The organism is Cyanobium sp. ATX-6F1 (assembly GCF_047395825.1).
GTDB lineage: Bacteria > Cyanobacteriota > Cyanobacteriia > PCC-6307 > Cyanobiaceae > ATX-6F1.
This window is the reverse complement of the sequence record NZ_JBCEBF010000003.1, coordinates 822,087-931,888: the sequence shown is the minus strand read 5'-3', so window position 1 is coordinate 931,888 and position 109,802 is coordinate 822,087. Positions and strand designations below refer to the sequence as shown.

Annotated in this window: 102 protein-coding genes, 2 tRNA genes and 36 pseudogenes (2 of these 140 cut by a window edge); 60 read left to right on the top strand and 80 right to left on the bottom strand. The window is 66.4% G+C overall.

The annotated features are described in order from the left end of the window. The 4 genes and pseudogenes from AAF143_RS17105 to AAF143_RS17090 form a co-directional block, all read left to right on the top strand. A pseudogene (locus tag AAF143_RS17105) lies at positions 1-294 on the top strand (TIGR02466 family protein); it begins 475 nt to the left of the window's first position. A gap of 21 nt (positions 295-315) precedes the next feature. Beyond that, on the top strand, positions 316-639 hold the full coding sequence (locus tag AAF143_RS17100) for a 2Fe-2S iron-sulfur cluster-binding protein (protein ID WP_255008852.1): 324 nt from the start codon (positions 316-318) through the stop codon (positions 637-639). Further along, positions 636-809 (top strand): hypothetical protein, encoded by a 174-nt coding sequence (locus AAF143_RS17095; protein ID WP_255008854.1) that lies wholly within the window; start codon positions 636-638, stop codon positions 807-809. The genes AAF143_RS17100 and AAF143_RS17095 overlap by 4 nt, the downstream gene beginning before the upstream one ends. 26 nt (positions 810-835) lie before the next feature. Further along, entirely contained in the window at positions 836-1,864 is a 1,029-nt protein-coding gene (locus AAF143_RS17090; RefSeq protein ID WP_255009107.1) for a DUF3326 domain-containing protein, read from the top strand. 10 nt (positions 1,865-1,874) lie between these two features. Here AAF143_RS17090 and ald read toward each other — a convergent pair. From ald to AAF143_RS17065, 5 genes and pseudogenes are all read right to left on the bottom strand, one after another. Next, positions 1,875-3,013: pseudogene (ald, locus tag AAF143_RS17085) on the bottom strand (alanine dehydrogenase). A 70-nt stretch (positions 3,014-3,083) separates the two neighbouring features. Beyond that, a pseudogene (locus tag AAF143_RS17080) lies at positions 3,084-4,788 on the bottom strand (NAD+ synthase). Next, the gene (locus AAF143_RS17075; protein WP_414027432.1) at positions 4,788-5,300 is read right to left on the bottom strand and encodes a nicotinate-nucleotide adenylyltransferase; all 513 of its coding nucleotides are present in this window, start codon (positions 5,298-5,300) and stop codon (positions 4,788-4,790) included. Before AAF143_RS17075 ends, AAF143_RS17080 begins: the two are co-directional and overlap by 1 nt. Before the next feature lie 115 nt (positions 5,301-5,415). Then, positions 5,416-6,727: pseudogene (locus AAF143_RS17070) on the bottom strand (GTP-binding protein). After that, positions 6,724-7,735 (bottom strand): annotated as a pseudogene (locus AAF143_RS17065) (CNNM domain-containing protein). The pseudogenes AAF143_RS17070 and AAF143_RS17065 overlap by 4 nt, the downstream one beginning before the upstream one ends. 113 nt (positions 7,736-7,848) lie before the next feature. Here AAF143_RS17065 and AAF143_RS17060 point away from each other — a divergent pair. Beyond that, positions 7,849-9,167, top strand: a pseudogene (locus AAF143_RS17060) (aminopeptidase P N-terminal domain-containing protein). 29 nt (positions 9,168-9,196) lie between these two features. On the opposite strand, the pseudogene AAF143_RS17055 reads toward AAF143_RS17060, so the two are convergent. Continuing rightward, a pseudogene (locus AAF143_RS17055) lies at positions 9,197-9,971 on the bottom strand (TIGR01548 family HAD-type hydrolase). A 46-nt stretch (positions 9,972-10,017) separates the two neighbouring features. Between AAF143_RS17055 and AAF143_RS17050 the strand changes: the two are divergent. Beyond that, on the top strand, positions 10,018-10,500 hold the full coding sequence (locus AAF143_RS17050) for a 30S ribosomal protein PSRP-3 (protein ID WP_255008876.1): 483 nt from the start codon (positions 10,018-10,020) through the stop codon (positions 10,498-10,500). Between the two features lie 344 nt (positions 10,501-10,844). Here AAF143_RS17050 and atpC read toward each other — a convergent pair whose 3' ends face one another. Further along, positions 10,845-11,258: an ATP synthase F1 subunit epsilon gene (atpC, locus tag AAF143_RS17045; protein WP_255008878.1), complete on the bottom strand. Its 414-nt coding sequence runs from the start codon at positions 11,256-11,258 to the stop codon at positions 10,845-10,847. A 3-nt stretch (positions 11,259-11,261) separates the two neighbouring features. Then, positions 11,262-12,739: pseudogene (gene atpD / locus AAF143_RS17040) on the bottom strand (F0F1 ATP synthase subunit beta). 255 nt (positions 12,740-12,994) lie between these two features. Between atpD and groES the strand changes: the two are divergent. Both groES and groL read left to right on the top strand, forming a co-directional pair. Beyond that, positions 12,995-13,307: pseudogene (groES, locus tag AAF143_RS17035) on the top strand (co-chaperone GroES). 118 nt (positions 13,308-13,425) lie between these two features. Beyond that, positions 13,426-15,060, top strand: a complete 1,635-nt coding sequence (groL, locus tag AAF143_RS17030) for a chaperonin GroEL (protein WP_255008882.1) — start codon at positions 13,426-13,428, stop codon at positions 15,058-15,060. A 143-nt stretch (positions 15,061-15,203) separates the two neighbouring features. Here groL and msrB read toward each other — a convergent pair. The 3 genes and pseudogenes from msrB to gpmI all read right to left on the bottom strand — a co-directional run bounded on the left by msrB (position 15,204) and on the right by gpmI (position 17,527). Next, a pseudogene (msrB, locus tag AAF143_RS17025) lies at positions 15,204-15,682 on the bottom strand (peptide-methionine (R)-S-oxide reductase MsrB). Between the two features lie 14 nt (positions 15,683-15,696). Continuing rightward, positions 15,697-15,927, bottom strand: coding sequence for a preprotein translocase subunit SecG (secG, locus tag AAF143_RS17020; protein ID WP_255008886.1), 231 nt, complete (start codon positions 15,925-15,927; stop codon positions 15,697-15,699). Positions 15,928-15,943: 16 nt separating this feature from the next. Then, a complete protein-coding gene (gene gpmI, locus AAF143_RS17015; protein ID WP_255008888.1) occupies positions 15,944-17,527 on the bottom strand; it encodes a 2,3-bisphosphoglycerate-independent phosphoglycerate mutase in 1,584 nt (527 codons plus the stop codon). A gap of 240 nt (positions 17,528-17,767) precedes the next feature. Between gpmI and pyrR the strand changes: the two genes are divergently transcribed. Beyond that, positions 17,768-18,349, top strand: coding sequence for a bifunctional pyr operon transcriptional regulator/uracil phosphoribosyltransferase PyrR (pyrR, locus tag AAF143_RS17010; RefSeq protein ID WP_255008889.1), 582 nt, complete (start codon positions 17,768-17,770; stop codon positions 18,347-18,349). Positions 18,350-18,367: 18 nt separating this feature from the next. On the opposite strand, the pseudogene AAF143_RS17005 reads toward pyrR, so the two are convergent. The 5 genes and pseudogenes from AAF143_RS17005 to AAF143_RS16985 form a co-directional block, all read right to left on the bottom strand. Continuing rightward, positions 18,368-18,574 (bottom strand): annotated as a pseudogene (locus AAF143_RS17005) (ferredoxin-thioredoxin reductase variable chain); the annotation flags it as partial. A 61-nt stretch (positions 18,575-18,635) separates the two neighbouring features. Further along, entirely contained in the window at positions 18,636-19,181 is a 546-nt protein-coding gene (locus tag AAF143_RS17000; RefSeq protein ID WP_414027431.1) for a hypothetical protein, read from the bottom strand. An 8-nt stretch (positions 19,182-19,189) separates the two neighbouring features. Beyond that, positions 19,190-19,465, bottom strand: coding sequence for a hypothetical protein (locus AAF143_RS16995; RefSeq protein ID WP_414027430.1), 276 nt, complete (start codon positions 19,463-19,465; stop codon positions 19,190-19,192). Between the two features lie 171 nt (positions 19,466-19,636). Continuing rightward, on the bottom strand, positions 19,637-20,428 hold the full coding sequence (locus AAF143_RS16990; protein ID WP_414027429.1) for an Hsp70 family protein: 792 nt from the start codon (positions 20,426-20,428) through the stop codon (positions 19,637-19,639). A 93-nt stretch (positions 20,429-20,521) separates the two neighbouring features. Further along, entirely contained in the window at positions 20,522-20,926 is a 405-nt protein-coding gene (locus tag AAF143_RS16985) for a hypothetical protein (RefSeq protein ID WP_414027428.1), read from the bottom strand. Positions 20,927-21,253: 327 nt separating this feature from the next. Here AAF143_RS16985 and AAF143_RS16980 point away from each other — a divergent pair, with 327 nt between their 5' ends. The 4 genes and pseudogenes from AAF143_RS16980 to AAF143_RS16965 all read left to right on the top strand — a co-directional run bounded on the left by AAF143_RS16980 (position 21,254) and on the right by AAF143_RS16965 (position 22,582). Beyond that, positions 21,254-21,484 (top strand): DNA-directed RNA polymerase subunit omega, encoded by a 231-nt coding sequence (locus AAF143_RS16980; RefSeq protein WP_255008897.1) that lies wholly within the window; start codon positions 21,254-21,256, stop codon positions 21,482-21,484. A gap of 4 nt (positions 21,485-21,488) precedes the next feature. Then, on the top strand, positions 21,489-21,902 hold the full coding sequence (locus AAF143_RS16975) for a DUF1818 family protein (RefSeq protein WP_255008907.1): 414 nt from the start codon (positions 21,489-21,491) through the stop codon (positions 21,900-21,902). Between the two features lie 253 nt (positions 21,903-22,155). Next, a pseudogene (locus tag AAF143_RS16970) lies at positions 22,156-22,236 on the top strand (hypothetical protein); the annotation flags it as partial. Between the two features lie 151 nt (positions 22,237-22,387). Further along, complete coding sequence (locus AAF143_RS16965) at positions 22,388-22,582, top strand: DUF2811 domain-containing protein (protein ID WP_255009114.1); 195 nt, start codon at positions 22,388-22,390, stop codon at positions 22,580-22,582. A 22-nt stretch (positions 22,583-22,604) separates the two neighbouring features. Here AAF143_RS16965 and AAF143_RS16960 read toward each other — a convergent pair whose 3' ends face one another. After that, complete coding sequence (locus AAF143_RS16960) at positions 22,605-23,066, bottom strand: EVE domain-containing protein (protein ID WP_255008909.1); 462 nt, start codon at positions 23,064-23,066, stop codon at positions 22,605-22,607. A 126-nt stretch (positions 23,067-23,192) separates the two neighbouring features. Here AAF143_RS16960 and AAF143_RS16955 point away from each other — a divergent pair, with 126 nt between their 5' ends. Beyond that, entirely contained in the window at positions 23,193-23,930 is a 738-nt protein-coding gene (locus AAF143_RS16955; protein WP_255008911.1) for a hypothetical protein, read from the top strand. Here AAF143_RS16955 and AAF143_RS16950 read toward each other — a convergent pair. From AAF143_RS16950 to AAF143_RS16920, 7 genes are all read right to left on the bottom strand, one after another. Then, on the bottom strand, positions 23,919-24,458 hold the full coding sequence (locus AAF143_RS16950) for a glutamate ligase domain-containing protein (RefSeq protein ID WP_414027427.1): 540 nt from the start codon (positions 24,456-24,458) through the stop codon (positions 23,919-23,921). The genes AAF143_RS16955 and AAF143_RS16950 overlap by 12 nt on opposite strands. 2 nt (positions 24,459-24,460) lie before the next feature. After that, entirely contained in the window at positions 24,461-24,976 is a 516-nt protein-coding gene (locus tag AAF143_RS16945; RefSeq protein ID WP_414027426.1) for a Mur ligase family protein, read from the bottom strand. Further along, the gene (locus tag AAF143_RS16940) at positions 24,919-25,149 is read right to left on the bottom strand and encodes a hypothetical protein (protein ID WP_414027425.1); all 231 of its coding nucleotides are present in this window, start codon (positions 25,147-25,149) and stop codon (positions 24,919-24,921) included. The genes AAF143_RS16945 and AAF143_RS16940 overlap by 58 nt, the downstream gene beginning before the upstream one ends. Before the next feature lie 196 nt (positions 25,150-25,345). Continuing rightward, positions 25,346-25,417 (bottom strand) — tRNA-Val (locus tag AAF143_RS16935). A gap of 95 nt (positions 25,418-25,512) precedes the next feature. Further along, the gene (locus AAF143_RS16930; protein WP_414027525.1) at positions 25,513-26,010 is read right to left on the bottom strand and encodes a photosystem II S4 domain protein; all 498 of its coding nucleotides are present in this window, start codon (positions 26,008-26,010) and stop codon (positions 25,513-25,515) included. Then, entirely contained in the window at positions 25,938-26,330 is a 393-nt protein-coding gene (locus AAF143_RS16925) for a hypothetical protein (RefSeq protein WP_414027424.1), read from the bottom strand. The genes AAF143_RS16930 and AAF143_RS16925 overlap by 73 nt, the downstream gene beginning before the upstream one ends. A gap of 16 nt (positions 26,331-26,346) precedes the next feature. Beyond that, positions 26,347-26,736 (bottom strand): hypothetical protein, encoded by a 390-nt coding sequence (locus AAF143_RS16920; protein WP_414027423.1) that lies wholly within the window; start codon positions 26,734-26,736, stop codon positions 26,347-26,349. A gap of 186 nt (positions 26,737-26,922) precedes the next feature. Between AAF143_RS16920 and serA the strand changes: the two are divergent. The 4 genes and pseudogenes from serA to AAF143_RS16900 all read left to right on the top strand — a co-directional run bounded on the left by serA (position 26,923) and on the right by AAF143_RS16900 (position 30,434). Further along, positions 26,923-28,508, top strand: a pseudogene (gene serA / locus AAF143_RS16915) (phosphoglycerate dehydrogenase). 41 nt (positions 28,509-28,549) lie between these two features. Next, positions 28,550-29,485, top strand: coding sequence for a 50S ribosomal protein L11 methyltransferase (locus tag AAF143_RS16910; protein WP_414027524.1), 936 nt, complete (start codon positions 28,550-28,552; stop codon positions 29,483-29,485). 144 nt (positions 29,486-29,629) lie between these two features. Continuing rightward, entirely contained in the window at positions 29,630-29,929 is a 300-nt protein-coding gene (locus AAF143_RS16905; protein ID WP_255008917.1) for a ferredoxin, read from the top strand. A gap of 107 nt (positions 29,930-30,036) precedes the next feature. Then, positions 30,037-30,434: pseudogene (locus AAF143_RS16900) on the top strand (hypothetical protein). A gap of 26 nt (positions 30,435-30,460) precedes the next feature. Here AAF143_RS16900 and psbV read toward each other — a convergent pair. Continuing rightward, a complete protein-coding gene (gene psbV, locus AAF143_RS16895; protein ID WP_255008918.1) occupies positions 30,461-30,973 on the bottom strand; it encodes a photosystem II cytochrome c-550 in 513 nt (170 codons plus the stop codon). 116 nt (positions 30,974-31,089) lie between these two features. Further along, the gene (gene rnz / locus AAF143_RS16890; RefSeq protein WP_255008919.1) at positions 31,090-32,040 is read right to left on the bottom strand and encodes a ribonuclease Z; all 951 of its coding nucleotides are present in this window, start codon (positions 32,038-32,040) and stop codon (positions 31,090-31,092) included. A 134-nt stretch (positions 32,041-32,174) separates the two neighbouring features. Between rnz and AAF143_RS16885 the strand changes: the two genes are divergently transcribed. From AAF143_RS16885 to AAF143_RS16870, 4 genes are all read left to right on the top strand, one after another. After that, positions 32,175-32,426 (top strand): hypothetical protein, encoded by a 252-nt coding sequence (locus AAF143_RS16885; protein WP_414027422.1) that lies wholly within the window; start codon positions 32,175-32,177, stop codon positions 32,424-32,426. Between the two features lie 29 nt (positions 32,427-32,455). Next, on the top strand, positions 32,456-33,607 hold the full coding sequence (locus AAF143_RS16880) for a SpoIID/LytB domain-containing protein (protein ID WP_414027421.1): 1,152 nt from the start codon (positions 32,456-32,458) through the stop codon (positions 33,605-33,607). Positions 33,608-33,716: 109 nt separating this feature from the next. Next, positions 33,717-34,217, top strand: coding sequence for a 6-phosphogluconolactonase (locus AAF143_RS16875; protein ID WP_414027420.1), 501 nt, complete (start codon positions 33,717-33,719; stop codon positions 34,215-34,217). 53 nt (positions 34,218-34,270) lie between these two features. Next, positions 34,271-34,477, top strand: coding sequence for a 6-phosphogluconolactonase (locus AAF143_RS16870; protein ID WP_414027419.1), 207 nt, complete (start codon positions 34,271-34,273; stop codon positions 34,475-34,477). A 4-nt stretch (positions 34,478-34,481) separates the two neighbouring features. Here the strand turns inward: AAF143_RS16870 and AAF143_RS16865 are convergent, their stop codons facing one another. Together AAF143_RS16865 and truB are read right to left on the bottom strand one after the other, a co-directional pair. Beyond that, positions 34,482-35,234: a YebC/PmpR family DNA-binding transcriptional regulator gene (locus tag AAF143_RS16865; RefSeq protein WP_255008923.1), complete on the bottom strand. Its 753-nt coding sequence runs from the start codon at positions 35,232-35,234 to the stop codon at positions 34,482-34,484. Position 35,235: 1 nt separating this feature from the next. Continuing rightward, positions 35,236-36,020, bottom strand: a pseudogene (gene truB, locus AAF143_RS16860) (tRNA pseudouridine(55) synthase TruB). A 175-nt stretch (positions 36,021-36,195) separates the two neighbouring features. On the opposite strand from truB, the pseudogene AAF143_RS16855 reads away from it, so the two are divergent. Beyond that, positions 36,196-36,944: pseudogene (locus AAF143_RS16855) on the top strand (queuosine precursor transporter). Next, complete coding sequence (locus AAF143_RS16850; protein WP_414027418.1) at positions 36,941-37,741, top strand: class I SAM-dependent methyltransferase; 801 nt, start codon at positions 36,941-36,943, stop codon at positions 37,739-37,741. Before AAF143_RS16855 ends, AAF143_RS16850 begins: the two are co-directional and overlap by 4 nt. Here AAF143_RS16850 and rpmA read toward each other — a convergent pair. The 4 genes and pseudogenes from rpmA to purD all read right to left on the bottom strand — a co-directional run bounded on the left by rpmA (position 37,728) and on the right by purD (position 42,180). Next, positions 37,728-37,985, bottom strand: coding sequence for a 50S ribosomal protein L27 (rpmA, locus tag AAF143_RS16845; RefSeq protein WP_255008934.1), 258 nt, complete (start codon positions 37,983-37,985; stop codon positions 37,728-37,730). The two genes, AAF143_RS16850 and rpmA, sit on opposite strands and share 14 nt — an antisense overlap. Before the next feature lie 37 nt (positions 37,986-38,022). After that, positions 38,023-38,397, bottom strand: a complete 375-nt coding sequence (rplU, locus tag AAF143_RS16840) for a 50S ribosomal protein L21 (protein ID WP_255009118.1) — start codon at positions 38,395-38,397, stop codon at positions 38,023-38,025. A 164-nt stretch (positions 38,398-38,561) separates the two neighbouring features. Further along, a pseudogene (locus tag AAF143_RS16835) lies at positions 38,562-40,594 on the bottom strand (ATP-binding protein). A gap of 260 nt (positions 40,595-40,854) precedes the next feature. After that, positions 40,855-42,180, bottom strand: a pseudogene (purD, locus tag AAF143_RS16830) (phosphoribosylamine--glycine ligase). A 167-nt stretch (positions 42,181-42,347) separates the two neighbouring features. Here purD and AAF143_RS16825 point away from each other — a divergent pair. From AAF143_RS16825 to AAF143_RS16785, 9 genes and pseudogenes are all read left to right on the top strand, one after another. Continuing rightward, entirely contained in the window at positions 42,348-43,262 is a 915-nt protein-coding gene (locus AAF143_RS16825; protein WP_414027417.1) for a hypothetical protein, read from the top strand. Continuing rightward, positions 43,259-44,014, top strand: a complete 756-nt coding sequence (purC, locus tag AAF143_RS16820) for a phosphoribosylaminoimidazolesuccinocarboxamide synthase (protein WP_255008940.1) — start codon at positions 43,259-43,261, stop codon at positions 44,012-44,014. Before AAF143_RS16825 ends, purC begins: the two co-directional genes overlap by 4 nt. A 44-nt stretch (positions 44,015-44,058) precedes the next feature. Next, the gene (locus tag AAF143_RS16815) at positions 44,059-46,467 is read left to right on the top strand and encodes a BamA/TamA family outer membrane protein (protein ID WP_255008941.1); all 2,409 of its coding nucleotides are present in this window, start codon (positions 44,059-44,061) and stop codon (positions 46,465-46,467) included. Continuing rightward, entirely contained in the window at positions 46,467-47,318 is an 852-nt protein-coding gene (lpxC, locus tag AAF143_RS16810; RefSeq protein WP_255008943.1) for a UDP-3-O-acyl-N-acetylglucosamine deacetylase, read from the top strand. Before AAF143_RS16815 ends, lpxC begins: the two co-directional genes overlap by 1 nt. A gap of 32 nt (positions 47,319-47,350) precedes the next feature. Continuing rightward, positions 47,351-47,779: a 3-hydroxyacyl-ACP dehydratase FabZ gene (gene fabZ, locus AAF143_RS16805; protein ID WP_255009120.1), complete on the top strand. Its 429-nt coding sequence runs from the start codon at positions 47,351-47,353 to the stop codon at positions 47,777-47,779. A 4-nt stretch (positions 47,780-47,783) separates the two neighbouring features. Beyond that, positions 47,784-48,608 carry an acyl-ACP--UDP-N-acetylglucosamine O-acyltransferase gene (gene lpxA, locus AAF143_RS16800; RefSeq protein WP_255008944.1) on the top strand — a complete coding sequence of 275 codons (825 nt, stop codon included), beginning with the start codon at positions 47,784-47,786 and terminating at the stop codon, positions 48,606-48,608. Further along, positions 48,605-49,808 (top strand): annotated as a pseudogene (gene lpxB / locus AAF143_RS16795) (lipid-A-disaccharide synthase). The gene lpxA and the pseudogene lpxB overlap by 4 nt, the downstream one beginning before the upstream one ends. Further along, positions 49,809-50,456, top strand: a complete 648-nt coding sequence (gene msrA / locus AAF143_RS16790; RefSeq protein WP_255008946.1) for a peptide-methionine (S)-S-oxide reductase MsrA — start codon at positions 49,809-49,811, stop codon at positions 50,454-50,456. It abuts the pseudogene before it with no gap. A 108-nt stretch (positions 50,457-50,564) separates the two neighbouring features. Beyond that, positions 50,565-50,786, top strand: a complete 222-nt coding sequence (locus tag AAF143_RS16785; RefSeq protein ID WP_255009122.1) for a hypothetical protein — start codon at positions 50,565-50,567, stop codon at positions 50,784-50,786. Here AAF143_RS16785 and AAF143_RS16780 read toward each other — a convergent pair. From AAF143_RS16780 to AAF143_RS16755, 6 genes and pseudogenes are all read right to left on the bottom strand, one after another. Next, the gene (locus AAF143_RS16780; protein WP_255008947.1) at positions 50,757-50,990 is read right to left on the bottom strand and encodes a hypothetical protein; all 234 of its coding nucleotides are present in this window, start codon (positions 50,988-50,990) and stop codon (positions 50,757-50,759) included. The genes AAF143_RS16785 and AAF143_RS16780 overlap by 30 nt on opposite strands. Before the next feature lie 30 nt (positions 50,991-51,020). Next, positions 51,021-52,511 (bottom strand): annotated as a pseudogene (locus AAF143_RS16775) (leucyl aminopeptidase). An 86-nt stretch (positions 52,512-52,597) separates the two neighbouring features. After that, positions 52,598-53,194, bottom strand: a pseudogene (locus tag AAF143_RS16770) (GIY-YIG nuclease family protein); the annotation flags it as partial. A 72-nt stretch (positions 53,195-53,266) separates the two neighbouring features. Then, positions 53,267-53,587, bottom strand: coding sequence for a hypothetical protein (locus tag AAF143_RS16765; RefSeq protein WP_414027416.1), 321 nt, complete (start codon positions 53,585-53,587; stop codon positions 53,267-53,269). Next, complete coding sequence (locus tag AAF143_RS16760) at positions 53,545-53,892, bottom strand: hypothetical protein (protein ID WP_414027415.1); 348 nt, start codon at positions 53,890-53,892, stop codon at positions 53,545-53,547. Before AAF143_RS16760 ends, AAF143_RS16765 begins: the two co-directional genes overlap by 43 nt. Positions 53,893-54,000: 108 nt before the next feature. Beyond that, entirely contained in the window at positions 54,001-54,705 is a 705-nt protein-coding gene (locus AAF143_RS16755) for a response regulator transcription factor (protein ID WP_255008953.1), read from the bottom strand. Positions 54,706-54,804: 99 nt separating this feature from the next. Here AAF143_RS16755 and AAF143_RS16750 point away from each other — a divergent pair, with 99 nt between their 5' ends. The 4 genes and pseudogenes from AAF143_RS16750 (at position 54,805) to AAF143_RS16735 (ending at position 58,017) form a co-directional block, all read left to right on the top strand. Next, positions 54,805-55,128 carry a DUF1825 family protein gene (locus tag AAF143_RS16750; protein ID WP_255008955.1) on the top strand — a complete coding sequence of 108 codons (324 nt, stop codon included), beginning with the start codon at positions 54,805-54,807 and terminating at the stop codon, positions 55,126-55,128. A gap of 63 nt (positions 55,129-55,191) precedes the next feature. After that, positions 55,192-56,493, top strand: a complete 1,302-nt coding sequence (gene tyrS, locus AAF143_RS16745; protein ID WP_255008957.1) for a tyrosine--tRNA ligase — start codon at positions 55,192-55,194, stop codon at positions 56,491-56,493. Continuing rightward, positions 56,490-57,130: pseudogene (gene pyrF, locus AAF143_RS16740) on the top strand (orotidine-5'-phosphate decarboxylase). Before tyrS ends, pyrF begins: the two are co-directional and overlap by 4 nt. 179 nt (positions 57,131-57,309) lie before the next feature. After that, positions 57,310-58,017: a transglutaminase-like domain-containing protein gene (locus AAF143_RS16735; protein ID WP_414027414.1), complete on the top strand. Its 708-nt coding sequence runs from the start codon at positions 57,310-57,312 to the stop codon at positions 58,015-58,017. On the opposite strand, the gene AAF143_RS16730 is transcribed toward AAF143_RS16735, so the two are convergent. The 6 genes and pseudogenes from AAF143_RS16730 to hpf form a co-directional block, all read right to left on the bottom strand. Then, positions 57,978-58,172 carry a hypothetical protein gene (locus AAF143_RS16730; protein WP_414027413.1) on the bottom strand — a complete coding sequence of 65 codons (195 nt, stop codon included), beginning with the start codon at positions 58,170-58,172 and terminating at the stop codon, positions 57,978-57,980. The two genes, AAF143_RS16735 and AAF143_RS16730, sit on opposite strands and share 40 nt — an antisense overlap. Then, complete coding sequence (locus AAF143_RS16725; RefSeq protein ID WP_414027412.1) at positions 58,169-59,194, bottom strand: glycosyltransferase family 4 protein; 1,026 nt, start codon at positions 59,192-59,194, stop codon at positions 58,169-58,171. Before AAF143_RS16725 ends, AAF143_RS16730 begins: the two co-directional genes overlap by 4 nt. Before the next feature lie 29 nt (positions 59,195-59,223). Further along, on the bottom strand, positions 59,224-60,603 hold the full coding sequence (locus AAF143_RS16720) for an MFS transporter (RefSeq protein ID WP_255008962.1): 1,380 nt from the start codon (positions 60,601-60,603) through the stop codon (positions 59,224-59,226). Between the two features lie 19 nt (positions 60,604-60,622). Next, positions 60,623-61,437, bottom strand: a pseudogene (recO, locus tag AAF143_RS16715) (DNA repair protein RecO). An 18-nt stretch (positions 61,438-61,455) separates the two neighbouring features. After that, entirely contained in the window at positions 61,456-62,136 is a 681-nt protein-coding gene (gene deoC, locus AAF143_RS16710) for a deoxyribose-phosphate aldolase (protein WP_255008966.1), read from the bottom strand. 33 nt (positions 62,137-62,169) lie between these two features. Then, positions 62,170-62,736, bottom strand: a complete 567-nt coding sequence (hpf, locus tag AAF143_RS16705) for a ribosome hibernation-promoting factor, HPF/YfiA family (protein WP_255008969.1) — start codon at positions 62,734-62,736, stop codon at positions 62,170-62,172. A 50-nt stretch (positions 62,737-62,786) separates the two neighbouring features. Here hpf and lipB point away from each other — a divergent pair, with 50 nt between their 5' ends. The 4 genes and pseudogenes from lipB (at position 62,787) to AAF143_RS16685 (ending at position 67,514) form a co-directional block, all read left to right on the top strand. Beyond that, the gene (gene lipB / locus AAF143_RS16700) at positions 62,787-63,467 is read left to right on the top strand and encodes a lipoyl(octanoyl) transferase LipB (RefSeq protein ID WP_255008970.1); all 681 of its coding nucleotides are present in this window, start codon (positions 62,787-62,789) and stop codon (positions 63,465-63,467) included. A 28-nt stretch (positions 63,468-63,495) separates the two neighbouring features. Then, positions 63,496-65,401 (top strand): annotated as a pseudogene (locus AAF143_RS16695) (AMP-binding protein). Positions 65,402-65,487: 86 nt separating this feature from the next. Next, entirely contained in the window at positions 65,488-65,934 is a 447-nt protein-coding gene (locus tag AAF143_RS16690) for a YlqD family protein (protein WP_255008973.1), read from the top strand. A 224-nt stretch (positions 65,935-66,158) separates the two neighbouring features. Further along, positions 66,159-67,514 carry a phage integrase SAM-like domain-containing protein gene (locus AAF143_RS16685; RefSeq protein ID WP_255008974.1) on the top strand — a complete coding sequence of 452 codons (1,356 nt, stop codon included), beginning with the start codon at positions 66,159-66,161 and terminating at the stop codon, positions 67,512-67,514. Positions 67,515-67,651: 137 nt separating this feature from the next. Here the strand turns inward: AAF143_RS16685 and AAF143_RS16680 are convergent, their stop codons facing one another. From AAF143_RS16680 to AAF143_RS16665, 4 genes are all read right to left on the bottom strand, one after another. Then, on the bottom strand, positions 67,652-67,828 hold the full coding sequence (locus AAF143_RS16680; protein WP_255008975.1) for a hypothetical protein: 177 nt from the start codon (positions 67,826-67,828) through the stop codon (positions 67,652-67,654). 2,555 nt (positions 67,829-70,383) lie between these two features. Continuing rightward, positions 70,384-70,743, bottom strand: a complete 360-nt coding sequence (locus AAF143_RS16675) for a hypothetical protein (protein ID WP_255008976.1) — start codon at positions 70,741-70,743, stop codon at positions 70,384-70,386. A 23-nt stretch (positions 70,744-70,766) separates the two neighbouring features. Further along, positions 70,767-70,964, bottom strand: coding sequence for a hypothetical protein (locus tag AAF143_RS16670; protein ID WP_255008977.1), 198 nt, complete (start codon positions 70,962-70,964; stop codon positions 70,767-70,769). A 407-nt stretch (positions 70,965-71,371) separates the two neighbouring features. After that, on the bottom strand, positions 71,372-71,704 hold the full coding sequence (locus tag AAF143_RS16665; protein WP_255008978.1) for a hypothetical protein: 333 nt from the start codon (positions 71,702-71,704) through the stop codon (positions 71,372-71,374). 111 nt (positions 71,705-71,815) lie between these two features. Here AAF143_RS16665 and AAF143_RS16660 point away from each other — a divergent pair, with 111 nt between their 5' ends. Further along, positions 71,816-72,067, top strand: coding sequence for a hypothetical protein (locus AAF143_RS16660; protein ID WP_255008979.1), 252 nt, complete (start codon positions 71,816-71,818; stop codon positions 72,065-72,067). A 13-nt stretch (positions 72,068-72,080) separates the two neighbouring features. Here AAF143_RS16660 and AAF143_RS16655 read toward each other — a convergent pair whose 3' ends face one another. Genes AAF143_RS16655 through AAF143_RS16640 form a run of 4 tightly spaced genes read right to left on the bottom strand, consistent with a single transcriptional unit; the run spans position 72,081 to position 78,442 of the window. Beyond that, positions 72,081-73,340: a type I restriction enzyme endonuclease domain-containing protein gene (locus tag AAF143_RS16655; protein ID WP_414027411.1), complete on the bottom strand. Its 1,260-nt coding sequence runs from the start codon at positions 73,338-73,340 to the stop codon at positions 72,081-72,083. Continuing rightward, positions 73,337-75,238 (bottom strand): type I restriction endonuclease subunit R, encoded by a 1,902-nt coding sequence (locus tag AAF143_RS16650; RefSeq protein WP_414027410.1) that lies wholly within the window; start codon positions 75,236-75,238, stop codon positions 73,337-73,339. The genes AAF143_RS16655 and AAF143_RS16650 overlap by 4 nt, the downstream gene beginning before the upstream one ends. Continuing rightward, on the bottom strand, positions 75,238-76,557 hold the full coding sequence (locus AAF143_RS16645; RefSeq protein ID WP_255008981.1) for a restriction endonuclease subunit S: 1,320 nt from the start codon (positions 76,555-76,557) through the stop codon (positions 75,238-75,240). Before AAF143_RS16645 ends, AAF143_RS16650 begins: the two co-directional genes overlap by 1 nt. After that, positions 76,547-78,442 (bottom strand): type I restriction-modification system subunit M, encoded by a 1,896-nt coding sequence (locus AAF143_RS16640; protein ID WP_255008983.1) that lies wholly within the window; start codon positions 78,440-78,442, stop codon positions 76,547-76,549. The genes AAF143_RS16645 and AAF143_RS16640 overlap by 11 nt, the downstream gene beginning before the upstream one ends. A 122-nt stretch (positions 78,443-78,564) precedes the next feature. Between AAF143_RS16640 and AAF143_RS16635 the strand changes: the two genes are divergently transcribed. From AAF143_RS16635 to queA, 3 genes and pseudogenes are all read left to right on the top strand, one after another. Beyond that, positions 78,565-78,780, top strand: a complete 216-nt coding sequence (locus AAF143_RS16635; RefSeq protein ID WP_255008984.1) for a hypothetical protein — start codon at positions 78,565-78,567, stop codon at positions 78,778-78,780. 503 nt (positions 78,781-79,283) lie between these two features. Continuing rightward, positions 79,284-80,645 (top strand): annotated as a pseudogene (locus AAF143_RS16630) (dihydrolipoamide acetyltransferase family protein). A 5-nt stretch (positions 80,646-80,650) separates the two neighbouring features. Further along, a pseudogene (gene queA, locus AAF143_RS16625) lies at positions 80,651-81,792 on the top strand (tRNA preQ1(34) S-adenosylmethionine ribosyltransferase-isomerase QueA). Between the two features lie 57 nt (positions 81,793-81,849). On the opposite strand, the gene AAF143_RS16620 reads toward queA, so the two are convergent. The 3 genes and pseudogenes from AAF143_RS16620 to AAF143_RS16610 form a co-directional block, all read right to left on the bottom strand. Continuing rightward, positions 81,850-82,449, bottom strand: a complete 600-nt coding sequence (locus tag AAF143_RS16620) for a superoxide dismutase (protein WP_255008989.1) — start codon at positions 82,447-82,449, stop codon at positions 81,850-81,852. Between the two features lie 75 nt (positions 82,450-82,524). Beyond that, a pseudogene (locus AAF143_RS16615) lies at positions 82,525-83,206 on the bottom strand (FKBP-type peptidyl-prolyl cis-trans isomerase). A 55-nt stretch (positions 83,207-83,261) separates the two neighbouring features. Next, a pseudogene (locus AAF143_RS16610) lies at positions 83,262-83,602 on the bottom strand (phasin family protein). A gap of 69 nt (positions 83,603-83,671) precedes the next feature. On the opposite strand from AAF143_RS16610, the gene AAF143_RS16605 reads away from it, so the two are divergent. The 6 genes and pseudogenes from AAF143_RS16605 to AAF143_RS16580 all read left to right on the top strand — a co-directional run bounded on the left by AAF143_RS16605 (position 83,672) and on the right by AAF143_RS16580 (position 86,318). Then, entirely contained in the window at positions 83,672-84,040 is a 369-nt protein-coding gene (locus tag AAF143_RS16605; protein WP_414027409.1) for a hypothetical protein, read from the top strand. Continuing rightward, positions 84,001-84,195 carry a hypothetical protein gene (locus AAF143_RS16600; RefSeq protein WP_414027408.1) on the top strand — a complete coding sequence of 65 codons (195 nt, stop codon included), beginning with the start codon at positions 84,001-84,003 and terminating at the stop codon, positions 84,193-84,195. The genes AAF143_RS16605 and AAF143_RS16600 overlap by 40 nt, the downstream gene beginning before the upstream one ends. Before the next feature lie 4 nt (positions 84,196-84,199). Continuing rightward, positions 84,200-84,685: a hypothetical protein gene (locus AAF143_RS16595; RefSeq protein WP_414027407.1), complete on the top strand. Its 486-nt coding sequence runs from the start codon at positions 84,200-84,202 to the stop codon at positions 84,683-84,685. Between the two features lie 9 nt (positions 84,686-84,694). Beyond that, on the top strand, positions 84,695-85,228 hold the full coding sequence (locus AAF143_RS16590; protein WP_414027406.1) for a nitrilase-related carbon-nitrogen hydrolase: 534 nt from the start codon (positions 84,695-84,697) through the stop codon (positions 85,226-85,228). 152 nt (positions 85,229-85,380) lie between these two features. After that, positions 85,381-86,033: pseudogene (locus AAF143_RS16585) on the top strand (class I SAM-dependent methyltransferase). Positions 86,034-86,105: 72 nt separating this feature from the next. Next, complete coding sequence (locus tag AAF143_RS16580) at positions 86,106-86,318, top strand: hypothetical protein (protein WP_255008999.1); 213 nt, start codon at positions 86,106-86,108, stop codon at positions 86,316-86,318. A 1-nt stretch (position 86,319) separates the two neighbouring features. Here the strand turns inward: AAF143_RS16580 and AAF143_RS16575 are convergent, their stop codons facing one another. Further along, positions 86,320-87,084 (bottom strand): hypothetical protein, encoded by a 765-nt coding sequence (locus tag AAF143_RS16575; protein ID WP_255009000.1) that lies wholly within the window; start codon positions 87,082-87,084, stop codon positions 86,320-86,322. 40 nt (positions 87,085-87,124) lie between these two features. Beyond that, positions 87,125-87,274: a high light inducible protein gene (locus AAF143_RS16570; RefSeq protein WP_255009124.1), complete on the bottom strand. Its 150-nt coding sequence runs from the start codon at positions 87,272-87,274 to the stop codon at positions 87,125-87,127. A gap of 127 nt (positions 87,275-87,401) precedes the next feature. Here AAF143_RS16570 and AAF143_RS16565 point away from each other — a divergent pair, with 127 nt between their 5' ends. From AAF143_RS16565 to AAF143_RS16550, 4 genes are all read left to right on the top strand, one after another. Further along, positions 87,402-87,668, top strand: a complete 267-nt coding sequence (locus tag AAF143_RS16565; RefSeq protein ID WP_255009002.1) for a hypothetical protein — start codon at positions 87,402-87,404, stop codon at positions 87,666-87,668. Positions 87,669-87,883: 215 nt separating this feature from the next. Then, positions 87,884-88,153: a CDGSH iron-sulfur domain-containing protein gene (locus AAF143_RS16560; protein ID WP_255009003.1), complete on the top strand. Its 270-nt coding sequence runs from the start codon at positions 87,884-87,886 to the stop codon at positions 88,151-88,153. Between the two features lie 171 nt (positions 88,154-88,324). Continuing rightward, on the top strand, positions 88,325-88,789 hold the full coding sequence (locus tag AAF143_RS16555; RefSeq protein ID WP_255009006.1) for a ferritin-like domain-containing protein: 465 nt from the start codon (positions 88,325-88,327) through the stop codon (positions 88,787-88,789). A 424-nt stretch (positions 88,790-89,213) separates the two neighbouring features. After that, positions 89,214-89,906, top strand: a complete 693-nt coding sequence (locus tag AAF143_RS16550; RefSeq protein WP_255009008.1) for a DUF547 domain-containing protein — start codon at positions 89,214-89,216, stop codon at positions 89,904-89,906. Here the strand turns inward: AAF143_RS16550 and AAF143_RS16545 are convergent. From AAF143_RS16545 to AAF143_RS16510, 8 genes and pseudogenes are all read right to left on the bottom strand, one after another. Next, on the bottom strand, positions 89,888-90,619 hold the full coding sequence (locus tag AAF143_RS16545; RefSeq protein ID WP_255009010.1) for a TIGR04283 family arsenosugar biosynthesis glycosyltransferase: 732 nt from the start codon (positions 90,617-90,619) through the stop codon (positions 89,888-89,890). The two genes, AAF143_RS16550 and AAF143_RS16545, sit on opposite strands and share 19 nt — an antisense overlap. Before the next feature lie 64 nt (positions 90,620-90,683). Then, the gene (locus AAF143_RS16540) at positions 90,684-91,136 is read right to left on the bottom strand and encodes a rhodanese-like domain-containing protein (protein ID WP_255009012.1); all 453 of its coding nucleotides are present in this window, start codon (positions 91,134-91,136) and stop codon (positions 90,684-90,686) included. A 262-nt stretch (positions 91,137-91,398) separates the two neighbouring features. Continuing rightward, on the bottom strand, positions 91,399-91,842 hold the full coding sequence (locus AAF143_RS16535) for a nuclear transport factor 2 family protein (protein ID WP_255009013.1): 444 nt from the start codon (positions 91,840-91,842) through the stop codon (positions 91,399-91,401). Between the two features lie 52 nt (positions 91,843-91,894). After that, positions 91,895-92,164, bottom strand: a complete 270-nt coding sequence (locus AAF143_RS16530; RefSeq protein WP_255009014.1) for a high light inducible protein — start codon at positions 92,162-92,164, stop codon at positions 91,895-91,897. 660 nt (positions 92,165-92,824) lie between these two features. Next, positions 92,825-93,109 (bottom strand): high light inducible protein, encoded by a 285-nt coding sequence (locus AAF143_RS16525; protein WP_255009015.1) that lies wholly within the window; start codon positions 93,107-93,109, stop codon positions 92,825-92,827. Positions 93,110-93,222: 113 nt separating this feature from the next. Beyond that, positions 93,223-93,714 (bottom strand): hypothetical protein, encoded by a 492-nt coding sequence (locus AAF143_RS16520; protein WP_414027405.1) that lies wholly within the window; start codon positions 93,712-93,714, stop codon positions 93,223-93,225. Continuing rightward, positions 93,645-94,229, bottom strand: coding sequence for an SDR family NAD(P)-dependent oxidoreductase (locus AAF143_RS16515; protein ID WP_414027404.1), 585 nt, complete (start codon positions 94,227-94,229; stop codon positions 93,645-93,647). The genes AAF143_RS16520 and AAF143_RS16515 overlap by 70 nt, the downstream gene beginning before the upstream one ends. Further along, positions 94,226-95,538, bottom strand: a pseudogene (locus tag AAF143_RS16510) (cytochrome P450). The gene AAF143_RS16515 and the pseudogene AAF143_RS16510 overlap by 4 nt, the downstream one beginning before the upstream one ends. Positions 95,539-95,792: 254 nt before the next feature. Here AAF143_RS16510 and AAF143_RS16505 point away from each other — a divergent pair. Together AAF143_RS16505 and AAF143_RS16500 are read left to right on the top strand one after the other, a co-directional pair. Next, a complete protein-coding gene (locus AAF143_RS16505) occupies positions 95,793-96,470 on the top strand; it encodes a peroxiredoxin-like family protein (protein WP_255009126.1) in 678 nt (225 codons plus the stop codon). 73 nt (positions 96,471-96,543) lie between these two features. Further along, a complete protein-coding gene (locus AAF143_RS16500; RefSeq protein WP_255009018.1) occupies positions 96,544-96,717 on the top strand; it encodes a DUF2256 domain-containing protein in 174 nt (57 codons plus the stop codon). A gap of 91 nt (positions 96,718-96,808) precedes the next feature. On the opposite strand, the gene AAF143_RS16495 is transcribed toward AAF143_RS16500, so the two are convergent. The 9 genes and pseudogenes from AAF143_RS16495 to ftsH form a co-directional block, all read right to left on the bottom strand. Further along, positions 96,809-97,108, bottom strand: coding sequence for a hypothetical protein (locus tag AAF143_RS16495; protein WP_255009019.1), 300 nt, complete (start codon positions 97,106-97,108; stop codon positions 96,809-96,811). A 305-nt stretch (positions 97,109-97,413) separates the two neighbouring features. Then, positions 97,414-97,590: a hypothetical protein gene (locus AAF143_RS16490; protein ID WP_414027403.1), complete on the bottom strand. Its 177-nt coding sequence runs from the start codon at positions 97,588-97,590 to the stop codon at positions 97,414-97,416. Between the two features lie 10 nt (positions 97,591-97,600). Beyond that, positions 97,601-98,281 (bottom strand): cupin domain-containing protein, encoded by a 681-nt coding sequence (locus tag AAF143_RS16485; RefSeq protein ID WP_255009021.1) that lies wholly within the window; start codon positions 98,279-98,281, stop codon positions 97,601-97,603. 177 nt (positions 98,282-98,458) lie between these two features. After that, positions 98,459-98,531 (bottom strand) — tRNA-Ala (locus AAF143_RS16480). A gap of 67 nt (positions 98,532-98,598) precedes the next feature. Next, positions 98,599-99,300, bottom strand: coding sequence for a transcriptional repressor LexA (gene lexA / locus AAF143_RS16475; RefSeq protein ID WP_255009023.1), 702 nt, complete (start codon positions 99,298-99,300; stop codon positions 98,599-98,601). A gap of 122 nt (positions 99,301-99,422) precedes the next feature. After that, positions 99,423-99,880 (bottom strand): annotated as a pseudogene (locus AAF143_RS16470) (hypothetical protein). Next, entirely contained in the window at positions 99,820-100,143 is a 324-nt protein-coding gene (locus tag AAF143_RS16465; RefSeq protein ID WP_414027402.1) for a hypothetical protein, read from the bottom strand. Before AAF143_RS16465 ends, AAF143_RS16470 begins: the two are co-directional and overlap by 61 nt. Then, positions 100,103-100,387, bottom strand: a complete 285-nt coding sequence (locus tag AAF143_RS16460) for a hypothetical protein (RefSeq protein ID WP_414027401.1) — start codon at positions 100,385-100,387, stop codon at positions 100,103-100,105. The genes AAF143_RS16465 and AAF143_RS16460 overlap by 41 nt, the downstream gene beginning before the upstream one ends. A 69-nt stretch (positions 100,388-100,456) precedes the next feature. Then, positions 100,457-102,356, bottom strand: a pseudogene (gene ftsH / locus AAF143_RS16455) (ATP-dependent zinc metalloprotease FtsH). 103 nt (positions 102,357-102,459) lie between these two features. Here ftsH and AAF143_RS16450 point away from each other — a divergent pair. Continuing rightward, positions 102,460-103,106, top strand: a pseudogene (locus tag AAF143_RS16450) (SOS response-associated peptidase). 11 nt (positions 103,107-103,117) lie between these two features. Here the strand turns inward: AAF143_RS16450 and AAF143_RS16445 are convergent. Then, positions 103,118-103,318 carry a hypothetical protein gene (locus AAF143_RS16445; protein ID WP_414027400.1) on the bottom strand — a complete coding sequence of 67 codons (201 nt, stop codon included), beginning with the start codon at positions 103,316-103,318 and terminating at the stop codon, positions 103,118-103,120. 376 nt (positions 103,319-103,694) lie between these two features. Between AAF143_RS16445 and AAF143_RS16440 the strand changes: the two genes are divergently transcribed. Continuing rightward, the gene (locus tag AAF143_RS16440; protein ID WP_414027399.1) at positions 103,695-103,931 is read left to right on the top strand and encodes a potassium channel family protein; all 237 of its coding nucleotides are present in this window, start codon (positions 103,695-103,697) and stop codon (positions 103,929-103,931) included. A 3-nt stretch (positions 103,932-103,934) separates the two neighbouring features. Here AAF143_RS16440 and ribD read toward each other — a convergent pair. From ribD to AAF143_RS16420, 4 genes and pseudogenes are all read right to left on the bottom strand, one after another. Continuing rightward, positions 103,935-104,986 (bottom strand): annotated as a pseudogene (ribD, locus tag AAF143_RS16435) (bifunctional diaminohydroxyphosphoribosylaminopyrimidine deaminase/5-amino-6-(5-phosphoribosylamino)uracil reductase RibD). Between the two features lie 26 nt (positions 104,987-105,012). Next, complete coding sequence (locus AAF143_RS16430; protein ID WP_414027523.1) at positions 105,013-105,474, bottom strand: DUF3122 domain-containing protein; 462 nt, start codon at positions 105,472-105,474, stop codon at positions 105,013-105,015. Between the two features lie 31 nt (positions 105,475-105,505). Beyond that, positions 105,506-108,035: pseudogene (locus AAF143_RS16425) on the bottom strand (GH116 family glycosyl hydrolase). A gap of 47 nt (positions 108,036-108,082) precedes the next feature. Next, positions 108,083-108,322, bottom strand: a complete 240-nt coding sequence (locus AAF143_RS16420) for a hypothetical protein (protein WP_255009044.1) — start codon at positions 108,320-108,322, stop codon at positions 108,083-108,085. A gap of 85 nt (positions 108,323-108,407) precedes the next feature. Here AAF143_RS16420 and cbiE point away from each other — a divergent pair. After that, positions 108,408-109,720, top strand: a pseudogene (gene cbiE, locus AAF143_RS16415) (precorrin-6y C5,15-methyltransferase (decarboxylating) subunit CbiE). Here cbiE and AAF143_RS16410 read toward each other — a convergent pair. Beyond that, positions 109,680-109,802, bottom strand: the 3' end of a protein-coding gene (locus AAF143_RS16410) for a DUF192 domain-containing protein (protein ID WP_414027398.1). The gene runs 243 nt beyond the window's last position; the window shows 123 of its 366 coding nt (coding positions 244-366); the start codon falls outside the window, past its right edge — the gene reads right to left on this strand; its stop codon occupies positions 109,680-109,682. The pseudogene cbiE and the gene AAF143_RS16410 overlap by 41 nt on opposite strands.

Here is a 109,802-nt window from a genome sequence, read left to right as displayed (position 1 = left end):
GCTGGTGCCGGGGCTGGCGGTGGGCCACGGCGGGCCGATCCAGGTCGGTGGTGATCTCAACGCCCCCTGGGCGGAGGTGGCCCCCGGGCTGGGCTGGTGGTGCTGTTCCCGGCGGCCACCGACCACGCTGTGGCGGGCAACGACGGCGAGGACCGGCGCTTCTCGATCAGTTTCGATTTCGTGCTCACCGCCCCCGCCGGCTCCCAAGCAGGTGGGCCCTCAGCGGAGTACCTGGCGCCCCATCCCAGCCAGTGGCGTCCCGTCGTCCAGGAAGATGGGCAGGTTGTGGACTGATCAGGCGCCCCAGGCAACCCCATGAGTGACACCTTCACCGTGATCGCCCTGCTGCATGGCGCGGAGCACAGCTTCCCGTGCCGCAGTGACCAGACCGTGCTGGCGGCCGCCGAAGCCGCCGGGGTCCCCCTGCCCAGCTCCTGCTGCTCAGGGGTGTGCACCACCTGTGCGGCCTTGCTGCAGGAGGGTCAGGTGCACCAGCCCGACGCCATGGGTGTCAGCCAGGAGCTGCAGGCGAAGGGTTACGCCCTGCTCTGCGTCTCCACGCCGCTGAGCGATCTCAAGCTGCTGGCGGCCCAGGAGGATGCGCTCTATGAAGCCCAGTTCGGTCAATTCCAGAAGTGACGCTGGAGAGCCTGGAGCTCTGGTTCGAGCTGGCTCCTGGGCTCCTGAGGCCCCAGGTGCTGGCGGCCCTGGCGCCCCACGGCGAACCCCTGCGCTGGGCGCTCACGGCTGTGGAGGTTGAGGTGGACGGGGCACGGCGGGCGCGGCTGGAGGCGGTGGTGCTGCGGTGAGCAGCTTTCCCCCGCTGCCGACGGTGATGGTGATTCCCACCGGCATCGGTTGCCAGATCGGGGGCTATGCCGGCGATGGCTTGCCCAGTGCCCGGCTGCTGGCGGCGGCCAGCGGCTGCCTGATCACCCATCCCAATGTGATGAATGGTGCGGCGCTCTACTGGAGTGATCCGCGGATCCACTACGTGGAGGGCTGGGCCCTCGACCGTTTCGTGGCCGCTGAGCTGGCCCTGGTGCCGGTTCGCAGCCAACGGGTGGGGGTGTTGCTGGATGCGGCCATCGAGGACGACCTGCGGCTGCGGCACCGGCAGGTGATCGAGGCCTGCCGCAGCACGCTCGGACTGACCATCGGCCCGGTGATCACCACCGATGAGCCCCTGGAGGTCAGCCTCAGCGTGGGCCCCAGCGGCAGCAGCTGGGGCAGCCTGGGGCGGCCTGGGGCCTTGCTGGCGGCCGCTGAGCGCCTCAAGGCGGCGGGAGCCACGGCGATCGCCGTGGTGACGCGCTTCCCCGAGGCCCCCTCCTGCGAGGCCCTGGCCGCCTACCGAGGAGGTAGCGGGGTCGACGCCCTGGCCGGCGCCGAGGCCGTGATCAGCCACCTGCTCGGGCGCCAGCTGGCGCTGCCCTGCGCCCATGCTCCGGCCCTGGAGCCCCTTCCCCTGGATCCCAGCCTGGATCCGCGGGCGGCGGCCGAGGAAATCGGCACCACCTTCCTGCCCTGTGTGCTGGTGGGCCTGTCGAGGGCCCCGAACCTCTGGCCGATGGCCCCTGGGTGCCCCGCCCCACCTGCCGGAGCGCTCCTCGGCGAGCAGGTCGGTGCCGTGGTGGCCCCTGCCGGAGCCCTGGGGGGCGAGGCGGTGCTGGCGGCCCTGGACCGGGGCGTTCCGGTGATCGCCGTGGCCGGCAACCCATCGCTGCTGGCGGTCAGCGCCGAAGCCCTGGGGGTGACCGTGCTGCCGGCGGCCAGCTACGCCGAGGCGGCCGGCTGGGTGCTGGCCCTGAGGGAGGGCCTCGCTCCGGAGGCCCTGGGGCGACCGCTGCGGCCCCTGGGCTGATGCACCAGGCTCAGCGCAGGCAGGCCATCGGATGGCGGGTGGGCAAGCCAAGCGCCTTGGCCACCCCGGGATGGCAGACATCTCCACTGATCGTGTTCAACCCCGACATCAGCTCGGGACGCTCGGTGATCGCCTCGACCAGGCCCCGGCCCGCGATGGCGAGGATGTAGGGCAGGGTGACGCTGACCAGGGCTTCGGTGGAGGTGTGGGGCACAGCGCCGGGCATGTTGCCGACGGCGTAGTGCTGCACCCCGTGGATGGTCAGCACCGGATCGGTGTGGGTGGTCTCGCGGCTGGTGGCGATGCAGCCCCCTGGTCGATGGCCACGTCCACGATCACCGACCCCGGCCGCATCTGGCGCACCAACTCCTCGTCGACGAGGCTCGGGGCACGGCCGCCCGGAGTCAGCACCGCGCCGATGAGCAGATCGGCCGACGGCACCAGCCGCTCCACCAGCCCCCGGCTGCTCACCAGGCTCACCAGGCGGCCGCGGCGGTCGGATTCCAGGTTGCGCAACCGCTGGGGGGAGTGATCGAGCAGCAGAACTTCGGCATCCATGGCCGCCGCCACCCGGGCCGCATGCCAGCCCACGGTGCCGGCCCCCAGCACCACCACCCGGGCCGGCCTGACGCCGGTGCAGCCACCCATCAGCACACCTCGGCCGCCATGGGGTTTCTCCAGCAGGTGGGCCCCGACCTGGGCCGCCAGCCGTCCGGCGATCTCGCTCATCGGGGCCAGCAGCGGCAGACTGCCGTTCTCCAGTTGCACCGTTTCGTAGGCCACACCCGTGGTGCCCGCCTCCAGCAGGGCCCGGCCCACCTCCGGATAGGCGGCCAGGTGGAGGTAGGTGAACAGAACGAGGTCACTGCGCAGGAAAGGAAACTCCTCCACCTGGGGTTCCTTCACCTTGACCACCAGGTGGGCGGCCCAGGCCTCCTGGCGGTCCACCAGGCGGGCGCCGACGGCGGCGAAGGCCTCGTCGCTGATGCCGGCGCCGGCGCCGGCCCCGTGCTGGATGCGCACCTCCAGCCCATGGGCCACCAGTTCCCTGACGCCATCGGGTGTCAGGGCCACCCGCTGTTCGTCCCGTTTGATTTCGGAGGGAACTCCGATGCTGGCGATCGGAGCCGCCGGGCCGGAGGCTGACATGGGGTTGGGAAGCTCCTACCAGGTTGGCGACTCAGCCGGCTGATCGCCAACGAAGAACGGCATTCTCGCCTCAGTCGGCGGCGGCGATCGGCATCCGCCAACCGGTTCCGAAGGCCCGGCGGCTCACCTTCAGCAGCGGCGGGGCCTGGCGGCGTTTGAATTCCGCTCGTCTCAGCAGTCGCTGCACCCTGTGGGCCAAGGCCGGGTCGATCCCCGCTTCAATCAGATCCTCCGGGCTGCGCAGCTCATCGATGTAGGCCGCGAGGACCGGATCAAGCACGGAGTAGTCGGGCAGGGAATCGCTGTCCTTCTGGTTTGGGCTGAGCTCGGCGCTCGGAGGTTTCTGGCGGATCGCCTCGCCGATCAAGGGGCCTTCGGCCGCCAGGCCGACCCGTTGTCGGGAAGGACCGGATTCAGGGGCGTCAAGCCAGGCGCAGAGGGCGAAGACGGTGCTCTTGTAGAGGTCGCCGATCACGGCCAGGCCGCCGTTCATGTCGCCGTAAAGGGTGCAGTACCCCACGGCCAGCTCCGACTTGTTGCCCGTGGAGAGCAACAGCTGGCCCTGCTGGTTGGCCAGGGCCATCAGCAGGGTGCCCCTGATCCTGGACTGCAGGTTCTCGGCCGCCAGGCCCGTGGGCGGCCCAGCGAGGGGGCCATCCAGGGTTGAGGCGAACTGCTCCATCAGCGGCGCGATCGCCACGGTGTGGTGGGCGATCCCGAGGGTGCCGGCCAGGGCCAGGGCGTCGCTGATCGATCCGGCGGAGCTGTAGGGGAGGGCATCAGCAGGGCCTGCACGCGCTCCGGACCGAGGGCGGCCACGGCCAGGGCGGCCACCAGGGCCGAATCGATGCCGCCGCTCAAGCCCAGCAGCGCCCGCTGGAAGCCGCATTTGCGCGCGTAGTCCCGCAGCCCCAGCACCAACACCTTGAACAGCTGCTCCATCGCCGGCGGCAGGGCCGGAGTGGCGGTGGCCTGGAGCTCTCGCGGAGCCTCATCAACGTCGTAGGTCCAGAGGCCCAGGTCCTCCTCGGCGCAGGCCAGCTGCAGCCGCACGCTGCCGCCTGGATCGATCACGAAGCTGGAGCCGTCGAACACCAGCTCGTCGTTGCCGCCCACCTGGTTGACGTAGACCACCGGGCAGCCCAGCCGCGCCGCCGCCGCCTGGGCCAGCTGGTGGCGCAGGGCCGCCTTGCCCTGGCCGAAGGGTGAGGCCGAGAGGTTGATCAGGAGCTCGGGGTGAAGCGGAATCAGTTCAGCGATCGGGTCGGGACCGGCCAGCCGCGGGATCGGCAGGGTTTCCTCCACCCAGAGGTCTTCGCAGATGGTGAGGCCCAATCGCCAGCGGCGACCTCCCACGGGTAACTCCAGCAGAGCGGGCTGGTCGGAGCTGCGGAAGTAGCGCCGCTCGTCGAAGACGTCGTAGCTGGGCAGCAGGCGCTTGCGGGCCACGATCCGCCACTGGCCCGCCTGCACCAGGGCGGCGGCGTTGAACAGGCCAGGCTGCTGGCCCCCGGCAGGGGCTCGCTCACCCCCAGCACCAGGTTCAGTTCGGACGGCAGTTGGCGCGCCAGTTCCCCCAGCAACTTGTCGTGCTCTCGCTGCAGGGCCGGGCGCAGCAGCAGGTCCCGCGGCGGGTAACCCCAGAGGGCCAGCTCGGGGGCCACCACCAGATCGGCGCCGGCAGCGGCCGCCTCAATGCAGCGCTGGGCCAGCCGCTCGGTGTTGCCACGCAAATCGCCCACCAGCGGATTGATCTGGGCCAGGGCGAGCCGCATCAGCGCAGGGGGCGGGCGGCTGCAGGGCCGCCGGTGGCCGTGCCTGCCAGGCCATAGAGATTGTGTTTCCGCAGCACCGGCAGGAGCTCATCTGGGATCAAGGCTGGATCAGGCTGTTCGCGGATCTGGGAGCTGGCGGCGGCGGGGATCTCCAGGGGCAACACCTCAAGGTTGGCCCCCAGCTGGAGCAGGCGCTCCAGCTGTTCGGCTCGCAGGGGCCAGCCCTGGCGGGGCACAACCGCCAGTCGGCAGGCGGCCAGGATCCCAGCGGCGTCGTACCAGCGCGGCAGCTGATCCACCAGGTCGCTGCCAAGGACGAACACCAGTTGGGCCCCAGGCCAGCGCCGCTGGGCTGAGCGAAGGCTTTCGATCGCCCGCGGGCTGCTGAGCGCCTGGTCGAGGATCAGGCGTGGGTTGGCCAGACCGCTCACCAGGGCCTGGAGCAACGCCGAGCGAACCGCCAGTGGCGCCCCGTGGTGCTTGAGAGGATTGTCGCTGGCGTAGGTGGCCACCAGCGGAAAATGGCGGGTGAGCCCCTCGAGCAGGGCCCGGTGGCCCAGGCTGGGGGATCGGCACTGGTGCCGAACAGGGCCACGACCGCAGGGTCCGAGGAGCCGTTGGGTTCGCTCATGGCAACAAGGCCTGGAGCGGTGGAGCGGTGTCCAGCGTCTGCCACTGCACCAGCCAGCGTTGCACTTCAGGATCCTGGCGGGCCAGGCGGCGCAGCAGGGCGCCGGGGCGCGCGGCCCCCACCTGGGCGCCGCGCAGCAGTTCGCGGGCGGCCAGGCGCCCGGTGCGCCGGGTGGCCACCACCGCCAGGGCCACCTGGGCCAGGGCCACCGGCGCCGCCGGCGCCAGGCTCAACCCGCCGCTGAGCGGGGCCGCGAGCACCAGCATCTGGCGCAAGGCGCCCAGCAGCAGCTGGATCCCCAGCTGGGCGCCCCCCAGCAAGGCGCTCTGGGCCGAGATCCGCCCGAGCATCAGCCGGGCCTGGGGGCCATCGAGCTGCAATCCATAGAGACGGCAGAGCTGAACCACCAAGGTGGTGTCCAGGGCCAGGGCACCGGCCACATCCAGGAGCACCAGAGGGTTGGCCGCGACGCTGGTGGCCTTGAGGGCGGCGAAGCGGCCGATCAGGCCCCGGGCGGCCTCGCGGCCGTGGCCCAGCCGCCAGTGGTGCAGACGCTGGCTGAAGCGGTCCGCGGCCCGCAGGCTGTTGAGGGCCAACAGCAACAGGCCACTGCGCCGGAGCAGGGCGGTGAGCTGTTCTTGCAGCGGTTCGATCCGGGCCGGCTCCCGCTCGCTGCGCACCCGTCCATCGGCCAGCAGGGTGGCGCGGCGGGGGCGGCGGCCACCGTCACCAGCTCCAGAGCGGCCGCCGCCGCCGGCAGCCGGCGGCGGATGCTGGCCTCCAGGTCGCCCAACTCATCGCTGGGCCAGCAGTCGCTGCGGTTGAGCACCAGCATCAGGGGGTGCCGCCCCGGAGCAGGGCCTCGAGGGCCTCCAACTCGGGGGCCGTCAGGTCGCCATCGAGCACGAACAGCACCAGATCGGCCCCCAGGGCCACCCGGGCCGCCAACCGCTGGCGAGCGCTGGCGGCGATCTCATCGATCCCGGGGGTGTCCACGAGCTCCACCCGTTCCAGCCCAGTGATCGCTTGCTTCCAGGGGGCGTGCTCCTGACGGCGGGTGCAGCCGTGGGCCACGTCGGTGGCGAAACGCCCCTCCCCCAGCAGGGCATTGAGCAAGCTGGATTTGCCCACCCCCACCCGGCCGAACACCGCCACCCGCAGGCGCCGTTGGCGCAGGCGCTCCAACTGGGCATCCAGGGCGGCCAGCTCAGGCCCCAACACGGAGCGTTCCCGGGGCGAGAGCCTCAGCTCCGGGCGCCAGCGCTCCAGCAGGGCGGTGCAGCGTTCGGGGCTGGGGGTGGCGGTCATGGGGTTTCCGGCTTGGCCGCTGAGCGCGGCCGCCACCAGCCTGCGAGCACCGCCAGCACCGCATCGGCGCCGATCAGACCGACGAAGGCTCCGAACTCATCAACGACCACCCGCACCGAATGGTTGCTGCGCCGGAAGGCGGTGAGCAGCCGGTCGGCGCGGATCATCTCCGGCACGAATTCCACCTGTTCGGTGTGGCTGGCGACGCTGGAGCCTCCCTGACCCATGAGCAGGGCAGCCAGCAGATGCTCGCGGCTGGCGACCCCGAGAACTTCGTCCACTTCCTCCCCCAGCACCACCCACCAGGCGGCCGTGTTGCCGAGCAGGTTGTCCCGCAGCGCGGCCAGCTCGGCATGGCCCGCCAGGGTGGGGGCCGCCACCCTGGGCACCATCAGATCCCTGGCGGTCAGGTCGTTGAGCTGGAACACCTTGCCGATCATGGCGGCCTCATCGGCCTCGATCTGGCCCTTTTGGGAACCCAGCCGCGCCAGCAGGCGGATCTCTTCCTCGTCGGTGGCCAGTTCGTTCTCGGCCGTGATCGCCGGCATCAGCCACTCCAGCAGCACCACCAGGGGCAACATCAGCCGCAGCAGCAGCGCCACCGAGGCCGCGCTGGCCAGGGACAGGGGCAGGGCCAAGCTGCTGCCGAGGGATTTGGGCAGGATCTCACCCAGCAGGATCACCAGCACCGTGAGGCCCACCGAAAAGAGCGGCAGGGCGACTCCGCCAATGCCCTGCTTTTGGAACACCCAGCCGGCATAGCTGCCGAGCATCAAGCTGCCGAAGATGTTGAAGGCGTTGTTGGCGATCACCAGCACCGCCAGGGCGCGGCCGAGCCGGTTCTTGAGCAGCTGCAGGGAACGGGCCCCCGGGGTGGGTTGGGCCGCCCGGCCAGCTCGTGCACCCGCAGGGGTTCACGGTGAGGATCGCCGCCTCCACGCCGGAGCAGATGGCCGAACCGACCAGAATCACCACCACCAGACCCACCAGGCCGATGAGTTCGTTCATGGCCGTTGGGTCATGCGGGCCTGAATCGGAGGCTGGGGGCCACAGCTGAGCTGGCGATCTGACACTCTCATTTAATCGGCTATGCCATCTTCCCGCTGTACCTCCCTGCCCCCATGGTGACCGACTCAGCCGAGTTCCAGCAGCGCCGCTCCCGTTTTCTTGAGCAGTTGGGCGAGGTGGCGGCCGTGATCCCGGCTTCGCCGCTGGTCACCCACCACGCCGATGTGGAGCATGCCTTCCGCCAGAACAGTGATTTCTGGTACCTCACCGGCTTCGATGAACCCGGGGCGGTGGCCCTGTTCCTGCCCCATCGCGCCGAGAACCCGTTCGTGCTGTTCGTGCAGCCCAAGGAGCCGACGGCGGAGGTCTGGAACGGATTCCGCTGGGGCTGCGAGGGGGCGGTGGAGCGCTTCGGCGCCGACCTCGCCCATCCCCTGGCTGAGTTGCCGGATCGTCTCGGCCCCTACCTGATGGGGGCCGGCGGCATCGCCTTTCGGGTGGGCCGGCATCCGGAGCTGGAGCCGCTGGTGCTCAAGGCCTGGGGCCAGCAGCTCGATCGAGCCCCCGCAGCGGCCAGGCGGCCCTGGGCCTGGTGGCCCCCTGCCCGATCCTGCACGGGCTGCGGCTGCGCAAGAGCCCGGCGGAGCTGGAGCGGTTGCGGGAGGCGGCGCGGATTTCCGCTGAGGCCCATGAGTTGGCGCGCCTGGTCACCCGCCCTGGGCTGGGCGAGCGCCAGGTGCAGGCGGTGATCGAGCAGCATTTTCTTGAGCAGGGGGCGCGGGGGCCCGCCTACGGCTCGATCGTGGCCGGGGGCGACAACGCCTGCGTGCTCCACTACACCAGCAACAGTTCCACCCTGGCGGCCGGCGACCTGCTGCTGATCGATGCCGGCTGCAGTCTGAACGACTATTACAACGGCGACATCACCCGCAGCTTCCCGATCGACGGTCGTTTCAGCCCCGAGCAGCGGAACCTCTACGAGCTGGTGCTGGCGGCCCAGCTGGCCGCGATCGAGCGCGTGGCGCCGGGGGCGGATGCCGAGCAGGTGCATGACACCGCCGTGCGGGTGCTGGTGGAGGGACTGCTGGAGCTGGGGCTTCTGAGCGGCTCGGTGGACGGGGTGATCGAGCAGGGGGCGTACCGGCACCTCTACATGCACCGCACCGGCCACTGGCTCGGGCTCGATGTGCACGACGTGGGCGCCTATCGGCTCGGGGAGCATCCCGTGCCGCTCGAGCAGGGCATGGTGCTGACGGTGGAGCCGGGGATCTACATCAGCGATCGGCTGCCGGTGCCCGAGGGACAACCGGCGATCGCTGAACGCTGGAAGGGCATCGGCATCCGCATCGAAGATGACGTGGCGGTCACGGCCCAGGGCCACGAGGTGCTCACAGCGGCGGCCCTCAAGGCCGTGGCGGCGATGGAGCGCTGACGGGTTGGACGAGTGTGGAGGCGGAAGCTTCAGGGCTCCAGCCAGGCGAGCAGCTGATCAGAGCTCAGATCTGAGGTGCGGCCGAGCAACCGGTCGGCACCAGCGGCACGCAGGGCCTCCTCGTAGCGGTGTCGGGCGGGGGCATCGCCATGGAGGTGCGGGGGCGCCACCGCCAGACTGAGCAGGGCCTGACCCGGTTGGCTCAGGCGGGCCTGTTCCACCGTGAGCACATCGGCGACGGTGTCGCCCAGGTAGGCGATCGGGGGGATCCAGGGCCCAGGGGCCGGCCCGCCAGCCGCTCCGCCAGCCGCAGCAGCCCTGTGGGATCGGGCTTGTCGGGGGCATCGCCCATCGCGATCAGGGGCGGATCGCTGAGCCCCAGACGAGCTTCGAGCACATAGCGGGCCGAGGGTGGCTCAGCGCCGCTCACGAATCCCCAGGCGACCTCGGCGTCAGTGAGTGCCGCGAAGAAGCCTGGCTCCACCAGCAGTGGCTCGCTGCGGATGAACCCCCGCCAGAGGGAGGGATCGCCCTCCGGGTCGCCGCCGAAGTAGAAGCCGCTGAACACCTCCACCAGGGCCTCGAAGGCCGGCAGGTCCGCCAGCTCCCCCGGCGCAGGAGTTCCAGGCTGGCCTCCCAGTCGTTGTTCCAGCGACCTTCGCCCTTGAGGGCATCGATGTTGCTGGCGCTCGGCCGCCAGCCGCCGAAGTGGTACACCGTTTCCACCAGGGCCCGGCGGTAGCTGCCGCTCACGTCCCGGATGACGCCATCGATGTCGAACAGCAGGATGGCTCGGGGGCTCAGAAATGCTGCTCCTGCGGCTGGTAGGTTAGTTGTTTGATCCCAAGTCTTGAGCGCAGAAACCATGACGGGCCCTGAGAGCGTCGCAGTGAGCGCGGCCATTCCCGAGGCTGGCCTCCCCGACGACGACACCACCCAGGGCCGTCCGGTGCTGCGGGGTGCGAGCGCCGCCCTGGCCACGGCCACTCTCGATGAAAACGGCGTCCCCTCCGGGCGCACCCCCAAGCCCGATGAGGGCCGCTTCCTGCTCAAGATTCTCTGGCTCCCCGACAACGTCGCCCTGGCGGTGGATCAGATCGTCGGCGGCGGCCCCAGCCCCCTGACGGCCTACTTCTTCTGGCCCCGGGAAGATGCCTGGGAAACCCTCAAGGGCGAGGTTGAGGGTAAAAGCTGGATCACCGACAACGAGCGGGTGGAAATCCTCAACAAGGCCACCGAAGTGATCAACTACTGGCAGGAGGAAGGCAAGGGCAAGTCTCTCGATGAGGCCAAGCTCAAGTTCCCCGATGTGACCTTCTGCGGGACCGCCTGAGTCCGGCATCGTTGCCTCCCCAGGCTTCGGGTGGCGCCTCTTCTGGGGCGCTTTTTCATGGGTGGATCCCTTAGTTCTGGCAGGTGAGACGGGTTTGTTCACGCCGCACGGTTCATTCAGCGCCGTTGATCGTGTGTGATCCAACGAGGCAGGGAGATTGGATGCGCGCGCATCCCCTCCGTTCGTCAGCGTCAGCCACCCACCTTTACCCGATGGCGCGCTTTGCGGCACACAGAGGATGATGCTCAACTATCGGACCTGACTTCGCAGCCATTCCCCTGGACCATCAGGTCATGGGGAGAGAGGGTCTGAGGGGCTTTCCGCCAGGGGCGAACTGGCTCGAATCAGAGGATCGAGGCGCGGGTGGCTTGCAACCGGGCCCGGGCGCGGGACAGCTCCTGTAGTGCCTTCAACTTCTTGGTGCTGGAGGGTTGACCCTCAAAGCCGCTGGCGGCCTGCTCCGCCTTTTCGAGTTCCTGTTGGGCGGCGGCGGGGTCGATGGCGGCACCGAGTTCGGCGCCGTTGACGAGCACCGTGACCTGGTCGGACTCCACTTCGGCGAAGCCGCCGAGCAGGGCGATCGCCTTCCAGCCGCCAGATTCCCGCAGCCGCAACACACCCACATCCAGGGCGGTGAGCAGAGAGATGTGCCCAGGGAGGATCCCCAGTTGGCCTGTCGTGCTGGGCAGGATCACCTCATCGGCGCTGCCGTCGAAGAGGCTTTTGTCCGGGGCCAGGACGCGAAGAGTCAGTGCCATGGATCAGGCCTTCGCTTCAGCGAGGATCTTGGCCGCCTTGGCACGCACCTGGTCGATGTTGCCCACCAGATAGAAGGCCGCTTCGGGGAGATCGTCGAGTTCGCCAGCGAGGATCAAGTTGAAGCCCTTGATGGTGTCTTCGAGCTTCACGTATTCACCGGACTGGCCGGTGAAGATCTCCGCCACGAAGAAGGGCTGGGAGAGAAACTTCTCGATCTTACGGGCCCGATCCACCGTGCGGCGGTCATCTTCGGAGAGCTCGTCCAGACCCAGGATCGCGATGATGTCCTGCAGTTCCTTGTAGCGCTGCAGGGTGGACTGCACGGTGCGGGCGGTGCGGTAGTGCTCATCGCCCACGATCGCCGGCTGGAGCATGGTGCTGGTGGAGTCCAGGGGATCCACCGCCGGGTAGATGCCTTTGGAGGCCAGGCCGCGGCTGAGCACGGTGGTGGCGTCTAGGTGGGCGAAGGTGGTGGCGGGCGCCGGGTCGGTGAGGTCGTCGGCGGGAACGTAGACCGCCTGGATGGAAGTGATCGAGCCTTCGAGGGTGGAGGTGATCCGCTCCTGGAGCATGCCGACGTCGGTGCCAAGGGTGGGCTGGTAGCCCACGGCGGACGGCATGCGCCCCAGCAGGGCGGACACTTCGGAGCCGGCCTGCACGAAGCGGAAGATGTTGTCGACGAAGAGCAGCACGTCCTGCTTGTTCACATCACGGAAGTGCTCGGCCATGGTGAGCGCCGAGAGACCCACGCGCATGCGGGCACCGGGGGCTCGTTCATCTGCCCGTAGCAGAGAGCCACCTTTGATTTGGAGAGGTCATCGGGGTTGATCACTCCGGATTCCTTGAATTCCTCGTAGAGGTCGTTGCCCTCACGGGTGCGCTCGCCCACGCCGGCGAAGACGGAGACACCGCCGTGCTCCTTGGCGATGTTGTTGATCAGCTCCTGGATCAGCACGGTCTTGCCCACACCGGCGCCACCGAACAGGCCGACCTTGCCGCCCTGGCGGTAGGGGGCGAGCAGGTCGATCACCTTGATGCCCGTTTCGAACACCTGGGGCTTGGTTTCCAGTTCGGTGAGCTTGGGCGCGTCGCGGTGGATTGAGGCCGTGAGGGTGGTGGCCACCGGACCGCGCTCATCGACGGGTTCGCCAAGCACGTTGAAGATGCGGCCCAGGGTGGCCTCACCCACGGGCACGGAGATCGGAGCACCGGTGTCGAGGGCTTCCATGCCTCGCACCAGGCCATCGGTGGTGCTCATCGCCACGGCGCGCACCCGATGGTCACCGAGGAGCTGCTGGACTTCAGCGGTGAGAGCGACCTGCTGACCGGCGGAATTCTTGGCCTCGATCCGCAGGGCGTTGAAAATTCTGGGCAGCTTGCCGGCGGGGAATTCCACATCAAGAACCGGGCCGATCACCTGACGGACGATTCCTTTGGATCCGGTGGTGGCGCCTTTCTTGGCGGGGGCAGCAGCAGCCATGGGTGATGGAAGTTTTCTGAGGAGGCGCGCAGCGGGGAGCACACCCAACTGGAGCGGCGTCACCTTACCACTTGGGCCTCCCCCAACCGGCTGATCCTTCTGGGCGCCTGCTTCTCCATGGTTCGGTCACCCGCACGCCGGCGTCCTTGCTGAGATCGAGGCCAGTAACCTAGGTTGGCACTCGAGCTGGCCGAGTGCTAACTCGGTCGCCCCGTGGCGCACTTCGCGCCACATCTGTTGCTCTCGAACCTATCTATGGCTGCTGTTTCTCTCAGCGTCTCCACGGTCAAACCGCTCGGAGATCGCATTTTCATCAAGGTGTCCGAGTCGGAGGAAAAGACCGCCGGCGGTATCCTTCTGCCTGACACCGCCAAGGAAAAGCCCCAAGTGGGTGGAAGTGGTCCAGGTGGGCCCCGGCAAGCGCAACGAAGACGGCAGTCGCCAGGCTCCTGAAGTGAGCATCGGCGACAAGGTGCTGTACAGCAAGTACGCCGGCACCGACATCAAGCTCGGTACCGACGAGTTCGTGCTCCTGTCCGAGAAGGACATCCTCGCGATCGTCAACTGATCAGTTCACTGATCCTCCGAACGCTCGGCTGAACCTTTGGCTGCGGCCCATCGCCGCCCCCAGGCCAGCCTGAGCCGATCACTCAATCAACCTGTTCACCGAAAGGACATCGCCTTCCATGGCCAAACGCATTATCTATAACGAGCAAGCCCGCCGGGCCCTCGAACGCGGCATCGACATCCTGGCCGAAGCCGTCGCCGTCACCCTCGGTCCCAAGGGCCGCAACGTGGTGCTCGAGAAGAAATTCGGCGCCCCCCAGATCATCAATGACGGCGTCACGATCGCCAAGGAGATCGAACTCGAAGATCACATCGAGAACACCGGCGTGGCCCTGATCCGTCAGGCCGCCTCCAAGACCAACGACGCCGCCGGTGATGGCACCACCACCGCCACCGTCCTGGCCCATGCCATGGTCAAGGCCGGTCTGCGCAACGTGGCCGCCGGCGCCAACGCCATCACCCTCAAGAAGGGCATCGACAAGGCCGCCGATTTCCTCGTCAAGAAGATCGAGGAGCACGCCAAGCCGATCTCCGATTCCAACGCCATTGCCCAGGTGGGCACCATCTCCGCCGGTAACGACGAAGAAGTGGGCCGGATGATTGCCGACGCCATGGACAAAGTCGGCAAGGAAGGCGTGATCTCCCTGGAGGAAGGGAAGTCGATGACCACCGAGCTGGAGGTCACCGAAGGCATGCGCTTCGACAAGGGCTACATCTCGCCCTATTTCGCCACCGACACCGAGCGCATGGAAGCGGTGCTCGATGAGCCCTACATCCTGCTCACCGACAAGAAGATCGGCCTGGTGCAGGATCTGGTGCCCGTGCTCGAGCAGATCGCCCGCACCGGCAAGCCCCTGCTGATCATCGCCGAGGACATCGAGAAGGAAGCCCTCGCCACCCTGGTGGTGAACCGTCTGCGTGGCGTGCTCAACGTGGCCGCCGTCAAGGCTCCTGGCTTCGGTGACCGCCGCAAGGCCATGCTCGAGGACATCGCCGTTCTCACCAACGGTCAGCTGATCACCGAGGACGCCGGCCTCAAGCTCGAGAACACCAAGCTGGAGATGCTGGGCACCGCCCGCCGCATCACCATCAACAAGGACACCACCACGATCGTCGCCGAAGGCAACGAGGCGGCGGTGAAGGCCCGCTGCGAGCAGATCCGCAAGCAGATGGACGAAACCGACTCCTCCTACGACAAGGAGAAGCTGCAGGAGCGTCTGGCCAAGCTGAGCGGCGGTGTGGCCGTGGTCAAGGTGGGCGCCGCCACCGAAACCGAGATGAAGGACAAGAAGCTGCGTCTGGAAGATGCCATCAACGCCACCAAGGCGGCCGTTGAAGAAGGCATCGTTCCTGGCGGTGGCACCACCCTGGCCCACCTGGCCCCGGCTCTGGAAGAGTGGGCGGCTGCCAACCTCACCGGCGAGGAGCTGATCGGCGCCACCATCGTGGCTTCCGCTCTCACCGCTCCGCTGATGCGGATCGCCCAGAACGCCGGCGTCAACGGCGCCGTCGTGGCTGAGCATGTGAAGGGCATGCCCTTCAACGAGGGCTACAACGCCGCCACCGGCGAGTACGTCGACATGCTGGCTGCCGGCATCGTGGACCCCGCCAAGGTGACCCGCTCCGGTCTGCAGAATGCCGCCTCGATCGCCGGCATGGTGCTCACCACCGAGTGCATCGTGGCTGACATGCCCGAGAAGAAGGAAGCGGCTCCCGCCGGCGGCGGCGGCATGGGCGGCGACTTCGACTACTGATCGTCCTCTGGGGCGGGGGCTCGCTCCCGCTGCCTTCACCAGGGGCGGAGGGGAAACCTTCCGCCCTTTTTTCATGGTTGCCAGAGCTGCCCACGGGCCTGTCCCGTGGCTGAGTTGGCGGTCCAGGGTCCTGCGACGCAGCCTTAATCGGCTTTGAACGTGAGGGCCACCCCGTTGTTGCAGTAGCGCTTGCCGGTGGGCCGTGGGCCGTCCGCGAAGACGTGGCCCTGATGGCCGCCACAGCGCCGGCAGTGGTATTCGGTGCGGGGGAAGAGGAGTTTGAAGTCGGTGCGCGTGGCGATGGCGGTGGGCAGCGGTTGCCAGAAGCTGGGCCAGCCGGTGCCGCTGTCGAATTTGGCCTTTGAGCTGAACAGGGGCAGCTGGCAGCCGGCGCAGCTGAACGTGCCTGCGCGCTTCTCCTGGTTCAGGGGGCTGCTGAAGGGCCGTTCGGTGCCCTCACGGCGCAGCACCTCGAAGGCGGCTGGGCTGAGCCGGCGCCGCCACTCGGCCTCGCTCAGTTGCCAGGCGGCTTCCCCGCTGTCGTTGCCGCATCAGCTTTGCGAGCCCCCAGGAGAGGAGAGAGCAAGGCGGCGAAGCTGGCCAGCAGGTGGCGCCTTGGCATCCGAACGCCGCCCTTCAACGGAACCAGCCGGCGCTGATCGCGACCGCCAGACCAAGGAAGGTGGCCAGCAGCGACCAGGTGATGCGGTTGAGGGTGGTTTCAGCGCTGCGGGCGCTGCTGAACATGGAGCCACCACTGCTGGCCAGACCACCCATGCCATCGCCCTTGGGGCTGTGCAGCAACACGCTGATGATCAGCAGCACACCACTGGCGGACCAGATCCAGGTGATGACGGTTTTAAGCATCGAATCAGCCTAGGGGTCAGACCGGCAGGGTCTGGGCGAGGAGCTCGCTCCGATGGATGGCCCCCAGCGGTTCGATCAGGGAATGACCGGTCATGTTGGCGGGCTGGGGCAGGCCCAGGATCTCCAGCAGGGTGGGGGCGATGTCCGCCAGCCCAGCTCCCTCGCGCAGGCGAAGATCGTTGCCGTGGCCGGGCAGCTTGCGCTTTTCGCCCTCCACCAGGATCACCGGCACCGGGTTGGTGGTGTGGGCTGTCCAGGGGCGGCCATCGGGGGTCTCCATCACTTCGGCATTGCCGTGGTCAGCGGTGATCAGCAGGGTGCCGCCGGCCCGGTTGGTGGCCTCCATCAACCGCCCCACGCAGTGATCAACCGTGGCGATCGCCTCGAGGGTGGGGGCCATCAGGCCGGTATGGCCCACCATGTCGGGGTTGGCGTAGTTGATCACCACCAGGGCATAGATCCCCTTGTTGATGGCCTTGATGCAGTCGTCGGTGAGTTGCTCGGCCGCCATGGCGGGGGCCAGGTCGTAGGTGGCGACCCGTGGGGAGGGCACCAGATGGCGATCTTCTCCGGGGAATGGTTTTTCGATGCCGCCGTTGAGGAAGTAGGTGACGTGGGGGTATTTCTCGGTCTCCGCCGTGCGCAACTGCCGCAGGCCGTGTTCGGAGACCACCTGACCCAGCAGCCCATCGAGGGATTCGGGGGGAAAGGCCACGGCCACCGGCAGATCGAGGGCGTATTGGGTGAAGGTGACCACATCGAGCGTTGGGTGCCGCTCACGGACGAAGTGGTTGAAGTCGCTGAACACCAGCGCTCGCATCAACTGACGCACCCGGTCGGGGCGGAAGTTGAAACACACCACACCATCGCCATCGGCGAAGGCCCCTGGGGCGAGCCGCACCGGCTCGAGGAATTCATCGGTGATGCCGGCGGCATAGGACGCTTCGATGGCCGCCTGGGCCCCAAGACCCATGAGCTCACCGGGTTCGGTGTAGAGGCGGTAGGCCTTTTCGGTGCGCTCCCAGCGGTTGTCCCGGTCCATGGCCCAGTAGCGGCCGCAGAGGGTGGTGATGGCGCCCACGCCACTGGCTTCGATCTGCTCTTCGATGCGCTGGATGAACTGGGGGGCGCTCAAGGTGGCGGTGTCGCGGCCGTCGGTGATCACGTGGATGCACACCTTGTGCAGATCGGCCCCAGCCGCCCAGCGCAGCAGGCCGCCCAGGTGGTCGATATGGCTGTGGACGCCGCCGTCGGAGCAGAGACCCAACAGGTGCAGGGTGCGGCCGCTGGCGCGCAGGCGCTCGGCCAGGGCGTTGAGGGCGTGGTTGTGGTCGATGCTGCCGGAACTCACCTCCTGGCTGATCCGCACCAACTCCTGGCGGATGATGCGGCCGGAGCCGATGGTCAGGTGGCCCACTTCCGAGTTGCCCATCTGATCGTCAGGGAGGCCCACATCGGCGCCGCTGGCCTGGATCAGGGTGTGGGGGTAGGCATGCCAGAGGGCATCCATGACCGGAGTTTCCGCCGATCGGATGGCGTTGTGGGCGCTCTCGTGGCTGTAGCCCCAGCCATCCAGGATCGCCAGCACCACAGGGGCCATAGGGGCGGAGGTCGCCGAACCCGCGATCACTGGGGAGAGCGGCTCCAGGGGCTTTGGACTGGGATTGGAGGAAGAAATCGGTAGCACCCCTGCTTTGTGACGTTTTCAGTCGTGATGCCGTTTCAGCTCCAATTTACAGCCTGCTCCAGGGCCGATTGGCCCTAGGAGCCCCAGCGTTAGCTTTTCGGGATGCGGCAGGCCCACCAGGTTCCATACGATGGGGTTTCGCCGAGAAGGCCCATGGCACGGTCCTCCTCCAGCCCCGCCACCAGCCCCGCCTCTGGCACCCCGTTTCAGCGCTTGGAGCTGCTTTCGGCCGCCGATCTGCGGCGCACGCTCAAACGGCTGGCCTCCCAGGTGTTGGAGGGCGTGGCCGACAGCCGGCAGCTGCTGTTGCTGGGCATCCCCACCCGAGGCGTGGCCCTGGCCCAGGAGCTGGCGGCGGAGCTTGAGCTGATCTGTGGCCACCCGATCGACCAGGGCAGTCTCGATCCCACCTTCCATCGCGACGATCTCGGGCGCATCGGAACCCGACTGGTGGAGGCCACCTCCCTGCCGGGTGGTCTCGATGGGCGCCAGGTGGTGCTGGTCGATGACGTGATCTTCACAGGGCGCACGGTGAGGGCGGCCCTGGAGGCCCTGCAGGAATGGGGCCGACCCCAGCGGGTGTTTCTGCTGGTGATGGTGGACCGGGGTCACCGCGAATTGCCGATCCAGCCCGACTTCTGCGGTCGTGTGGTGCCCACCAGCCGCCAGGAAAGCATTGCCCTGTGCCTGGAGGCCATCGACGGCGAAGAGGGCGTGTTCCTGCTCAAGCCCTGAACGTTCAGGCCAGGGGGTGAGTTCGTCGTCCCGGAAGTGGGCGCGGAACTTGCCGAAGGCCACGATCACGGGCAGCGTCGGGCTGATCGGCCGCCCTTTCCAGTCGCTCAGCACCTGGTGCACCTGCCCCACCTGGCCCTGGAGATCGAATGGTTCGCCGCGGTGTTCGGGGTGGGTGTACACCACCACCTCGGTGCTGACCTTGACCTGATCTCCCGGTTGCATCGGCTGATCGCGCTCGGGCGCCATCCTGTCATGGGCCGCCCTGAAGTGACGAGCGCTCCCTTCAGCGCTGGCAGGCGCTTTCGGGACCCGATTCCACCACTTTGCCCCCGAGTTCACGGCAGGCCAGCTTGAAGGCCTTGAAATCGTCCATGCCCTGGGCGATGTGGCGGCGCACGGCAGAATCCAGCTGCTCCATGGGCACGGTGGTGGGCAGACCGCTTTCGTGGCTGTGGTGGTCATCTTCCTTGGCTTTGAGGCTCAGCAGGCCCTTGCTCACCTGCTGACGCAGTTCAAGCGAGCGTTGCTTCCACCAGGGGTGGTCGATGCGGTTGAGGGCATCGAGGGCTTCCCACCAGCGCTTGGCGCCCACCAACTTGCGGCTGCGCTCCAGCTGCAGCCGGTTGCGGGCCCATTCCTCCTTGAGGTTGTCCCCCAGGGCGCTGCCGTCGGGGCGGTGGTCTTCGTTCATCGGGGCCAGCAGGGCCAGGGCGCCGCTCAGGTCCCCCTGCCGGTAGCGATCGAGGGCCCTTCGTTGCAGATGCTTTTGCCAGGCCAGCAGCTGGCGCTGGTCTTCGGGGCTGCCCGCATCGGAATTCACGAGCTGCAACTGCAGCCTCATGGCCTCGCGCCAACGCTCGGCCTTCCAGAGGCTTTCGGCCTTGAGGCGCCGGCACTGCCCCTGCTCCTGGGGGCGCGATCCCCCAGCCAGCGCAGGGCGGCCAGCTGCTCGCTGTAGCGCAGGCAATCGTCGAGCTTGCCTGTGCGGGCCGCCCGCTCGAGGCGATCGGGCAACTGGGTTTCCCACCAGTGGGCCGCCAGCACCGCTCCGCTCACCAGCCCGAGGGTGAGCGCGAGCCAGAAACGTGGAAGCCTGTGCCGGCGGATGGCCAAGGCGAAGCAGGTGCGGAGCGACGCTCAGTTCTAGGGATCCGCCGGCCCCGCCAGCAGGGCGAAGGGGCAGAGCGGCCGTCGTCCCATGGTCGGGGCGTGCTGAGGGGTGTGCTGATGGGACGGACCCGTCTGAGTCAGCGCACCGCGCCGAGGGCCATGGCCGATGAGCGCTCACCGGTGATCAGGTCTTCGCTTTCGAGCACCAACCGGCCCGCCGCGTCGATGCTGAAGCGCAGCCGCAAGCGGTCGACCCCCTGCCGGCCCGGCGGATCCAGCGCCAGCTGCAGGCTGGGGCCGGCCCAGGGCTCCACGGCGGGGGCCCCGCTGGCCGGCTGCGCAACTGGGGCAGACCGTCGATGAACACCACCTCAGCGCGTTGATCGTTGCGGGGCTCCCCCAGGGCGAGCTCCAGTTCCGCCTGCCCATCGCGGCTGCAGGCCAGAACCATCTCCAGCGGCCGGCCCGTGGGCCAGCTCTGGCCGGCCAGGAAGAGGGGATGCCAGCGGTGCTCGAAGCTGCGCCGATCCCAGCAGCGCAGGGAGACCCCCGGGCCAGCACGTCTTTGACCTGGACGCCGGGGGTCAGGGCGAGGGCCCCCAGGGCCACGGCCTCGATCGGGCGCTCGTCCCGCAGGGGCACGGCCGGGCAACGCTCGCTGAGCCACTGCCGGATCAGGGGGATGCGGCTGCTGCCGCCCACGGGCAGCACCGCGTCGATCTGATCGAGATCCAGGCCCTCCGCCCGTCCAGCCGCCAGCACGGCGTCCAGCAGCTGATCGAGGGCGCTCAGCAGGCCCCGCTCCCGCAGCAGGGCTTCGAGGTCACGGCGCTCCAGCCTCAGGGCCCTGGGCGCCGCCGCCGCCCCCGGCAGCCAGGTCACCACGGCCTCGGGGGCGCTCGAGAGGGCGCATTTGAGTTGTTCGGCCGCCTCCAACAGGCTGCCGCTGGGGGAGGCCTCCGGCACCAGCGCGGCAGCGATCCAGCGGTCGATGTCCCGCCCCCCAAGGCCAGGCCGGCCTTGCCCACGACCCGGGCGCAGCGCAGGGCTTGGCGGCTGTCATCGAGGCGCAGGCCTCCGAAGCGCAACAGCTGCGCGATCGGTGCCGCCTTGCCCTCCCCCTCCAGGGCCACCAGCGACAGATCGATCGTGCCCCCCCCAGGTCAACCACCAGCACGCGGCTGCCGGGGGCAGCCCGGCGCCGATGGCCGCCGCCGTGGGTTCGTCCACCAATGCGATCTCCTCCACCGGCAGGTCGGCGGTGGCCTGCTGCAACCACTGGCGGTAGCGGCGGTAGCTGTCGATCGGGGCGGTGAGCACCAGGCGCCGGGGCTGCAGTTCCCCAGGGAGCCGCTTCCAGATTCGCTCCAGCAGCAGCCCCCGACCCGCTCCGCTGACAGGGGCCCTGGCGCTCCAGGCCGGTCCTCGCTGGCGGCACCGATGCGCCGCTTGAAATCCCTCCACAGCAGGGGGCTGTCCTGGGCGCTGGGGCCGGCTTCAAGCACCTGGCGGCCGATCAGGGGGCGGAGGTCCCCGGGCCCGCTGAACCAGAGCAGGCTGGGGATCACCGCCGGATCACTGCAGCTGTAGGGGGATCTCCAGCAGCCGGCCCGGGGTTCCGTCCCCGGCCTGGAAGGCCACCACGGTGGTGGTGCTGCCCATGTCGATCGCCAGGGTGCCGTCCTGGGCCATGGCAGGGGCGGGGCGCGGGGGCTTCCGTTCTATCGGTGGCAGGGCGCCTCTGGGTCCGCAGGGCCCTCCCCTAGAGTTATTGGATTGGCTGGATTCTTCATGTTCATCGGCAGCGATGTAAGCCCCAAGGAGCTGGCCCAGCGGGCCGAGAGCCTGATCCGTCAGTCGAGCAACCGTTACCTCACCACCGTGAAGATCGCCTTCCGAGCCAAGCAGCGCCGGTTCGATGATTTCGACGGTCTGTTGGAAGATTCGATGATCAAGCCCGTCCAGCGGGCCATCGTCGAACTCAGCGATGAGCAGGACCAGCCGGACCTGCTGCCGGGCTGAGGGCTTGGACCCCCAGCAATGGGAAGGAGAGGGCTGGCGCCTGGGATGTGATCCCGGGCGCCAGCCCTTTTCCGTGCTGATCGGAGGCGAGGGCTGGGCCGTGGAGCTCACGGGCGCCGAGGCGGCGGGGCTGCGCCAGGCCCTGGGGTGCCTGGTGGCCCAGCACAGCGACCTGACAGGACAGCTGATGGCGGAGGAGACGATCGAACTGGAGCTGGAGAGCGGCCCCTGGTGGCTGGTGCTGGCGGGGGATCGCCACAGTTGGCGGCTGCGGATCGTGCTCACGCCCGAATCAGGCCAGCGGGCCCTGGAGGTCAGCTGGGGCCTGGGGGCCAGCGCCGCCTTCGCCCGCGCCCTCGAGCAGTTGCCCCAGGCCCTCGATCGGCAGCCGGAGCTGGGGCTGGGCGCAGCGCCCTGATGGTGCCCATGGGCACTGTTCTGTGAGATCAACCGACCAAATCGGCTGCCGATCAGCACTGCTGATCGGAGCGACAGGCCCGGAGTTCTCCCACAAGTGAGCTGGGTTTTGCACCGATTTTCCACAGGTGACGGGACCCGGACCGCCTGCCCCCACAGCAACCTGGGGAGAACGGCCGCGATCTTGGTCGTCCCCTTGACAGCCGTGGCGGGCCGCTCCAGGCCCGGGGCCGACTTACGGGGCGTTGCCGAAAGTGCCTGCCAGTGCAGGGATCTCAGCCTTGGACGCCAGGGATGGTCGCCGCCTGTGGCGATTTGACGCGGCTGCGGCGGTGTGGGGAACTGGTGCCCGTACGCCGAGGCTGAATGAACCCGATGTCCCCCAACCAGTTGAACGCAGCCGTGGCCACGGGGCCTTGGGCCGGTGGGTTGGAGGTCCCTTCGCTGGGGGAGGACGGGTCCTCAGAGGTGGTGGCGGCAGATGTGATGGCGTCCATGGTCAGCCTGCGGGCCGAGGTGCCCGAAGCGTTGCTGATGTCGATGCGCGGGTTCATCGACGCCCACCCCAACTGGGACCAGTACCGGCTGTTTCAGGCCGCCCTGGCGGGGTTTCTGGTGCAGAACGGGGTGCAGAGCCGGGAGGTGACCCGTTGCTACCTGGCCAACATGTTCCGCCGCTGAGCCAGGGGGCTGACCAAGCGCCTCAGGCGGGCTCCCCCAACAGCGCGAAGATCCGCTCCGCCGCGGCCTGGGGCACCGGCAGGATCGAAAGCCGGTTGCCCCGACGCACCACAGCCAGCTCCTCGACACTGAAGTTTTCCCTCAGCTCATCGAGGCTCACAAGCCGTTTGAAGCTGCGCTCGTAGCGCAGGCGCACGCAGTCCCAGCGAGGGGCCTCGGGTTTGGAAGCCGGATCGAAGTACTTCGAGCCCGCATCGAACTGGCTGGGGTCCACCAGCTGGGTCTCGATCACCTCCATCAAGCCGACGATCCCTGGCGGTTGGGTGTTGGAGTGGTAAAAAAACGCCCGATCGCCCACTGCCATGGTGCGCATGAAGTTTCGGGCCTGGTAGTTGCGGATTCCATCCCAGAGGGTGGTGCCTTCCTGCTCCAGATGGGCGAGGCCGTAGACATCCGGTTCGCTCTTCATCAGCCAGAAGGCCATCGCTTGCTGGGGCATCGCTTGGGTCGCGAGTGAGTCTATGGAGAGCGCCTGTCAGGAGCGCAATGTGTCGGCGTTGTTGGCTGGAGCGGCGAAGGCGACTAAACAGGGCCCATTGGTTCTTCTTCCATGACCAGCACCCCTGACCAAGAACCACCTGCGGACCCCAAAGCTTCACTTGGACCCACGCTGCAATCAGCCTGGAACCTCTACAAGGCCAACTGGCAGGCCTACGTGCTCACCCAGCTGGTCATCCTTGGCCTGGCGCTGGTGTTCGGTGTGATCACGGCACTGACCACCGTTCTCGCCCAGGTGCTCACCGGTGGCTTCCTCCAGGACAGTGGAAGTGGATCAAGCTGGGCCGAAGGGCTGCAGGCTCTGCTGAATTTCCCCTTCCAGATCGTCTATCAGGTGCTGGTGAGCCTGTTGGGGGTGCTGATCGTGGCCTTCCCCGCGCTCTACTACGCCACCGGCCAGCACCCTGATTTCAACAGCGGTCTGGCGCTGCTGCGCAAGAACTTCTGGCGCTATGTGCTGGCGGGACTGCTGGTGTCGGCGGCCACGGGGATCGGCTTGCTGGCCTGCCTGGTGCCCGGGATGATCGTGGCCTTCATCACCCCGATCTACATCCGCCGGGTGTTCACCAGCGAGGAGCCGATCTGGCCGGCCTTCCTGGCCTGCTTCCGTGATCTGTTCAACAGCGGCTTCGGCTGGGGCCTGGTGGGCTACGAGCTTCTCGCCGGATTGCTGGTGCTGATCTCGGCCCTGTTCTGCCTGGTACCCGTGATCGTGACCGGCCCCCTGGCGGCGATCTTCATCCAGCAGTACCTGGTGAGTCGACGCCTAGGGGAGCCCTCAGAGGCCTGAGACCAGGTGGCGGAAATGCTCGCCGCGGGCCTCAAAATCGCTGTACTGATCGAAGCTGGCGCAGGCCGGTGAGAGCAGCACCGCCGAGGCGCCCAGGCGTTCGGCCAGGGCCTGAGCCCCTGGCACCGCCTCGCCAAGGCCCTCGAGCCTCAGCACCTCGCCCCCATAGCCGTGGCCGGCCAGCAACGTCTCAAAAGGCTGGGCGGCTGCGCCGTAGAGCACCACGGCGGGGGCATGGCGCTTGAGCTGCTCGATCCAGCCGCTGGCATCACCCTGCTTCGGCTCCCCGCCGGCAAGAACCACCACGGGCTTGGCCAGGGCTTTGACGGCCACCTCGGCGGCATCGAAGTTGGTGGCCTTGCTGTCGTTGAAGTAGCTGATGCCATCGAGCTCCCGGAGGAACTCCAGGCGGTGCGGCACCCCGGGGAAGGAGCGGAAGGCCTGCTCCATCTGCTCGGGCGAGAGGCCCAGCTCCAGTCCGACGGCGGTCGCCATCAGCATGTTCTGACGGTTGTGGGCTCCCGGCATCGTCAGGGCTTCGGCGGGAAAGAGGGCCCGCAGGCGGCCGTGACCTGGTCGTCCTCGATCCAGAGCAGCGGATCGAGACCTGCCGGCAGACCCCCGCGCGGTCCCGCCGTGATCCAGCGAACGTTGGGGGTGTCGTCCCAGCTGGCAGCCCGCTCGGCCAGGTCGGGGTCATCGCCGTTGAGCAGGCGCAGGGCGGAGCGCTCCAGCAGGGAGCGCTTGATGGCGCGGTAGGCCTCCAGGCTGCCGTGGCGCTCCAGGTGGTCGGGGGTAAGGGTGGTCCAGAGACCGATGCGCGGGCGGAGGCAGGCCGCCGCCTCGATCTGGTAACTGCTCAGTTCCACCACCAGCCAATCAGGCTGGGGTAGCCCCTCGGAGCGGCGCTGCAGGGCCAACTCGGCGGCCGAGCGGCCGACGTTGCCGCACATCGGCGCATCCAGCCCGGCGGTCCCCAGCAGATGGCTCACCAGATGGGTGACGGTGGTCTTGCCGTTGGTGCCGGTGATGCCGATCCAGGGCACCGTGGAGAGGGCAGCCCCCAGGCCACCGCCATCTCGCCAATCACCTCCACCCCCGACTGGCGCAGCTCCACCAGGGTGGGGTGGTCCCAGCGGATGCCCGGGCTGACGACCACCTTGACCGCCCGTCCCCCCGGCCAGTGGAACGCCTCGATCGCCAGGGGGTGTTCAGGCACACCTGAATTCCTTCGGCCTCCAGTTCGGCGGCCAGGCGCTGCTGCTCGTCAGCGCCTTTCGATTCGATCAGCCGCACCCTTTCGCCGGTTGCGGAGAGCAGGCGGGCGGCGCCAATGCCAGAGCGTGCCAGGCCAATCACGACGGTGAAAGGTAGATCCGCCGTGATCATTTCCAGGCTTTGTTGATAAGAACAAATGGGCGATACTGGAATCGAACCAGTGACTCCTACCGTGTCAAGGTAGTGCTCTACCTCTGAGCTAATCGCCCCTCTGGGCCTCAGCCCAAGCTCCGAAAACCTAGCAGCCGCCCGCGCGGGTCTCCCCGCGCCCCAACGCCAGCGCCCCTTCGGCTTGATCGCCCGATCAGCGGCGCAGCATCACCAGCCGCCAGCGCTCCCGTTTGGTGGGCTCCACCGCCTCGATCGTCAGCTCGCCCCGGTTGTCCAGCTGGATGCGATCTCCCGCCACCAGCTCCCGGCTGGGGCTGCTCACCGCCGCCCAGTTGAGGCGCACCGCCCCGGCGCGGATCAGCGCGACCATGCGGCTGCGCGAAAGCCCGAACCCGGCCGAGGCCACCGCATCGAGCCGGCAGGAGGCCTCCACGCTGCTGAGCCGCCGGGGTGCCCGTCGGCTGGGGAATTGCAACTGCTCCAGGCTCAGACGTTCGATCTGCACTGGCACCGTTCGCACCAGCAGCGGGCCCTGGTTCTGTTGCTCCAGCAGGCGCTCGGCCAGCTCCGGGGTGGCCAGCAGCTGGGCGCCCCGGTCGCCGCGCACCCAGAGGTCCCCTAGGTCGCCTGGCTCAGCGCCCGCGGCCAGCAGGGCGTTGCGGAAATCGCTGGCATCGGCGGGATCGAACAGAAAATTGCCGGCCAGTTCCAGGGCGGTGATCGGGGCCGGTGCCTCGGCTTCGCCCGCGGGCGGCCCGGCCTCCTCCCCTCGCCCGTGCGGCGGCTGAAGCAGAGGCGACTCCGTTCGGCCTGGGGCCAGCCGCCACGGGCCGTCACGGTCAGTTCAGTGAGCTGCCCCAGGCGCTCTTCGGCCTCCTCGGCCACGGCCGCCGCCACGAACGGGCTCCAGCGGGGCTGCCAGGTGCGCAGGGCCTCCTCGGCCTGGTCGATCAAGGCGCCCAGGTCAGTGGGCGCACGGCTCCCGTCCAGCAGGCTCTGGCGGGGCAGCATCAGCTTTCCGCCAGGGTCACCACCGCCTGGACCCCGGCCTTCTGCAGCAGGCCCATCGGCAGCTCGACGCCGCGGGGGTCTCCACCAGCAGCAGCCAGTTGCCTTCGTTGAGCCGGTTGCGCAGGCTGCGGATGCGGTCGTCGTCCTCGGGAACGATGCTGGCGGCGGCGGCGAAGCTGCCCATCCAGCCGGAGGCCATCCCCAGCAGGCCGCCCATCAGCGGTTCGCCCCAGGTGCCGAGGAAGGCAAAGGTCTGCAGGTCGGTGATCTGGGTGAAGGTGAGGCCGGCGAAGAAACCGAAGGGCATCAGCCAGCGGGCCATGCTGCGCTGCCGCAGGCGGCGGCCGATGGCGGGATTGAGCCGTGCCACCGTGAGCACGTCGGTTTCCTGGTCGCCGATCGGCACCAGCGCGCTGGGGGCGGGTTCAGCTCGGCGAGCTGATCCCTGAGCCGGTGCAACTGGCGGCGATCCGCCAACACCGCCACCACACAGTTCCCCACGTCAACCTTGCGTACCCGCTGATTCTCCCTGGCCGCAGGGCGCGCCCGGACCGCTCACTACACTTCACGACCGGCGGCGCCCAGCTGGTTCATGACGAAGGTTCTCGTTTCCGACCCGATCGATCAGACGGGGATCAACATCCTCGCTCAGGTGGCCGAGGTGGACGTACGCACCTCTCTTTCCCCGGACCAACTCAAGGCGATCATCGGTGACTACGACGCCCTGATGATCCGCTCGGGCACCCAGGTGACCGCCGAGATCATCGAAGCCGCCAGCAAGCTGCGCATCATCGGCCGGGCCGGCGTTGGCGTCGACAACGTCGATGTGCCGGCCGCCACCCGCCGCGGTGTGATCGTCGTCAACTCCCCCGAGGGGAACACGATCGCGGCCGCCGAGCAGGCCCTGGCGCTGATGCTGGCGCTCTCCCGCCACGTGCCCCAGGCCCACGCCAGCACGATCGCCGGTGGCTGGGATCGCAAGACCTACGTGGGCAACGAGCTTTACAAGAAAAAGCTGGGCGTGGTGGGCCTGGGCAAGATCGGCTCCCACGTGGCCCGGGTGGCCAAGGCCATGGGCATGGAGGTGCTGGCCTACGACCCATTCATCACCGCCGAACGCGCCCAGCAGATTCAGGTGCGGCTGCTGCCGCTGCCGGAGCTGTTCGCCGAAGCCGACTACATCACCCTGCACCTGCCCCGCACCCCTGACACCGAGAACCTGGTGAACGCTGCGCTGCTGCGCACGATGAAACCCACCGCCCGGCTGGTGAACTGTGCCCGCGGCGGCATCGTCGACGAAGCGGCCCTGGCCGAGGCGGTGAAGACCGGCGTGATCGCCGGCGCAGCCTTAGATGTCTATGCCAAGGAGCCCCTGGAGGCCGATTCGCCCCTGCGCAGCGTCGGCGAGCGCCTGATCCTCACCCCGCACCTGGGTGCCTCCACCGAAGAGGCCCAGGAAAACGTGGCGATCGACGTGGCTGAGCAGATCCGCGACGTGCTGCTGGGGCAGCCCGCCCGCAGTGCCGTCAATATCCCCGGACTCAATGCCGAGGTGATGGAGCGGCTCAAGCCCCACCTGCAGCTCGCCGAGACCCTCGGTCAGCTGATCAGCCAACTCGCCGGCGGCCAGATCAGCGAACTGGAAGTGCGCCTGCAGGGCGCCTTCGCCAGCCATCCGGCCCAGCCCCTGGTGATCGCCGCCCTCAAGGGCCTGCTCTCCACCGCCCTGGGCGAAAGCATCAACTACGTGAACGCCGCCCTCGAGGCCAAGGAGCGCGGCATCCATGTGCTGGAGGTGAAGGATGAGGCCAGCCGTGATTTCGCCGGGGGCTCCCTGCAGCTGAGCGCCCGGGGCGCCAATGGCCAGCACACTGTCACCGGGGCTGTGTTCGCCGACGGCGACCTGCGCATCACCACCATCGACGAGTTCCCGGTGAACGTGGCCCCCAGCGACCACATGCTCTTCACCCGCCACCGGGACGTGCCCGGCATCATCGGCAAGCTGGGTTCGGTGCTCGGTGAGCACAACGTCAACATCGCCTCGATGCAGGTGGGACGTCGGGTCGTGCGCGGTGATGCCCTGATGGTGCTGTGCCTCGATGACCCCATCCCCCCAGCCTGCTGGCCACCGTCGTGGCCATCGAGGGCATCCAGGACGCCCACCCGGTCACCCTCTGAGCGCCCAGGCGATGGCAGCCCAGGGCTGGTGGCGACTGGAGATGGCGGCACCGGCTGAACTGGAGGAGTCGCTGCTGTGGAAACTGCCGCAGCTGGGGATCGTGCGGGTGGCGATTCGATCGCTCCCTGCCGATCCCCGTGCCCACCAGCTGGTGGCCTGGTTGCCTGAGGTCGACTGGCCCGAAGCCGAACGAGGGCGCCTGGAGGGCGCCCTCGCACCCCTGGCCGAAACCTTTGGCCTGGCCCTGCCGCCTCTGCAGTGGTTTCAGCAGAGCGATGAAGACTGGAGTCTCAGCTGGAAGCAGCACTGGCAGCCGGATCCGGTGGGCGAGCGTTTCCTGATCCTGCCGGCCTGGCTGGAGCTGCCGGAGGAACACCGGGAGCGGCTGGTGATCCACCTCGATCCAGGCAGCGCCTTCGGCACCGGCAGCCACCCCACCACCCGCCTCTGCCTGGAGGCGCTCGAAACCTTGGCGCGCTCGCGGGGCGGGACGCTCGCGGGGCTGCGGGTGGCGGATCTGGGCTGCGGCAGCGGCATCCTCGGCCTCGGGGCCCTGCGCCTGGGGGCGGCCTCCCTGGCCGCCAGCGATACCGATGCCCTGGCGGTGCGTGCCACGGGGGAGAACGCCGCCCTCAATGGCCTTGATCAGGGCAGCGCACCGGATGGTGCTGGGGAGCGACTCCAGGTGGCCCAGGGTTCGGTGGAGGTGCTGGCGGAGTTGCTCGCCGGGCGTCCCGCCGATCTGCTGCTCTGCAACATCCTGGCGCCGGTGATCGAGGCCCTCGCTCCCCAGTTCGTCGCGGTGCTCTCAGCCGCTGGGGTGGGCTACCTCAGTGGCCTGCTGCTGGAGCAGGTGGAGGGGCTGCGCGGGGCGCTTGCGGCCTGGGGATGGCGGGCGGAACTGGTGGGCTCCCAGGGCCCGTGGGGGCTGCTGGAGCTGCGCTCCGCCGTTGCCGAGTCCACCAAAGTTACATAAGGCACACTGATCTGTGCCCTCGCTTTGATTGGGCTTCTCTGGCCAGAGCGGCTGAATTGGCGGGATCGGCCCCTTCTGGATGTAGGAAGGTGCGGTCCTACAGGCCCGGAACCCACCAGGCGCCTGTGAGCCCTAATCCCTTCCATGGCTTCCTACAAGGTCACCCTCGTCAACGAGAGCGAGGGTCTCAACAAGACGATTGAGGTCCCCGACGACCAGTACATCCTCGACGCTGCTGAAGAGCAGGGCATCGACCTCCCCTACTCCTGCCGCGCCGGCGCCTGCTCCACCTGCGCGGGCAAGCTCACCGCCGGCACCGTGGACCAGTCGGATCAGAGCTTCCTCGACGACGACCAGATCGAAGCCGGTTTTGTGCTGACCTGCGTGGCCTACCCCACCTCCGACGTCACCATCAAGACCCACACCGAAGAAGAGCTCTATTGAGCCCTCCGGGAGGGGACCAATCGGGCCCCTCCCGCCCTTGAACCCTGCGTTCAGCGTCGCCACCCTGCTGGGTGGCTTTTTTGTCGCTCACTATCCCCGGTGCCGCCTTGGCTGAGGTTTCCTCAGGGTCCCGACCCGCACTGGTGCAGGAGCTGCTGGAACCCGGCAGCATCCATACCAGCCCGGGGGCCAATACAGCTACAGGGTGCTCGGCCCCTGCTGCCGACTGTTTGATCGAGAGGAGCTGCCCTGGCCCTGCTGTCGTCTGGCCTGGCGCAGCAAGGAGCCCAGCTGGCGCCGCATTGGCAGGCGCTTCGTGGCCGACCTGGCGGCCCGCCGCTGCCCTTCCTACGCCGTGGAGCTGCTGCAGCCTGGCTCACGTCCGACGCGCACGATCCTGACCCTGTTCGCCCAGCGGCTGGATCGCGAGTTGCAGGAGTGGTGGTACAGCAAGCGCCATGAAAAAGCCGCGGACACGGCCGCGGCTTTGGCAGAGGAGGTTTGAGCGCCGGCTGACGTCCGGGGGCTCAATCAGAAGTAGATCTTGCCGCCGCCCCACTGGATGCCTTGCACCTTCGGGGCCACAAGGATGTAACCGGCGATCAGGCGAAGGTCGTTGTCGTCGAGGTCGCGCATCTTCACGAAGATCTCGCTGCTGCGCATGCTGGGGTGGATTTCGGAAATGCTGTACTCCCCGTCGTAGGAGGTGGGGTCCTTGATGTAATCGACCAAGGCGTCGACCGAATCGCGTGGAGGGGTGGCCAGGGCCAGGGTTTCGGGGTCAAGGCCCACGTTCTGGTTGGTCTTGGTGATGCCACCGGCGTGGCAGCTGCCGCAGCTTTCGTTGAAGAGCTTGCGGCCGGCCTTGATCTCCTGCTCGCTGAAGCTGACCAGGCTGCCGTCGGGGCCGCCGGGCACCGTCAAGGTGGCGGCATCCCAGTTGGCCGCGGCCACTGGAGCCCCGAAACAGACCAGAAGCGCCAGCGGCAGAACCAACAGGATTCTGGCCGCGGCCCGGAGCGCAGAGGAGAGGAAAGAAGCCATGAAGGGAGCTGGCAAAATGGCGGTGGCACCACACCAGAGCCCTTGTATCACGGGCGGAGTGCCTGCCGGGGCGGAATCACGAAGTGTTGCAGCCACAGCTGCTTTGCGGCCCTGGCTCACTCCCCGGAGGGGGTCACCTCAAGGCTCATGAAATCCCTGGCGAGCACGGTGTTGGGGAAGATCGCCCGGGCCTCCGCAAGCAGGTCGTCGGGGGTGAGGGCATTCCCGGGGGCGTAGCGGGGACTCAGGTGGGTGAGCACCAACTGGCCCACCCCCGCTTCGGCCGCCGTCTGGGCGGCCATGGTGCTGGTGGAGTGCTGGCGCTGATAGGCCATCTCCGCTTCCCGGTGGGCGAAGGTGGATTCGTGGATGAGCAGGTCGGCGCCGCGGGCCAGCGCCACCGCCGCCTCCGAGAACACCGTGTCGGTGCAGTACACAACACTGCGGCCAGGCCGCGGCGCTCCGCAGAGGCTGCGGCCATCGATCAGGCGCCCATCCTCCAGCTGCAGACTGCGTCCCTGCTTCAGTTCGGCATAGATCGGTCCGGGGGGAATGCCCAGTTCCCGGGCCCGCTCGATGTCGAAGCGGCCTGCCAGGGGTTTTTGATCGATGCGGTAGGCGAAGGCGGGCACCCGGTGGTTCAACGGTGTGCAGCGCACCACCAGATCGTCGTCTTCGAGCAGGGGGTCGCCGCTGCGGGCCGCCGCCTCCACCCGGTGCACCCGCAGGGGATAGCCGATGCGGGTGGAGGAGGTGCGCAGCACCCCATCGAGGTAGTCGCGCAGGGGCTCGGGGCCATAGAGATCCACCCCGGGGCAGCTGCCGGCCATCCCCAGGCTGGCCAGCAGGCCCGGCAGACCGAACACATGGTCGCCATGCATGTGGGTGACGAAGATCCGGCGCAGCTGCGACACCCGCAGGTCGCTGCGCAGGAACTGGTGCTGCGTGCCTTCACCGCAATCGAACAGCCAGAGCTCGGGGCGCTGGGGCAGGCGCAGGGCAACGGCCGAAACGTTGCGGGCACGGGTCGGTACGCCCGAACTCGTGCCTAGGAAGGTGATCTGCACGCCCAGGGTGATGCCAGCTGCATGCTGTCACGCCTTGTAGGCCATCGGTCCTGCCGGCGTCGTGGCGGGCACTGGCGGCAGGCGTAGCCGGCGGCCACAATGGCGCCGCCCTTCGACTCCTCCTGCGCGCTTCGATGCCACGCACCCTTGCCCTGCCCCTAGCCCTCAGGCGCCGCCTGCCCCTGGTCACCGCGGCGGCGCTGGGTCTGTCACTGCTGCTGCCCAGGGAGGGCCGGGCCCAGCAGGGAGAACCGCAAGTGCGCGTGCTGCTGCTGGAGAGCGCCGCCGCCACCGTGAGCGGTCTGGCCGGTGGTCTGCGTCTGCGGGACGGCCGCGGCACGGTGCTGGCGGAGACCGCCGCGGGTCAACCCTCAGCCTGCGGCTGAGTGCCGCCCAGGTGGAGGCCCAGGGGCTGATGCGCCCTGTGGTCGCGTATGAACTCTGGATCGAGCCCCTGAGCCAGGCGGGAGGCGATGGCGCCCTGGCGGTGGAGAACCGCCGCTACCGCGGCCGGCTCCAGGTGCTGCCAGGAGCCTCCCAGCTTCAGCTGATCAACCACCTGGGGGTCGAGAGCTATCTGCCCAGCGTGGTGGGCAGCGAAATGCCCGCCAGCTGGCCCCTGGAGGCCTTGCGGGCCCAGGCCGTGGCGGCCCGCACCTACGCCCTGCAGCAGCGCAAGCCCGAGGCTCCCTTCGACCTGCGGGCCACCGTGGCCAGCCAGGCCTACAAGGGGGTCGAGGCGGAAACTCCCTCCACCTGGGAGGCGGTGCGGGGCACCCGCACCCTGGTGATCACCTACCGCCAGGCCCTGATCAACGCCGTCTTCCACAGCAGCAGCGGTGGCAGCACGGAGAACAGCGGCGAACTGTGGGCCCGCCAGCTCCCCTACCTGGTGAGCGTGAGCGATTTCGACGAGCAAAGCCCCGTGCGCGTCTGGCGACAGCCGCTGCCGCCGGAGCAACTGCAGCGGGCTTTTGCCGAGATCGGCGGGGCCAGTCGGATCGAGGTGCTCTCCAGTTCCAGCACCGGCCGGGTGCGCCAGGCACGGGTGCTGGGTCCCCGCGGCCAGCTGCTGCTGAGCGGGGCCGACCTGCGCCGCCGCCTTGGTCTCAGGAGCACCACGGTGCGCTTCGAGCCCCTAGGCACCGAGGCCCTCGGGCTCCCATCCCTGGGGGCGGATCCCCAGGGCCAGGCGGCGTGGGGCGGGGCGGCCCGCACTCGCTGGCCCCTGGCGGTGGATTCCGCCAGCGGCGCGCCGCTGCCTGGCCCGCCGCCGTTGCCGGACGTGTTCGCTCCTGCCGCTGCCCCGATCACCGGCCTGGTGGCGATCGGCCGCGGCTTCGGCCACGGGGTGGGCATGAGCCAGTGGGGTGCCTTCGGCCTGGCCCGCCGCGGGGAGGGCTTTGAGGCGATCCTGCGCCACTTTTACCAGGGCGTGGAGGTGGGACCGTTTCGCGAGAGCGTGGCCCAGCTGAGCTCCCTGCCGTCCAGCGCCGGCAGCCCAGCCGCCAGCCCTACGGCCACCACGTTCCGCATCCCGACGGTGATCGCCAACCGCCAACCCTGAGGGCAGACGCTGGGTTCTACGCCCACCCAGGTTGCCCGCTTGCGCACGCCCCTTGGCTCGATCCGCTTCAGGGTTTTCAAACGTCGTTCGTCGCCCACGGCCCAGCCCCATGCCGCTTTCCCAGGATCGTTTGCTGGTGGAAGCCGATGCCGAGGCGGTGGCCGAGCGGGTGGTCGATCGGCTGATCGAGGCCCTCAGCGCCGCTGGGCGGCGCCCCCTGGGACTCGCCACCGGCCGCACCATGGAGCCGGTCTATGCGGCCCTGCGCCGGCGCCTGGAGGCCTTCGAACCGGTTGTGCGGGGACGGCTGCTGGCGGGCTGGAGCAGCTTCAACCTGGATGACTACATCGGCCTTGCGGCGGACCATCCGGCCTCCTTTCACGCCGCCATGGACCGGAATCTGGGGGAACCCCTGGGCCTTTCCCCCGCCCAGCTGCGCCTGCCCGATGGCGGCGCCCCCGATCCCGAGGCCGAGGCCCGCCGCTACGCGCGCGCCCTGGCCGCCGCCGGTGGCCTGGGGCTGCAGTTGCTCGGGCTGGGGGAGAACGGCCACGTGGGCTTCAACGAGCCCCCTGCGGCCCAGGTGTCATCACCCGCTGCCTGCGCCTGAGCGCGGCCACCCGGCGTCAGAACGCCGCTGCCTTTGGTGGTGATCCGCAGCGGGTGCCGGAGCGGGCGATCACGGTGGGCCTCTCGGAGATCCTGGCGGCCAGGAGCCTGGTGCTGGTGGTCACCGGGGCCTCGAAGGCGCCGATCCTGCGGCGGGTGCTTGAGGGGCCTCCCCAGGAGGCGCTGCCCGCCAGCTGGCTGCTGGGGCACCCCGATCTGTCGGTGATCGCCGACCGGGCGGCCCTGGGACTCGAGGGCTGAGGCATCAGGCCATCGCGGCTTCCAGCAGGGCGTCTGTGGCCTCCAGGTTCGAGCTGACGCTGCGGACGTCGTCCAGTGATTCGAGCGCTTCAAGCAGCCGCAGGCTGGCCTGCAGGCTGTCCAGGTCGTCGAGGCGGCAGGGGGTTTCAGCTTGCCAGCGCAGCTCACAGCCCTCCACCCTCCAGCCGGCCGCCACCAGCGCCGCCTGCAGCCCCTCCAGCTGGGCCGGTTCGCAGAGCACCTCGGCGCCATCGTCTTCGAGGCTGTAGCTGATCACCTCTTGCTCCAGCAGGCTCTCGAGCAGGGCCTCCTCGTCTAAAGCGCTGCCGCTGAGCCGCACGACGCCGCGCAGGTCGAACAGGTAGCCCACGCAGCCGTTCTCCCCCAGGTTGCCGCCGTGTTTGCTGAAGGCCAGGCGCAGGTCCGCCGCCGTGCGGTGGCGGTTGTCGCTGAAGACGTCCACCAGCACGGCCACCCCGCCGGGGCCGTAGCCCTCGTAGCGGATCGCCTCCAGGTCGTTGCCGGCATCACCCCGGCCGGACCCCTTGGCGATCGCTCGATCGATGTTGGCGTTGGGCATTCCGGCGGCGCGGGCCTTTTCGATCGCCGTGCGCAGTTGGAAGTTGCCGGCTGGATCCCCACCGCTGCGGGCCGCCACGGTGATCTCCCGTCCGAGGCGGGTGAACACGGCGCCGCGCTTGGCGTCGACCACCGCCTTGGTGCGCTTGATCTGGGACCACTTGCTGTGTCCGGCCATCTCAACCCCGTGCGCCCAGCACCAGCTTCGGTTGGAGCAGGCCGTCGCCGTCGGCGCGGGCGATGCCCGCCCACTGGCCCTCGGGGTTCACCACCACCACCGTCTGATCATTCGCCAGGGTCATGGCGCTGGCAATGGCACGGCCGCAACACCAGCTGAGCTGGTCGGCGGCCCCCAGGCGCTGAAGGGGCAGGTGCGCCAGGGCGCTGAGCGGATCGATCAGGGGCGGACGGGGTGTGCGATCGAGAGCCTCCAGGGGGACACTGACGATCAGGTCGAAGCCAAGGGCTTCGGTGCGCCGCAACTGGGCCAGGGCGGCGCCGCAACCCAGACTCTCCCCCAGATCCCTGGCCAGGGATCGGATGTAGGTGCCGGCCGAGCAGCGCAGCTCCAGCTCCAGCTGGCCCGATTCCGCTTGCCAGCCCAGCAGCCGCAGGTGTTCGATCGTCACCGGCCTTGGCTCCAGCTCCATGGTTTCGCCCCGCCGGGCGCGCACATGGGCCCGCTCTCCTCCCACGTGCACGGCCGAAACCTGGGGCGGACGCTGCAGGATCGCCCCTTGGAAGGGGGCCAGGGCGGCCTCCAGGTTCGCCGCGCTCAGGAGTGGCACCGGCCGCCGCGCGATCAGCTCACCGCTCAGATCGTCGCTGCTGGTCGACAGCCCCAGCTGGATCACCCCCGGTAGGCCTTGGCCCCCTCGAGGTAGGGCAGCAGCCGTGTGGCGGGCCCCAGGGCGATCGGAAGCACTCCAGTGACGGCCGGATCGAGGGTGCCGCCATGGCCCACACGTTTGAGGCCATAGGCGCGGCGCACCCGGGCCACGCAGTCGTGGGAGGTGAGCCCGGCGGGCTTGTCCAACACCAGGAAGCCGCAGTGATTCTCGGGGCTGGGGGCGCCACGGCGGGCCAGGTCGGTGACGGCTCGCCACCCTATGGGGAGCCGTGCCCAGCAGCTGGAATCCATGAAGCTCGCCAACCGCCGTGACCTGGCCTTCCTGGTGCTGGCCGGAATCTTCCTGGGCACCATGGGGATGCTCAATATCCTCGGCCTGACGCGTTTCCTCAGCCTCGGTTCGATCGGCGGATGGCCGGTGGTGGTGGCCGTGGGGGCCTTGCCCTACCCGGTGACGTTTCTGTGCACCGACCTGATCAGCGAGATCTGGGGGAGCAGAAGGCGGGCCAGCTGGTCTGGGTGGGGTTGCTGCTGAACGGCTGGATCGTGTTGATTCTCTGGTTGGGCGGGGTGCTTCCGGGGTTTCCCGGCAGCGACGGCAGCACCTTCTTCGAGGTGCGCAGGCTGGCCTTCGGGGCCGTGGGGGCCTCGATGGTGGCTTACCTGGCGGCCCAGTTCACCGACGTGCGCCTGTTCCATTTCTGGAAGCGCCTCAGCGGCGGCAAGGCCCTGTGGTTGCGCAACAACGGCTCCACCCTGGTGAGCCAGCTGGTGGACACCAGCGCCGTGGTGCTGATCAGCCATTACGCCGCCCACGTGTTGCCGGTGGACGAGGGCCAGCCGGTGCTGCCCCAGTTGGGCTCGTTCATCGCCAGCGGTTACCTGTTCAAGCTGGTGGCCGCCCTGCTGGACACCCTGCCCTTCTATCTGCTGGTGGCCTGGTTGCGGCGCTGGCTGGAGGTTCCCGGCGCCGGGGCTGAACTGGGAGCGGAACTCGGGGCTGAACTGGGGGCGGGGTTGGGGGGCGAACTACGGTGAGCACTCGGGAGCAGATCTTGGCGGTGGCGGCAGCAGTTCTGGATCTGGAGCGCTTCGTCGCCGATGGCTTTGCGCTCAAGCGTCAGTTGGCGTCCCACCTGGAGCTGAGCCCCCAGGATCTGGAGCGGCGCCTGCCCAGCAGCACCGCTGATCTGGCGGCCCTGCACCCCGGGGCCTTCGATCCAGCCCAGGCCACGGCCTTCTATGAGCAGGAGGTGGGCACCGCTCACCTGCTCGAACTGGCGGCCTGGCACTTGGGCAGCGCCCCCTACATCGCCGACACCCTGCGCCTGCAGGAGCGGTTCGCCCGTGGTCAGGTGCTCGATTTCGGTGGCGGCATCGGCACCCATGCCCTGGCTGCAGCGGCGCTGCCCCAGGTGGAGAGGGTGTGGTTCGTCGATCTCAACCCCCACAACCGTGCGTTCGTGGCCGAGCGGGCCCAGGCCTTTGGCCTCGAAGACAAGCTGCGCTGCTTCCGCGACCTGGAGGATCCCGCCCTGCCGGGGCTGTTCGACACCGTGGTCTGCCTGGATGTGCTGGAGCACCTGGCGGATCCCGCGGGTCAGCTGGAGATTTTCGAGGGCCGCATGGAACCCGCCGCCATCGCCCTGCTCAATTGGTACTTCTTCAAGGGCTTCTCAGGGGAGTTTCCTTTCCACATCGATGATCCCGCCCTGGTGGAGCGATTCTTCCGCACGCTGCAGGGCCGTTTCCTTGAGGTGTTTCACCCCTTCTTGATCACCACCCGCGCCTACCGGCTGGCCAGCCCCAGCGGCGACCTGCTCAGCCCACGTTGACGCGCTTGCGGTTGCGCAGATTGCGCTTGATTGAGTCGAAGCTGACGATGCCGTCCACCAGGGCGAAGAGGGTGTCATCGGTGCCGCGACCGACGTTGAGGCCGGGGAGCACGGAGGTGCCGCGCTGGCGAATGATGATCGAGCCGGCGGTCACGGTTTCACCGCCGTAGCGCTTGACGCCCAGGCGCTTGCTGTTGGAGTCGCGGCCGTTGCGGGTGGAGCCTGTGCCTTTCTTGTGGGCCATGGTTTGGAAGTGAGGTGGTTGGGGGAAAGCCGGGGGATCAGGCGAGGGCCTTGCCGGCCACGGTGATCGATTGCACCAGAACCCTGGTCAGTTCCTGGCGGTGACCGTTCTTGCGGCGCGTCTTCTTCTTGGGGCGCATCTTGTAGACGATGATCTTCTGCCCGCGGCGGTGCTCCAGCACCTTGAGCTCGACGCTGGCGCCATCCACGTAGGGGCGGCCGAGGGTGGCGCCGGCGGCACCCTTGACCAGGAGCACGTTCTCCAGGGTCACCGTGTCATCGACCTCGGCATGGATCCGATCGAGGTCGTAGTAACGGTTGGGCTGCAGCCAGAACTGGGTGCCGGAGGTTTCGACGATGGCGTAGGTGCCGTTCGGCTCGTTGGCGGCAGCGGTGTCGGGGGAGGAACTCATGGGCAGGGGGGCATGGACAGGCTGACGGGGTTGGTTTGGTTCAAGTACCGAGTGGTTCAAGAACCGCCGTCATTGGGCCTGGCGCACGGCGCAGCGAAGTCAAACAAAGATCTTCCCCCGCCGCTCACCCCAACGTCAACACAAGGCCCTGATGCAGGCCGGCCTCAGACCAGGGCCATGCCGCCCGTGGGCTGGCTGCGCCGTTCGGCGTCCAGGCGCAGCTCGTCGCCATCGGCCTGCTCCAGGGGCAGATCGAACCAGAAGGTGGTGCCCACCCCCAGCTCGCTGGCGATCTGAATGCGGCTGCCGTGCTTCTCAAGAATGCCGCACACGATCGAGAGCCCCAGGCCGGTGCCTGCTTCGGTGTGGACGGCGTTCTCCACCCGGTAGAAGCGCTCAAAGACGCGCTCTTGATCTTCCATGGAGATGCCGCTGCCGCTGTCGGCCACCTCCACCCGCAGCCGCGGCAGGGGTGAGGTGAGCGCGCAGGACGGACGTTGATCGTCGTGGGCCGCGGTGGAGGCATCGGGATCCAGGCTGCAGGTGTCGGGCCAGGGGTAGGCCCGCAGCGCCACCCGACCTCCGGGGGCGGTGAACTTGAGCGCGTTGCCCAGCAGGTTGTCGAACACCTGCAGGAGCAGATCCCAGTTGCCGCGCACCAGCGGGAGCTGGGCATCCACCTCCAGATCCAGGCGAACCCCCTTCTCGTCGGCGTTGAGCTTGTAGGTGCGCAGGGTCTGCTCGATCGCTGGCCGCAGCTCCATGGGCTCAAACGTCCAGACCCGCTCCGATTCCAGGCGTGAGAGGTCGAGCACGTCGTTGACCAGGCGCGTGAGCCGGTCGGTCTCATCGTTGGCGATCGCCAGGAATTCCTTCTTTTCCTGCTCGGTGAGCTGATCTCCGAGGTCGTGGAGGGTTTCCACGTAGCTCTTGATGTTGAACAGCGGCGTGCGCAGCTCATGGGACACGTTGCTGATGAAGCGGCTCTGGGCCGCGTTCAGCTCCACCTCGCGGGTCAGGTCCTGGATCGTCACGGCGATGCCCTTGAGGCTCTCGCCGCTGGCGTCGCGCACCGACTGGAGCACGATGCGCAGGGTGCGGGCTGGATCCCCGAAGCTGCAGCGCACGTCGTTGATCTCCCTGGCGCCGCTGAGCAGGGTCTCCAGGGGGACCTGCAATTCGATCGCCAGCCTTTCCGGCAGTTCAGCGGTGAGTTCCCGCCCCTCCAGGTTGCGGCCCTCCCAGCGGAACAGACGCCGGGCGGTGGGGTTCACCAGCACGATCTGGCCCTCGGCATCGAGCAGCACGGCCCCATCGGCCATGGTGGCGATCAGGGATTGCTGCTTGACCTGGGCCGCCGTCAATTCCTCGATGTTGGCCTCGTCGTACGACTGCAGCCGTGAGGCCATCAGGTTGAAGCCATCCAGCAGCTCCCCGAGCTCCCCGCCCATCGGCAGGCCGATGCGGGCGGCGAAATCGCCGCCCTCGATGGCGCGCACCCCCATCAGCAGCTCCTTGACCGGACGGGTGATCGTCAGGGCGTTGAACACCGCCCCGAGAATCACCAGCACCCAGATCGAGATGAACACCGCCACGGTCACCTCACGGGTGAGGGCGGCGCTGGCCAGGGTGGTTTCGTTGGGGTTGATTCCCAGGGCGAGTACCCCCAGATCGCGCCCCTCGTTCACCAGCGAGACGAACACATCGGTGACCGCACCATCGGGGGTGAGGTGCTGGCGCACCAGGGGGTTCTGGGGGCGGCGCTTGAGTTCGGCGGGCAACTCCAGCCGGCGGCTGAGCAGCAACTCGCTGCTGTTGCTGGTGCCGCTGATCGGGATCCCCAGGTAGATCACGCCCTCTGGGTCGGCGAAGAAGATGTAGCGGAGGCTGCGGGTGGTGCGCCAGAAGCGCTCGGCCACCGCCGCCAGTTCCCTGTCGTTGCCTTCCGCCACCAGGGGGTGACGTTGGCGGAGAGCAGCAGCCCCAGGTCGCGGGCGAAGCGGGTGTCGCTCAAGCGCGCATCCGTCTGGATGCTGTTGAGGGCAATGAACGTGATGCCGGTCATCATCAGGCTCACCACCAGGGTGGCCACCGCCAGCAGCTTGGTCTGGAGGCTGAATTCGGCCCACCAGCGGCCCAGTCGTTGGCGCCAGTTCAGACCAGTTTCTTGCGCAGCCGGCGGCGGCCTCCAGCTCAGGCCGTTCGCTCCGCCGGAGAGGGACGATCCGGCCTGGGGATCGCCGTCCTGGCCAGCCCCGGCAAGCTCAGCACCGACAAGCTCAGCATTGACCGGGTCTTTGTCGGCCAGGTCTTCATCGGCCAGGTCATCAGCCACCAGGCCAGTGCCCTCGGTTGGGTGCGAGGCACCGGGAGGAGTGTCACTGGGGTCAGTGGTTCCGGGATCCGTGGCGTGGGGGTCGGCGATCAAGCGGCCGGAGCCTGGGGTAGCCCACCACCCTAGGGGCGACGCACCTGATGGCCGATGTCCCGCCGGAAGGTGATGCCCTCGAAGTGCACCTGGGACAAACCCTCGTAAGCGGCGGCGAAGGCCGCGTCGAAGTCTTCGGCCTGGGCCACCACCGCCAGCACCCGGCCGCCAGCCGTGCGGCAGACCCCGTCCGTCCCCCGACGGCTGCCGGCATGGAACAGTTGCAGCTGCTCGGAGGCCCCCAGCGTGCCGGTGATCGCATCGCCCTGGCGCACCTCCCCGGGTAGCCCGCGGCGGCGGCGATCACGCAGGCGCTGCAACCGGGGGCGATGGTCAGCTCCGGGGCCTGGCCCAGATCCCCCGGGCGCAGGCGAGCAGCACCGCCGCCAGTTCAGGCCCCAGCAGGGGCATCACCGTCTCGCATTCCGGATCGCCGAAGCGGCAGTTGAACTCGATCACCTTCGGGCCAGCCGCGGTGAGCATCAGACCGGCGTAGATCACGCCTCGGTAGTCGATGCCGCGCGCTCTCAGGGCCGCCAGGGTGGGCTCCAGCACCGTGCGTCGCACCTGCTCCAGCCCTGCCGCATCCAGCAGGGGCGCCGGCGCATAGGCCCCCATGCCGCCGGTGTTGGGGCCCGTGTCCCCTTCGCCGATGCGCTTGTGGTCCTGGGCCGGGGGCAACAGCACCATGCCGCGGCCATCGGTGAGGGCGAACACCGACACCTCAGGCCCACTCAGTCGTTCCTCCAGCACCAGGGCGGCGCCGGCGGCCCCGAAGCGGCCGGCGAACACCTCCTCGATCGCGGCGCGCGTTTCCGCCAGGGTTTCGGCCACGGTCACCCCCTTGCCGGCGGCCAGGCCATCGGCCTTCACCACCAGCGGCTGGGGGTGCTGCTCCAGCACCGCCAGGGCCTGCCCACGGCTGGCGGCCGCCCAGTGGAGCGCCGTGGGCACCCCCGCCTCCAGCATCAGCGCCTTGGCCCACTGTTTGCTGGCCTCCAGGCGCGCCCCATCGGCGCCGGGTCCGAACACCGCCAGACCGCCGGCGCGCAACGTGTCGGCCAGGCCGGCCGCCAGGGGACCCTCCGGACCCACCACCACCAGCTCGATGCGGCGCTCAAGGGCCGCCGCCAGCAGGCCGTCGCCATCGGTTTCGGCCAGGGCCAGGGCCTCGCAGCCCTGCAGCTCGGCGGTGCCGCCGTTGCCGGGCGCCACCCAGACCCGCTCCACCCCATGGCAACGGGCCAGGGCCCAGGCCAGGGCGTTTTCGCGCCCCCCGAGCCGATCAGCAGCACCCGGCTCGGGCTGGGGGCGGTCTCTGGGAAGCTCTCTGGGGCGGTCTCTGGGGTGGTCATGGGGCCGGGCGGGGCGGGGGCCAAGGAGGGGTGGCGCGGCTCCCTTAGGTTGTGGCCCGGTGGCCAGCCGCTGTGCCTTCCCTCTCTACATGCCGATGCGCAAGCTCCCCCTGCGGCTCCGGCCAGGAGCCCGAAGCCGAGGGGCGGTGATCGCGGCACTGGCGGCCTTGCTCGCCACTTCCGGGGCCACGGCCGTCCCCCTGTCCCCCGCTCCCCTACCGGTGGCGGCGATGGCCGAGCCGGCCTTTCGGGCGGTGCTCAAGGACGGTGGGCTGGCTGATCTTGAGCAGGCCTGCCAGGACGCGGCCCGCTTCGATCAAGCCGAGAGGCTGCGTCTGCTGCGGGACCGCCTGCTGCTGGTGCGGCCGGTCCCCCAGCCCTTCGCCGTGGTGCTGGCCAATGCCAATGCCCTGCTGAGCTGCAAGGCACCGGCAACCTCCCTGCTGGTGCTCGACCGCTACGGGCCGGGGGCCGGCGCCGAGCGAGACCAGTGGCTGATTCAGGTCTGGCGCGGGGCCAGCGCCGCCCTGCAGCATCGCCGCGCCGCCGAGGCCCTGACCCGGCTGGCGGCCGGCAACCTTGCCAGCCTTGAAACCATTGCGCTGCCGTTGCTGCTGCGGGAGGACGGCACCCTGGCCACCCGCCCTGCCCTCGATGCCCTGGCGGACCATCTGCAAATTCTTGGCGAGAACGAGCAGGCGGCTCGTGTGCTGCTGGCGGGTCGGCTGCCCGGCAAGATCGCCGCCGAGCGTCTGGCCCGGGCGGCCCAGCTCATGGCCTCGCTGCCCCTGGAGGAGCGCGACCGCTTGATCGAAGCGGCCCTCGACCAGGCCGCCGCCGCCGCTGCCTGGGGGCTGGCCTCGGAGTTGCTCGAGCAGCAGCGGCTCCAGGCCCAGAGTGGCGGCGGTGATCCGTCCAGGGCGCTGGCCCGGCACCTGCGCCTGAGCCAGCGCATCGACGATGCCTACGGCGAATGGCTGCTGCGGCGCCAGGATCCCACCCAGGCCGACCGCAGTCGCGCCCTCGAGCGCAGGCTCCGCTCTCCCCGTGACTCCGGCGGCCACGCCGCCCCGCCCCCATGACGACGATCGAACTCGGCCCGCTGCTCTATGAGGGCAAGGCCAAACGCGTCTACCGCAGCGCCGATCCCGAGCGACTTGCGGTGGAGTTCAAGGACGACGCCACCGCCTTCAATGCCCTCAAGAAGGCTCAATTGGAGGGCAAGGGAACGCTGAATTGCCGCATTTCCGCCCTGCTGTTCGAGCGCCTCGAGGCCGCCGGGGTCCCCACCCACTACCTGGGACTGCTCAACCCCAGCTGGATGGTGGTGCGGCCGGTGCGGATCGTGCCGATCGAAGTGGTGATCCGCAACCTGGCCGCCGGATCGCTCTGCAAGCAGCTGCCGATCACCACCGGCACCCGCCTCGATCCGCCCCTGCTGGATCTCTATTACAAGGACGACGCCCTGGGCGATCCCCTGCTCACCGAGGCCCGCCTGGCCTGGCTGGGCCTGGTGAGCGCCGATCAGCGCGCCGCGATCGAGGCTCTGGCCCGCCGGGTGAATGGGGAGCTGCAGCCGTTCTTCGCCGCCCTTGGCCTGCAGCTGGTGGATTTCAAGATCGAACTGGGCTTCACCAACGCGGGCGAGTTGGTGGTGGCCGATGAGATCAGCCCCGACACCTGTCGGTTCTGGGACCTGGATGTGGAGGACAGCCAGGACCGCATCCTGGACAAGGATCGATTCCGGCAGGATCTGGGCGGTGTGATCGAGGCCTACGGGGAGGTCCTCAAACGGGTCCAAGGGGCCTGTCCGCAGGCCCGCATCTACCAGTAAGGTCAGCCCACTTTGCGGCTTCGGCCGCCTTGCGTCGAAACCCCATGGCCGTCTCCCGCGTCAGCATGAACCGCACCCTTCGGTTCCGCGGGTCCAGGGGTTTTGGCGCCGCCCTGCCGCTGACGGCCGCTTCCCTGGCTCTGGTGGGTCTGCTGGCCCCGGGCCGGGCCCAGGCGCAGCAGCCGTCCAGCTCCAAGCCATCAGCCACCCCCACGGCGCAACCCGCCGCCCCTCAGTCGTCACCGACCACAGGGCAGCCCAGCACTCCCCAGCCCGCACCCTCCCAGCCTGCACCGTCTCAGTCGGTACCGTCTCAGTCAGCACCGCCCCAGTCCCAGCAGACGGATCAGGGCCCGGGTCCCGGTCCCGGTCCCAGCCCGGCGGGGCCACCCACGGGTGAGACCTTCACCCCCAGCGCCTCGGAGCCGCGCGTGCTGATCAGCGAGGTGGCGGTCGCGGGGCTCGATGGCCATCCCGAGCGAGAGCGATTGGAGCGGGCCGTCTACGACGCCATGGCCAGCCGCCCCGGCACCCGCGTCAGCCGCAGTGAACTGCAGAACGATCTCTCGGCGGTCTATGCCACCGGCTGGTTCTCGGATGTGCGCATCCAGCCCACCGACAGCGCCCTGGGCGTGAAGCTGGTGGTCACCGTGGCCCCGAACCCGGTGCTGCAGAAGGTCGAGATCGATCCGGTCAAGGCCAAGCTGCCCGCCAGCGTGATCAAGGACACCTTCGCCGCTGACTACGGCAAGACCCTCAACCTCAACGCGCTCCAGAGCCGCATGCAGGAGCTGCAGCGCTGGTACTCCGACAAGGGCTACTCACTCGCCCGCGTCACCGGCCCGAACCGGGTGAGCCCCGAGGGGGTGGTGGAGCTGCAGGTGCGGGAGGGCACGGTCAGTGGCGTGGAAGTGCAGTTCCTCAACAAGGAGGGATCGACCACCAACGAGAAGGGCCAGCCGATCAAGGGCAAGACCAAGCCCTGGGTGGTGAGTCGGGAGATCTCGATCAAGCCCGGCGAGGTGTTCAACCGCCGTCAGCTCGAGGAGGACATCAAGCGGCTCTACGGCACGGGCCTGTTCGGTGACGTCAAGGTCACCCTCAAGCCCGTGCCGGCCACTCCCGGCGAGGTGGTGATCGTTCTGGGCATCGTCGAGCAATCCACCGGCTCCCTCTCCGGCGGCCTGGGCTACAGCCAGAGCCAGGGGGTGTTCGGCCAGATCCAGCTCCAGGACAGCAACCTGGCCGGCCGGGCCTGGGACACCTCGTTCAATTTCACCTACGGCCAGTACGGCGGCCTGGCGGACATTTCCTTCACGGACCCCTGGATCAAGGGGGACCGCTTCCGCACCGCCTTCCGGGCACGGGTGTTCCTCAGCCGCGATGTTCCCCAGATCTTCCAGAGCCAGGACAACGGCAACTTCAACACCGTTTCTGATGTCTCCTCGGATTTCTTCAAGGCGCCATCCACGGCCATCGCCAACAACATCTTCAACAGCAATAACCTGGCCGGCCGAACCTATGCCAACGTTCAGGAGGCCCAACAGGCGAACGGGGCCCTGGGGACCAACAACAACTGGTTCGCTCTCGATAACAACTCCATTGCCATCCAGCGGGTCGGCGGCAGCCTCCAGCTGATCCGGCCCCTCAATGGTGGCAATCCCTTCAAGAAGGCCCCCTGGACGGTTGTTGTCGGCCTCAATGCCCAGGAGGTTCGCCCGATCAACTTCGCGGGCGACACCATGCCCTACGGGGTGACGTCGACGTTCAACGGCGGCACCACCAACGTCAGCAACGTCATCTGCATCGCCTACAACTGCGCCACCTCGAACCAGCTGGTGGGCCTGCGCCTGGCGGCCACGCGCAACACCCTCAACGACGCCCGCAACCCCACCTCCGGCAACTTCCTGAGCCTGGGCACCGAACAGTTTCTGAGCGTTGGCCCTAACTCACCCACCTTCAACCGCCTGCGCGGCAGCTACACCCACTACATCCCGGTCAACTGGTTCAAGTTCTACAAGGGCTGCCGGCCCAAGCGGGGTGAGACTGCTGATTGCAAACAGGCCCTGGCGTTCCAGGTCACCGCTGGCGCCAACATCGGTCAGCTGCCTCCCTACGAGGCCTTCTGCCTGGGTGGCTCCAACTCCGTGCGCGGCTTCTATGACTGCAACCTCGGGGTCGGGCGCAACTTCGGTGAAGCCACGATCGAATACCGCTTCCCCCTGTTCAGCATCGTCAGCGGCGAACTGTTCATTGATGGCGGCACCGCCTTCGGCAGCCAGAAGGATGTGCCCGGCAATCCCGGTGAGCTGCTGGGCAAACCCGGTCAGGGCTTCTCGGTGGGCACCGGCCTGATCGTGACCACACCGGTGGGCCCCCTGCGCCTGGAGGTGGCCAGCCAGGACTTCACCAGCAACTGGCGTTTCAACCTGGGTGTGGGCTGGAAGTTCTAGTGAGCCTCTGGCCTGAGACCTACCAGCAGGCCTGGACGCTGCGGGGACCTGTGGAGCGATGTGGGGTGGGGTTGCACAGCGGTGCCAGCACCCGGGTGCGGCTGGAGCCCTGCGAACGGCCCGGCTTCTGGCTGGGGGCCCTGGGGAACGGCTCCGGAGGCCTGACCCGGCTGCACCCCAGCCAGGTGAAGGACACGCGGCTCTGCACGGCCCTCCAGCTGGATCAGCAGCGCCTGGCCACGGTGGAGCATCTGCTGGCGGCCCTGGTGGGTACGGGCCTGACCCATGTGGAACTGCGGGTGGAGGGCGAGGAGGTGCCCCTGCTGGATGGTTCCGCCCAGGGCTGGGTGGAAGCGATCGCCGAGGCGGGGCTGCACCCGTTGGGGGAACGGGAACCACTGCAGGTCTTGGCGTCGCCGATCTGCGTGCACCAGGGTCTGGGTTTCCTCACCGCCATCCCCTGCGATCGGGTGCGCCTGGCGGCCGCCGTGGAGTACCCCCAGGCCGCGATCGGCCGCCAGCTGTTCAGCCTCGAGCTCACCCCCCAAAGCTTCGTGGCCGAGCTGGCGCCGGCCCGCACCTTCGGCTTCCGCGAGCAGATCGAACAGTTGCGCGCCGCGGGTCTGATCCAGGGCGGGGCCCTGGAGAATGCCTTGGTTTGCGATGGGGATCACTGGATCAATCCGCCCCTTCGCTTCGCTGATGAACCGGTGCGCCATAAGCTGCTGGACCTGCTGGGGGACCTGGCACTGGTGGGCCTCCCCCAGGCCCAGGTGTTCGCCTACCGCGGGTCCCATGGGCTTCATACGTCCATGGCCGCGGCCCTTGCCGCCCAGTTCCGCCCCTCCTGAGCCCCTTGTCCGTGTCCCCCGCCGGCGCCGCCATCCTTACCAGTGAGCAGATCCTCTCCCTGCTGCCCCACCGTTTCCCCTTCGCCCTGGTGGACCGGGTGATCGAGCATGAACCCGGCAAACGGGCGGTGGCGATCAAGAACGTGACGCTCAACGAGCCCCAGTTCCAGGGCCATTTCCCTGGCAGGCCCCTGATGCCAGGGGTGCTGATCGTGGAGGCCATGGCCCAGGTGGGGGGACTGATCGTGGTTCAGATGCCTGAATTCGAGAAAGGGCTGTTCGTGTTCGCCGGCATCGATGGGGTGCGTTTCCGCCGGCCGGTGGTGCCGGGGGATCAGTTGCGGATCAGTTGTGAGTTGCTCAGCCTCAAGCGCAGGCGCTTCGGCAAGGTGCGCGCCGAGGCCACCGTCGATGGTGAGCTGGTCTGCGCCGGGGAATTGATGTTTTCTCTGATGCAATAAGACGATGACGTCCTCGGCAGTTCAGGTGAGCATTCATCCCACCGCGGTGGTCGACCCCCGCGCCGAGCTCGAGGCCGGCGTGGTGGTGGGTCCGTACACGGTGATCGGTCCCGATGTGGTGATCGGCGCCGGCAGCACCCTGGGACCCCACGTGGTGATCGATGGTCACGTGCGCATGGGCAAGGGCAACAGGATCTTCCCTGGGGCCTGCATCGGCCTGGAACCCCAGGATCTCAAGTACAACGGCGCCCCGACCGAGGTGGTGATCGGGGATGACAACGCCATCCGCGAGTGCGTCACGATCAACCGCGCCACCGCCGAAGGGGAGCAGACCCGGATCGGCAGCGGAAATCTGCTGATGGCCTACAGCCATCTGGGTCACAACTGCCAGCTGGGTGACCGCATCGTGGTGGCCAACAACGTCGCCATCGCCGGCCATGTGCTGATCGGTGATCGGGCGGTGATCGGCGGGGTGCTCGGCATCCACCAGTTCGTGCAGATCGGCACGTTGGCGATGGTGGGCGGCATGAGCCGCATCGATCGGGACATCCCTCCGTTTGCGATCGTCGAGGGCCACCCTGGCCGGTTGCGGGGGCTCAACCGCGTGGGCCTGAAGCGCAGCGGCCTTGATCGTCAGGACGGTGGCGAACAGCTGCGCCAGCTGCAGGAGGTCTGGAACATGATCTACCGGAGCGATTGGGTGCTGGCCGAAGCCCTGCGCCAGGTGCGCGCGCTTGAACTGTTGCCCGCCTCCGAGGAATTGTGTGCCTTCCTGGAGGCGTCGATCCAGCCCGGCCGCCGGGGTCCCTTGCCTGCCCAGCGTTCATGAGCCGACTGCTGATCAGCACCGGTGAGGTGTCCGGGGACCTCCAGGGCGGCCTGCTGATCGAAGCGCTCCACAAGGAGGCCCGGCGGCGGGGCCAGCCCCTGGACATCGTCGCCCTCGGGGGGAGCGCATGGAGCGGGCCGGTGCCCTGCTCCTGGCCAACACCGCGTCGATGGGCTCGATCGGCCTCTGGGAAGTGCTGCCGCTCGTGCTCCCCACCCTGCGGCTGCAGCGGCGGGTGGGCCGCTGGTTGAGGGATCACCCCCCGATGGCCTGGTGCTGATCGACTACGTCGGCGCCAACGTCAACCTGGGCCGCCGGCTCAAACGCCTCAGCCCCAGCCTGCCGATCATCTACTACATCGCCCCCCAGGAATGGGCCTGGCGTTATGGCGAGGGCAGCACCACCCACCTGATCGCCTTCACCGACCGGATCCTGGCGATCTTTCCCGAGGAGGCACGCTTCTACGCCGCCCAGGGCGCCCGGGTGAGCTGGGTGGGCCACCCCCTGCTCGACACCCTGGAGGAGCAACCCAGCCGTGGGGACGCCCGGCGCCAGCTGGGACTGAGCGGCGACGAGCAGCTGCTGCTGGTCTCGCCCGCGTCCCGAGCCCAGGAGCTGCGTTACCTGCTGCCCCCGTTGGTGGCGGCGGCGGCCCGGCTGCAGCGCCGCTTCCCGCAGCTGCGCGTGATCGTGCCGGCGGGTCTGGCGGGCTTTGAGGAGCCCCTGAAACAGGCCGTGGCGGCGGTGGGCCTCGACGCCACGGTGGTGCCGGCCGCGGAAGCCAACCGTCTGCGTCCGGTGCACTGCGCGGCGGCCGACCTGGCCCTGACCAAATCGGGCACGGTGAATCTGGAGCTGGCCCTGCGCGGCGTTCCGCAGGTGGTGGGCTACCGGGTCAGCCGGCCCACGGCCTTCGTGGCTCGCCATCTGCTTCGCTTCGCGGTGCCCCACATTTCCCCGGTCAACCTGGTGCTTGATGAGCGGCTGGTGCCGGAGCTGCTGCAGGAAGGCCTCACGGCTGAAGCCATCGAAGCGGCGGCGGCGCCGCTGCTGGAGGATGGTCCGGCGCGTCAGCGCATCCTCGAAGGCTATGGGCGTCTGCGCTGCGCCCTTGGGGAGCCGGGGGTCACCCAGCGGGCGGCGGCGGCGATCCTGGACCAGTTGCCTGCCTCTGCCCTCCCCTCCATCTCGGCCGCCTGAATGGAACCAGCCTCCCGATCGATCCTGCGCCCGATCGCCCTGGCTCTGGTGCTGCTGCTGACTTTCGTGGCGCCGGCCCAGGCGGCGATGGAGGAGGCGGTGTTCGCCGGTGGCTGCTTCTGGTGCCTGGAGCACGACCTGGAGGGCTTACCTGGGGTGCTCGAGGCGGTCAGTGGCTACAGCGGTGGCCCGGGGAGCAAGCCCACCTACGCCCAGGTGTCGGCGGGGGGCACCGGCCACCAGGAAAGCGTCAAGGTGCGGTTCGATTCGGCCCGGCTCAGCTATCCCACCCTGCTGCGCAGTTACTGGCGCAACGTGGACGCCCTCGATGGGGGAGGTCAGTTCTGCGACCGGGGTGATTCCTACCGCCCGGTGATTTTCACCAGCGGCGCCAGCCAGGCGGAGCAGGCCCGCGCCAGCCTGCTCGCCGCGGCGCGCGAATTGAAACGCCCTCCCGCGGCGTTGAAGGTGCAGATTCGCCCGGCTGCAGCGTTCTGGCCCGCCGAGGAGTATCACCAGAACTTCGCTGAACGCAACAGCCTCAAATACAACTACTACCGCTGGTCCTGCCGCCGTGACAGGCGTCTTGACCAGCTCTGGGGCTCAAAGGCCCGCACCGCCACTCCCTGGAGTGCCCCGGCGAAGTGACCATTGTCGACGCCGATGGGCCCATCCACTGGAGCGTGATCCGTACATTTGCCCAGGCCCATGGGCCCTGACGCCCTTAGCGTGATGGCAGCGCAACGCCCGTTGGCGATGTATCTGCTGACGATCAAGGAAGGCCTGCATACCCGCCATGTGGGTCCCTACGCAAGCCCCAAGGAAGCGGCCGAAGATCTCGATCGTCTGTTGGCCTCCTGCAGCGATCGCGCCCACTGGCAGATCCACGCCCTGGAATCGCCAGCCGGGCTGCAGAAGCAGGAGGGCCACCCCGGGGGGCGAGGGGCCTCAGCTGGGGTTGCGGGGATAGCCGCGTAGCAGGCCGCTTTCGATCATCAGGCCCACGCCGGCGGTCACGCAGATCAGGCTGAGGGTGCCGTACCAGAACCAGGGGCCGTGGGGCTGGCCGAGGGCCTGCTGGGTCTTGCGCACCACCGCTTCTCCGAACAGGCAAAGCCCCAGGGGCAGCAGCAGCACCCCTGATTGGGCGCGAAGGTACCAACGCAGTTTCTGAACGGCCATGGCTCGGGTCAGACGTCAGCGCAGCCCAACCTAGGCCGGGCCTCCACTCCTCACCCAGTTCACCAGGGTGCGCACGCCGAAGCCCGTGGCCCCGGCTGGATCGAGCCCCCGGCCCTTGTCGCTCCAGACGGTGCCGGCGATGTCCAGGTGGGCCCAGGCCAGATCCGGCCGCACGAACTCCTGCAGGAACAGGGCGGCGGTGATCGACCCCCGGGCCGCGGGCCGGTGTTCTTGAGGTCGGCCACGGGGCTCTTGAGCCCTTCGATGTAGGAGGCCTGCAGGGGCAGGCGCCAGAAGCTCTCGCCCCCATCGCGGCCGGCCGTCACCAGGGCCTCGGCCAGGCTGTCGCTGGGGCTCCAGAGCCCGGCGATTTCCTCCCCCAGGGCGATCACGACGGCTCCGGTGAGGGTGGCCAGGTCGACCACGGCATCCAGTTCCAGCTTGCAGGCATAGACCAGGGCGTCGGCCAGGGTGAGGCGGCCCTCGGCGTCGGTGTTGTTGACCTCGATCGTCTTGCCGTTGGAGGCAGTGACGATGTCGCCGGGGTGGAGGGCGTCGCCGCTGATCATGTTTTCGCAGGCGGCCACGATCATGTGCACCTCGATGCCCTCGGGCTTGAGTTCGGCGATCGCCCGCGCTGCCCCGAGCACGGCGGCGCTGCCGCCCATGTCGTACTTCATCATCTCGATCTGGGAGCCCGCCGTTTTGAGGTTGTAGCCACCGGAATCGAAGGTGAGCCCCTTGCCCACCAGGGCGACCCGGCGGCGCACCTCCCCGGCTGGGTGGTACGTGAGGTGGATGAACTTGGGCGGCAGGCTTGAGGCCTGGCTCACCGCCAGGTAGGCGCCCATGCCCAGGGCCTCGCAGTCGGCGCGCTCCAGCACCTTGAGCTCCAGGCCGAAGTCCCGGGCGATGGCGGCGGCGGTGTCCGCCAGGGCCTGGGGGTGACCACGTTGGGGGGGCCGCCACTAGCTCCCGGGCCAGTTCCACCCCGGCGCAGGTGGCCCCCACGGCCGCCAGAACGCCATCGTGGGCGGCCTCGAAGCCCAGCAGGCTCACACGCTCGGGCAGGGGGCGGGTCTCCGCCTCACTCTTGAAGCGCTGGTCGGCATAGAGGCTCAGGCGCACGGCGCCGGCGATGGCGCTGACCGCCTCCGCTGGCTCCACTCCCGCCAGCGGCAGTGCCAGGCCCAGGTCGGTGCCTCCCGCCGCCAACGACGCCTTGGCGGCGGCGGCGGCGGCCCGCCTCAGGCCGGCCAGATCGAAGGCTTCGGCCTCACCCAGCCCCACCAGCAGCAGGGTGCCGGGGCGGCGTCCCAGCCAGTCGAAACTCAGCACTTCGCCGGGTTTGGCCTTGAAGCGGCGTTGCTCCAGCCGCTCCTTCAGCCCAGGGCCGAAGTGGGCCTCCAGGGCCTCCAGAGTGGTGCCGTCCTCACCGCTGAACAGACCCACCGCCAGGGTGTCACCATTCCCACTGCTGGCCCAGCTGCTGGCATCGGCGGGGGTGCAGCGAAACTCCATCGTTGGGCCAGATCAGACGCCGCGATCGTAGCCAGTGCGCCCCTAGGCATCGCTGCGCCCAGGGTGCTTCGCTCAGGCCGGTTCGGCGTGGAAGGGGTCGCCCAGCGCCGGCGGGTTTCCTTGTTGAAGGGCGGCTGCCAGCGCTGGATCAGGGCCTGCTCCAGCGCCCGCCGGGGCCGAACGGCGGTGGGCACATCGAACCAGAAGCGGATGCTCAGGCGACCCGTGAGCCCCACGCTGGCGGTCGCCTCGCCATAGGCGGCCAGGTAGTCCTTGCAGTCGTGCTCCCCTTCCAGCGCTGCTCGGCGCGGCCCGTTTCGCCGATGTACAGCAGCAGGGGGAGGCCAGATGGGGCGGCTGATCAATCACCACGTAGAGGGCGGCCCCCGCTGGGGGGCGCTGGGCCAGCGCCAGAACTGCAGGTGCTGGGGGGTGAGGGCCAGGGGCGCGAAGGCGGCGGCCAGCTCGGTGGCGCTCACCGCGGCGTGGGCGAACAGAGTGGCCTGGGCCGGTCGCGGTGGGTCTGAAGTGCTGGCCGCCTCGAACAGCGGGCGCTGGAAGGCGATCAGCCGCTGCTGCCACTGCTCCAGTTGGTGGCGCAACAGCGGTAGCTCCGGGGCGGCCGGGGTGGCCCCCAGGGGCAGCGGGGCCTGTGGGTCGAACAGATCCCCCTGGCGAGCCATCTCAGCGGCCCCCCGCTTCGGGTTTCGGCAGCATGGGCCCCACGGGCCCGGTGCCGAAGCGGACCTTGCCGATCAGCGCCTCGACCACATCGGCGGGCAGCTGCAAGCGCTGCTGCAGATCGGCCAGATCCAGGAAGGCCCCCGCTGGCGCTCCCGCAGCAGCCGTTGGTTGCGTTCGCCGGAGAGGCCCAGGCGCCGCTCCAGTTGTTCGCCGCTGGCCTGGTTGAGGTCGAGCGGCGGCGGGCCTGCCTTGGGCGGATCGGTGTACCAGCTGAAGCGCAGCAGAGGCTGCCAGCCCCGCAGCACCGGCTCCGGCAGCTCCAGCAGCCGTTGGAGATCCTCGGGCCCGCTCAGTTGCACCCCGCCCCCTTGGAGCCGCAGCAGCAGGTCCACCTGGCGGGGGTGCAGCCCGGCAGCCGCAACCAGTCGGTGGCGGTGGCCCGGTTCACATCCAGATGCCAGCCCAGGGCGGCGGCGTGGGCGACCTCCTCAAAGCTGCGCAGGCGCAGGGCGGGGTTCTGGCGCAGTTTCAGGGCCAGCAACTCGCGCTCGATCCGCTCGGCCTCCGCCTCTGGAGCACCCCCTGCGGGGGCGGGTTCCGCTCCGGCGCCATGGGTTCGGCCGCGTTCAGCCGGCAGCTGGCCCGTGGCCTCCAGCAGACGGCGGGCGATGGGATCCAACCAGTGGCCCTTGGCCATGGGGCGTGGGATCGCGCTGAACTGGCTGGAAGTTAGCGGCAGCGCCACGGCTGTCATGCCACTGCTTTCGTGCCACTGCTTTCATGCCGCTGCCAGCGCTGGCAACCTTCAGTGATTCGGCCAGTTCACCAGGTCGCGGCAGAGCCCAATCGCCACGGCGTGGGCGCGGTTGCGGGCCTGGAGCTTGAGCAGCAGATTGCTGATGTGGGTTTTGACGGTTTGCTCTGAGACCACCAACGTCTTGGCGATTTCGGGGTTGGTGTAGCCCTTCACCATCAGCTCCAGCACCTCCAGCTCGCGGGCGGTGGGCAGGTCCAGCAGCTCCGGGCCCGCTCCGCGTTGGCTCTCGCGCAGCAGGTCCCGCAGCTCCCGGTCGATGTAGAGGCCACCGCCCACCAGGGACTGGATCGCGTCGACCATCGTGCCCAGGCCCATGCGCTTCTCCAGGCACATGCCGTCGCAGCCGGCCTCCACGGCCCGGCGCAGCAGGGACCGGCGGCGGATATCGGCCAGCAGCAGCAGCACCAGGGAGTCCGGGTATCGCTCTTTGGCGCCGATGGCCAGCTCGATGCCGCAACCCTGCTCGAGGCGGTCACTGGTGATCAGGAGCGTGGGCCGGTGGCGGTCCATCAGGGCGAGGCCCTCCGATTCCGTGGTGGCGCCCCCCACCAGCTCCGGCCGATTGGGATCGGCCAGCAGGATGCTGAGCGTGCTGCGTTTGCCGAAGCAGGCCAGCACCGTGCGGCCCGCGAGCACGGCGTTCAGCTGGGCGTGCGTTTCACGCAACGCCTGTAGTCGGGGCGTGAAATCCATGGGCCATTCTGCTCAGGGGCTTCGGATACGTCTATCCGTACTCCCCAGGGGCGATCACGCCGTTCACAATCGAAACTGCTGCTGGGGCCTGCCTGTTCGATGGCATTTTTCGATTCGGAGATCGTCCAGGAGGAGGCCAAGCGGCTGTTCAGCGATTACCAGCAGCTGATGGAGCTCGGTGGTGAGTACGGCAAGTTCGACCGGGAGGGTAAAAAGCTGTTCATCGAGCGGATGGAGGAGCTGATGGAGCGCTACCAGGTGTTCATGAAGCGCTTCGAGCTCTCGGAGGATTTCCAGGCCAAGCTCACGGTGGAGCAGTTGCGCACCCAGCTGGGCCAGTTCGGGCTCACCCCCGACGGGATGTTCGCCCAGATGAACCTCACCCTGGAGCGGATGCGCAGGGAGCTGGAGGCGAGCCTCTAACGCTTGAGCCGCCATCGGCGGACGGAGCGTGGCTGCCTACGATCCGCCCATCGCAGGGCAGGCATGGCTGTTGGTGGCGCTGGACCTGTTGGGGGCGCTGGACAATCTGCGGACCGTGGGGAGGCGTTGCCGAGCTGGCTGGAGCGTGGCGTGGTCGATCTGTTTCCCTCCGGCGAGCTGGACCACCCCGACCAGCGCCTGGGCGCCCGGCTGGCGGAGGCGCAACGGGAGGGGCGGCCCCTGCGGGTCAAGCTGGGCATCGACCCGACCGGCTCTGATATTCACCTGGGCCACTCAATCCTGTTCCGCAAGCTGCGGGCCTTCCAGGACGCGGGCCACACGGCGGTGCTGATCATCGGAGATTTCACCGCCCGCATCGGCGACCCCACCGGCAAGAGCGTCACCCGGGTGCAGCTCTCGGCCGAGGAGGTGGAGGCCAACGCCACCACCTACCTGGTCCAGCTGGGCCAGGGCCAGCCCAGGGACCGTTCGCTGCTGGATTTCGAGACGCCGGGTCGACTGGAGGTGCGGCGCAACAGCGAGTGGCTGGCGGGTCTGGATCTGCCGGCGGTGATCGACCTGCTGGGCACGAGCACCGTGGGACAGATGCTGGCCAAGGAGGATTTTTCCAAGCGCTACGGCAGCGGCACCCCGATCGCCTTGCACGAGTTCCTCTATCCCCTGTTGCAGGGTTACGACTCCGTGGCGGTCCGCTCCGATCTGGAGTTGGGGGGCACCGATCAGAAGTTCAACGTGGCGATGGGCCGCGACCTCCAGCGCCACCACGGCCAGCGGCCCCAGTTCGCCCTGCTGCTGCCGATCCTGCCCGGCACCGATGGGGTGCAGAAGATGAGCAAGAGCCTCGGCAACACCGTGGGGCTCCAGGAGGATCCGCTCTCCACCTACTCCAAGCTGGAGAAGGTTCCCGATGCGGCGGTGGAGGCCTACCTGAACCTGCTCACCGATCTGGATCTGGCGGAGCTGCCGGCCAACCCGCGGGAGCGTCAGAAGGCCCTGGCCCTGGCGATCACTGCCGGCCTGCATGGGGAGGCGGCGGCCCTTGCGGCCCAGGCCGATGCCGGGCGGCTGGTGGCGGGGGCCGGCGGCGGTGGTGTGGCCGATGCCGAGGTGCAGGAGGTTTCGCTGGCCGCCGTGAACTTCCCGGCCAAGGCGTTTTATCTGCTGGCCGCCCTTGGGCTCTGCGCCAGCAGCAGTGAGGCCCGGCGCGCGATCCAGGGCGGCGGCGTGAAGCTCGACGGCGAAAAGCTGGCCGATCCCAACCAGGAATTCGGCGCTGCTTCCGAACTGGCGGGCAAGGTGTTGCAGCTGGGCAAAAAGACCTTCCGGCGCCTGGTGGCCCGATGATCAGCGCCCCTGATCTCGCCGAGCGGATCATCCTGGCCCTGGATCGCCCGGATGCCGAAACCGCCCTGGCCCTGGCCAGGGCCATCCCCGAGCTGCGCTGGGTGAAGGTGGGTCTGGAGCTGTTCTGCGCCGCCGGTCCCGATGTGGTGCTTCAGCTGCGGGAGCGCGGCCTGCGGGTGTTCCTCGATCTCAAATTCCACGACATCCCCGCCACCATGGCCGGGGCCTGCCGCAGCGCCGCCCGGCTGGGGGCGGAGTTGATCACCGTGCACGCCTGCGCAGGCTCGCAGGCCCTCTCGGCCGCCCAGGCGGGGGCCTTGGAGGGGGCGGGCGCCGCGGGGCTGGCGGCCCCAACGCTGCTGGCGGTCACCGTGCTCACCAGCTGGGATCCCGCCCGCTTCGCCGCCGAGTTGCAGGTGGCTGAACCCCTGGCGGCCCACCCGCAACCCTTCACCCTGGTCACACCTGGCATTCGCCCCGCCGGCAGCGCCACGGCTGATCAAGCCCGGGTGATGACCCCCAGCGGGCGATCGCCGCCGGCGCCAGCTACTTGGTGATCGGGCGGCCGATCAGCGCGGCCTCCGATCCGGCGGCCGCCTTTGCCGCCTGTTGCCAGGAGCTTCAGTCGCCAGACTGACGCGATTGCGCTGATCCGTTGACGCTGGGACTGATCACGATCGAACTGGGCTGCGATCTGGAGGTCCAGTGCGCCCAGGACACACCGATGCTGCTGCTGATGCACGTGCACAGCAGCCGGCTGCTGGATCTGATCGGCTTTGAGCAGATCAGTTCAGAACCCCCAGCGCGGGCACCTTTGTGCTGGACGAGGAGGGCAACCGCTTCTGGCGCCTGGTGGCGCCCGCCGGCACGAGCACGATCCAGCTGCGGGCGCACGTCCGCGACTGTGGGCTGCCTGAGCCCGTGGCGCCAGGGGCCCCCCAGGCCCCCGTCGAGGAGCTGCCGGTGCAGTGCTACCCCTACCTGCGGGCCAGCCGCTACTGCGAAAGCGATCTGCTGGCCCCGATGGCCTGGTCGCTGTTCGGGGCCACCCCGCCTGGCTGGGAGCGGGTGCAGGCCATCTGTGACTGGGTCCATCGCCGTCTGCTCTTCGATCCTTCGGCGGCGCGCTCCAGCAAAACCGCCCTGGAGGCCGAGCGGGAGGGCCGGGGCGTGTGCCGTGATTTCGCCCATCTGGCGGTGGCCTTCTGCCGCGCCCTCAACATCCCGGCGCGCTACTGCACCGGCTACATGGGCTACACCGGTGTGGAGGAGAGCCCGGAACCGATCGATTACTCGGGCTGGTTCGAGGCCTACCTGGGGGGATGCTGGTTCACCTTCGACGCGCGCACCAACCAGCCCCGCATCGGCCGGGTGCTGGTGGGGCGAGGTCGCGATGCCGCCGATGTGCCGATTCTCCAGTCGTTCGGCAGCCATGACCTCAACAGCTTCCGTGTGATCACGATCGCGCGCGAACTGGAGCCGGATCAGGCGGACACGACCTCCCTGGGCACCAGCTCGCCGTAGAGCTGCTCGAGGGCGTCGATGTTGCGCTTCAAGGTGTAGCGCTCCAGCACCCGCTCCCGCCCGCGCCGGCCCAGTTCGGCCGTGAGCACGGGCTGGTCCCGCAGCACCGGCAGCAGGGTGCGCAGCTGGGTGGTGACCCCCTGGGTGCTGATCACGATGCCGGCGCCCCCTCCAGCACCTCCCCATCGGCGCCGGCATCGGTGGCCACGCAGGCGGTGCCGCTGGCCATCGCCTCCAGCAGCGCGAGCGAGAGTCCCTCCACCAGCGACGGCAGCAGGAACACCTCGGCCTGCTGCAGCAGGGCAATGCGGCGATCCAGATCCGGTTCGTAGCCCCACCAGAGCAGGTCGTCCCCATCACTGCCGGCCTGGAGTCCGTTGCGCAGGGGGCCGTCGCCCACGATCACCAGCCGGCAGCCCTCGGGTCGCACCAGCCGCCAGGCGCGGATCAGGGCCTCCACGTTCTTCTCTGTGGAGATGCGCCCCATGTAAAGGAACAGGCGCCGATCCCCCAGCCGTTGGTGCAGCTCCGCCAGCGCTGGACTGGGCCCGAGCGCCGAAGGGCGCCAGGCGTCGACGTCGACGCCGTTGGGAATCACCGCCAGCCGATCGTCTTTCACCCCCAGCCGGGAGAGCACCTCGGCCTGCAGATCGGAGAACACGATCACCCGGTCGCAGCGGGCCAGGGTGGGCGCATAGAGCTGGTAGGTGAGCTGCTGGGTGCCGGCGGTGAGGTTGCGCAGGCCGGCGTCGAAGGCGGGGTGGAAGGTGGCCACCAGGGGCAGTCCGAGCTGCTGGCAGAGGTCCGGCAGGAGGAAGTCCAGGGGCGAGAGTGTGAGGCTGGCATGCACCACATCGGGCCGCAGGCGCTCGAGCGATTCGCGGAACTCCCGCTGGGCCCCCGGAGACGGGATCGTGTACACCTGGGATTTGACCAGGTAAGGCAGGGCCACCTCGGGGGATTCACCGGGTTCCAGGGCGTTCGGGGCCCAGTGGAACAGCTGATCACCCAGATGCCCGAATTGGCCGAGCCCCTTGAGCTGCTGGGCGGCCGAGGTGTCGAAATGAATGAAGCTGATCTGGTGGCCCCGCTGGCGCAGGGCGTGGGTGGTGCTGAGGCCGTAGGTGACGTTGCCGCAGAAGGGAGATTTCTTGCCTAGCCAGGCAATGTGAGCCACCGGGGCCGCGCTTCATTCCAGCGAAAACGTTAGCAGCGCTCCCAGGGGCGCTCCAGCAGGGCGGCCAGCACGGCCAGGGCCGCCAGGGCCCAGAGCACCGGCAGCAGGCCGTAGCGGCTCACCACCGCCCCCGCCAGCACCAGCGGCAGGCTCAGGGCGATGTTGATCATGTTGTTCTGCAGGCCGAACACCTTGCCCCGCAGGCTTTCCGGGGTGTCCTCCTGGATCGTGGTCTGGGCCGGAATCGCCAGCATCGCCGCCCCCACCCCGAGCAGCCCGCAGAGCACCAGGGTGATCACCAGATTGCCGCGCACCTGCCCCAGCAGCACCAGGGAGAAGGCGATCGTGCCCAGACCGGCAGCAGCCAGGCGACGGCGGCTGAAACCGTGGCCCACCTGCGCCACCGCCAGGGCCCCCAGGGCCAGCCCGACGCCGCTCATCGCCAGCAACACCCCGAACTGGGTGGGGCCGAGGCTCTCGATCGTGGAGGCCAGGCTGATCGCCAGCACGTAGAGGGCCGCCAAAAGGCTGTAGAGCAGCACCAGCTGGAGAATGGCGTTGCGCACGCTGGCCCGGTCGCGCAGCACCTCGAAACCCTCGCCGATCTCGCTCCACACCGTCGTCGTGCTGGCCGGTCGTGGTCTCTCCTCCAGCTTGATCGTGCCGAGCACCAGGGCGGCCAGGCCGTAGCAAAGGGGCAGCAGCAGGAATTCGCCGTTCTGCAGACCCACGTGGGACAGCAGGTTGCGCAGCAGGCGCAGCAGGGGATCGCCGAGGGCAAAGCCGACGATCGTGGCCCCCATGCTGGAGGCCTGGTAAAGCGAATTGGCCGCCAGCAGCTGGGGCTGGGGCACCAGCAACGGGATGGCCGCCTGCTCGGCTGGGGCGAAGAACTGGGTCAGCACCGACTGCAGGAAGGTGATCGCCACCAGGCCCCAGTAGCCCCAGCTCAGGCCCAGCCAGTGGGGACCATCAATCAGGCAGAAGGGCACCAGCAGGGTGAGGCCGGCCCGCAGGCCGTTGGAGGCGACCATCACGCTGCGCTTGGGCCAGCGGTCGGCCCAGACCCCGGCCACCAGGCCGAAGACCATCGCCGGCACCGTGTTGGCGACGTAGATCCCCGTGGCCAGCAGGGTGATCATCTGGGCCCGGGTTTCCAGATCCATGCGCAGCACCGTGGCCGCCTCGGCCAGGGCGCCGCTGCTCAAGGGTGTGTCCGTCACCCAGTACTGGGCGATCAGGAACACCATCAAAACGATGTAGAACTTGTCCGCCAACTGGGAGAGCACCTGGCCGCACCACAGCCGCCGGAACTCCGGGAGGGCGAGCACCGCCTGCAGGCCGGCTGTTCGTTGGCCCTCCACCGGTTCAGGAGAGGGAGAGGCACCGGTTGGAGGGAGAGCGCTCAAGGCTTGGTTGATCGTGCGTTCATGATCGCCCAGCGCCCGGTGGCAGCGGGTGGTCCGGAGCGAAGCAGATCCGCAGCAGGCCCAGGGAGCGGCTGCGCCGGTCCAGGTGTTCGCCGCACCACAACTCAATCACTTGCAGCAACCGCAGCCAGACCAGCTCGGGACCCATCAGCTCGCCGGCACGCGTGCGGGGCAGGGCCGGCCGGGTGAGGCGCTGCAGCAGGGCCAGTTCGGAAGCGTTGAGCATCAGCAGGGCGCCGGGCACCGCCCCGATCACCAGGCCCTCAGCGGGCAGCAGGCTGCAGCGCCAGCTCCAGTCGCCCAGGGGGGCTCCAGGGCAGAGCCGCTGCGGGAGCAGCGCTGCAGGGGCAGGGCATAACCCCCTAGGGCCAGCAGGTGCACGTGCGCCTGGACACTGATCGCCAGGGCTTCGAGGCTGCCTTGGCGTTCGCTCACGACGGTCTCGAGCCGGCCCAGGTGCATCAGCAGGTCGTCGAGGGCGCCGGGCACTCCCTCGCCACTGGGCACCAGCTGCAGGGCCAGCTCCGCCAGGGACTGGGCCGCGGCCAGGGCCTCCAGGCGCCCCGCCAGGTTGGCGTAGCTGCGCGCCACCGTCAGCTGCCGCACCCGGGCCAGGCCGCGGCCGCCGCCCACCTGAAGCCGCAGCAGCACCAGGGGCACGGCCGCCGCCAGGCTGCTTTTCGGCCGCCGGGCCCCGGGCACCGCCAGGCGCACCAATCCCTCCTCGGCGCTGAGCAGGGTCAGGAGCCGGTCGTTCTCCCCCAGGGCCCCGCACTTGAGCGACAGCCCCTCCAGGATCCGCTCGGGGCTCATGGCGAGGCGTCCATCGCGTCAGCCGTCCGGCTGGATGGGGCCCCGGCGCAGGGCCTGCATCAGGGCCACCCCGCGGCTGGTGCCCAGCCGGCTCGCCCCCGCCTCCACCAGGGCGATCGCCTGCTCCACATCGGCGATGCCGCCGGAGGCCTTCACGGCCGCCCGGCCCCGGGCCAGCTGGCGCAGCTGCTGCACCTGCTCCACGCTGGCCGGCGGCCCGAAGCCGCTGCCGGTCTTGAGGAAGGCTGCGCCGGCGTCGATCGCCACCTCCACCAGCAGGGCCAGGGTTTCAGCGTCGTGGCGACCCGCCTCCAGAATCACCTTCACCGGCAGCCCGAGCGCCACGATTCCAGCCAGCTCCTCGCAGACAGCCGAGGCGTTGCCGTCGGCCAGGGCCCCGAAATCGGGCACCACATCGAGTTCATCGGCCCCCTGGGCGGCCGCCCATTCCGCCTCCTGCTGTTTGATCTCCGCGGGGATGGCGCCGAAGGGAAAGCCCACCACCGACACCAGCTTCACCGGGGTGGCGGCCCCCAGGCGTTCCCGGGCCACGGGCAGCCAGCGGGAGGCCACGCAGACCCCGGCAAAACCGAAATGACGGGCCTCATCGCAGATGCGCTCGATCGCCTCGTGGCCCTGGTGAGGGTCCAGCAGGGAGTGGTCGATCAGGGGGGCGAGGTCGGGTCGGTCGCGGGCCACGGCGGGGGTGCGCCCGGACCGGGCGCTTCGGGATCAGGATTCTCGCGGTTGGATCACTCCGTAGCCGCCGTGGTTGCGCCTGTAGACCACCTGAATCGTGCCGCTGGCCGCATCACGGAAGAGGTAGAAATCGTGATCGATCAACTCCAGTTGGTGCAGGGCGTCTTCGATCGACATCGCCGGCATGGCGAAATACTTGCGCCGCACGGCCGGCACCGGAAGCTCGGCCACACGGCCCTTGGTGAGATCGCCTTCGATCGGCAACTCCTCCAGGAGCTCCTCGGTGCTGGGGGCGTGGTGGTGACCATGCAGGCGCTCCTTGTAGCGGCGCAGCTGGCGGCTGAGCTTGTTCGCCACCATGTCGATGCTGGCGTAGAGGTTCTCGCTGCGTTCCTGGGCGCGGATCACCACGCCGTTGGCGAACACCGTGACCTCGGCGGTCTGCTGGGGTACCCGTGGGTTGCGGGCCACCGAGAGGTGCACGTCGGCTTCCTTGACCAGCCCGTTGAAATGGCCGATCGCCCGGCCGAGCTTGTCTTCGGTGTAGTCGCGGATCGCGGAGGTGACCTCCATGTTGCGACCGTGGATCAGAAGCTTCATGCCAACACTCCCTCTGAGGTGGGGCTCCCCAACGCTAAGAGCGATCCCCGATGGACCCCAGGCTCGACGCAATCTGTTTTGAACCGCCGGATCCGGTGCCGTTTGAGCGCGCCTGGGCCTGGCAGCAGCAGCTGCAGCAACGGCTGCTGGAGGATCCACAGGCAGCTGAGGCCCTGCTGCTGCTCCAGCACACCCCCTGCTACACCCTGGGCCGCGGCGCCAGTGAGGCGTTTCTGGGCTTCGATCCGCTCGATCCGCCCCTGCCCCTGCACCGCATCGACCGCGGTGGGGAGGTGACCCACCACCTGCCGGGCCAGCTGGTGCTCTACCCCGTGCTCGACCTGCGGCGCCATGGCGCCGATCTGCACCTCTACCTGCGTGACCTCGAGGGGCTGGTGATCGAGGTGCTCTCGGAACTGGGCCTGAAGGGCGAGCGGACCACTGGGCTCACGGGGGTCTGGCTGGAGGGCCGCAAACTGGCGGCGATCGGCGTGGGGGCGAAGCGTTGGATCAGCCAGCACGGCCTGGCCCTGAACGTGGACTGTGGCTTGGAAGGCTTCGAGCGGATCGCGCCCTGCGGCCTCACCGATCGGCCCGTGGGGCGCCTGAGCGATTGGCGGCCAGGGCTGACGGTGGCCGCGCTGCAGCCGCTGGTGAAGGCGGCGGCGGCCCGGCGCTTTCGCCTGAGCTTGCGCCCACCATCCGCCACCGAACTCCTGGAGGGGTTGTAAAAGGAGGACAACCCTCGCAGGACGGCCGGTGAACGCCGAGATCCACTGGCAGGCCGATGCCGCTGACCACCGCGCCCTCGCCGGCCGCACCGACTGGAGCGGGCTCACGGGAATCGAGCAGCTCTGGGGCGCGCTGGAGCGGCTCTACGGCGATGCCCCCGCCCTTGAGGCCCCCATGGCCGCCATCCCGAGCAGCTCACCTACCGGGAGCTGCACCAGCGGATCGAGCAGACCGCCGCGGCCTTTGCAGGCCTGGGCCTGATGCCGGGAGAGCGGGTCGCCCTGTTCGCCGAGAACGGCCCCCGTTGGCTGGTGGCGGACCAGGGGCTGATGCGCGCGGGCGCCGCCGATGCCGTGCGCGGCAGCGCTGCACCGATCGACGAGCTGCTTTACATCCTCGAGGATTCCGGCTCCGTCGCCCTGGTGGTGGAGTCGGCGGCCCTGCTGGCCAAGCTCGGCCCCGGGCAGCCCGCCCTGGCCGGCCTGCGCTTCGTGGTGGTGCTGGAGGGGGAGGCCCCGGCGGCCGCCCCCTGGCCCTGCCTGGATTGGGCGGCGCTGCTGGAGCGGGGTGCGGCCGCCCCGCTGCCGCCGCCGCCACCGGCCGATCCGGAGCGTCTGGCCACGCTGCTCTACACATCGGGCACCACCGGCGCCCCCAAGGGGGTGCCCCTCAGCCACGCCAACCTGCTGCACCAGATCCGCACCCTCGGGGTGGCGGTGAACCCCTCGCCGGGGGATCGGGTGGTGAGCGTGCTGCCGATCTGGCACGCCTACGAACGCACGGCCGAATACCTGCTGCTGGCCTGCGGCTGCCATCAGACCTACACCACCCTCAAGCAGCTGCGCCCCGACCTGCAGCGGGTGCGCCCCAGCTACCTGATCAGCGTGCCGAGGCTGTGGGAGGCGCTGCTCTCGGGTTTCGAGGATGCCCTCGCCGCGATGCCCTCCAGTCGCCAGAAGCTGCTCAAGGGGGCCCTGGCGGTGGGCCGGCTCCATTGCACCGCCCGTCGCCGGGCGCTCGATCTCACCCTCACCCCGGAACCGCCCCTGGCCCGGCTCCAGGGGGCGGCCCTGGCGCTGCTCACCTGGCCGGTGCAGCGGCTGGCGGCGGCGCTGTTCTGGCCGAAGGTGCGCCAGCAGCTCGCCGGTGGCGCCCTGCGCACCGCCATCAGCGGCGGCGGTGCCCTGGCCCCCACGTGGATGGCTTCTTCGAGGTGATCGGGATCGAGTTGCTGGTGGGCTACGGCCTGACCGAAACCAGCCCGGTGCTCACTTGCCGGCGTCCCTGGGCCAACCGCCGCGGCAGCTCCGGCCGCCCCCTGCCCGGCACCTCCATCCGCATCGTCGATCCGGAGAGCCGTGCGCCCCTGGGCTGGGGCGAGCGGGGCCTGGTGCTGGCCAGGGGCCCCCAGGTGATGGCCGGTTACTTCCACAAACCCGAGGCCACGGCCGCCGCCATCGACGCCGAGGGCTGGTTCGACACCGGTGACCTGGGCCTGCTGATTTCCGATGGCTCCCTGGTGCTCACCGGCCGGGCCAAGGACACGATCGTGCTCAGCAGCGGCGAGAACATCGAACCCGGCCCCCTGGAGGAGGCCCTGGCCGCCAGTCCCCTGGTGGAGCAGGTGCTGGTGGTGGGCCAGGACGAGCGCCTGCTGGGGGCCCTGGTGGTGCCCCGCGCCGAACCCCTGAAGGCGTTCCAGGGCCAGCTGGCTGAGGCGTCCGATCAGGCGTTGTTGCGGGCGCTGAAGGGTGAGTTCAACCGGCTGCTGGCGGCCCGGCCCGGCTCCAGGCCCGATGAGCGCCTCGGCGGTGTGGCCCTGGTGGAGCCCTTCACCCTCGAGAACGGCCTGCTCACCCAGACCCTCAAGCAGCGCCGTGACCGCATCGGTGTGCGCGACCGGGCCGCGATCGAGGCCCTTTACGGGCGCTGAGGCCATTGGGCGGTTCACCGCCCCTGGAGGCGATTGACCCCTGGGCCGGTCGGCTGACAGCCTGTGTGCTTGTTGCTCAGCAACCAATGTCGGACGGCTCATCGCTCACGATCAAGCGCACGGTCACCGTGCGGGCGGTGGTGACCCCGCGCTGGAAGGAGGATGCCGAGCGCGAACTCAGCGCCGCAGTCGCCAACAGCGATGCCCAGCTCTCCCAGCTGGAGCAGGAGGGTCAGCAGCTGATCGAGGAGATCCGTCGCCAGAGCGCCAACCCCCTCGACCCCCGGGTGGGCGAGCAGGTCAATTCGGTGCACCAGCAGGTGGCCGCCAAGCGGGCCGAGCTGGAGGAACAGAAGCGCACGCTGCTGGAGCAGCAGCGTCAGGTGCAGGAGCTGGAGTTCGAGCAGATCGTCGAGCAGGGCCAGCTGGAGAGCAGCACCAAGGTGAAGGTGGGCGACAACCTGGTGGAGAAGCTGCAGGTGGCGCTGGTGGTGCGCGACGGCATCGTCGAGGCAATCGAAGGTCAGCTCTGAGCTGATCGCGCCAGGGCGCACCCGTAAAATCACGCACACCACCCGTGCGGGATCAAGCGTTGGCGACCCACGAAGATGCCTAAATCCTGTCTCCGCAGGGCTCATGCATCTGGAACAAGGGTTGGAACACAGGCTTAGGTGCGATAAAGTCGGGTTGCCACTAGCCATGGGGGAATGCGGTTGGAACAGAACTTGGACTGTTCCAACCGCGTTTGAACTTGCCAATGCCAAAGATTGAAACAAAAGAACCAACCCTTAATGGGCAGGCATATGTAATTAAATATGCCGAGAGAAGCTGTTTTTATTTACGGGTTAACAGAGGTAATAAAAGGTATACAAATATTTCTCTGAACACTTCTGATATAAGGCAAGCACATAAGAATGCGCTTTCAGCCTATGTCAAAGTAGAGAGTGACCCGCCAAAGTCAAAGACCAGAAAGCTAAGCATTGATAAGGTTTGTGAAGAATATCTTAAAGAAAAAGAAAACGATGTTCGCAGGGGTCAATTGGCTGCTGGCTCACACGATTCATATTCTCAGAGGATATATCAGAGAATCATTCCCTATTGCAGAAGTGTGGGCATAATTTCTATTAGTGATATCTCTAAAAATGCATTCGCTGAATATGCAGGGTTCTATTTAGATATCAAGACAAAGGGTAAGTGGAAGTCGGAAACTTCTGGTCTTTCAACAGGCACTATCAACAGCGATCTCACGACTCTAAAGGCAATAATAAATTGGATGGTTAAAAAGGAGTTGCTGGACCCGAAGAAAAAGCCAGAAATAGATAAGCTGAAAGATCGCACTAACTATAGGGATGAAGCAAACCCTGCCTTTCTCCCAGACGACTGGACAAAGTTTTGCTCCGAGCTATATGGTTTCGAAAAAAATATCAAGGATCAGGAAGTATTATGGAAAAGACGATGGTTTATTCATTGGGTTCGCTTCCAGTTCCAGAGTGGCTGTAGACCTCATGAAACCGCACAAATCCTCTGCGGAATCGACGAGAAACTTAGGCGCAAAGATCAAAAGCTAACCGGCATCGTGACCGTTAGCAATACATCAAAAACAGGAGGCAGAGAAGTTGTGATGAACTGGCATACTATTCAAAGTATTAAAAGTCATCTCACTAAAGGCATAAAAATACGCAATGAACAAATTGAAGTATACAATAAAAAGGTCCTTGCAGGAGAAGTTAAGGATAAAAAGGGCAAAGTGATCTCCGAGACCCTCCCACAAATTCCTCAAAGAGGTAGAGACGACTTATTAATGATGAATCCATTTTTTGAAAATCGGACAACATATCACATGGAACATATTAGACAGTGGTTTAATCGAGTTTTGTCTAAGTGTGAATTTGATCGAAGATATACTCTGTATTCGCTCCGTGCTACGCATATATCATTCGCACTTTTGGATGGTCAAAGAGTTGACCTCGTAGCGAAGAACTGCGGGACATCAATGACAATGATCCAGAAAACATATGATGGGCTTTCTAGTAGGTTCCACTTTGAATCTCTTGGGCTTTTTCAGGAATCCGTATCTAGCCCCGCCAAGGCAGGTAAATTATTGCTTGACTAATTACTTGCCTAGGACTGCCTGATAGGGCGTTATACGGTCAGTTGCACTAGTGCCACTTCGCACAAGTATCTCTCCTTGAGATGTCACTGAGACTAATACTTGAGTTGGATTACTGTATCTATTCAGTGCAATATGTCCTAATCAGGTGGATCTTCAAACAGGGTGAAGGCGCTATTTATAACATCATAATCGTCATCATCTAGATCCTCTAGTTCAGCTAGTTCCATTGCGTCATCGTAAGTTAATGGATAAAACGGATTAGGAGGAGGTCCATCAAGGGAAAACTCTTCATGCTGGAAATTGTGGTTATTCATAGTCCCAAAAGATTTATTTCTTGAGTTTGTCGTATTGGTCTTTGACGTAATCCTTTATATACTCATCTGGTTTTCTTCTATTCCTTTTTGCAATTTCTTCTAACATCAAGTATTCAACCTGATTTAATTGTATTGTTTTCATTGAGTTATCCCTTCAGGCAATGGAACATTGCAAGTATTTAAATGATTACCTTCTTTTCTTATTAGGAACTTAATCAGGTCAGATTTATTAAGCCTGTAGTGTGAGCATAGATTGTCCCGTATAGAACGTATGTAGCTCTCGTGTTGCTTATAGGACAACTGTTCCCTAATTGGTTTTGCTGAATTCATATTGCATTCTTGTGTAGGCTATGACTATTTAGGCTTCATGAAAAGTATAGTATTCATTGCTTAGGCGTCTTAGACCACTAGATCACGAGGAACTAAAGAATGCATAAGTATGTTTTAAAGCATATTATAATTATCCCCTACGGGGATGCCTTCGGCAGGTCTATTGTAGCAAGTAATATGTAACTTAAGGTTGCTTGGAGGAAGAGATCCATCATTGCACTGCGTAGCTATTTAGACATCTGCAATCTTTAAGATAAAGGATGCCTGAACAAGCTGCGTAGTTATTATACACACAATGCTTATATCTGTCAACTTGACGGATGATTTGAATGGCATTAGTCTAGATGTGTTGTAATAAATACATATAAAATATGGAATCTCCTATTGATCAAAGATACCGATTACTGCTGTTGTATCATTATCTGGATGATGCTGCAGAAAAGATTGTTAGACATAAGTGGATTTTTAGGTGTCCTCACTGTGCTCCCATAGCACCTACAGAAGGTAAGAGAACACATCGCAAAGGAGCACTATTTTGGAATTCAGCTAGCAACTCCTGGATCTTCTCCTGTGCGAGGAAGGGCAGTCCATTCTGTCGGGACAACATGGGCTTTCCTCGTTTTATCAGTTCCTTGAATCGAGACCTTGGAGACGCGTATGTTAGAGAGCGTTGGACTTCACGAACTACCGGTAAAGGACATAATTGTCCAAACCCTAAAAGGTATCCCCTAAATAGTAATAGGATACCTGGTTCATCGAATGAAAACAAAGAAGCAAAGGATTACCTTTAAGGATTTCTTGCAGAGAGTAAAATCCTTTATTGATGTTAGCGATAAGCGTCTAGGAGAATCAACCTTCTACATCTTTCGCACAGACACTCATGCTGTGCTTGCTCGAAACATCGAGGGCTATGAGACTGCGAAGGCAAAGGCAAACGCTTTAAGAAAGTCTCACCGGTTAAAGTGGTCCCAGGTAAGCTTCAAGTCTGAAGGAAAAGGGAGTAACACTACTAGTCGAAATAGGATTGATGTTGCCCCTAACTACAATCATTCCAAGAGAACTCACTTTAAGGGTGGGTATGATAAAAGTGGGAATTATTATGATATTGACTAATATAGTTAAAAGCTAATAAATTTTGGTTGTGCTAATCTGGAAACTTGAATCTTATTCCTTTTTCGTTTTCGCTGATAATTACATTTGTCCCAAAGCTGCCATCGACTTTTCTGTAGTCAATGAACAAATATTTAAAAAATTCGCATGATATCTGACGATCAGTCAGAACTATAGGTTTTGTTAGTACACCCTTAGTAGACGTGAAGGTCGAGTTGATTGCCACTGGCAGATCTTCGTATGTGTTTCTAGTGATTTTACCTGTCGACGAAATTGCGACATAAGTCAAGTTGGAGTTATAGTGAGTTATGTAAGTTGTTATCTTTTTGCCATTTTGTGATTTGACTAATACAAGATCCCTTATAAACTCACCGTTGTTTTCGCTGGCTTTGCTAAAAGAGGCTTTCATCCCTTTCGTGGCGAGCTCATCACAGTCTTTGCTTACAGATTCTGGCAGAAAGGAACAGCTCGAAATTAATGACAGTGTTATTATTGACGCCATCACACGGATTTCTGTATGTACTTTACTCATTTAGGCTGCTAGATGCAGGGTACCTGCTAGTTTATCACATTCATAATTGTTCTCTGATACCTATTTATTGCCAGCGGGAACTTATTTTTTATTGTCTCTGCATTGCCTACCCCCAAAGATCCAACCCAAGTCCCGCCAATGCAGCTGCCCTTCTCAGGCATGAGGATGCGGCAACCTCAGCAGCAGGTGCCTGGGACTTCGACTCCAGCGGTTCCGATGCAACTGCTGAGTAGTGAAGCAGGTCTCCATCAGCAGTAGGGATTGTCAAACGACCCGTCACGACAACCGCACCACCAACCTCTTGCACCGATTGCACTTCCCAGCACCAACCAGGAGCACGGTGATGAAGGTGACGAGCAATGGTGTTCCAGGGGCAGTAGGTGAGAGTGACCGTTCCCTGCTTCCTGCTCTTCAGGTGCCGGGGGTCAATGGGTCGTGAGAGATCGGCAAGGGTTTCGGCAGTGGGTCGAAGAGCAAACTTAGGAGTCGTTGCCTGAGTGCCGTTGCTGGCAGTTTGAAGCATGGTGCTGAATCTCTGTGGATTACTTACGTGATTCTAGTGCATGATGCTAGAGAATGTCAATCAGGCGCTCTCTTGTGTGAGGCAGAGATAGGTGCTCACCATCGGTTTTGCCTGCCCTTGTCTTTGTGCCTGCTGCTGAAGACCCTTGATGGCATCACGAATCTCAGCGGCATAGTCCCAACTCGTTCGGGAGCGTGATTTGAGCATCCATCCACCAGGGGCACGAACACCAAAGCGGAGTTCAGCATCTGAGAAGATCTCCAGCAACTCGGCATCAATGAATTGCTTCTCCTGCTCCAGGTGTTTCAGGGTTTCTGAAATCTCCACTCTCCTGCCAACCATTTGATCCACGCTGAGATCCGCAAGATGCGGGAATGGATCTGCTCCTACGGGGGGCAGGGTCTTCAGTAGGTGCTCCAAGGCACCAGGAGGTAAAGGAGGGGTCATTTTTTGCCGTAGATAGCGCCCTCTTCCACCAATCTGGCGTAGTGGCACTCAATGGCACTCTCCACGATGGATGCAAGGGTTGTGGGTTGATTGGTGCGTTGACGGAATTCCTGTATCGCTGATACCAGTTCCATCGTCTCTTCGCTCAGTCGAATGCCGAACTGCTTGGGGGCGTCTGGATGCTCGTTTGCCATTTCTGCTGGTTTTGGGTTGTAGGAGTTTGACAGCTGACACCGCCAACACCAGCAGGAATCCAAGAATTCATCGTGATGGCACCAGGGCGTGTTCTTCAGCGGCGTTGAATGACTGCTCCATGGTCTGATGACTGGAGAGGGTTCTGGTTTCCCAGCACATCTCCTCGACCTGAGTGCGACGGCAAAGGTCAAAGGTGCCGGTGAAGCGGGAGAACCGGATGGAGAGACCCTCCCGATCGGGGCAGGTGAAATGCCAGGAGAAGGGTGTGATTTGCTGGAGCACTGGGAACCTCTATGGGTTTCGTTGAAATGGGTTGAGAGGGGCGGGTTTCTGTGAACCTCTTGCCCGTCGACGCAATAACTATAGCATAAAAAGCTGGTTTCCTGTTGCCTTGTGCTCTTTTGGGTCAGAATGGTGCTGGTTGAGCGGACGCCACCTCCACGGCAAGAGCATCCAGAATCTGCTCCTCCACTGACCGGCATGGATTGCTTAACTCACTGAAGCGAACATCGAGCACCTGAACGAACAGGGAGGCGAATTCACTGCTGACGGTGCTGGCGAGTAGGTCAGCGGCAAATGCCCAGTGCTCCAACATCAGCGCCTTGCTGAGTTGTCCATCGGCAGCGGCATCAGTGGATTCTTGTTCCCACAGGCAGCAGTGGTTTTGGATGGCGGCGACAATCACGCCCTGGGCGGCATTCAGGGTCGCCAGGTCAATCGTGGAAAGGTCGGAAGGCATGGTCTGAACCTCTATGGGTTTCTTTGACACAATAACTATAGCATGTGATGCTGGTTCCTGGTGACTACTTGCTCGTTTGCTGTCGCTTGGTGCTTGAGGTATGGTGTCTTCATGGCAAAGCAAGTTCGTCTGACCCTCGCCAAGGCAATCGCCAAGGCAAATCTGCATCGTGCAGAGTCAGGGGAGAAACCCTGGACGATGAACTCCCTGGCGGTTGCTGCTGGTGTTGCGGCAACCACCATTACCCGCTTGGCGCGGTCCGATGACAAGGCAGCATCAGCACTCTCTCTGGATCTGGCGGGTAAGGTGGTGACGGTGCTGGATTGTGGGATTGAAGATTTGTTGGAGGTTGTTGAGTCGTAGTGTTCAGTCAGAACTACTTTTCCAAGGCATCAGCGTCCACTGTTTCAATCTTCTTGCCGAGGTCTTCCCTTGACCACTCTTCGGAAATCATTTCGGTCTGCTGTAGAACCAGGTCAATCGCTGATGCCTCTTGATCGGGTGGATACTTATATCGCTTGAGAAGTGCCTTGATCATCGTTCGCAGTCGTGCCCGAACGTTCTCCTTGTATTGCCAATCAATGCTGAGATTACCCCTAAGTTTTTCTGCCAGTTCCCGTGCCATCTTCATCAGCACCTCATCACCCATCAGGTCGTGTGCTGATTGGTTGTTCCCCAGGGCGTCATAGAAAGCAATCTCAGCAGTCGATAGACCCATTGCCGCAACTCTTTCTGCCTCATCACGGAACTGCTTTGCCATCGCAATCAGTTCTTCGATCACCTGTGCTGCTTCGATTGAGCGGTTGGTGTATTTGTTCAGTGATGCCTGGAGCAGTTCGCTAAATCGCTTCTGCTTGACCACATTGGTCTTGAAGCGTGTAGAGACCTCTTCTCTTAGCAACCGCTGAAGCAGTTCTACTGCCAAGTTCTTCTGGGGGATCTTGCTGACTTCTGCCAGGAATGAATCCGACAGGATGCTGATGTCTGGTTTTTCAAGACCTGCCACCTTGAAAACATCGGTGATTCCATCTGCGACAAGTGCCTGTGACATCAGTTGCCGCAACTCAAAATCAACATTCTTGGGGGCACCATTGCCGCCAAGAATGTCTTCTCCCTTGATCAGCGGTGCTCTTATCGCCTGAAGAAATGCGACCTCCTGATCAAGTGCCAATGCTTCATCAGTAGTGCCGCAAAGAGCAAATGCTTTGGTCATCGATAGCACCGTGTCGCAATATCGCTTCTTGCCATCAGATATTGCGAGGATGTGATCCAAACTGATGGGCAGGAGTTCCATCGCCGTCTTTGGATCCCTGAATCCACTCCAGTCGATTGGGTGGAGCAGATCTTTGGCAACCTGAAGTTTTTCCTTGAGGATTCGCAGCACCTCACTGGTGTCGATTGTTGGAGCACCCTTGCCCTTGGCAGCGGTGTAGGTCGCCAGTGCTTCCTTGAGTTGCGGTGCGATGCCGATGTAATCGACCACCAGACCGCCTGGTTTGTCTTTGAAAACCCTGTTGACCCTGGCAATCGCCTGCGCCAGGTTTGCCCCCTTCATCGGTTTATCCACATACATCGTCGCCAGGCACGGAGCATCGAACCCCGTCAACCACATATCCCGCACCAGCACGATCCTCAATGGGTCAGCAGGATCCTTGAACCGTTTCTCCAGATCTTTTTTTGCTGCTTGCTGGTGTGATGCGGTTGAAGGTGAGGTTCATCAGATGCCGATGCCGTCATCACCACCTTGATCGCTCCTTTCTTGGGATCGTCGTCGTGCCATTCGGGGCGTAGGGCAACGATGGCGGCATAGAGGCGAGCACAGATGTCTCGACTCATCAGCACACCAAGCGCCTTCCCTGGTTGGGTTTTGGATCGCTGCTCAAAGTGGGTGATCAAATCTGCTGCCACCTGCTTCAGGCGAGGTTCAGCACCCACCAGTGCCTCCAGTGCTGCCCACCTGCTTTTTGCCCGTTCAGCAGCAGGAATGTCGTCTTCATCTGAGAAGAGGTCATCCACCTGCTCATCCACCTGGGGCAGCAGTGGATCCTTGAGCGCCAGTTTTGCCAGGCGTGATTCGTAGTAGATCGGCACCGTGGCACCGTCTTCCACTGCCTGCTGAATGTCGTAGATGGAGACGTAGTGCCCAAAGACCGCTTGGGTGTCTCGATCTTCCTGGGAGATGGGAGTGCCCGTAAAGGCAAGGAAGGTCGCCTGGGGCAAGGCATCTCTGAGTGCCTTTGCCATTCCGTATTTGATTTCCCCTGTCTTGGCATCGAACCGTGCCTTGAACCCGTATTGGGTGCGGTGTGCCTCATCGCAGATCACCACGATGTTGCGGCGCTCGCTCAGGGTGGGAAAACGGTCTTCCCCAGATTCAGCAGCGAACTTCTGAATGGTGGTGAAGATGATGCCACCACTGGGTCGGTTGGCGAGCAGATCCCTCAGTTCCTGGCGACTGTCTGCCTGCTGAGGGTTCTCGCCCAGTAGATCACCAGCACCTGAGAAGACCCCAAACAACTGACCATCCAGATCCTGGCGGTCGGTGACCATCACCAGGGTGGGGTTCTCAAGGCGAGGGTCAGTGAGCAACTTGCCTGCCAGACACGCCATCTCGATGCTTTTGCCAGCGCCCTGGGTGTGCCAGACGACGCCTCCCTTCTTGTCGCCATCAGGTCTGCTTGCCTTCACCACCTGCTCGACTGCCGCCCTGACAGCGTGGAACTGGTGGTAGGCAGCAACCTTTTTGATGATCTGCCCGTCTTCTTCGAACAGGCAGAAGGAGCGAATGAAATCCAGGAACCGCCCCCGCTCAAACATCCCCCGCACCAAGGTCTCCAGATCACGGTGAGCACCTAATGGATCGAGGTCGTTCTCCCCTGAAATGGTGCGCCATCGCTGGAACCGTTCCCGATCAGCACTCAATGAACCTGCTCTTGCCTGAATGCCATCGCTGATCACCAGCAGCACATTGGGCGTGAACAGGTCGGGGATGTCGGTTTTGTAGGTCTGGAGTTGGTTGAACGCTGCCCAGATGTCTGCCTTCTCATCGGCAGGGTTCTTCAGTTCGATCACCGCCAGAGGGAGACCGTTGAGGTAGACCACCACATCAGGGCGGCGGTTGTGCTTCGTGCCTTGGATCGCCAACTGATTCACCGCCAACCAGTCATTGGCAGCAGGGTCATCAAACCCGATCACCTTGAGGCGGATCCCCACCTGCTGGTTCCCATCCATATAGGTGATGGGTAATCCCTGGGTCATCCAGCGGTGGAAGTTGCGGTTTGATGCCAGTAGACCAGGCACGTTGGGGTTCGCCAGTTGAAGCACCGCGACTTCGATGGTTCCCGCAGGAACATCAGGGTTCAGGCGCTTCAGTGCTGAACGCAGTCGCCCCTGGAGGACGACCTGGCGAAAGTCGGATCGTTCTGGGGTTCTGCCGTCGCTGTCGAGTTGGGGGGCAAAGACGTGTTTGTATCCCAGATCCTTGAACCACTCAAGGCACTGCTGCTCCAGATGGTCTTCTGTGATCAGTGCCATCAGATGCTCATCTCCTCAAGCATTCGCTCAGCATCAGGGATTCGGATTTCACCTGAGATGAGTTTGGGGAGGAGGGCATCACGCAAATCACTGAGATGCTGGGTTTCTTTCTGGCAGATCTTGATGGATGAGAATAGGGAGGTAGTGGTATCGCAGAATGCTCTTACAATGTCACCGCTTGGGGTAAGAAGCGGCATATCTCTGAGTATTTGCGAGTTTACCGCTGTAGCGATAGAGGATGTGCTGCCAAGAGAGTGGTAATCATATTGAGACAGCAAGCAGTATGTGTATTCAAACCCCGCCTCAGATCTCAGGGGAGAGAAATGAGCAATCGCTTCATTCGTGAGCATCTCACAAGCAGTGATTGCAACCCTTCCTACGGTGAGTTTGAAACTAACGATAACCGTATTCGCTGGAACGACCTTGACATTGAATCTTTCTACCGCTTCTCTGGTCAGGCATTCCGATGCTCTGTAAGCAAATACGCCTGCCTCGCCAAGATCTCGGATTGACAACCACGGAACATCAAGGTGACCACACGAAAACCAATGCGCCTCTTTCCTTGGAGGAGTTTTGCCAATAGATATCTGGTATTGATTACCTGCTGACTGAATCTTCCACCCACTCGGAATTTCACCCAGTTCCGAATCCTCAAATGAATCTGCGAATAGGTCGCTGATCTCATCAGGTAATCCAGTCGGGCGACCTTCTGCCTTTGCTCTTACTGGATCGAAATCCACAAACCACGACTTGAAGAGCGCCTTTGCCATCGCCTCCAAGGTTTCGTTGGTCTTGCGGTTGAGTTCGATCTTATCGTCGAGGGTGCCGAGGATATGAGCGATTGCTTGCTGAATCCATAGTTCTGGAAGGTGTATGGATGTTTCTTCGATGCCGCCTGCGCTTATATTCGGTTGAGCAGACCCATACGCTTTCTGCTCGATCTCGCTTCGCACCTCTTTGCTCTTGAGGTGAAAGAAAAGGAAGGAGGGGTCTATTAGTGCTTTGTTGTAAGAATGAAACCTCCCCACTCTCTGGTTCAAGGCACAAGGCGTATCCGCTTCTCGCACTCTCGCTACATCTCCAACATATCCTGTCATTGATATCAATATGTCTCCCTGCTCAAGCAGGAAGTCTCTTGCTTGATGTGCGACAACTTCTGAGACATATGAGCATCCATCCATCTCAAGGCGCCCTTCTTTCACGTTCGCTATCTTCACCACTGGAATCCCAGTGCTCTGCCAGTCACTGCTTTTGAAGGCAAAACCTGACCTGACTCTGGCGACACTACTTATTGATACTTGAGGATAGTCAGAACTCATATCCCAACCTCCTGAGGTTCTCAGCAATCTGCTGATCCAACCTTGCCCCTTCTTCCTGTTGCTGCTTCAGCAGACGAGTGAGGCGCTTCATCTTCTCCTCAAATGCCTCGCCATCGACTTCAACATCTGCTGCTCCCACATAACGCCCAGGCGTGAGCACAAAACCATTCTTTTCAATCTCTCCTAACTTGGCGCTGTAGCAGAACCCAGCAACATCCTCATAAGTATCAGTCACCTCGCCATTGCCACGCCAGGCGTGAACGGCAGCAGCAATCTTGTCAATATCCTCATCCGTCAGCACACGGTTGACCCGTGTTTCCATTGTTCCCATCTTGCGAGCATCAATAAACAAGGTCTCGCCCCTTCGATCACGACCACGCTGGGTCTTGTCGTTCGACAGGAACCAGATGCAGGCAGGAATCTGAGTATTGAAAAACAACTGACTGGGCATTGCCACCATTGCTTCCACCACATCGCCCCGCACCATCGCTTCTCTTATCTGCCCCTCTCCACTCTGATTGGAACTCATTGATCCATTGGCAAGAATGACCCCTGCTTGTCCCCCTGGTCGCAGTTTCCAGAGGATGTGTTGTAACCATCCATAGTTGGCATTACCGGCTGGTGGGCGTCCAAACTTCCAGCGGGGATCAATTTCGTATTTTTCGCCTCCCCAATCGGAGATATTGAAAGGCGGGTTTGCCATTATATAATCAAATTTGAGATCAGGGTATTGATCTCTTGAGAACGTGTCTGCAGGTTCTTGCCCCAAGTCGGCGGCGAAACCACGAATCGCCAGATTCATTGCCGCCAATCGCCAGGTTGTTGGATTGCTCTCCTGTCCGTAAATCGAAATATCATCTCGTCTGCCACCGTGCGATTCAACAAACTCTTCGCTGTAGACAAACATTCCGCCTGTTCCACAGCAGGGGTCATACACTCTGCCCCGATGTGGTGCCAAGACGGCAACAAGAAGTTTGACCCCAGATGGAGGAGTTAAAAACTCACCACCTTTTTTGCCTTCTGCGAGTGCAAACAGACCAAGAAAGTAAGAGTAGACCTCTCCCAGTATGTCTCCTGATTTCTTGCTATCTCCAAAACCGATGGTGGAGATCAGATCCACCAGTTCGCCCATGCGTCCTGGTTCTAGTTGAGCGGCACCAAATCGCTTATCTAACTTGCCCCGCAGTGTTGGGTTCTCGTTCTCGATGGCGACCAGTGCCTTGTCGATCAGTTGCCCGATCTCAGGTTGCTTTGCCTTTGCTCGTAGTGATTCCCAGCGAGCATCAGCAGGCACCCAGAACACGTTTTCTTGGGTGTAGTAGTCGCGATCCTCCAGTGATGCTTGCTGCTCTGCTGGGTCGTCTCCTACGTAGTTGTCCGATTCTGGGTCGCTCACCATCACCAGCACCTTTTGCTGCTGCTCGACAAAGGTGTCTGAGATGTATTTGAGGAAGATCAGCCCCAGAACCAAATGCTTGTATTCCGCCGCATCCATCTGTGCCCGCAGTTTGTCGGCACTCGCCCAGAGCACTGCTTTGAAATCCTTGGCGGGTGTTTCCTTCTTCGCTTTGCCTCGACCGTTGCCACTGGGAGCAGCGGATGCCTCATAACGACCACCGCCCTCAATGCCTTCTGCAAGGCGAATGGTTCCTCCTCTCCCTTGTCCTTTGAGGATCAGACCCAGACCCACCAAGCGGTCTTTGACTGTTGTGTATTCCTCTTCATCTATCTGGCGCTCCGCTGCCCGACCCAGTGCTTCTCTTGCTGAAAGGTTCCCAATCGTGCTGCCGTCCCCTGGAAGCACCTCCAGCAGCAGATCCCCCAGGTCGTCTTCTAGGTCGTCCTCTTCGCTCAGATCAGTCGCAAAGCTTGCTGAGTCGCTCAAGGGTCACTGACGGTATCTACCCATTTTGCCGTTTCCGACTGGTTTTTGCCCGATCAGACCCCTGTTTCCTGCCTCCTGTCCGCCCGTGGGAATACTTAGGGGGTAGTGCTCTTCCCGAACCCATGGCACCTCTCACCACATCGGCGATCACACTGGAACTGCTGCATGACACCCTGCTTACCCTCGACGCCATAGGCACAGGCGTAACTGCACTTGCCCTGGAGGCATCGGCGCATCCAGAGAAATCCCCACGGGTGAGGGTTTTGCTGGAAGGCTTCCAGGCGTTGCTACAAGACTGCGAAGACGATCTGGGGATTTACGCCGCTCTGGATTCCTGAGACCTCAGACATCGCTTGGTCTGCTGGCGTTGTTGGAACCCCCACGGGTTTCCCTTGATCACCTTCCCGCAGTGCTCACAGATAGTTGTCGGTATCCCCTTGACCCAGTTGGAGGGTCTCTCTTCTACAAACTCTCGCCTTAAGGGATCGTTGCCTCGCCCCTTTTGGTAGCGGGTAAGTGCAGGGGCGGTGGTGATTAAACCAGTCTCAAGGCAGCGGAAAAGTAGGTTTTGACCTCTCAGGTTCATGTGTCGCTTCATCTGTGGCATCTCTGACCCCCATCCGCTAATCGTATGAGGTGCGTTGGAATTCGGTCTGTCAGATCAGGAACGCTCTTGATGGTCTGAGTAGGTGGCACCCTTCAATCGGCTTTTGGGGCTTCACGGGCACCTGGTCCCGTCATAAAATCAATCAATCTTCTGCTGTGAACCACCTTTTGCCGTTGGTGAAAGGTTGGAACAACGGTTGGAACGTCCCTTCAAACACCAGTAAGGACAAAGACTTTGGCGACCCACGAAATCTTCATGCCCGCCCTCAGCTCCACGATGACGGAGGGCAAGATCGTGGAGTGGCTGAAGAAGCCCGGCGACCCGGTGGCCCGGGGTGAATCGGTGCTGGTGGTCGAATCCGACAAGGCCGACATGGATGTCGAGTCGTTTGAGGAGGGCTTTCTGGCCACTGTGCTGCTGCCCGCCGGCGGCACCGCGCCCGTGGGCGAGACCATCGGCTTGATCGTCGAAACCGAGGCCGAGATCGCGGCGGTGGCGGCCTCGGCGCCCGCCGCCCCCATGGCGGCCGCTCCCGCAGCGCCGACTGCTCCCGCCGCTGCCGTGCCCGCTCCTTTGGCCGCAGCGCCAGCCCCGGCCTCCGTTGCAGCGCCTGTGGCCGTGGCAGCCCCTGCCCCTGTGGTCACCCCTGCCGTGCCGGCGCCCGCCAATGGTGACGGCCGTCTGGTGGCCACCCCCGGGCCCGGAAGCTCGCCTCCCAGCTGGGGGTGGCCCTGGCGGGTCTGCGCGGCAGCGGCCCCGGCGGCCGTGTTCAGGCTGAAGACGTTGAGCTGGCTGCTGGGCGGGCCGTGAGCGTGCCCCGGGTGGCGGAAGGCACCGCCCCCGCCGCGCTGGCGCCCCCGGGCGCTCCCGGCTCCAACGGCGCCGCAACAGCCCCGGCCCCGGCCGGCCAGAGCTTCGGCGCCCCCGGCGAGACGGTGGCCTTCAACACCCTGCAGCAGGCGGTCAACCGCTCGATGCTGGCCAGCCTCGAGGCCCCCACCTTCCGGGTGGGCTACACGATCACCACCGACAAGCTCGACGCTTTTTATAAGCAGGTGAAACCCAAGGGCGTCACGATGACCGCCCTGCTGGCCAAGGCGGTGGCGCTCACCCTCGCCCGCCACCCCCAGCTCAATGCCGCCAACAGCCCCACGGGCATGGCCTATCCGGCGGCCATCAACGTGGCCGTGGCTGTGGCCATGGACGACGGCGGCCTGGTGACACCGGTGCTGGCGGCCGCCGATCGCACCGATCTCTATGCCCTCTCGCGCAACTGGGCCGACCTGGTGGCCCGGGCGCGCACCAAGCAGCTCAAGCCCGACGAATACAGCACCGGTAGCTTCACGCTCTCCAACCTCGGCATGTTCGGGGTCGATCGCTTCGATGCGATCCTCCCCCGGCACCGGCGCGATCCTGGCGGTGGCCGCCTCGCGGCCCGTGGTGGTGGCGCTCAAGGACGGCTCGATTGCCGTGCGCCGGCAGATGCAGGTGAACCTCACCGCCGACCACCGGGTGATCTACGGCACCCACGCCGCCGCCTTCCTCCAGGATCTGGCCCGCCTGATCGAGACCAACCCTGAAAGCCTGGCCCTCTGAGCGCCATGGGCCCGGGTGACTCGCTCGCGGCGGACCTGAGCCTGTCGAGTTATGGGTTCGAGCTGCCGGAGAGCGCCATCGCCCAGCGGCCGGTGGAACCCCGCCATGCCGCCCGCCTGCTGGCGGTGGAGCCGATCGGCTCCAGCGGGCCCCTGGCCCGGGGGCTCACGGTCTGGGACCTGCAGCACGAGCTGGAGCCCGGCGATCTGCTGGTGGTCAACGACACGCGGGTGCTCCAGGCCCGCCTCAGCGCCCGGCGTGCCAGCGGCGGGGTGGTGGAGCTGCTGGTGCTGCAGCCCTGGCACCAGCGGAGCATCGGCGAGGGGGAGGATAGCTGCTGGCTCTGCCTGGCCCGCCCCGCCAAGCGCCTGCGCCCCGGGGAGGTGTTGCAGCTGGAGGCCGCCGGCCAGCCCCCTGGAGCTGCCGGTGGTGGCGGTGGACGAGGCCAGTGGCGGCCGGGTGGTCCGCTTTCCGCCGGAGTGCACCAGCGCCGAGCGGATCGAAGGGCTGCTGGAGCGCTACGGCACCATGCCGCTGCCCCCTACATCCACGAGCACGACGCCGCAGACCAGACCCGCTACCAGACCCGTTACGCCGCGCGGCCCGGGGCGGTGGCGGCCCCACCGCCGGCCTGCACCTCAGCGATGAGCTGCTGGCGGCCCTGGCGGCGAAGGGGGTGACGATCGCGCGGCTCACCCTGCATGTGGGGCTGGGCACGTTTCGGCCCGTGGAGCAGGAGGACCTCACCGATTTGGAGTTGCACAGCGAGTGGGTGGAGCTGCGCCCCGAGCTGGTGGACGCTGTGGAGCGCTGCCGCGCCCAAGGCGGGCGGCTGATCGCGATCGGCACCACCAGCGTGCGCGCCCTGGAGGGGGTGGCCGCCCTGCACGGGGGCACCCTGGTGCCGTTCATGGGCCCGGTGAACCTGGTGATTCAGCCGGGGTTCCGCTTCCAGGTGGTGCAGGGCTTGCTCACCAACTTCCACCTGCCGCGCTCGTCGCTGTTGCTTCTGGTCAGTGCGCTGCTGGGCCGCGAGCGGCTGCTGGCGCTCTACGGCGAGGCGATCGCCCAGGGCTACCGCTTCTTCTCCTACGGCGATGCGATGTGGATTCCGCCGCAGGCGGTGCTGCCGGTGGCCAGGCCGTGAGGCCATGAAAAAGCCCCCGGGGTCTCCGGGGGCCGAGGGGTAGCGATCAGGGATGGATCAGGCGGCGGCCAGGTTGGCGGCCACGAAATCCCAGTTCACCAGCTTGTCGAGGAAGGTGGCCATGTAGTCGGGACGGCGGTTCTGGTAGTCGAGGTAGTAGGCGTGCTCCCAGACATCCATGGTCAGCAGGGCCTTCTGGCCGTGGGCCAGGGGCAGGTCGGCGTTGGCGGTCTTGGTGACCTTGAGGGTGCCGCCATCGAGCACCAACCAGGCCCAGCCGCTGCCGAACTGGGTGGCACCCGCGGCCTTGAAGGCCTCCACGAAGGCCTCGAAGCTGCCGAAATCAGCGTTGATCTTTTCGGCCAGGGCGCCTGTGGGCGCACCGCCGCCGCCGGGCTTGATGCTTTGCCAGTAGAAGCTGTGGTTCCAGACCTGGGCAGCATTGTTGAAGACGCCCGCCTTGGCGGCATCCCCGGCCACGGCAAGGATCACCTCCTCCAGGCTCTTGGCCTCCAAATCGGTGCCGACCACGAGGTTGTTGAGGTTGTTGACGTAGGTGGCGTGGTGCTTGCCGTGGTGAAACTCCAGCGTCTGGCGGGAGATGTGGGGCTCGAGCGCGTCGAGGTCGTAGGGCAGCGCGGGCAGCGTGTGAGCCATGAAATCGGAGCTGTTCCAGATTGAGAGGCCACTGTAACGACGGCGTTGGCCGCTCCCGGGTGACCCCGGAGGGGATCAGCCGCCGACGCGCACCAGCTCCACTTCGAAGATCAAGGTGGCGTTGGGGGGATCACGCCGCCGGCGCCGCGCTCGCCGTAGGCCAGATCGGGGGGATCACGAGTTTGCGCTTGCCGCCCACCTTCATGCCGGCCACACCCTCGTCCCAGCCCTGGATCACCCGGCCACCGCCGAGGGGAAAGCTGAACGGTTGGTTGCGGCTGTAGCTGCTGTCGAACTCCCTGCCATCGGGCAGGGTGCCCCGGTAGTTCACCAGCACGGTCTGGCCGGAGACCGCTTCGGCGCCGCTGCCCACGACCAGATCGGTGATCCGCAGGCCGCTGGGGGTGACGCGCTCCTTGGCGGCGGTGAGGTCGCCGCCGAGGGCACCGGCCTGGGCGAGCTCGGCTGCGTTCTCGGGGCTGGAGCTGGGTTCAGTGGCCATGGTGAACAGGGTGGGGTTGGGGTCGTTGGGGTCGAGCTCGAAGCTCCCCAGGGCCGGTTGTGCTGGGCTGGCCGGGGCGCCGCCGCTGGCCTGGGCCGTGGAGCTGCGGACGACGGCCTGCTGGAGATCACCACTCCCGAGGGCACCAGGGTTGATGGCGCTGGCGTTGACCGTCGTGGGGGCCACCAGCTGGCTCACCAAGGCGAGCAGCAGGCAGACCATGCAGACGCCGGAACTGATCAGGATGTCGCGCATGGCCAGGGCCCGTTGCAGGAGGGCCCGATTCTGCCAGTCAGCTCAGGGCAGCCGATCAATCGGGGATCTCGCGCAGCTCCGGGCGGCTGCGCAGGAGTTGCTCCAGGCGGTCGATGCGGCCCCGCAGCTCATCGACTTCCTTCTGGCGAGCCAGACCGACGTCCTGAAGGAAGTGATCGAGGTTGCGCTCCAGGTCGCGCTCCACCTGCTTCTGCACCTCCGGGTCCTCCCCCGCAGCCCCGTGAGCACCGCGTCCACCAGGGTGGCGGCCTGGGAGGGGTCCAGCCGTCCGCTGCTGACCCAGTCCTGGGTGACCTGCCGCAGGCGATCCGCCACCAGGGAGGTGGTTCCCAGGCCCCGCAGCAGCAGTTGCTGGAGAACGTTGTCGCGATCCATGGCCGTTGGGTGGGTGGTTGAAGGGGACAGATGCCCTTTCGACCCTGACGCTTCCTACCCTCCCTGGCGATGGGCAATGACCGGCACGTGTGGTGGCTCACCGCCCTGGGGGCAGGGTTGCTGGCCGGTGTGGCCCTGCCGCCGGTGGGGTTTCCGCCGCTGCTCTGGCTGGCGCTGGTGCGCCTGTGGGTCGCACCCCAGGGCCATCGCCCGCGGCCTTTCCTGCTGGGGTTCCTCTGGGGCCTGGGGGCGGTGCTGGCCTCCCACCGCTGGCTGCTGTGGTTGCACCCGCTCGACTGGGTGGGGGTGCCGGGGCCCCTGAGCCTGCCACTCGTGACGGGATTGTGGATCGCCCTTGGCCTGCTGGGGGGCTGCTGGTGGGCCTCTGGAGGCTGTTGGTGGGGCGGCTGGGGATCGAGCGCCTCAGCACGGCCCTGATCGGCGCGCTGCTCTGGGGGCTGGCCGAGACACTGTTGGCGAAAGGGCCCCTGTTCTGGATGGGCCTGGGGGGAGCGGCGCTGCCGGGGGATCCGGCCCTGGCGGGGCTGGCGGCCCTGGGGGGAGTGCCCTGGTGGCGAGCGCCCAGCTGCTGATCGGTTGGGCCCTGGCGCGGGCCCTGGTGCGGCAGGGCCCAGCCCGGCGGCGTTGGGCGCTGCTGGGGGCCCTGGTGCTGGCGCTCCACCTGGCCGGGGCGCTGGCGCTTGCCCGTGCCGGGGGGCGGGCACGGCTCAGGCGGCGGGTGAGGCCCTGCCGCCGCTGCGGCTTCTGGTGCTGCAGCCGGCGATCCCCACTCGCGAAAAATTTCGGGTCACTCAGCAGCAGCGACTGCTCGATCTGCTGGCCATGGCCCAGCGGGAGGCCGGCCAGCGCCGCGCCGATGCGTTGCTGTTGCCGGAGGGGGCCCTGCCCCCGGAGAAACCCTGCCGCTCCCGGCCGGTTCGGTGGTGCTGGGCGGGGGCTTCCGCTACGCCGGCGAGCAGCTGCGCAGCAGCCTGCTGCGCTTTCCCCGGGCGAGTCGCTGCCCGAGCACTGGGTCGACAAGCACCGCCTGGTGCCCCTGGGGGAGTGGGTGCCGTTCGCTGAGTGGTGGCGTTGGGCGGGGCTTTCGGCCGTGGGCGGCGTGACGCCGGGGTCCCCTCGCGGCTGCTGGCGGCTCAGGGCAATGGCCCCGTGGGGGCGGTTGGGGTGGCCATCTGCTACGAGCTCAGCGATGGGGCCGCCCTGGCCGGCGCCGTGCGCGGCGGAGCCGGCTGGCTCCTGGCCAGCGCCAACCTCGATCCCTACCCCGCCCAGCTGCAGGAGCAGTTCGTGGCCCTCGCCCGCCTGCGGGCGATCGAAACCGGCCGCTGGCTGGTGAGCTCGGCCAACACCGGCCCCTCGCTGGTGGTGGATGCCCAGGGCCGGGTGCGCTCGCGCCTGGCCCCCGGCCGTGCCCGCACCGGCGTGATGGAGCTGCAGCCCCTGGGCGGCCTCACCCCCTACGACCGCTGGGGTGACGCTCCGCTGCTGCTGCTGCTGGCGGGGGCACTGCTGGTGCGGGCGCTGTTGGTGCGGGCCCATGCCCACGGCGAGCGCGCCCACCCGGTCGCAGACGGGGTTGGGATCGTCGATGAAACCGGTCGGTGATGGGACGTTGATCGCTCCGCTGCCGCCCTGTTCAGCGCCCAGGTGCCCTGATGGGCCACCCCAAAGGGGGCCAGGGCCGGCTGTTGCCACGATCGTCACCGAGGGCCCCGTTGACTCGCCACCATGGCCCTGAGATCTGATCGCAGGCGGTGATGGTGGTCCTTGTGCTGGGTGAGTCGGAGCGCCGCAAGCTGGACGGCTCCGACGATGCCGACTTCTATGCCGAGCCCCGCTTCGTCCATCACCTTGACGGTGCCTTCCGCCAGCGGCTCACGGCCCTCTACCGGGAGAGGATTCCACCAGGTGCCGTGGTGCTCGATCTGATGAGCAGCTGGGTGAGCCACCTGCCGGAGGACATCAGCTACCAGGAGGTGATTGGCCATGGGCTCAACCCAGCCGAACTGGCGGCCAACCCACGTCTGGATCGCCATTGGGTGCAAAACCTCAACCTCAGCCAACGGCTGCCCCTGGAGGATTCCAGCGTGGACGCTGTGTTGATCGTGGCCGGCTGGCAGTACCTGCAGCAGCCCGAACATCTGGCCGCCGAGCTGCTGCGGATCGTGGGCCCCGGCGGACAGGCGATCGTGGCCTTCTCCAACCGGATGTTCGCCCAGAAGGCCCCGCGAGTGTGGACCGATGGCAGCGATCGGGATCACCTGGCCTACGTGAGCCGGGTGCTCCAGGCGCAGGGCTGGCCTTCCCCCAGCTGATCGCCGAAGCCACCCGGGCCGAGGGCCCGTTGGGCTGGCTTGGGGGGCACGGGGATCCGTTCTTCGCCGTGGTTGCTGAAAAGCCAGCGCCTTAACCCAGGGCCCAGGGCCGCCCGGGGTCACGGTTCACAATCCGTTACATTAGGCTGATCAAAAGACCGTTCCCCATGCTCGACGCCCTGTTTCCCATCGTTTACATGTTCAGTTTTGCGGTGATCGCTGGGGGCGCCTTCGCCTTGATGACCCAGAACCTTCGCGCTGCCTCCAGCCCCCCCAGCCCCCGTCAACGCCACCCCGAAGCCCCCGCTCCCGGGGAGGAAGTGCTCTATGTCGACCTCGGCCGCGAGCGGCTTGAGCAGCTTTACGAGCTTCCCTCCTGAGTCAAGGCTTGCCTTCTGGGCACACGGTGAAGCTCGATCGTTCCCGATAGCTTTCCTCGCCCATGTCATCCACGCTGAAGGAGGTCCAGGTGACGGATCGTTCAGGCTCGGCCAACGCGATCGGCCATTCAATCCGGCGTCGCTGGTATGTGAGTCCCACGCAGGTGAGCTCCTGATCATTGGCCATGAGTGACCAGAGCAAGCGCATGTCTCCCCGGTCGTAGACGATCGGTTGTTGCCCCTGATGGGCCTCGACCGGATAGCCGGGCTTGAGTTCAAGTTTTCGCTGGTTCTCCCAGCAGAGATAGTCGCCGTTCTCGGTGGGATAGAACCAGCAGGTTTCGTGGGCGATTTCCCCTAAGGAAACCTGATCGAGGCAGGAGATCTCCTCGATCTCGATTCGAGGCGATTGTTCAGGGCTCGGATCAGTCCAGGCCGATCCCCGGAGTTCGTAGGCCCCAAGCCACAGAGCTGTGGTGTCGAGGTGCGGAATCAAGGCATCGCAGATCAGGCGACGCTGCTCTGAAACCCCTGGTTCTGGCGCCGGAACCAATGGGAGGAAGGGATCGTCTCCACTGGCGTTGGCATGGCCCGAACCCACCAGGGCCTCGAGGCTGTGATCGACATCCGCAGGAACCCGGAACATCCGCAGGGCCGAACCACTGCCGACGCCCTGGAGTTGAGCCGCCAGGAGGTCGTCCCAGGTGACCTCGTCACCCGGCAGGGAGTCCTGGGGTGCCAGGACGAAAACGAGTGCATGCTCCATGGTCCTGAGGCGTTACCGCTGCAGCATCGGCCAGGTTGGATCAGCCGAGACCGATCTGGGCCAGGATGCTCTGGCCGGTGAGGAGCTCGGTGCCGAGCCCGATCACGAAGCCCAGCATGGCCAGACGGCCATTCCAGGTTTCGGCGAAGGCAACGAAACCGAAGCGGGGAGCAGGGGAATCGGGGGCCATGGGGGAAAAGAAGTTGCGAAACTTGAAGTAATTGTAAAGGCTCTTGAAGCCGTTGGATCGTTTTCTGCGCCTGCCCACGTGATCGCGCCGGCCCTGGGAGGTCAGGGCGATGTCTTGGAAGGTCGCCATGGCTTGGCTGATGCCTACTGATGGCTGGCGGGCGGTTGATACGGTGATTGATGGCCTGAGCGGAGGGGGCGTGGCGCGGGATCTGGTGCTGGCCGTTGGACTACCGGTGGCCCTGTTGTTGATCGCCACCTTGCTGCTTCAGCGTTGGCAGGGGCGCCTGCCACCCTGGCTGCGGCGACTGTCCGAGCGGCCCTCGCTGATCTGGAACGCCGGCATCGGCCTGATCCTTGCCCTGTCGCTGCTGCGCTGGTGGCTGCAGCGCTGAGGGGCTCCCTCAGCCAGCGCCCACCAATGCTCCACCACCGCCGGGGTGCCATACCAGCTCTCAGCGAAGGCCGATCCCGCCAGACGCCGCTGCACCATCTCTCGGAGCACACCGTGGCCTTGAGCGCCATATGAGGGCTGCCCAGCATCACCCGCGTGCCCGACGGGATCTGCCTCTGGAAGACTGTGATCCGGCGTTGATCACAGGGCCCTGAGGTGAATCCAGAGCCCGATTCCTCCGCCCCAGGCCCCCAGGCCCTGGAGTTGCCCGCGGGCCGCACGTTTCTGTGCAGCTGCGGCCGCAGCCGCCGGGGCTGGATCTGCGACGGCGCCCACCTCGGCACCGGCCTGATCGCCCGTGAGGTTCTGCTGGCGGAGCCGGGCACCGTGCAGGTGTGCGGTTGCGGCCGCTCCCGCCGCTTTCCCCTGTGCGACGGCAGCCATAACAAGCCGACCCGAAGGCCCTGGTGGAAGTGGTGGAGATGAAGGAACGCAGGCATCACGCCGACGTCCTGAAGACCCGTTTCTTCTTTTGATGAGCCGTCTCTGCGGCTTGGCCGGGGCGAGCGGCTGTGCTGTGCAGCGCACGCTTGGAGGGCCCTGGGTGCCACGTAGGGTGAAGTGAGGATTGCATCAGATCAAAAGGGAGAACGAACCATGCAGACGATCGAAGCCACGGTGAAGGCGTCGATGATTCATGCGCTTAATCACATCCTGGAGCTTGAACTGGCTGGGGTGGTGAAATACACCCATTACGCCCTGATGGTGTACGGCTACAACCGCATTCCGATTGTGTCCTGGCTCAAGGGCAACGCGGAGGAGGGACTGGTTCATGCCCACAAGGCCGGTGAGATGGTGACGCTGCTGGGAGGGCATCCATCCCTTCAGATCGGTTCACTGCTGGAGACCCAGAAGCACGACATCGGCGACATCCTGAGAGAGAGCATGGAGCACGAAAAAGAGGCACTCAAGGCCTATTACGAGCTACTCTCCCTTGCCGAAGAACATTCCGTGCTGATGGAGGAGTATGCAAGGGAGATGATCGTGCTGGAGGAACTTCACCTCGACGAGGTGGACAAGATGTTGCGCCGACCGGGCGATCTTGAGCCCTACCACGGTTGATCGCAGACCTCTTGCCTCAACGAATTCAGGTGAGGCCGCCCGCGAGCTGATTCATTCCTCAAGCTGTTAGACCATGGTGTCACGACGGCAAATCGATCTGCCTGTCAGCACCATCCCCACTGGGGTGAACAGGAGTTTCAGCCCCCTCGGCGCCTGCTGGGTCAAAGCTTGTCGGCCTCGCCCGGCTCACCGCTAGGCGATTGATGAGCAGTAGCTGACGGCCGTCACTCTGCCAACATTCCCTGGGGCTCAGGGAAACAGGAAGGGATGGTTGGCTCTTCCATCTCTGAGCCCTACTTCGATCAACCGGCAGTACGCCTCCTCAGCGCTCACGGACCTCACCGCCACGTCGAACAAGGAAAGAAGTGTTGCCTCTTCGGTGGCCCCGCAGCCAACTGGTTCACTCCACCACCCCTGCCGAGCGATGAACGACCTCCTCACCTGGGATCAGCTCCTCCACCACTACGTGGACCGGGCCGGCCGGGTGGATTACCAGGCCTGGAGCACCCACGACCCCCAGACCCTCGCCCGCTGGCTGGCCCAGCAATCCGCCGAGACCCACGGCCGTGAGGATCACCTCGCCCACTGGATCAACCTCTACAACGCCTTCACCATCGAGGCGGTGCTGTCGGCCTATCCGATCCGCTCGATCCGCCCGACCCTGATGGGCCTGCCGAACTGGATCGCTTTCCTGCGCTTCTTCCAGCGGCGCGTGTATCGCCTCGGCCGTGATCGTTTCAGCCTGGCGCAGATCGAGAACAGGATGCTGCGCCAGCTCAGCGGTGATCCCCGGCTTCACTTCGCGATCGTCTGCGCCTCCGTGGGTTGTCCGCTGCTGCGCTCCGAGGCCTACACACCGGAGCGGGTGGAGGAGCAACTGGAGGAGGACATGATCCGCTTCATCAACAACCCCGCCAAGGTGCGATTCGATCCTGAGGGGGGCGTTCTGTATTGCAGCAAGATTTTCAAGTGGTACGAGGCTGATTTCCTGGCGGTGGCCCCGTCGCTGCCCGCCTACATCCTTCCCCACCTGCGCGGCCTATCGCCACCGGTTCATGAACCCCGAATCGCCTTTATGACCTACGACTGGAGCCTGAATCAGCGGATGTCCTCGTAGAAGCGCTTCAGGCGCGCCGGTGGCATCCCCAGACCCCAGAGCACGCCGATCGAGAGATAGATCGCAGCGGCCTTGGCCGCTCCCCAGCGCTGCACCCGCCGGTCGGAACTGATCACCACCCGGTTGATCAGCCGGAGGCGGCCCCGCTGCACCAGCCGCAGACAGAGATCACCGTCCTCCAGGAGCGGCAGGGTTTCGTTGAAGCCACCGACCTCCCAGAAGGTCTGGCGGCGGCAGATCATCACCTGATCGCCGAACAGCAGGCGCAGCCCGCGCAGATACAGGTGGGGGCGAAACAGCAGGGGCGCCAGATGGGTCTTGAGCAGGTTCAGGGCCGAAATCCCCCAGCGGGTGGTGGCGTCGCCACGCATCAGCGACACGAAGCCCGCCCCGGCCGTTGTCCGGTCCGCCAGCACCCGCTCCGCCATCGCCACCAGATCACAGGGCACGAGGGTGTCGGCATGCAGAAAGCAGAGCAGGTCGCCGCGCGCCTGGCGGGCGCCTTCATTCATCTGGATCGCCCGGCCCGCCGTTGCCCAGGGGCAGACCGACACGCCCGCCGCGCTGGCGATCGCCAGGGTGGCGTCGTCGCTGCCGCCATCCACCACCAGCACCTCGAGCGCCGGTGGATCGAGGGCACGCACAGTTGCCAGGGTGCGGCCCAGGCTCGCGGCCTCGTTCAAGGTGGGAATGATGATCGACAGCGGCGCCATGCCAGGACCCCTCAGGCTTGGGCCGCCCGATTGAGAGCTGATGAGGGCTCTGAGGGGCTGCCGTTCATCGGCGTGGCTTCAGGAGCAGACCCCAGAAGCGATGGAACGGATGCACCTCAGTGGTGGGTCGGCCCCCCTGCACCAGTTGATGCCCGTGGTTGACCCATTCAAACAGCCCTCCCTCGAGATTCACGGCCCTGCGAAAGCCCCGCTGCTGAAGCTCGTTCACCACGGCGGCGCTGCGCAACCCCACCGAACAGCAGACCACGATCGGCTGCTCCAGGCTTGCTTCCTTCGAGGGGGCGAGGCCCAGGAGCTCTCCCCCATCCGCGAGGAGTACCGCGCCTGGGAGGTGGCTGACATTGAATTCAGCAGCCGTGCGGGCGTCGAGAATCACCCAGTCGCCAGGCCGCTGAATCGCCAGTGCTCGTTGTAGCTCGTCAGAGCGAATCGAAGGAGCCGAGGGATAACGCAATCGGATCCACTGCTTGAGACAAAACCACACAAAACCGTTCATCACCCAACGGTTTGGGCCTCAGGCCAACGATGTTGGCTATGAACCGGAGCTGAACAGAAATTGCAGCACCGCGAATCCCAGCAGACAGGTGGCGGCGAGCAAGGGGATGGTGTGCAGCAAGATTGGAACCTCCCGACTCTTCGATTGACCGACAATGCTTGCTCAACGGTGCCGTTGGCAGGCCGGATGTGGAGAACAACAAACACACTTGGTGATGAAGTTGTGTTGCAGGTGATGGGAGGAACCGCTCCTGCCGCCTTCATCAAGCCACGAACCGCCGGTACAGCCAGCGCACGAAGCCACCCACCACCGGCACCGGTTCAAAGGTGGGACCAACGAAATCGAAATAGTCGCGATGCTCGACGATCTTGCCGCCCTCACCGATGCGGAGGCGGGTGGTGCCGGGATAGATGAACTCGATCCCCTTGATCTTCAGGCCCATCGTCCACTCCACGAAGGCCGTTTCGCCGCTGAGCGCCACGGCACCGGGGGCCAGGAAGACGTCATCGCAGCGGCGCATCAGTCCCTCCTGGGCAGCGATGTAGGCCTCGATGCCGCGCTTCTCCTGGGTTGGGTCCTGGAAATGGACCGACTCGTCGTAGATGGCCCGCCATTGCTCCGCGCTGGGCCCCGGAGCCCCATAGGGCTTGGTGAACAGGGCCTTGAGCGTCGCCTCGGTGAGCGGCGGCGTGATAACAGCATTCATGGCGGCAATCCCGCCAGGCCCAGAGCCCGTTGGACCCGGCCTGGAAATCGGATCAGCCAAGTCCCAGGATGCTGCGGGTGAAGGCCTCGCCGCCTCGGGCGTATTCGGTGATCAGCAGGGCGATGAAGCCGAGCATGGCGAGGCGGCCGTTGAGCTTCTCGGCGCGTTCGTGAAAACCCCAGCCACGATCTGCACTCACCACTTCCATGCGCGGTTCGGTGGCGAAGGCATTGAGGCGACCGCCGTCCTCGGTGGTGACGGTGGCGCCCCGGATGGTGGCGCGATCAAGGGCCGTGGGGGTTTTGGTGTCTTCTTGGTCCATGGATTGATCGGTGCGAGCGATGAAGAAACCGTACCAGCCACGCCTGGGTTCGATCGAAGGTCGTTGGAACGATTCTTCATTCACACCTGTAGAGGCTGCTGGCCCGCCAGGGTTTTGCTTTCACCGTTGAATCAGCTCCGATCACCGCTCCAAGCTGACCAAGTCGCCAAAACCACGGGTGCCCACTGGTAAAAATCCTCACTTCGAGAGCTCACGGCAAGCAACTTGGCTGGAAGTGGTTGCCTAGGGCAGGAAGGGGAAGGGCTGCAAATCCTGATCAATCATCGATCAGATAATCAACGAGTTGAGCCTGCCCGCTGCTGTCAAAGTGAAGGATCTAGATATCCAGCCGAAAGATAAAGAGCCCCACCGACAGCTCAGTGATCTCTTGGGTGGCCGCTGACAGCCAGCCCCATCTCAGCGTTCAGGGGCGCTGGATTCCGAGCGCCTGCGCTCCGTACATCTCGCTGAACATGGCCTGAAGCTGCCAGGCCCTCAGCAGTGATTTGGCCACTTCGCGGAGGTCTTCGAGTTCGTTGCAGCTGTCGATCGCCCGTGAGTGAGCTTCAACCGCAAAGGCTCTGGTAAGGGAAAGGGAATCTTCCATGGCGTTGGGCCGTGATTGGTTGATTGGTTGGTTTTGAACGTTGAGGAGAGGATTCAGCCGAGGCCCAGCAGACCGCGGGTGAAGGCTTCGCCGCCCATGGCCAATTCAGTCGCCAGCAGGGCAATGAAGCCGAGCATGGCCATGCGGCCGTTGAGCTTCTCGGCGCGCTCGTGGAAGCCCCAGCCGCTCTCGGCACTCACCACTTCCATGCGGGGCTCGGTGGCGAAGGCGTTCAGGCGGCCGCCGTCTTCGGTGGTCACGGTGGCGCCGCGGATGGAGGCGCGATCAAGGGCGGTGGGGGCAGTCGAGGTGGGGGCAGTGGCGGTGGCTTGGGTCATGGGGGCCTTAGCTGAGATGAGTGAATTGTAACAGATCATTGCGGAATGCAAACGCATGTGACGTCCAGGCCGCAGCCGGGCGGATCGGGCTGGCCTCGGGGCAGCCGAAGGATTCAGTCGATGGCCTGCTGCTGAGCGAAGCCCTGCTCGGGTGCCAGGGCCAGCTGCTGGGCGCTGAGATCCCAGAGCTGACGGGCCAGTTGGTCTGAGCAGGCTTCGGCGCTGGGTTCACTGGCCTCGAAGCGCCGCCGGCCTGGGCCCAGCACCCGGTTGCTCCAGTACTGGAAGCCAATGGGTGCCGGCTCTGAGGCGGTGGCCAGACCGGCCAGCAGGGCGCCAGCCCTCTGGGGCGTTTCGGTGAGCCGCAACAGGTCGCGGGCGACCAGGGCGAACAGAGCCTGAGCCACGGGGTTCTGGCGGCGGCTGTAGCGGAAGAAGCCGCCATCACTGCGCGGGATCACCAGCCCCGGGCTCCAGGCGAGCACCGGCACGGGCGTGCCTTGCTCCCGCAGCCGCCGCTCCAGCTCCCGCGCCATCAGCAGGTTGCAAAGCTTGCTGTCTTTGTAGGCCTTCTCGGCATGGAAGCGGGCGCTGCCATCCAGCATCGGCGCCCCAGGCCCCTGGCGCAGCCCAGCCAGATCGCCCAGGCCGGCCGCTGGGCCCACCTTCCCCCGGCGCTGCTGGGGTCATGCACTTCCGAGGCCGTGACCACCAGCCGCGGTGCCGTGCCCCGCAGCAGCAGGGGCAGCAGCCGCTGCAGCAGGGCCTGGTGGGCCAGGTGGTTCACCGCGATGGTGAGTTCAAACCCCTGGGCTGACCAGCGGGGCTCGGCCCCGCCGCTGTATTGCAGGCCGGCGTTGAGCACCAACGTGTCGATCGGTTCGCCTGCCGCCAGCAGGGATTCAGCGCAGCGCTCGAGGCTGCTCAGATCGGCCAGATCACAGACGGGGGTCTGGAGCTGGCCGCCCAGGCGCTGGCGCAGGCCCGTGGCGGCGGCGGCATTCCGGCAGGGCAGGGTGAGGCGGTGACCGGCCTGGAGCAGCAGGACCGCTGCCTCCAGGCCGATGCCGGAGCTGCCCCCGGTGAGCAGGATGTGCCGGGTGGCGCCGGCGTCGCTCACGTCGCCCCCACGCGATCGGCAGCGCTGGCACGGCGCCGCGGGCGCACCAGAAGGCCCTGCTTCGGCGAAGGGCTGGGGATGAGGCTGAGCGTCAGGTCCTGATCCGGCTCCAGCGCCAAGCTCAGCTGTTTGAGCAGCCCCACCGCCAGCAGGCGGATCTCCAGCTCGGCCAGCGCCTTGCCCAGGCAGACCCGTTCACCACCTCCGTAGGGCAGCAGGGTGACGGTGCGCTCGCCGGCCAGGTGACGCTGGGGCCGGAACACCTCCAGATCCTCGCTGCCGCTTCCATCCCGGTGGCTGGCGGTGATGCTCACCTGCACCACCCGATCAGCCGGCACCAGCACACCCGCCAGGGCGATCGGATCCCGGGTGCGGCGGAAGAAGCCCCCACCGGCGGGGTGAGCCGCATCACTTCTTTCACCACCGCATCGAGACGCGGGGCTCGGATCGCGTCGAAGGCGGTCACGGCCTCCCCTGGCGCTGGAGGCCAGGGCAAGCCGTCGAGTTCCTGCTGCAGCCAGGTCAGCTCGGCTGGATGTTGCAGCAGGCTTAGCAGCAGGCAGCTCAGGGAAGAGGCGGTGGTTTCGTAACCGGCGAACAGCAGCAGCAACAGCTGCTCGGCCACGTCGTCATCGCCCAGGGGAAGACCGGCTTCATCGAGGCCACCGGCCAGCAGATCGAGCCCGCCGGCGGCCAGGGGCGCTCCGGCGGCAGCGGCGCTCTGGGCCTTCTTAAGCACGGCGCCCAGGCGTCGCAGCAGCCGTTGGCGGGCCTGAAGCGCCCTGGCGTAAGGACTGCCGGGCAGGGCGTAGGGGAGGGAAAAGAGGCCCTGGCACCAGGTTTCGAAATCCACGAACAGGGCCTCGCGATCGACGGGATCGAGCCCCAGCACCGTGCTGGCGATCACGCTGAAGGCGAAGCGTCTCAGTTTGGGCACCAGGGCCACGGGCGATGCGCCGCCGAGCAGCTCCCCGCTGAGCGCATCGACCAGCGCCACGATCGCCGGGCTGTAGCGCTTGAGTGCAGAGGAAGCGAACAGCTGGCCCACCACCCGACGACGGGCCTTGTGATCGACGCCGTTGCGGTTGGCCAGCGACAGGGGCCCCAGCAGCTTGCGCACACTGTCCGGCCACCAGCCCTCGACGGCATCGCCCTGGGCGAATAGGTCGTTGATCGCCTTCTCCCCCCGGATGAACACGGTGCGCTGCCCCAGAAGGGTGGTGCCGTACACATCGCCGTAGCGCTCGAAGCGGGAGCGGGCGAAATCCGGATCACGAAGGAAGGAGAGGGTTTCGAGCACGCCGCTCACAGCTGGCGTGATCGGCAAGGGCTGAATGGTGGCGGGATCGGGGGGCAACCAGGGTTCTCCAGGGTGATCTCCAGGCTGTCGGATCGCCGCCGCCACCGCGCCAGCATGGACGCACCATGACCGCCGCGATCCCCGTGTCCACCCCAGAGTCCAATACGGAGTCCACCGGCGAGTCCACCACAGGTCCTGCTGGCGCCGGGGCAAGGCCGATGGCAGCCGCTGCGCTGCTTGAGCGGCTGGCGGAGGTGGAGGGGATGGGAAAGGGCCGCCGCCGGCTGGTGGTGCTGCTGAGCCAGCTGGGGGATTTCGACAGCCTCGAATACGCCCAGGCCCTTGCGCCTGTGCTGCCGCAGCTGGAGGCTGCCGGCATCAACGTGCTGGCGATCGGCATCGGCGACGAGCAAGGCCGTCAGCGCTTCTGCGCGTTCACCGGCTTTCCGCTCGAACGACTCCTGGTGGATCCCGACCCCCACCTGCATCGGGCCCTGGGGCTCTACGGGGGATTGCAGCAAATCGGCGGGCCTTGGCCGAATCTGTTGTTGATGTGCGCCGGCATCGGCTCCCCCGGCACCCTGGCCGAGGTGCTGCGCGGTTACACCGGCGATCGCAGCGCGCCCCAGCGCATCGGCGACGACGAGACGATCCAGGCGGGCCCCCTGCCGCCGATCAAGGGCTCCTTTTTTGCGAAGGCCGGCGGTACGGGGTTCCAGCGCCCGTTTGAGCTGGCCACGGTGCGGCTGCGCAACATGGCCGAAGTGCTGGGCCACTGGCGCACCTATGTGCCCCGCGACGACTTCCTCACCCAACGGGGCGGCACCTTCCTGCTGGAGGCCGACGACACCGTGCTCTTCTGCCACCTCGACCGTGGCATCCTCGGCTTCTCACCAACCATGGCCAGGCCGCTGAGCTTCCTGGATCCGTTCCTTGGCTGATTGCTGTGCCAGGCACGCCCCGGGCAGACCAGCTGCGGCAGGACAGCGGCTGGAGAATGTCTCTCTTTCGCTGATGGCCCATCACGCCGATCGCCCCACCAAGGTCTGCCCGGTCTGCGGGAGACCCTTCCAGTGGCGCAAGAAGTGGAAGGACGTCTGGGACCAGGTGCGCTACTGCTCAGATCGCTGCCGCAACAACCGCAATCGATCAACGCAGCCGGACGTGCCCAACGATCAACAATCCTGAGCAGCAGGCATGCATGACGCGCCGCCGGGTGTTCAAATGGTATTAATTAATCCAGTCAGAGGTTGAATGAGCGGAGTAATTGGTTGATTTATCAGTAGTTATCGCCGTATTTGATGTCTGTGGTGGCATTCATGAGTTCAACCGTGGTTTGATAGCCCTGCGCCACCGTAAGTTCGTGCTGAGCTGCGATATCCTGAAGCGCTTCAAAGTCAAATTTGGGGGCTGTAATCCAGCTGAAACCCTTGCCGAAGGTGTTGTCTGGATTCACCACATACCAGTGGCAGGCCGTGTCGGGCACGGAGACGGAGCACTTGGTCCAGTCGTTGTCCCATTGGGGAACCTGCACGAAGGTCAGCGCCGCAAAGAGAAAGCCGAACAGGGCTCTGAACATGGTTGCTTTAAATATGTTTACAATCCTAGCATCCATCTTGATTTCGGCCCACTTCGTCAGCGCACTTCATCAGGGCAGACGCGGCGGACCCTGGGCCGTTCCCCCGTTCCCGCTTCTCTACCGTCAGTCAGAGGGCGGCGGCTCTTTTGACCAGATGCGCTCCAGCGACTTGAGGAACTCCCCATTACTCATGGGTCGGGCCAGGTCCCGTTTCCGCAGAATGCTGCCGATCCACCAGATCTGAAGACCCCCAAAGGCCAGGGCTACCAGAGCCAGTTGCCCATAGCCCCAGTTCAGCGGCTCCATCACGCCGCCGGGCGCCCCTTCGCCCAGTTCCGATCCAGGGTCGCTCTGAACCGCTCAACACGCAGGGCTGCGTCGTCAGAACGCCTCTGCAATGTCCAATAGACCCGCCAGACCTTCATGCCCACGGCCCCAGCGAAGACGGCCCAGGGCACAAGAATCAGCAGGGGATGCTCCATCCCACCATTCTCACCCGGGGCCAGCCGGCCCTGAGGCCGCTGGCAGGTGGCCGGTCTTCACCCAGATCGTGCAGCCCGCCTCACTCCAGGGCCGGTGCTGGCTGCCGTGGGGATTGCGCAGCCAGCTGCCCGCTCCGTAGCTGCCGTGCTCGTCAGAGAAAACACCCTCCAGCACCAGGATCTCCTCGCCGCCGGGATGGCCGTGGGGATGAAACACCGTGCCAGGCGCCCAGCGCACCAGGGCCACGTGCTCAGTGCCAAAGGCCGACAGCGGCATCACCTCAAGGCCCGCCACCAGCCCCGGCACCCAGGGGGCCATGCGCGTATCGATCTCGAAGCCTTGCTGATCGGCTGGGTGCATCTGCTGCAGCTTCACCAGGATCGTGCAGCCCTGCTCGCTGAACGGAGCATGGCCTGAGCCGACTGGGTGGCGCAGGTAGGTGCCGGCCGGGTAATCGCCCGCCTCGTCGGAGAAGATGCCCTCCAGCACCAGGATCTCCTCACCGCCGCCATGGCTGTGGCGCTCAAAACGGCTGCCGGGTGCATAGCGCACGATCGAGGTGGCCCGGGCCAGCTCGCCGCCGATGCGATCGAGCATCCGCCGCTCCACCCCCGCCATCGGCGAGGGCGTCCAGGGCAGAGCCGTGGTGTCGAGCACCACCCGCTGGGCGAAATCGGCGTGGACATCCATGGTCTTGATTCTGCTGGTCTGCCCGGAGCCTCTGAGCCTGCTGGCTGGGGTCACGCCGGGGAGCCTTCGGCCCGGCTGGGCTGATGACCCCCGTGGAGCGGCTCGATGGGAGGGGTCCGAGCCCACAAAAACCGGACCCCTGCGACCAGGGACCCGGTTGAATGGGATCGAAATCAATGGAGCCAAGCGGATTCGAACCGCTGACCCCCTGCATGCCATGCAGGTGCTCTACCAGCTGAGCTATGGCCCCAGATGGCGCCGCGCAGGTGCCTTGGGCCCCGGCGTTTTGCCAGATGTGAGCTTACCCGATGGGGTGCTCAGACCTGGCGCCACACAGCCACCAGCTTCCCTTGGATGCTCACCTGGTCGGCGGGCAGCACGATCGGCTCGTAGGCGGGGTTGGCCGCCTCCAGCCGCACCGTGGCTCCCTCGCGGTGGAAGTGCTTGAGGGTGGTGCCGCTGCCCGGCACCAGGGCGCTCACGATCGTGCCCGCCTTGATGCGGCTGGGCTCGCTCACCGGTTCCATCAGCACCACATCGCCATGGTCGATGTGGGCGTCGACCATGCTGTCGCCGTTCACGGTGAGCGCGAACAGTCCCCGGGTTTCCAGCACCGGCGTCAGATCCAGCCGCTCCTGGAGGTCGTCGTAGGGCTCCACCAGGCCGCCGGCGGCCACGGTTCCCAGCACAGGGATCCCCGGGGCCATGGCACCCAGCAGCTGCATGGTGCGTGCCTGGCCCTCCTGCCAGGTGATCCAGCCCTTCTGCTGCAGGTGCCTCAGGCGGCTCTGGATCGGCGCCGGTGAGCGCAGCCCCATGGCCTCCATCATCTGGCGGATCGAGGGGCTGTGGCGGTGCTGGCCGATGAACTCCGCCAGCCAGTCGTAAAGCTCCCGCTGGGCGCTGGTGAGCTCCTGGCCCCTCTGGCGGCCAAGGTCAGTTCTGCTGGCTGACCTGAGGTCAGGTCTGCTGGCTGACCTGAGGTCAGGCGCGAGATGGTGGGCGTGCTGGGTGGGCACCGGCAATACAGATGAACCAGTCGCCCCTTTCTCGCACCGCTTCGGGCCTTTGTCCAGTCATGGCCGGATCTGCCCTGTCCACCTGCAGCCGGCCGGCCTGCCAGAGGTTCTTCAGCGGCCCTTCAGAGGCCACCCAGCAGCACTGCCAGTAGCGCCTGCTGCACATGCAGCCGGTTCTCGGCCTGATCGAACACCCGGCTGGCGCTGCCCTCGATCACCCCGGCGCTGATCTCCTCCCCCGGTGCGCCGGCAGGCAGTGGAGCACGATCGCCCGGGCATCGGCCTCCGCCAGCAGCGCCTCATCCAGGCAGAAGCCCTGGAAGGCCGCCTCCCGCTGGGCCTGCTCCCCTTCCTGCCCCATCGACGCCCACACATCGGTGTAGAGCGCCTGGGCGCCCCGCACGGCCGCCACGGGATCGTGGGTCACCACGATGGCGCTGCGCTCCCCCGCCAGGGCCCTGGCCCGCTCCACCAGCGCTGGATCGGGCTCGAAACCAGACGGGCAACCGATGCGCACATTCACCCCCAGCAGGGCGCCTGTGAGCAGAAGCGAATGGGCGACATTGTTGCCGTCGCCCACGTAGGCCAGGGTGAGCCCCCTTGGCCATCACTGACGCCGAAGGCCTCCTGCACGGTGAGCAGATCGGCCAGGGCCTGGCAGGGGTGCTCCAGGTCGGTGAGGGCGTTGATCACCGGGATCGTGGCCCAGTGGGCGTACTCAGCCAGCTCGTCTTGGGCGAAGGTGCGGATGGCCAGGGCATCCATGTAGCGGCTGAGCACGCGGGCCGTGTCGGCCACCGGTTCACCCCGTCCCACCTGGGTGACGCTCGGGTTGAGGTCCACCGTCTGGCCGCCCAGGCGGGCCATGGCCACGGTGGAAGCTGACCCGGGTGCGGGTGGAGGCCTTGGTGAAGATCAGTCCGAGCGTCTTACCGCGCAGATCAATGCACCGCTCACCGCTCTTGAGTTCGGCGGCGAGCTGGAGCAACGCAAAGGTCTGCTCCCGGCTGAGATCGGCCGACGAGAGGAGATCGTGGCCGCGCAGGGCGGCGAGGCTGGGCAGAACGCTGGCGAGCTGAGGGCTCATATCCCCATCTCAAAGAACCCTTATCCGGGATCGGGGGCCCCTTCGTCAAGGCCCCTTGATCGTGTTCCCTCAGGCGCCGACGGCCACAGGCTCAGCAAGAACGGCCGCCTCGGGCAGGGTGCTGGAGGCCAGCAACCCCTTGAGCTCATCGCCCTCGATCACCTCTTTTTCGAGGATCCTGCCGGCAATGGTCTCGAGCAGCTCCCGGTTGCCGTGGAGAATCGCTAGGGCCCTGTCGTGGGCGCGGTCCACCAGGGCGCGCACCTCGCGATCGATCGCCTGGGCGGTCGCGTCACTGACACTGCGGCGGGGGTTGTTGCCGCCCCCGAGGAAGCGGTTGCCGCCCTGCTTGTCGTAGGCCAGCGGACCGAGCGTGTCGCTCATGCCGTAAGTGCCGACCATCTGCTCGGCGATATCGGTGGCCCGTTGAAGGTCATTGGAGGCACCGGTGGTGACCTCACCGAAGACGACCTCTTCGGCGCTGCGGCCCCCAGCAGGGTGGCGATCTGGCCTTCGAGGTCTTCCTTGGAATTCAAGAAGCGCTCCTCGGTGGGCAACTGCAGGGTGTAGCCCAGGGCGCTCATGCCCCGGGGCACGATCGAAATCTTGGCCACCTTGCTGCCGCCTGGCATCAGGTGCCCGACGATCGCGTGGCCAACTTCGTGATAAGCCACCACTTTCTTCTCATCGGGCTGGAGCACGCGGCTCTTCTTCTCCAGACCCGCCACCACGCGCTCGATCGCCTCGTTGAGGTCGGCCTGCTCCACTTCGGTGCGGTAGGCCCGGGCCGCCAGCAGGGCCGCCTCATTCACCAGGTTGGCCAGGTCGGCGCCGGCGAAACCACTGGTGGCCTGGGCGATCTTGTCGATGTCGATGCTGGCGGCCAGCTTCACTTTCTTGGCGTAGATGTCGAGGATCTTCCTGCGGCCGGAGAGGTCGGGGCGATCCACCAGCACCTGGCGGTCGAAGCGGCCGGGCCGCAGCAGGGCGGCATCGAGGGTTTCGGGCTGGTTGGTGGCCGCCAGCACGATCACCGGCTTGTCCTGGCCGGTGAAGCCGTCCATCTCGGTGAGCAGCTGGTTGAGGGTCTGCTCCCGTTCGTCATTGCCCCCCACCACGCCCATCGAGCCCGAGCGGCTCTTGCCGATCGCATCGAGTTCGTCGATGAAAATGATGCAGGGAGCTTTTTCTTGGCCTCTTCGAACAGATCACGGACGCGGGCGGCGCCGGCTCCCACGAAAAGTTCAACGAACTCAGAGCCGGAGATGATGAAGAAGGGCACTTCCGCCTCACCGGCCACGGCCTTGGCCAGCAGGGTCTTGCCCGTGCCCGGAGGCCCCACCAGCAACACACCCTTGGGGATGCGGGCGCCGATGGCGGCGTAGCGCTCGGGGGTCTTGAGGAAATCGACGATCTCGTTGAGCTCGGTCTTGGCCTCGTCCACACCAGCCACATCGGCGAAGGTGACCCGGGATTCCTCATCGGGCACATAGACCTTGGCCTTGGATTTGGTGAAGCTCAGGGCTCCCTGGGCGCCACCCGCACCGCCCATGGCCCGGCGGGCGAAGAACTGCAACACCACGATGAAGATCAGGGGCGGCACCACCCAGCTCAGCAAGGTGGTGAAGAAGCTGGGGCGCTTGGGTGGCGCGGCGGCGAATTCCACCCCCTTGGCCTCCAGCCGCTGGGGCAGCTCCATGTCGAAGATCGGTGTGGTGGCCAGCACCGGCGCTTCCCCTTCGCCGGGATTGGCCAGCTCGTAGCGGATCTGGTCCTGGGTGATGTAGGCGCGCTTGACCGCTCCGTCATCCACCTGATTGATGAACAGGGAGTAGGGCACCCGAGGCACCTGGGCCTGCTGGTTGGGCAAGAAGCTGCTGAACAGCAACAGCACCCCAAAGCCGATCAGCACCAGGTTGATGATGCTGAGCCGCCGGTTCGGCTTGTTGTCGTCCTGGCGGATGGCCATCGGGGCTGTGTGCGCGTCCTGACCAAGCTAGGTCGGTGTTCCTTCGCTTCGGACCTGGGCCGGGGTGAGAGAACCGAACGTTCACAGCTGCGGTTGAATCGAGATGTGCGGCCGTTTCTGCCTGACCACGCCCCTGGCGACGTTGGCGCCGAGGCTGGGGGCTCCGTTGCCGCCGGGGCTGGCCCACCACTACGCCCCCAGGATTCAGGTGCGCCCCGGTGAACCCCTGCTGGCCCTGCGCCAGGAGCACGGCCGCGATGAGGTGGCTCTGATGCTCTGGGGTCTGCTGCCCGACTGGGTCAAGGATCCCGCCGGCGCCAACAGGTCGATCAATGCCCGTGCCGAGACCGTGGACCAGAAGCCCAGCTTCCGCGGCGCCTGGCGCCACCGCCGCTGCCTGCTGCCGGCGGATGGTTTCTACGAATGGAGTGGCGCGGGAGCGGGCCGGCGGCCCTGGCTGATCCGCCGCCAAGGTGGCGCGCCCTTCTGGCTGGGGGGCTCTGGGAGCGCTGGATCGGCGCTGATGGCAGCGAGCTGGAGAGCTGCTGCGTGCTCACCACCGCCCCGAACGCCCTGCTGGCGCCCATTCACCAGCGGATGCCGGTGATCATTCCGGACGGTCTTGAGCAGGCCTGGATGGCGCCCTGCGATGGCCCCGAGCTGCGGGCGTTGGCGCCGTTGATGGAGCCCTGGGATCCCGCGGGCTGGGAAGCACGTCCCCAGGGAGGGCCGTTGGAACTGACGGTCTGAGGCTCCACAATTCACGGGTACCGCATCGAGCCTTGGACCCTCTCCGCAGCAGAGTTCTCAATGCCCGGGCGCGGCTGGGCCGGCGGCACCGCTTCTTCCTGCAGCTTTTTCTGGTCTGCGTGCTGTTGATGGTGAGCTACACGCTGCCGCAGCCGCTGCGCCACCTGAGCACCGTCGGCCAGGTCCTGATGGTGGTTCTGCTGATCAAGCACCTGGGTGAACCGATCACGTTCCCTGCCACCAGCCGGGTGAGCGACTGCCTCTACCGCGCCCTGGGGGTGCTCGCCCTGATGGCCCAGGCGACCTGGTTTCTGACGCCGCTCTCGTTCGCGAAAACCGGCATGCCCTTGCTGGTTCTGTGGTCGTTGTTCGTGACCTGGAGCACCCTGCGGCTGGTGCACCTGCTGGGCCAGGAGACGGTGGTGAATGGCCAGGTGCTAATGGGGGCGGCCGCCGGCTATCTGATGCTGGGCCTGACGGCGGGGTTGCTGCTGAGCGTGCTGGAGACGGTGCACCCCGGCAGCTTCACCAGCGTCCACAACGAGGGCGGGCAGTTGCTGGTGCCGCGCCTGCGGGGGGCTGGCGCCGGTGCAGGTCTGGGAGCTCGACTTCGTGCGGCTCAACTACTTCGCCTTCGTCAGCCTCACCACCGTGGGCTACGGCGACATCCTGCCGGTGACGCCGGTGGCCCAGATCGCCAGCGTCAGCTTCAGCGTGATCGGCCCTTTTTATCTGGCGGTGGTGATGGGGCTGCTGATCAGCCGCTTCACGATCCAGGAAGCCAACCAGGGGAAGGACAATCGATCCGGGGATGGAGAGCATTAGCGCTCAGAGCTCGAGATTCCAGAGCAGATCAGGCCCCAGCCGGGTGAGCGCCAACTCCTTGAGCTCGGGGCCGTCATCGATGCGCTCCAGGCCCAGGTCGCCGAGGGGGTGCGGGCGGGCGGCCCCCCCAGCAGCTTCGGGGCCACCACGGCGGCCAGCTGCTGCACGCAGCCCTGGCCCAGGGCGGCGGCGGCCAGCTCCGCTCCGCACTCCCAGAGCACCCGGTTGCAGCCCCGCGCCGCCAAGGCCTCCAGCAGGGCGTCGGGCTCGCAGGCGGCCAGTTCCAGCCGCTCCACCCCGAGGCGCTCCAGACGGGAGCGGCCCTGCGCCGGCGCCTCCGGTCCATGGGCCACCAGGGTGGGGGCCAGCGCCGTGTTCCAGAGCTGGGCCTGATCGGGCAGATCCAGGCCGCGGCTGAGCACCACCCGCAGGGGCTCGCCCTGGCGCTGCCCCCGGGAAGTGAGCAGGGGGTCGTCGGCGCGCACGGTGCCGCCCCCCACGATCACCGCATCACAGCGGGCCCGCAGCCGGTGCACCCAGGAGCGGGCCTCGGGGCCGCTGATCCACTGGCTCACGCCGTTGGGCAGGGCTGTGCGGCCATCGAGGCTCATCGCCCACTTGAGGATCCCCCAGGGGCGGCCCGTGGCCAGGCGATGGAGGAAGGGCCTGTTGAGGGAGCGGGCCTGCGCCTCGCGCACCGCTTCGATCACCTCGATGCCGGCGGCCCGCAGCTGGGCCAGGCCGCGGCCGGCCACGCGCGGGTCGGGATCAGCCATCGCCACCACCACCCGCGCCACACCGGCGGCGATCACCGCCTCACTGCAGGGGGTGCGGCCGTGGTGGCAGCAGGGCTCCAGGGTCACCACCAGGGTGCCGCCCTTCGCCCGCTCCCCCGCCTGGGCCAGGGCTCCCACTTCCGCATGGGGCTGCCCGGCGGCGGCATGGAAGCCTTCGCCCACCAGTTGGCCGCCTGCATCGAGCACCAGCGCCCCCACCAGGGGGTTCGGGCTGGTGCGCCCTTCGGCCAGGGCCGCCAGCTCCAGGGCGCGGTCCATCCAGAGAGGCCAGGCGGCGGCGCCGCTCAACGGCCGCTGGTCGCCAACGCGCGCCACTGCTTGACCAGGTAGGGCGGCACCGCCAGCTCATCGATCGCACCGGGGAGCTTCAGGCGCAGGGGCCGGTTTTGCTGGAGATCGGCCAGCAGCGGCTCCAGATCGAATTCGGCGACGGCCGAACGGCCATCGCTCGAGAGCTGGGGGTTCTTCGCGGTGAGGTCGTCCAGGCTCCAGCGGAACGGCCCCGAGCGCACCTGCAGTGCCGTGGGGTGCTCCAGCCGTAGCTTGCCGGGGAAGCCCACCAGCCGCAGGCGCATGGGCCCATCGCCTGAGCCCTGGTGATAGGCCACCAGCTGCCAGCTCTGGTCGTCGAGGTCGCGCAGGCTTTCGAGGCTGCGCTCGATCGGATGGGCCCAGGCGGGCGCAGGGACCGCCGTCAGCCCCAGCAGCCCTGCGGCCCCAAGGGCGAGCGACAGAATCACCGCCATCACGTGCTTGATCCGCAAACTCCCCATCGGTTCAGGGCCGCCTGGCCGCACCGGGGATCGGCTCCCAGCCGGTGTGGGTGGCCCAGAGGGCCCAGATCGCCATCGCCCGCAGGTAGTGGCAGGCCCGGAAGGTGCCGACAGCCGTGATCGCCTCCGGGGTGCGGAACTGCAGTCCGCCCGCATACACCTGCTCGACCACGGCGCCGGTGATCGAAAGGGCGGTGCCCGTCTCGTCCAGCAGCCGGTAATAGGCGGCCAGGCCGAAGTTGATGCCGGTCCAGACCTCAAGCGGATGGGTGCCGTTGGGATCGAGCGGGGTGCCGTCACGGCGCAGGCCGTTGGCCACCCCGAGCCGGCCCCCTCGAAGCGCTCGAAGCAGGCCTCCTTGATGGCGCCCAGGGCGGAGCGCGCCCGCTCCTCGGCCACCACCGGCGGCAGCCCCAGCAGGCGGGCATAGAAATCACCGCAGAGCTGGTCGGCCATCACCACCGGTGTGCCGCTGCCGGCATCGATGCGGTAGAACTCGCCGTTCCAGAGCAGCGCGTCAAAGTTCGCCCTGCTCTGCTCCAGCCAGCCTCCGAACTCCCGCTGCTCGGCGCTGGTGTCGAGCCCCAGCTCCAGCTGCAGCCGCTGGCCCATGGCCAGGGCCGCCTCCAGGGCCGCGATCCAGAGGGCACCGCAGTAGGCACTCACCCCCTCCAGGGGCCAGTCGTCGAAGGTCTGATCCGGGGCGCCGCCGTTGTCGGGCAGGCCGTCGTTGTTGGCATCAAAGGTTTTCAGGTAGCGCAGGGCCTGCACAGCCGCCGGCCAGCAGTCGGCCAGAAACCGCAGGTCTTCGCCCGTGGGGGCAAGGGTGAAGGCACGCCAGACCTGGAGCACGAAGTCGGAGGCGAGGTCCTTCCAGAGGTTGCAGTCCTGGTAGGCGGTGTAGTTGGTGGCGTCGAAGGGGCGTTCGTTGGGGGCCCCCAGGTCGTGGGGGTGGCGCCGGCCACTTTGCGGGCCGCTTCCACCCGGCCGCGGCCCTGGGTGAAGTACCAGCCGATCGGCCGCGGCGTGGGGTCGGCGGCGGGGATGGCGCGGGCGAAATCCCGCAGCACCGCCTTGTCGAGTTCCGGCCAGAGCTGCAGCAGGGCGAAGGAGCCGTAGAGGCGCACGTCGAGGCTCTCGTACCAGGCGTAGTCGAGGCATTCGAGTACCCCGAAGCGGCCGACGGGATCGCTGGGGCTGGCGGCGGTCCAGAGGCTGCCGCCGCTGGCCAGGTCGTAGAGCTCGTTGAGCAGGGCCATGCGTAGCGGCTCGGGCAGATCGGCCCGCTCCAGCACCGGTGCCTGCCAGGCCTCGATCTGCTCGCGCCAATCCCGCCAGTCGAGCAACGCTTCAGCGGCGATCGCCGCAGCCTGGCGCCCGCCGGCGCCGAAAAAGTCGGTGTAGCGGCGCAGGGCGCGGGTGCCGGTGGCAAACGCCGTGACGGGGAGATCCCAGCTGATCACCACCGGCAGCTCGATCGAGGCCCCGGGCGCCAGGGTGAAGCGCAGGGCGATCGCGGCACTGGCGGGTTCGTTCGCGGCGCTGGTGCGTTCGTCGTCGCGGTCGGGGATCGAGCCATCACGCTCAAAGCTCTCCCAGAGCTCGGCGCCATCGCCCGAGGGGTCCCAGCGGCTGCAGCGCAGCACCTCCACCCCCTCCAGGTCGTCGGGCACCGCCAGGCACCACTGGCCCTGGCCTTCGGCGATGGGTTCGCTGCGCGCTCCCTCCAGCAGCACCCCCTTGAGGCCGGGGGCGTCCACCCAGCGGTTGTGCTGGCCGCCGGTGGCGCCGATGGCCGGCACGTAGTTGTGCTCCGGGCTGCCGTCATCGCGGAAGGTGACGGCGGCGCTGGGGTCGGTGTTGGTGAACCAGCCGCTGGTGTTGCGCCAGCTGAGCAGCAGCGAGAGCTCCAGAGGCTGATCGCTGGGGTTGCTCAGACTCCAGCGGAAGACCGCCACCGGGTAGCTGCTGCGTTGGTAGTCGCCGGGAAGAATCGGGCTGAAGGCCTCACAACCCACCGCCGCCTGAAACACGCCGTCGTAGCGGAACCAGCTGAGCGGGTAGCGGGCGGCGTAGGTGCCGGTGCTGCGCAGGTTGCCGTCGCTGCCGGTGGTGCTGGCGGGGTACCAGCTCCAGGCGCCCAAGGGAGCGCCGCTGGCCCCGGGGCGGGAGTCGTCCCGTTCGGGGGCGGTGGCCAGGGCGTGGGCGCGGCAGCCGCTGCCGCTTTTTTCAAACAGGGCGAACTGGCAGTCGGGCAGGGAGCCGAACCAGTGCTCACCGCCATCCAGGTGCCAGAGGTTGAAGGCGCCGTCGGGGCCGCGGCCGAAGCAGCCCGCCCCGAAGCCCCCCAGGGGCGCTCCGTGGTTGGGGCCGTCGTCGAGGTTGCTGGCGTAGCGGACGGTGTAGGGCTTCTCCCAGCCCAGCCCAAAGGGCCGTTGCCAGCTGGCGGCGGGGGCCTGCCAACCGGAGCTGCCCGCTCCAGAGCCCTTGCCCCGCAACAGCTCGTGGAGGGCAGAGAGGCCGAGGCGCGCCATGGCAGAGCCGGAGGTGGGCCCAGCTTGTCAGAGGCGGGCGCCGCTTGTCAGAGGCGGGTGCCGCCGGGGGCTCGGGGGTTCTCCGCGTCGCTGCTCACCTCCTGGTCGATCAGGGCATCGAGGGTGACGGCCGAGCGCACCAGGGCCTGGTAGTGCTGCACCACCCGCCGGTTGCGCTCCAGCCAGGCGCCAGGATCGCCGCCGTCGGCCGCCAGCAGCTCCCGCTCCCCCTGCTGGGCCAGCAGGGCGATCACCAGTTCATGGATCCGTTGGCGGCGCTCGCCCATGGGCGTTGGGGTGGGGAGTTGAGCATCATGATCCGATCGGTGGGAGCAAGCGGCGGTGGAATCCCAGCGGCAGCCAGGCAGCCGGATCAATGACCCGCCAGGAGAGCGCATCGACGTGCTCGGCACCGATGCCGGCGGCGTGGACGCGCTGGCGGCCCCGGCCCTGGCGCTGTTGCGCCAGGCGGATCTGGTGGTGGCGCCGGAGCGGCTGCTGGCGGGAGCCCAGGCCTGGTGGCAGCGGGAAACAGCAGCGGGTCGGCTGGATCGCCCCCTGCCCCGGCTGCTCGCCAGCGACCGGCCCGATGAACTGATGGCCCCCTGGGGGCGGCCCTGGCGGCTGGTATGCCCGCCGTGGTGCTGGCCAGCGGCGATCCGCTCTGGTTCGGCATCGGCCGGCTGCTGGTGCAGCACCTGGGCGCCGGCGCCCTGCGCTTTCATCCCGCCCCCAGCTCCCTGCAGCTGGCTTTTGCCCGCCTGGGCCGCCCCTGGCAGGACGCCAGCTGGATCAGCCTCCACGGCCGCGACCCCGAACCCCTGGCCCAGCGGCTGCAGCAGCGCCCGCCCGCCCTGGCGGTGCTCACCGATCCCGGCCGCGGCGGCGCCGGTGCGGTGCGCCGGATCCTTGTCGCCTCAGGCCTGGAGGCGTCCTACGGCTTCTGGCTGTGCGAACGCCTGGGCCACCCGGCCGAACGCGTGCAGCGGCTGGCGCCTGGGCAGCCCCTGCCGGTGGATCTCGACCCCCTGCATCTGGTGCTGCTGATTGCCGAGCCGCCCGCCGATCCCGATCCGGCTTCCCTGCCCCTGTTCGGCCTCGACGATGGCCTCTGGCTGCAGCAGGGCGACCGGCCCGGACTGATGACCAAACGGGAGGTGCGCATCCAGCTGCTGGCGGATCTGGAGCTGCCCGCCACCGGGGTGCTCTGGGATCTGGGCGCCGGTGTGGGCAGTGTTGGCCTGGAGGCCCTGAGGCTGCGGCCGGAGTTGAAGCTCTGGGCCCTGGAGCGCCGGGGCGGCTCGGCGGCCTTGATCGCCGCCAACGCCCGACGCTTTGGGGTGACTCCCGCGGGGATCCTGGAGGGTGCTGCCCCCGAGGCCCTGGCCCAGCTGCCTGATCCCGACCGGGTGCTGATCGGCGGCGGCGGCCGCGATCGCGCCGCGATTCTTGCGGCCGTCCTGGAGCGCCTGCGGCCCGGCGGGCTGGTGGTGTTGCCCCTGGCCACCCTCGAAGCGCTCGCGGAACTGCGGCCGCTGCTGGAGCGCTCCGGCCTGGCGGTGGCGGTGGGCCAGCTTCAGGCCTGGCGCGGGGCCCCGTTGGCCGAGGGCACCCGCCTGGCGCCCCTCAACCCGGTGCTGGTGCTCAGGGGGCGCCGATCCGCTGGTGCAAGGGCGCCGGCTTGAGGCCGGTCAGCCAGCGGATCGGCGCCGGGCTGCCGGGGGTCAGCCCCAGGGCGGCCGCCTGGCCTGCCGCCAGTTCCACAAC

Excerpts from the sequence above, each read along its gene's own strand:
- AAF143_RS17100 (WP_255008852.1), top strand. The coding sequence starts at position 316 with ATGAGTGACACCTTCACCGTGATCGCCCTGCTGCATGGCGCGGAGCAC.
- AAF143_RS17090 (WP_255009107.1), top strand. The coding sequence starts at position 836 with ATGGTGATTCCCACCGGCATCGGTTGCCAGATCGGGGGCTATGCCGGC.
- atpC (WP_255008878.1), bottom strand. The coding sequence starts at position 11,258 with ATGGCACTGACTCTTCGCGTCCTGGCCCCGGACAAAAGCCTCTTCGAC.
- groL (WP_255008882.1), top strand. The coding sequence starts at position 13,426 with ATGGCCAAACGCATTATCTATAACGAGCAAGCCCGCCGGGCCCTCGAA.
- secG (WP_255008886.1), bottom strand. The coding sequence starts at position 15,927 with ATGCTTAAAACCGTCATCACCTGGATCTGGTCCGCCAGTGGTGTGCTG.
- gpmI (WP_255008888.1), bottom strand. The coding sequence starts at position 17,527 with ATGGCCCCTGTGGTGCTGGCGATCCTGGATGGCTGGGGCTACAGCCAC.
- pyrR (WP_255008889.1), top strand. The coding sequence starts at position 17,768 with ATGGCACGGTCCTCCTCCAGCCCCGCCACCAGCCCCGCCTCTGGCACC.
- AAF143_RS16980 (WP_255008897.1), top strand. The coding sequence starts at position 21,254 with ATGTTCATCGGCAGCGATGTAAGCCCCAAGGAGCTGGCCCAGCGGGCC.
- AAF143_RS16965 (WP_255009114.1), top strand. The coding sequence starts at position 22,388 with ATGGCGTCCATGGTCAGCCTGCGGGCCGAGGTGCCCGAAGCGTTGCTG.
- AAF143_RS16960 (WP_255008909.1), bottom strand. The coding sequence starts at position 23,066 with ATGGCCTTCTGGCTGATGAAGAGCGAACCGGATGTCTACGGCCTCGCC.
- AAF143_RS16955 (WP_255008911.1), top strand. The coding sequence starts at position 23,193 with ATGACCAGCACCCCTGACCAAGAACCACCTGCGGACCCCAAAGCTTCA.
- AAF143_RS16950 (WP_414027427.1), bottom strand. The coding sequence starts at position 24,458 with ATGCCGGGAGCCCACAACCGTCAGAACATGCTGATGGCGACCGCCGTC.
- AAF143_RS16925 (WP_414027424.1), bottom strand. The coding sequence starts at position 26,330 with ATGCTGCCCCGCCAGAGCCTGCTGGACGGGAGCCGTGCGCCCACTGAC.
- AAF143_RS16910 (WP_414027524.1), top strand. The coding sequence starts at position 28,550 with ATGGCGGCACCGGCTGAACTGGAGGAGTCGCTGCTGTGGAAACTGCCG.
- AAF143_RS16905 (WP_255008917.1), top strand. The coding sequence starts at position 29,630 with ATGGCTTCCTACAAGGTCACCCTCGTCAACGAGAGCGAGGGTCTCAAC.
- psbV (WP_255008918.1), bottom strand. The coding sequence starts at position 30,973 with ATGGCTTCTTTCCTCTCCTCTGCGCTCCGGGCCGCGGCCAGAATCCTG.
- AAF143_RS16885 (WP_414027422.1), top strand. The coding sequence starts at position 32,175 with ATGCCACGCACCCTTGCCCTGCCCCTAGCCCTCAGGCGCCGCCTGCCC.
- AAF143_RS16880 (WP_414027421.1), top strand. The coding sequence starts at position 32,456 with ATGCGCCCTGTGGTCGCGTATGAACTCTGGATCGAGCCCCTGAGCCAG.
- AAF143_RS16875 (WP_414027420.1), top strand. The coding sequence starts at position 33,717 with ATGCCGCTTTCCCAGGATCGTTTGCTGGTGGAAGCCGATGCCGAGGCG.
- AAF143_RS16865 (WP_255008923.1), bottom strand. The coding sequence starts at position 35,234 with ATGGCCGGACACAGCAAGTGGTCCCAGATCAAGCGCACCAAGGCGGTG.
- rpmA (WP_255008934.1), bottom strand. The coding sequence starts at position 37,985 with ATGGCCCACAAGAAAGGCACAGGCTCCACCCGCAACGGCCGCGACTCC.
- rplU (WP_255009118.1), bottom strand. The coding sequence starts at position 38,397 with ATGAGTTCCTCCCCCGACACCGCTGCCGCCAACGAGCCGAACGGCACC.
- purC (WP_255008940.1), top strand. The coding sequence starts at position 43,259 with ATGACGACGATCGAACTCGGCCCGCTGCTCTATGAGGGCAAGGCCAAA.
- AAF143_RS16815 (WP_255008941.1), top strand. The coding sequence starts at position 44,059 with ATGGCCGTCTCCCGCGTCAGCATGAACCGCACCCTTCGGTTCCGCGGG.
- lpxA (WP_255008944.1), top strand. The coding sequence starts at position 47,784 with ATGACGTCCTCGGCAGTTCAGGTGAGCATTCATCCCACCGCGGTGGTC.
- msrA (WP_255008946.1), top strand. The coding sequence starts at position 49,809 with ATGGAACCAGCCTCCCGATCGATCCTGCGCCCGATCGCCCTGGCTCTG.
- AAF143_RS16785 (WP_255009122.1), top strand. The coding sequence starts at position 50,565 with ATGTATCTGCTGACGATCAAGGAAGGCCTGCATACCCGCCATGTGGGT.
- AAF143_RS16780 (WP_255008947.1), bottom strand. The coding sequence starts at position 50,990 with ATGGCCGTTCAGAAACTGCGTTGGTACCTTCGCGCCCAATCAGGGGTG.
- AAF143_RS16760 (WP_414027415.1), bottom strand. The coding sequence starts at position 53,892 with ATGGCCAAGGGCCACTGGTTGGATCCCATCGCCCGCCGTCTGCTGGAG.
- AAF143_RS16755 (WP_255008953.1), bottom strand. The coding sequence starts at position 54,705 with ATGGATTTCACGCCCCGACTACAGGCGTTGCGTGAAACGCACGCCCAG.
- AAF143_RS16750 (WP_255008955.1), top strand. The coding sequence starts at position 54,805 with ATGGCATTTTTCGATTCGGAGATCGTCCAGGAGGAGGCCAAGCGGCTG.
- tyrS (WP_255008957.1), top strand. The coding sequence starts at position 55,192 with ATGGCTGTTGGTGGCGCTGGACCTGTTGGGGGCGCTGGACAATCTGCG.
- hpf (WP_255008969.1), bottom strand. The coding sequence starts at position 62,736 with ATGAAGCTTCTGATCCACGGTCGCAACATGGAGGTCACCTCCGCGATC.
- lipB (WP_255008970.1), top strand. The coding sequence starts at position 62,787 with ATGGACCCCAGGCTCGACGCAATCTGTTTTGAACCGCCGGATCCGGTG.
- AAF143_RS16690 (WP_255008973.1), top strand. The coding sequence starts at position 65,488 with ATGTCGGACGGCTCATCGCTCACGATCAAGCGCACGGTCACCGTGCGG.
- AAF143_RS16685 (WP_255008974.1), top strand. The coding sequence starts at position 66,159 with ATGCCAAAGATTGAAACAAAAGAACCAACCCTTAATGGGCAGGCATAT.
- AAF143_RS16680 (WP_255008975.1), bottom strand. The coding sequence starts at position 67,828 with ATGAATAACCACAATTTCCAGCATGAAGAGTTTTCCCTTGATGGACCT.
- AAF143_RS16670 (WP_255008977.1), bottom strand. The coding sequence starts at position 70,964 with ATGGCAAACGAGCATCCAGACGCCCCCAAGCAGTTCGGCATTCGACTG.
- AAF143_RS16665 (WP_255008978.1), bottom strand. The coding sequence starts at position 71,704 with ATGCCTTCCGACCTTTCCACGATTGACCTGGCGACCCTGAATGCCGCC.
- AAF143_RS16660 (WP_255008979.1), top strand. The coding sequence starts at position 71,816 with ATGGCAAAGCAAGTTCGTCTGACCCTCGCCAAGGCAATCGCCAAGGCA.
- AAF143_RS16650 (WP_414027410.1), bottom strand. The coding sequence starts at position 75,238 with ATGGCACTGATCACAGAAGACCATCTGGAGCAGCAGTGCCTTGAGTGG.
- AAF143_RS16645 (WP_255008981.1), bottom strand. The coding sequence starts at position 76,557 with ATGAGTTCTGACTATCCTCAAGTATCAATAAGTAGTGTCGCCAGAGTC.
- AAF143_RS16635 (WP_255008984.1), top strand. The coding sequence starts at position 78,565 with ATGGCACCTCTCACCACATCGGCGATCACACTGGAACTGCTGCATGAC.
- AAF143_RS16620 (WP_255008989.1), bottom strand. The coding sequence starts at position 82,449 with ATGGCTCACACGCTGCCCGCGCTGCCCTACGACCTCGACGCGCTCGAG.
- AAF143_RS16605 (WP_414027409.1), top strand. The coding sequence starts at position 83,672 with ATGGGCAATGACCGGCACGTGTGGTGGCTCACCGCCCTGGGGGCAGGG.
- AAF143_RS16580 (WP_255008999.1), top strand. The coding sequence starts at position 86,106 with ATGCTCGACGCCCTGTTTCCCATCGTTTACATGTTCAGTTTTGCGGTG.
- AAF143_RS16575 (WP_255009000.1), bottom strand. The coding sequence starts at position 87,084 with ATGGAGCATGCACTCGTTTTCGTCCTGGCACCCCAGGACTCCCTGCCG.
- AAF143_RS16570 (WP_255009124.1), bottom strand. The coding sequence starts at position 87,274 with ATGGCCCCCGATTCCCCTGCTCCCCGCTTCGGTTTCGTTGCCTTCGCC.
- AAF143_RS16565 (WP_255009002.1), top strand. The coding sequence starts at position 87,402 with ATGGCTTGGCTGATGCCTACTGATGGCTGGCGGGCGGTTGATACGGTG.
- AAF143_RS16555 (WP_255009006.1), top strand. The coding sequence starts at position 88,325 with ATGCAGACGATCGAAGCCACGGTGAAGGCGTCGATGATTCATGCGCTT.
- AAF143_RS16550 (WP_255009008.1), top strand. The coding sequence starts at position 89,214 with ATGAACGACCTCCTCACCTGGGATCAGCTCCTCCACCACTACGTGGAC.
- AAF143_RS16545 (WP_255009010.1), bottom strand. The coding sequence starts at position 90,619 with ATGGCGCCGCTGTCGATCATCATTCCCACCTTGAACGAGGCCGCGAGC.
- AAF143_RS16540 (WP_255009012.1), bottom strand. The coding sequence starts at position 91,136 with ATGAACGGTTTTGTGTGGTTTTGTCTCAAGCAGTGGATCCGATTGCGT.
- AAF143_RS16535 (WP_255009013.1), bottom strand. The coding sequence starts at position 91,842 with ATGAATGCTGTTATCACGCCGCCGCTCACCGAGGCGACGCTCAAGGCC.
- AAF143_RS16530 (WP_255009014.1), bottom strand. The coding sequence starts at position 92,164 with ATGGACCAAGAAGACACCAAAACCCCCACGGCCCTTGATCGCGCCACC.
- AAF143_RS16525 (WP_255009015.1), bottom strand. The coding sequence starts at position 93,109 with ATGACCCAAGCCACCGCCACTGCCCCCACCTCGACTGCCCCCACCGCC.
- AAF143_RS16520 (WP_414027405.1), bottom strand. The coding sequence starts at position 93,714 with ATGCTGGATGGCAGCGCCCGCTTCCATGCCGAGAAGGCCTACAAAGAC.
- AAF143_RS16505 (WP_255009126.1), top strand. The coding sequence starts at position 95,793 with ATGGGAAAGGGCCGCCGCCGGCTGGTGGTGCTGCTGAGCCAGCTGGGG.
- AAF143_RS16500 (WP_255009018.1), top strand. The coding sequence starts at position 96,544 with ATGGCCCATCACGCCGATCGCCCCACCAAGGTCTGCCCGGTCTGCGGG.
- AAF143_RS16495 (WP_255009019.1), bottom strand. The coding sequence starts at position 97,108 with ATGTTCAGAGCCCTGTTCGGCTTTCTCTTTGCGGCGCTGACCTTCGTG.
- AAF143_RS16490 (WP_414027403.1), bottom strand. The coding sequence starts at position 97,590 with ATGGAGCATCCCCTGCTGATTCTTGTGCCCTGGGCCGTCTTCGCTGGG.
- AAF143_RS16485 (WP_255009021.1), bottom strand. The coding sequence starts at position 98,281 with ATGGATGTCCACGCCGATTTCGCCCAGCGGGTGGTGCTCGACACCACG.
- AAF143_RS16460 (WP_414027401.1), bottom strand. The coding sequence starts at position 100,387 with ATGAGCCCTCAGCTCGCCAGCGTTCTGCCCAGCCTCGCCGCCCTGCGC.
- AAF143_RS16430 (WP_414027523.1), bottom strand. The coding sequence starts at position 105,474 with ATGGCGGTGATTCTGTCGCTCGCCCTTGGGGCCGCAGGGCTGCTGGGG.
- AAF143_RS16420 (WP_255009044.1), bottom strand. The coding sequence starts at position 108,322 with ATGGGCGAGCGCCGCCAACGGATCCATGAACTGGTGATCGCCCTGCTG.